The sequence below is a fragment of the Delftia acidovorans NBRC 14950 genome (assembly GCF_001598795.1).
GTDB lineage: Bacteria > Pseudomonadota > Gammaproteobacteria > Burkholderiales > Burkholderiaceae_C > Comamonas > Comamonas acidovorans.
Window position 1 is genome coordinate 228,066 of the sequence record NZ_BCZP01000001.1, and the last position, 112,865, is coordinate 340,930.

Genomic DNA, 112,865 nt, shown 5'->3' on the forward strand with positions numbered 1-112,865 from the left:
CCGCTATTTCCAGCGCTATCCGGGCGTCAAGCGCTACATGGACGAGACGGTGGAATTCGCGCGCGACCACGGCTACGTGGAAACCGTCTTCGGCCGCCGCCTGTACCTGGTGGACATCAACGGCGGCAGCGGCCCGCGCAAGAAGGCGGCCGAACGGCAGGCCATCAACGCGCCCATGCAGGGCACGGCGGCCGACCTGATCAAGAAGGCCATGGTGGCGGTGCAGGCCGAGCTCGATGCCAGGCAGTCCGAGGTCCGCGTCATCATGCAGGTGCACGACGAACTGGTGTTCGAGCTGCCCGAAGGCGAGTCGGACTGGGTGCGCACCGAGATCCCGCGCCTGATGGCCGGCGTGGCCGACCTGAAGGTGCCGCTGCTCGCCGAGGTGGGCCTGGGACCCAACTGGGACAAGGCACATTGAGCTTCACGCAGGCATCGTAGACTTGGCCGGTTCTCAACCACCACCAAGGAGAGATGCATGCGTGACGATCAGCAGCAAGACCTGAAGGCCCTGGTTCCGGGGCGCAGCAGCGAAGAGGGGCCTACGCGGCGCCTGGCATTGCAGACGGCCCTGGGCCTGGGCTATGCCGCAGCGGCCACGCCGCTCATGGCGCAGACCGCCATCTCCACGCCGGCCGACGGCCTGACGGCCGGCGAGGTGCATTTCACCGTGAACGGCTTCAAGGTGCCCGCCTACCGCGCCGCGCCCGCGGGCAAGAAGAATGTGCCCGTGGTGCTGGTGATCTCCGAGATCTTCGGCGTGCACGAATACATTGCCGACACCTGCCGCCGCCTGGCGCGTGCCGGCTACCTGGCCATTGCCCCCGATCTGTATGCGCGCCAGGGCGACCCCAAGACCTATACCGACATCGCCAAGCTCATGAGCGAGCTGGTCTCCAAGGTGCCCGACGAGCAGGTCATGGCCGACCTCGACGGCGCCGTGCAATGGGCCGGCACGCAGGGCGGCGATACGGCGCGCGTGGCCATCACGGGCTTTTGCTGGGGCGGGCGCATCACCTGGCTGTATGCGGCCCATGGCCCGGTCAAGGCCGGCGTGGCCTGGTACGGCCGGCTGGAAGGCGCCAAGACGGCGCTGCAGCCACGCCATCCGCTGGAGCTGGTCTCCAGCCTCAAGGCGCCGGTGCTGGGCCTGTATGGCGGGCAGGACACGGGCATTCCGCTGGAATCCGTGGAGCGCATGCGCGAGGCGCTCAAGCAGGGCTCGGCAGCGGCCAAGGCCTCGGAGTTCGTGATCTACCCGGAGGCGCCCCACGCCTTCCATGCCGACTACCGGCCCAGCTACCGCGAGCAGGCTGCGCGCGACGGCTGGCAAAAAATGCTGGCTTGGTTCAACAAGAACGGCGTCGCGCCCTGAGCTTTTTTGAGCAGGGGGGCTTGACAGCTTCTGTAGGCTGAAACCGAGGGCACCCGACACCGTGGCCTGCTTCCTTCATGGGATCGCAGGCCACGGCTGCGATGGGTCCTGTCTTTCTGCGAGAATTCGCGGGTTTCGCCTGCAAGGGCATACGGTTGAAGCACAAATCGCTATGACATTGGTAGCAATCATTCTGGCCACCCTGGCCGCCGGTATTGGCAGCGTCTGGGTGGCCGCGTTGTTGATGGGGCTGGGAGGCAATCGCTCGCCGGGCATGATGCCGCAGCGGCTGTTGAGCCTGGCGGCGGGCGCGCTGCTGGCCACGGCCTTCATGCACCTCTTGCCCGAAGCCTTCGAGAGCGAGGCCGGCGCGCATGACCTGTTCGTGACGCTGCTGGTGGGCCTGGTGTTCTTTTTCCTGCTGTCCAAGGCCGAGCTGTGGCACCACGGGCACGAGCACGGCGCGCCGCCTGCCCATGAGCATGATCACCACGAACATCACGATCACCAGGGCCACGCCCATGACCATTCCCATGACCACCATCATGGCCACCGCCACGGCGGCTGGGCGGTGCTGACCGGAGACAGCGTGCACTGCTTCGGCGATGGCGTGCTGATCGCCTCCGCCTTCATGGCCGACATGCGCCTGGGGCTGATCGCGGCGGTGTCGGTGCTGGCCCACGAGGTGCCGCACCACATGGGCGACATCGTGGTGCTGCGCCAGTCCAGTTCCAACCGGCGCGTGGCGCTGATCAAGGTGTCCATGGCCGGGGCCGTGACCACGCTGGGCGGCATTGGCGGCTATTTCCTGGTGGGACAGCTGCAGGAACTGCTGCCGTACTTCCTGGCCGTGGCCTCCAGCAGCTTCATCTACGTGGCGCTGGCCGACCTGATTCCCCAGCTGCAAAAGCGCCTGAGCGCCCGCGAGACCGTGGCCCAGGTGGGCTGGCTGATGCTGGGCATCGTGCTGGTCACCGTGGTCAGCCGCGCGGCGCACGCGCACTAAGGCTGATGTTGAGGGTAAGGCGCGGGTCCTAGCCTGCGCGGGCCTCCTGGGGTGCCGGCCCCAGCAGGTCGGCATAGTCCACGGCGTACTTGATGAAGGCCGCATGGCCGTCGATGCGCAGCTTGCGGCGCAGGTGCAGGCGGTGGGTTTCCACGGTACGCACCGAGGTGCCCATCAGCGCGGCGATTTCCTTGTTGGAGCGGCCCTCCGAGATCCACTGCAGCACGCTGGCCTCGCGCGGCGTGAGGGCGCGCCGGGGCCCGGACGCGCCGCCGTCTTCCTCGGCCACGGGCTGCAGGCCGGGGCTGAAATACAGGCCGCCGGCGTAGACCCGGTCTATGGCCTCGATGAGCTGCTGCGCAGGCGCGTCCTTGAGCACATAGCCGCGCGCGCCCAGCGCCACGGCGCGGCGCACGTATTCGGGGTCTTCGTGCATGGACAGCACCAGCACGCGCACCAGCGGGAACTGATCGCGGAACAGCGCGGCCAGGTCGATGCCGCTGGCGCCCGGCATGCGGATGTCGGTGACCACCAGGTCGGGCGACAGCTCGCGGGCCAGCGGCAGGGCCTGGTCCACGCTGGCGGCCTCGCCCACCACACGGATATGGTCCGTGGCCTGCAGGCGCATGGACACGCCGTCGCGCACGAGAGGGTGGTCGTCCACCAGGAGGATGCGGATCATGGGGTTCATGCAGCGGCCCGTGGGAGTTCGAATTCCGGTGAGGGAGACAGCGGCATGCCGCCATCGCGGTAGAGCACGGCGACCAGCCGGGTGCCCCGGCGCCCCGAACTGATGGACAGGTGGCCGCCCAGGCCTTCGATGCGCTCGCGCATGTTGCGCAGGCCGATGCCGCCCTGGCGGTCGCGCTGCACGCGGCGCATGTCGAAGCCCTGCCCGTCGTCGCTGACCTGCAGCACCACGCGGCGGCGCTGAAAGTGCAGGCTGACATCGATGCGCGTGGCCTGGGCATGGTTTTGCGCATTCGTCACGGCTTCCTGGGCCACGCGGAACAGGGCCGTGGCGTGGCTGGGCGGTAGAAAGCGGGTCTCGCCCCGGCAGCCGAATTGCATGCGCAGGCCGTCCTCGGCCTGCATTTGCTGGCTCATCAGCGCCAGGGCCGGGGCCAGGCCCAGGTCGTCCAGCAGGGCGGGGCGCAGGCCGTGGGAGACACGCCGTATCTCCACCAGCGCGTGATTGAGCTGCTCCAGGCCCTGGTCCACCATGCGCTGGGCCGTGGCCGGGTCCTGCGCGGCCAGCCGCCTGAGCTGGGCCTGGGCCGTCTCCAGCAGGAACTTGGAGGAGACCAGCACCTGCACCACGCCGTCATGCAGGTCGCGCGCCACGCGCGTGCGTTCCTCTTCCTGCGAATGCACCACGCGCTGGGCCAGCCGCTGCAGCTTGTTGCTGGACACGCGGTGATCGCTGAGATTGAAGACCAGCCCGGCCACGCCGATGAGCACGATGCACAGCGCCGCAATGCCGAAGATGCGCCAGCGCGTGGCCGCGATGTTGGCCTGGGCGCTTTCGTCGATCTGGCGCAGCGCCTGCTCCACATCGTCCAGGTACAGGCCCGTGCCCAGCGACCAGCCCCATTCGGGCACCGTTGCCACGTAGGCGAGCTTGGCCTCGGTACGCAGCGATGACGGTTTTTGCCACTGGTAGCGCACCAGGCCGCCGCCGCTGCGCGCGGCGTCCAGGATGATCCTGGCGGGTCCTGCGCCGCCGGGGCTGTTGGGATCGCACAGGTCCACGCCCGACAGGCCCATCTGGCGCGCATCCAGCAGCACGTTGCCGTGTTCGTCGTAGACAAAGAAGTAGCCGTCCTCGCCGAACTGCATGCGCGACAGCGTATCCAGCGCCTGGCGCCGCTGCACGGATGGCTCCTCGCCGCTGGACTTGATGCGCGTCAGCGCCGTGGTCGCCAGCTGGACGTAGTGGCGCAGCTCCGTCTCCTTGCTGTGCAGGTAGGCGGTCTCGACCAGTTCGCGTTCCTGGTGGGCCAGCTCCAGGGTCTGGTGCTGCACGGTCGCCGCGACCAGGCCCAGGGCGAGCGCGATGGCGGCAATCGACAGAAGTGCAAGTTTCAGCGGAAGTTGCATGGAAGCCTGTGTGGGGTGCACCGACGATCTTTTCCGCCCAGTGGCCGGGCCTTGTCAACAGGGCTTGCGCGCATGCCGCCAGCGCAGGGCGGCGGCCTTTGAATGGCAGGCGCTGTATTTTCCAATGGCCTGCGCGCCCCGTATATCCACACGCATTCACGCGCGCGTGAAAAGGCGTTTGAATATCCCAAGGGAAACACCATGGAAAATGGTTTTTTGGGCGCGAAAAAATATCCCATGGATACTGGAAATCCGAGATGCATTTTCTTGGTGCGTACTCCCCTTTTTGGGGTTTTGGATAATCGTTTTGCCGTATTGTGGTGCGCCGTCCCTCTGATGCCTGATGTGCTGCTTGCTGTTGAGCAGATTCCGTGCCAAACCATTGTTTTCAAAGAATGTTGAAGGGCTGCGTAGCACTGCGTGGGTCCGTGTGCGTAGTGGTGCGTAGGGGAAAATTCATTATCGAATGCCCCAGATCCCTGCCTAGAATTTCTCCGTGAAATCACGAATTCGAATCATTTTGTATCGATGATTCAGGTCACCTCTGAGGACTGGGTTAATGGTGACAAAGTGTTTCCATAACGCCAATGCAGTAATGCTTGGCACGGCAGTGGCAGCTTGTATTTTTGTTTGAGAAGGGCAATACCATGGATATTCGAACGAACCTGGGGCGCATGGCGCTGGCATGCGGGGTGGCGGTGACGGCGGCGGCGCTGGTGGGTTGCGCTGCGCCCAACAAGCGCGAGGTGCTGTCCACCACGCAGATCTACCCGGCCATCGGCCCGTACTCGCAGATGGTGGCGCATGGCAACACCATCTACTTCTCGGGCGTGCTGCCGCTGAACGCACAGGGCACGGCCATCCAGGGCGCCACCATCGAAGAGCAGACGCGTGCCGTGCTCGACCACATCGGCGCCAAGCTCAAGTCCCAGGGACTGGGCTACGAGGATGTGCTGTCCACCTCGGTCTTCATGAAGGACCTCAACGAGTTCGCCGCCATGAACAAGGTCTATGGCGAGTACTTCAAGACCGGCGCCCCCGCTCGGGCCACGGTGGAAGTGGCGCGCCTGCCGCGCGATGTGAAGATCGAAATCTCGGCCATCGTCGGCCGCCGCTGACCGCTTGCGCAACGACAGGAGGACCGCATGAACGCACGACACCCCCAGATCGCGGCCGAGCAGGCCACATCCCTGACCGCCACTGCGGCCGCCGGCGAATCCGGCTATCCCGCGCGCTGGACTTCCAAGCGCCGCGACTTCCTGCGCATGCTGGGCTACGGCACCGGCGCCGCCACGCTGGGCCCGCTGCTGGCCGCCTGCGGCAGCGGCAACGCCCAGACCTCGGCGGCCGCGCTGCGCGAGCAGCTCATGCGCGACGAGGCCTTCTGGACCGACGTGCAGAGCATGTTCATCCTCAAGCCCGAGAAGACCTACATGAACATCGGCACGGCGGGCTCCATGCCCAAGCTGGTGCTCGATGTGTTCGATACCGAAAACCGCAAGAAGGCCGCCGACTCGGGCAACGGCTACAGCAACCTGCTGGACCTGCGCAAGCAGGTGGCGCCGGGCTTTGGCGTGGATGCCGACGAACTGGCCTTCTCTGCCAACACCTCCTCGGGCATGTGCCATGCCATCCTGGGCATCGACTGGCAGCGTGGCGACGTGGTGGTCACCACCAACCACGAGCACGGAGGCGGCGACACGCCGCTGAAGATCGCGCAGGACCGCTACGGCATCGAGGTCTCGCGCATTGCGCTGCCCGTGGGCAACAACCAGACGGCGGCCACCTACGTGAACCTGTTCGACGAGCGCATCCGCGCGCTCAAGGCCCAGGGCAAGCGCGTGCGCGCCATGATGTGGTCCTCGCCCACCTACAAGACCGGCACCATGCTGCCCATTGCCGACCTGATGGGCGTGGTCAAGGCGCATGGCCTGATCAGCATCGTGGACGGCGCCCACCTGCCGGGCATGATGGCCTACAACTATGCGGAGCTGGGCATGGACTTCATGTCCGGCGCGGGCCACAAGTGGCAGTGCGGTCCGGGCTCGACGGGCATCCTCATCATCCGCAACAAGATGCGCGCCTCCAACCCGCTGCCCCTGCCCAAGTGGTACCCGGTGCACACCAGCGCCTACCCGGCGCTGGAGCGCACGACCACGGCCAAGGAGACCTACGACATCGCCGCCTCGGTCACCTCCTGCGGCAGCGTGCACACGCCCATGTTCATGGCGCTGGCCCAGGCCTGCGCGCAGTGGGACAGCATCGGCCGCAAGAAGATCGAGACCTATGACCTGACGCTGTCGTCCTACCTCAAGGAAAAGATCGTCGAGCGCTGGGGCGTGGACTCGCTGTACTCGCCCAAGGACGATCCCAAGCTGCTGTCGGCGCTGACCTGCTTCAACCCGTTCCAGAACAAGGACGACGTGATGAACGGGACCAAGTCATCGACCTTCGTGGCGCGCATGCTCAGCGACTATCCGCAGGGCTTCGTGATCCGCAACTCCAACTTCCCCGTGATCGGCGCGGCGGCAGACCACTACGGCGTGCGCGTCTCCACGCACCTGTGGCATGACGCGCGGGACGTCGATCTGCTGGTGGATGCGATGTGGGATCTGTCTAGAAAGATGGCTTGACCCCCTGAGGCGCTTACGCGCCTTCCCCCCGTTGCACGGCGCCTCTCTACCCGCTTCGCGGGGGAGGGGGACGACACCCTCGGTGCGGGGCGGCGCGGCCGGCATAGGCCCTTCCTCGGTGTCTCTGAGGTGGGCCGTGCTTGTTTAGAGGGCGCGCTTTCTGGCGCAGAGCGCTGTCCTCAGCCTTTGATCGTCAGCCGGGCTGTCCTTCGTCGCGGATGGCGGCGCGGACCTGGGGGAGCTGGCGGCGGGAGACCATGAGCAGTTCGGGGATGCCGTGCAGGCGCAGGGCCCAGCCTTCGCCTTCGGTGGGGTCGTCGTGGCGTTCCAGGGCGCGCAGGGCGCTGCGGGCCACCAGCGCGTTGCGGTGCACGCGCAGCAGGTGGTCGGCGTGGCGGGCCTCCAGGTCGGCCAGGGCGCCGTCGAGGATGTAGCTGCGGCCCACGGTGCGCACGGTCACGTACTTCTGTTCGGCCTTGAGGTAGAGCACTTCGGACAGGGGCAGGCGCACGGTGGTGCCCCGGTCCTGTATCAGCAGCACGGGGCCGCTGTCGCGCTCGGCCGTCTGGTGCACCGCCGTGCGTGCGGCCTTGGCCAGGGCCTGCTGCAGGCGCTCGCGGCGCACGGGCTTGGTCAGGTAGTCGGCGGCGTCCAGGTCGAAGGCCTCGACCGCATGGCCGGCATGGGCGGTGACGAAGACCACGGCAGGCGGCAGCGGCAGGCGGCGCAGTGCGTGCGCCAGGGCCAGGCCGTCCTGGCCCGGCATGTGGATGTCCAGCAGTGCCAGTTCCACGGCGCGCGGGCCCGGCGCCTGCAGCACGGCCATGGCCTGGCGCGCGTCTGCCGCTTCACTGACCTGGTGCGGGCCGGTGCCCGTGCAGGCTTCCACATCGGCCAGCAGGGTGCGCAGTCGCGCGCGGGCCAGGGCTTCGTCGTCAACGATCAGGATGTGCATGGTCCTTCTTCTTCGATACGGCCTTCGTGGGGTGGCTGGCAGGCGCAGCCAGCGGCAGGCTGATGCGCACCACGAAATGGCCCTTGAGCGTGCGCGCCGTGAGGTGGGCCTGCAGGTCGTGCAGCAGCGACAGCCGGGCGCGCACATTGGCCAGCGCAATGCCGTTGCCGCGCGTGCCAGCTGCGCTGGCGGAATCGATCTCGGTGGGCAGGGTGTTGGTGATGCGCACCTCCACCAGATCGCCACGGCGCTCGGTGCGCACCTGCAGCTTGCCGCCGCGTGCGCTGGGCTCCACGCCATGGCGTATGGCGTTTTCCACCAGCGGCTGCAGCAGCAGCGGCGGCAGCAGGGCGCCGTGGGCGGCAGGGTCCAGTTGCCAGCGCACCTGCAGCCGTTCGCCGAAGCGCACCTGCTCGATGGCCAGGTAGCGCTGGGCCAGCTCGATCTCCTCGGCCAGCGTGGTCGTGCTGTGCGGCTCGGCCAGTGCGTAGCGGAACAGGTCGCTGAGGTCTTCCAGCAGGGCCTCGGCCTTGGCGGGCTCGGCACGCACCAGGGCGATGGCGCTGTTGAGCGTGTTGAACAGGAAATGCGGTCGTATGCGCGACTGCAGCTCGGCCAGCCGCGCCTGCGTGTCGGCGGGGGTGTGGCCGCGTGCGCGCAGCACCAGGGCGGCCACCAGCAGGGCCGCCAGCAGTCCGCCGGACATGGCGCTGGCCAGCCAGGGAGCGCTGGTGCCGCCGGCCAGTTGCAGCATGGCGCAGGCATACAGCCCGGCCGCCATGCCCAGCAGCACGCCGGCTGCGTACTGCCCGGTGGACGGCAGGCGCTGCAGCGGATGCTTGAGCAGGCAGGCCGCCACCAGCCAGACCAGGGTGCCGGGCAGGCTGGCGCCGGTCAGCAGGGCCATGTTCTCCAGCCACTGCAGGGGCGAGTCGGCGCCGAACATCGCAGCCGTGGCCGCCACGGCCTGCACGAAGAGCACGGCGCGCAGCACCACGCCGACGTTGCAGGCGTCGAAGACCAGCGCCGCAGGCAGGGGCGGCGGGGCGGCGGAGGTGGATGGCTGGGGCGGCAAGGGGCGGGTGATGGGGTGTTGTGGCGAAAATGCGGCGGAGTTTGGCGGGCATTCGGCGGGCATTCGGCGGAAATGGGCGGAAATTGGCGCAATGGCTCCGCGCCGCATGCCCGGATTATGGTCATGCCGGGCCGGCCTGCACAGCCGCTGCCCGGCCCCTGCACGGGCGTGGCGCCGCCCAGGTCGATAGAATCTTCGCTTCCTGCCCGCGCGGGGGGCGTGCCGCCCACCGCCTGCACCGCCTAATCGAAGATCGCGTCCTCACATGTCTGCCAATCAACCAACGTCCGCCTCGCACAACCAGCTCGACACCAAGGCCCAGGCCTGGTCTGCTCTCTTCGAAGAGCCGATGAGCGATCTGGTCAAGCGCTATACCTCCAGCGTGTTCTTCGACAAGCGCCTGTGGCAGGCTGACATCACGGGCAGCCTGGCGCATGCCGAGATGCTGGCGGCCCAGGGCATCATCGCCGCCGCTGACCACGAGTCCATCCGCAAGGGCATGGCGCAGATCACGCAGGAGATCGAGTCCGGCCAGTTCGAGTGGAAGCTCGACCTGGAAGACGTGCACCTGAACATCGAGGCCCGCCTGACCCAGCTGGTCGGCGACGCCGGCAAGCGCCTGCACACGGGCCGCAGCCGCAATGACCAGGTGGCCACCGACGTGCGCCTGTGGCTGCGCGGCGAGATCGACCTGATCGAAGGCCTGCTGGGCGAACTGCAGCTGTCCCTGGTCGAAGTGGCCGAGAAGAACGTGGACGTGATCCTGCCCGGCTTCACCCACCTGCAGGTGGCCCAGCCCGTGAGCTTTGCCCACCACCTGCTGGCCTATGTGGAAATGTTCAAGCGCGACGCCGAGCGCATGCTGGACCTGCGCCGCCGCGTCAACGTGCTGCCGCTGGGCAGCGCCGCCCTGGCCGGCACCACCTACCCGCTGGACCGCGAGCGCGTGGCCCGCACCCTGGGCATGGAAGGCGTCTGCCAGAACTCGCTGGACGGCGTCAGCGACCGCGACTTTGCCATCGAATTCACCTCGGCCGCCAGCCTGTGCATGGTGCACGTGAGCCGGCTGTCCGAAGAGCTGATCATCTGGATGAGCCAGAACTTCGGCTTCATCCGCATCGCCGACCGCTTCACCACGGGCTCGTCGATCATGCCGCAGAAGAAGAACCCCGACGTGCCCGAGCTGGCACGCGGCAAGACCGGCCGCGTGGTCGGCCACCTGATGGGCCTGATCACCCTGATGAAGGGCCAGCCCCTGGCCTACAACAAGGACAACCAGGAAGACAAGGAGCCGCTGTTCGACACGGTGGACACCCTGAAGGACACGCTGCGCATCTTCGCCGAGATGATCGGCGGCCAGGCCGACCCGGCCACGGGCGGCAAGAAGGGCGGCATCACCGTCAACGCCGAAGCCATGCGCGCCGCCGCGCTCAAGGGCTACGCCACCGCCACCGACCTGGCCGACTACCTGGTCAAGAAGGGCCTGCCCTTCCGCGACGCGCACGAGACCGTGGCCCATGCCGTCAAGCTGGCCTCGCAAAAGGGCGTGGACCTGACCGAGCTGCCGCTGGCCGAACTGCAGGCCTTCAACCCCGGCATCGAGGCCGATGTCTTCGAGGCGCTCAGCCTGGAAGGCTCGCTCAATGCGCGCAACACCCTGGGCGGCACGGCGCCGGCCCAGGTGCGCAAGCAGCTGGCAGGCCACCAGGCGCGCTTGAATGCACGCCTGAACGCACGCCTGGGCTGATCCCCCCGTTCGCCGGAGCCGCGCCATGACATCCTCCCGCCGCCAACTGCTGACCGGGGCGCTGCGCGCCGCCGGCGCAGTGACTGCCGTTGCCGCCTCGTCGGCCCTGGCTCCGCTGGCCTGGGCACAGCCCGGGCAGGCCATCCGCATCCTGGTGGGCTTTCCGCCGGGCGGCGGCACGGATGCCATCGCACGCCTGCTGGCCGACCGGCTCAAGGACGTGCTGGGCACCACGGTGCTGGTGGACAACCGCCCCGGCGCGGGCGGGCAGATCGCGGCGCAGCAGCTCAAGGCGGCTGCGGCCGATGGTCACACGCTGTTCCTCACGCACGACCACACCATCTCCATCCTGCCCCAGGTGGTGAAGAAGCCGGGTTTCGACCCTGGCCATGACTTCGTTCCCGTGGCCGGCTTTGCCACCTTCGTGAACGCGCTGGCGGTCTCCGCCAACACGCCGGCGCGCAACCTTGCCGAGTATGTGGAGTGGGTGCGCCAGGGCGCAAAGCGCGGCAGCATCGGCATACCCGCGCCCGCGTCCACGCCGGAATTCCTGGTAAGGCTGCTGGGCGAGCACTACAAGCTGGACCTGGTGGCCGCGCCCTACCGGGGCAGCGCGCCCATGCTGGCCGACATGCTGGGCAACCAGATTCCGGCCGGCATCGCCTCGGTGCAGGACTTCATGGAAAACCACAAGGCCGGCAAGCTGCGCGTGATCGGCGTGCTGGGCACGCGCCGCCAGGCCACCATGCCCGAAGTGCCCACGCTGGCCGAGCAGGGCGTCAAGGGCTTCGAGGACACGCCCTACTACGGCATCTACGCGCCGCGCGGCACGCCCCAGGCCTTCATCGACCGCTTCTCTGCCGCCGTGGCCACCGTGCTCAAACAGCCCGATGTGCACGAGCAGCTCACCGCCCTGGGCCTGACCGTGGGCCACATGCCGCCCGCACAGCTGGCCGAGCGCGAGCAGGCCTATACCCAGGTCTGGAAACGCATCATCCAGACCAGCGGCTTCCAGCCGCAGTAAGCGCGCGTCCAGCGGTCCCGCATGTTCTACGCGATTCCGCTGGAGGACCGGCCCCGCTGGAGCAATCCGCCGTGGATGACGCTGCTGATCATCCTCGCGAACGTGCTGGTGTTCTTCGGGCCGCAGCGTTCCGAGGAGCGCGCCCAGCAGGCGGCGGCGCAGTTCTATGCCGCCAGCGCGCTGCCGGGCATCGAGTTGCCGCGCTTCGTGGACTGGCTGGAGCGCACGGATTCGCCGATGGCAAAGCAGGCAAAGGCGCTGCAGAAGAGGGGCCTGGTCGAGCCGCTGTTGCAGCGCATGGAGCGGGAGCCGAAATTCCTGGCGCTGCTGCGCAGCGGGCAGATCGTGCCCGAAAGCGATCCCCTGCACGAGCGTTGGCAGACCGACCGCAGCCGCTACGAGGCGTTGCAGCCGGAACCTTTCACCACGCGCTGGGCCAAAAACTATGCGCTGGACGCGCCGATGCGCCCGGTGACCTGGATCACCGCAGCGTTCCTGCATGTCGACACCAGCCACCTGGTGGGCAATATGCTGTTTCTCTTCATGTTCGGCTTCTCGGTCGAGTTGATGCTGGGGCGCGGCACCTATCTGTTGTTTTATCTGCTGGGCGCCGTGGGTGGCTCGGTGCTTTCGGGCTGGGCCTATGCAGGCACAGGCAGTTACGGCTTGGGCGCCTCGGGCGCCGTGGCCGCCCTGATGGGCATGTACGCCGTCATGTACCGGCTGCGGCGTGTCCGTTTCTTCTATCAGCTGTTTTTTTATTTCAACTACGTCACTGCGCCCGCCTTGATCCTGCTGCCAGCCTGGATCGCCAATGAAGTGCTGCAGCATTTTTTCAGTGGCCAGAGCGCTGGCTACATGGCCCATCTGGGCGGTCTGCTGACGGGCGCAGCCCTGATGGCCCTGCATCTGCGCCGCAAGCCACGGGCGGCGTTGGCGGGCCATCATTCGGCGCCGGACGATGGCTTCGACGCACATGTCGCCAACGCGCGACGCCTGGGCCAGGCGCTGGACATGGAGGGCGCCCTGCGCGCCTGGCGCGCCGCAGCCCAGCTGCGGCCTGCCGACGCCGAGGTGCTGCGCGCCTGGTTTGCCGCAGCCCGCTATGTGCCTGCCAGCGAGGACTTCCACCGTGCGGCCCGGCGCATCTTCAGGCTGCCGGCCCGTGATGCCGCCACCCTGGCCTGGCAGCACGACAGCTACCGCATCTACCTGGACCTGGCCCGCCCAGGCGCCAGGATCGCGCCCGAGGACATGGCCAGGCTGGTGCGCCGCTTCACGCGTGCCCGTGCGTTCGACGATGCCGAGAAGCTGTGCCACGCGCTGCTGCAGGCAGCACCCGGCCAGCCGGGCCTGGGCGAGACGCTGTGCCTGCTGGTCAACGGCCTGCTGCAGCAGGGGCTGGCACAGCGCGCCCGCGCCTGGCTGCCACAACTGCAGCGCTGGGCGCCCGATGAGGCCGTGACCCGGCTGTTGCTCGACGGGCAGGCCCGGTCCCAGGCCACGGCGTGATCAGTGCGGGGCCGGGCGCGGGTCCGGTCCCTGTTCCGGTTCCGGGTCACGCAGCAGCCACCGCACCTCCTGCGTGGCCTCGCTGTCGGGATGGCGCGCCTGCAGCGTGGCCAGGATGCCCTGGGCCATGTCCCGGCGCCCGAAGCCCTGCAGCATCAGGCGCGCCGCCAGTTCATAGGCATGGGGCACGGCGGCATGGCCCTTGAAGCGTTTGTCGAAGCCCGAGATCAGGGTCAGCGTCGCCTGTGCATCGCCCGCGCGCCAGGTGCTGCGCGCCAGGGCCAGTGTCTGGTCGGCATCGTCCAGCGCAAAGCTCGCTTCCTTGGCGCGGCAGGCCTGGAACACCTTGAGCGCCTCGGCGGTCTGGCCCTGGCGCAGCAGCAGGGCGATGAAGCGCCGGCCGTGGTCCAGCAGCGTGGCCGTCTTGTCCGACAGCAGCAGCAAGCGGTGGTAGCGGCGCTGGGCATGCGTGTCGTCGGGGTGGGTACGCTGGTCCTCGTAGGCCAGGCCCAGCGCGGCGGCCAAGTCGCCAGCGGCCACGTGCTCGGCCACGTCCTCGTCCAGCTGCTGGCGGGCGATCTGTTCGGGCGTGCGCGCAGGCGCCCCGTCGGGCCCGCTGTCTGCCTGGGGCACGGCGTCGATGCCCAGAGCCTCATGGTGCTGGTACATCACATAGCCCAGCAGGCTGGCCATGACCCAGCCGAAATAGATCATGGCGAAGTTGAACAGCGGCAGCAGGATCAGCCCGCTGAACAGCGGCAGCAGCAGCGACATGGCGATCTGCGCACCGCTGCTCAACAGGAACAGAAAAAAGCACAGCAGCGCATAGGGCTTGCCGATGATGCGCACCGTGTCCAGGATCAGCAGCGGATTGAGTGCGGAGAAAAAGCCCGTCGTCTGCACCAGAACGATGATGCTGGCCGGCAGCAAAAAGGACAGCAGCAGCAGGGCCAGCTGTGCCATGCCCAGACTCACCCGCGCACACCAGCCGACGATGATGCCGTGCACCACCAAAATGGCGAACAGCTTCCAGGGCAGATGGGTCCAGTCCGGGTCCAGGTGGCGAGGATAGTCCGCAGCGCGCGATATGCCCTGCGAACCCAGCGCTGCCACCTTGAAACCATAGCGGCTGGCGGCCAGCAGGATACCGATCTGCACCAGCCCGATGGCCAGGGGTGCGGGCAGGAAGAACAGCGCCTTGAACAGCAGGCTGCCCAGCGACAGCAGCAGCGCATAGCCCAGCGGCTGTGACTGGAACGGAAAGGCGAAGAACTGGTTGATCCGGTGCCAGAACGGCTGAGGCACGGCAACGTGGTTCGGCTTCATGGACGGACTCTCTCCCTGTGTTGTATCCGCGCAGTATAGGCAGCACGCTGTATGTAGTCTGACGGGGCCTGTGGTGGGAGGTGAGCCCTGTGATTGCACGGATATGACGTGTTGATGCGCCGATGTCTTACAGATGGATACACCGCAGACCCGGTTCCGGGCACCCGCAGCAGGGCCTGCAGCGGATGCGGGCCGGTATCATCCCGCGCAGTGGTTTTCAGCCGCAGCGGATGCGGCCCTGCATTCGGTGCATGCGGGCGACAGGCCTGCGCCTTGTTCCAGCCCTTGCCGCCGAGCCCTGCCTGCAGCGCAGGGTTTTTCATTTGCAGCGTGTCATGCGGACAGCTCGCATCGCAGTGCTGAAAGCCTGCTCATTCCAAGAAAACAGCGGGCCATCTGAGCCCGACAGAAGGGATTGCCATGGGGGTGCTTCGCACGAAAGCGATCAGTGGGTTGCAGGGGGCTCCGGCGCACAGCCGGCCCTGGGGCCGGTGGGGTTTGGGCCTGCTGCTGGGATCGGCGGCGCTGACGGCGCAGGCCGTGGGCGTGCGCCAGTTCAGCCCGCAGGGAGAGGTGGCCAAGGTCGAGCAGGTGGTGGTGCAGTTCGATGGCACGGCTGTGCGCTTTGGCGACCCCAAGGCGGCCGCGCCGGTCACGCTCAGCTGCAGCGATGCGGCGGCCACCCAGGGCACGGGCCGCTGGAACAGCGACCGGGAATGGGTGTTCGACTTCAAGCAGGCCCTGCCGCCCGGCGTGCGCTGCACGGCCCAGCTGGTGGCCGGCTACAAGTCGCCTGCGGGCACGGCCGTGACGGGCGCTGCCAGCTACCAGTTCCAGACCGGCGGCCCGGCCGTGCTGGACATGGCGCCCGACACCTATGAGCAGATCGACGAGGAGCAGTACTTCGCGCTGCGCCTGTCGGGCCCGGCCACCGTGCAAAGCCTGCAGCAGCACATGTGGTGCACGGCCGAAGGCGTGGGCGAGCGCATTCCCGTGCGCCTGATCGAAGGCAAGGAGCGCGACGAGCTGCTCAAGCACCGCGGCTGGGACAAGGCCGCCGCCAAGAACCCGCTGCAGTACGCCACGCTGGCCTGCAACCGCCGGCTGACGGCGGGCACGACCATGAAGCTGGTTTTTGGCGCCGGCATCGCCACGCCCAATGGCGTGGCCAGCCGCCAGGACAAGCGCTTCGAGTACCGCGTGCGCGAACCCTTCGCGGCCGAGTTCAGTTGCGAGCGCGAGAACGCCCAGGCCGCCTGCCTGCCGATCCGCCCCATGCGCCTGAACTTCAATGCCCCCGTGCCGCGCAAGCTGGCCGAGGGCATTCGCCTGAGCAGCGGCGCCTCCAAGGTGGCGCCCGTGATCGACGGCGAATACGGCGAAAAGCTCGGCGAGGATTCGCTGGTGCAGAACCTGAGCTTCCCGGCCACCATGCAGGCCCAGGCGCGCTACACGGTGGAGCTGCCTCCGCAGTTCAAGGACGCGGCAGGCCGCAGCCTGAGCAATGCCGACATGTTCCCGCTGCAGGTGGCCACGGGCGCGCTGCCGCCGCTGGCCAAGTTCGCGGCCTCGCCCTTCGGCATCGTCGAGCGCTATGCCGAAGGACCGGACGGCCCGGCCCTGCTGCCCGTGACGCTGCGCAACGTGGAGTCCGAGCTGGCCACCAAGTCCCTGGACGCCAGTCGCGTGAGCACCAAGCAGCCCGGCAGCGATGCCGAGATCATCGCCTGGATGCGCCGCGTGGCCGACTACGAGTCCTCCGACATGGACCGCAAGCGCGCCTCGCGCGACATCAAGGGCCCGCTGCCGCCCGTGATCGACAACGAAAACCGCGACTATGTGCAGACGCGCATGCTGTCGCTGCTGGCCGGCCAGGGCGACGTCAAGACGCTGGAGCTGCCCAAGCCCGTCAAGGGCGATCCGCGCCCCTTCGAGGTGGTGGGCATTCCGCTCACGCCGGGCTTTCACGTGGTCGAGATCGCCTCGCCGCTGCTGGGCCAGTCGCTGCTCGATGAGCGCTACGGTTCGGCGCGCAGCATGTATGTGCGCACCTCCGCCCTGGTGACCAACCTGTCCGTGCACTTCAAGCTCGGCCGCGAGAACGCGGCCGCCTGGGTGACCACGCTGGACAAGGGCCAGGCCGTGGCCAATGCCAAGATCCAGGTCTCCGACTGCAATGGCAAGGTGCTGACCTCGGCTACCACCGATGCCAGCGGCGTGGCCCGCCTGGAAGGCCTGTCGCCCGAGCCGCCCCAGTGCACGGGCGGTGTCGGCTACCGCTCGCCGGCCTACTTCGTCAGCGCACGCGCCCAGGGCAAGGACGGCCAGCAGGAGCTGGCCTTCACCTGGAGCGACTGGCAGCGCGGCATCGAGTCCTGGCGCTTCAACGTGCCCACCAGCCGCAGCGCCCAGCGCGACGAGGTGGCCCACACCATCTTCGACCGCACGCTGCTGCGCGCCGGCGAGACCGTGTCCATGAAGCACCTGATGCGCACCCAGACCGGCATCGGCCAGGGGCAGGGCGGCTTTGCGCTGCCCGAGCAGCGGCCCACGCAACTGGTCATCACCCATGAAGGCAGCGGCCAGCAGTACACGCAGCCGCTGCAGTGGCGTTCCACGGGCACCGGCGGCCTGAGCGCCGAAAACAGCTTCTCCGTGCCCAAGGGCGCCAAGCTCGGTTCGTATTCCGTGGAGCTGCGCGGCGATGGCAATGGCTCGCGCGGGCGCAACAACCGCTTCGGCACGGGCAGTTTCCGTGTCGAGGAATTCCGCCTGCCCGTGCTCGAAGGCCGTGTGGGGCCCGAAGGCAAGCAGGCCCTGGTCGGCGTCTCCAGCCTGCCGGTGCAGGTGCAGGTGAACTACGTCTCCGGCGGCCCGGCCGCCAACCTGCCGGTGCGGGTGTCCGCCCTGGTGCGCTCCACCTGGATGGACCGCAGCGACTGGCAGGGCTTCAGCTTCTCTGCACCGCGCAGCGCCCAGGACACGGGCCAGAGCGATGACGAGGAGGCCACGGCCTCCCAGGACAGCAAGGTGGTGGCCGACAAGCTGCCCGTGACGCTGGACCGTGAAGGACTGGGCAAGCTCAAGATCGAGAACCTGCCCAAGCTGCGCGAGCCGCGCGAGCTGCTGATCGAGGCCACCTATGCCGATCCCAACGGCGAGGTGCAGACCCTGCGCAGCACGCAGATGCTGTGGCCCGCGGCCATCGTGGCCGGCGTGCGCGCCGAAAGCTGGATCACCACGGGCCGCAAGCTGCAGTTCCAGGCGCTGGCCCTGGGCGTGGACGGCAAGCCCCAGGCCGGCGTGCCGGTCAAGGTGGAGGCCATCTCCCGCGTCACCACCAGCAGCCGCAAGCGCCTGGTGGGGGGCTTCTACAGCTACGACAACCAGACCACGCTCAAGTCCATGGGCACGGTGTGCACGGGCAACAGCGATGCCCAGGGCATGGTGCAGTGCGAAGCCCAGCTGTCGCAGCCCGGCGAGGTGGAGCTGATCGTCACCGCCTCCGACAAGGATGGCCGGCCCGCCCAGGCCGCCTCCAGCGTCTGGGTCACGCGCCAGGGCGAACTGTGGTTCGGCGGCGAGGACCATGACCGCATGGACGTGCTGCCCGAAAAGCGCAGCTACGAGCCCGGCGAGACCGCGCGCTTCCAGGTGCGCATGCCCTTCCGCTATGCGACGGCCCTGGTCGCCGTGGAGCGCGAAGGCATCGTCAGCACCCAGGTCATGCAGCTCAATGGCCAGAACCCCACCGTGGAGCTGAAGGTCCAGCCCGACTGGGGCCCCAACGTCTACGTGAGCGTGCTGGCCCTGCGCGGGCGGCTGCGCGAGGTGCCCTGGTACAGCTTCTTCACCTGGGGCTTCAAGGCGCCGCGCGAATGGTGGAACGCCTTCTGGCACGAGGGCAAGGAGTACATCGCGCCCACGGCCCTGGTCGATCTGTCCAAGCCCGCCTATCGCCTGGGCATGGCCGAGATCCGCGTGGGCACCAAGGCCCATCGCATCGACGTCAAGGTCACGGCCGACCAGGCCAGCTACCAGGTGCGCGGCACCGCCAAGGTCACCATCAGCGCCACGCTGCCCGACGGCAAGCCCGCCGCTGGTGCCGAGGTGGCGCTGGCGGTCGTGGACCAGGCCCTGCTGGAACTCATGCCCAACACCAGCTGGCAGCTGGCCGACGCCATGCTGCGCCGCCGCGAGTGGGGCGTGCAGACATCGACCGCGCAGATGGAGGTGATCGGCAGGCGCCACTACGGCCGCAAGGCCGTGGCCGCTGGCGGCGGCGGTGGCCGCAGCCAGACGCGCGAGCTGTTCGAGACGCTGCTGCTGTGGAATCCGAGCGTGGTGCTGGACGCCCAGGGCAAGGCCCAGGTCAGCGTGCCGCTCAACGACTCGCTGACTACCTTCCAGGTGGTGGCGGTGGCCGACCATGGCGTGTCGATGTTCGGCACGGGCCAGGCGCCCATCCGCACGGCCCAGGACCTGCAGATCATCAGCGGCCTGCCGCCGCTGGTGCGCGAGGAGGACCAGTTCCGTGCCATGGTCACGCTGCGCAACACCTCGGCCAAGGCCATGAAGGTGCAGGTCACGCCGCGTGCCACGCTGCTGGAGCTGGCAGCGCAGACCGTGGAGATTCCCGCGGGCGAGGCGCGCGAGGTGGCCTGGAACGTCACGGCGCCGGCCCAGCTGGGCCAGACCCGCGCCGAGGCGCTGATCTGGGAGATCGAGGCCCGCGACACCGCAGGCGGTGACAAGCCGGCCAGCGACAGGCTGAAGGTCAGCCAGCGCATCATCCCGGCCGTGCCGCTGACGGTGCAGCAGGGCACGCTGATGCAGGTCGATGGCAGCATCAACCTGCCCGTGCAGCTGCCGGCCGATGCACTGTCCGGCCGCGGCGGCCTGCGCATGTCGCTGGCGCCCAAGCTGGCCGAAGGCCTGCCCGGCGTGCGCGACTGGTGGGCGCGCTATCCCTACAGCTGCCTGGAGCAGGTCACCAGCAAGGCCGTGGGCATGAGCGACGCCACGCTGTGGCAGTCCACCATGGGCCAACTGCCCAGCTACCTGGACAGCGACGGCCTGGCCAGCTACTTCCCGCTGGCGGGCGACGGTTCGGGCCGTGCGGCCCGCGGCAGCGATACGCTGACGGCCCACCTGCTCAACCTCTCGGCCTTGGCACAGGGCGTGGACAAGCGCTTCGTGCTGCCGGCGGCCGAGCGCGAGCGCATGGAAAACGGCCTGATCGCCTTCGTCGAAGGCCGCATCCAGCGCAGCTTCTGGAGCCCGCGCAAGGATCTGGACATGCGCAAGCTGGCCGCCATCCAGGCGCTGGCGCTGACGGGCCGCGCCAATCCGCGCATGCTCGACAGCATCACCATCGCGCCCAACGACTGGCCCACGCATGCCGTCATCGACTGGGTGGCCCTGCTCAAGCACATGCGCGAGCTGCCCCAGCGCGAACAGCAGCTGGCCCAGGCCCAGCAGATCCTGCGCGCCCGCCTGAGCTACCAGGGCACGCGCGTGGCCTTCAGCAATGAGCAGGACGACCAGTGGTGGTGGCTGATGCAGGGTCCCGAGGTCAACCTGGCCCGCCTGATGCTGGTCAACATGGACGACCCGACGTGGAAGGAAGAGCTGCCGCGCCTGGCCAACGGCTTCATCTCGCGCCAGAGCAACGGCGCCTGGGGCACGACCACGGCCAACCTGTGGGGCGCGCTGGCACTGCAGCGCTTCTCGCAGCAGTTCGAGGCCACGCCCGTGACGGGCGCCACCCAGGCGGCTTTGGGCGCGTCCCAGGCCCGCGTGGAGTGGAGCCAGGTCACGCGCATGCGCGCCAGCGACACCGAGGGCGCGGCGCACCAGGCGTCCAGCTTCGGCGCGACCACGGTGGTCGGCGGCCTGCGCAACAACACCATGTTCCTGCCCTGGAGCGCGGTGGGTGATGCCCGCAAGGGCCAGCTGACGGTGACCCAGCAGGGTACCGGCAAGCCCTGGCTCACGCTGCAGTCTGTGGCGGCCGTGCAGCTCAAGGCGCCGTTCAGCGCCGGCTACACCGTCACGCGCACGGTCAAGCCCGTGGAGCAGGCCGACAAGAGCCTGCCCGCAGGCCAGTACTCGCGCGGCGACGTGCTGCGCGTGACGCTGGAGGTGCAGGCCCGCACCGACATGACCTGGGTGGCCATCACCGACCCCGTGCCCACGGGCGCCACCATCCTGGGCGGCGGTCTGGGGCGCGACTCGGAGATCGCCTCGGGTGGCGAGCGCGCAGAAGGCGCGGGCTGGCTGGCTTATGAAGAGCGCAGCTTCGAGGCCTACCGCGCCTACTACCAGTACCTGCCCAAGGGCAATACGCGCGTGGAGTACACCGTGCGGCTGAACAATGCCGGCGACTTCGCGCTGCCGCCCACGCGGGTGGAGGCGCTGTATGCGCCCGAGATGTTCGGCGAGGTTCCCAACGCCCGCATCAAGGTGAGCGACAAGCGCTGATGCAGCGTTGATGGCGCCCTGACAAGGGGGCGGTCCTGCGGCCTATGATGGCCGCGGGACCGCCCCTTTTTTTCATCACCCTCCGCTCCATGGCACAAGTCATCCTCTCTCCGGTTCCCGCAGGCAGCGCCCTGCAGGACCGCCTCAAGACCGCCTATTTCCACGACAGCTACCAGCTGCAATTGCCGGACGACGGCAGCAGCCCCATGGCGCTGTACCTGCGCTGCATGGGCCGCACGCCGGGCTGGATCGACTTTCTGATGCGCCTGCGCAACCGCGTGGTGGCGCCCTTCGGCATCAAGGATCTGGGCATGCTCAGCGGCGTCGATGCGCAGCGCCAGCCATCGAGCTACCGCGTGGGCGACCGCGCCGGCATCTTCCGTGTCCATGCCCTGAGCGAGAGCGAAGTGGTGCTGGGCGACAGCGACCGGCACCTGGACGTGCAGGTCTCCCTCATGAAGCTGCCCCGGCCCGAGGGCCTGTCGTCGGCCACCTTCACCGTTGCCATGTCCACCGTGGTCCATGTGCACAACGCGCTGGGCCGTATCTACATGCTGGGCGTGGCGCCGGCCCACCGCGTCATCGCCCCGGCCGTGGTGGCCAAGCTGGCTGGCTGACCTGGCCTGAAGGCAGCACGTCAGCAAAACGGAAGCCTTCAGGGCCTGCGTCCGACGCGCGCAGACGCGGCGAATCACGATACTTGCGGCCTTTGCCCGGCGGACATCCCCCGAGCAGGGAACGCGGCCCGCCCCACAAGGGCAGGGCCGCCACCATTGCGAATCGGTTCCCGGGCACACCATTGATCACAAGAGAGAGGGTATATGCCAGACACGACCACCGATCCCCGACCGGCGCCACCCGCGCCACCAGTGGCTGCGCCACCGGATGCGCCGCAAACGGCCACGCCATTGCCTGCCGAGCCTGCACCGCGCATCACGTTCTCCGGCCCCGTCGTCATTCCTTCCCTGCTGGTGCTGGGCCTGCTGCTGCTGTACTGCGGCCTCATGCCCGACAGCGCCGACCGGCTGTTCTCCAGCGCCCAGGACTGGGTGGTGGGGCACATGGACTGGTTCTATGCCGTCTCGGTCACGCTGTTCCTGGTCTTTCTGATCTTCGTCGCGTCCAGCCGTTTCGGTGATATCCGCCTGGGTCCCGATGATGCGGAGCCCGAGTTCAGCTTCATCTCCTGGACCGCCATGCTGTTCGCCGCCGGCATGGGCATCGGCCTGATGTACTTCGGCGTGGGCGAGCCGCTGCAGCATTTCCTCAAGCCGCCCACGGCCGTGCCTTCCACGCCGGCCGCCGCGCGCGAGGCGCTGCAGTCCACCTTCTTCCACTGGGGCTTCCATGCCTGGGCCGTCTACGGGACCATGGGCCTGGTGCTGGCCTATTTCGGCTTTCGCTACAACCTGCCGCTGACCATGCGCTCGGGCCTGTACCCGCTGCTGGGCAAGCGCATCAACGGCCCCATCGGCCACAGCGTGGATGCCTTCGCGCTGGTGGGCACCATCGCAGGTATCGCCACCACGCTGGGCTATGGCGCGCTGCAGCTGGCCGCCGGCCTGCACACCCTCACGGGATGGGACACCTCCACGGCGCTGTTCCGCATCTCGGTCATCGTCATCGTGGTCGGCCTGGCCGGGCTGTCGGCCGTCTCGGGCCTGGACAAGGGCGTGCGCCGCCTGAGCGAGTTCAACCTCGTGCTGGCCTTCATCCTGCTGGCCTTCGTCATCGTGGCCGGGCCCACGGTCTTCCTCTTCGAGGCGCTGAGCGAGAACATCGGCAACTACCTGTCTGGCCTGGTCCAGCTGTCGTTCCGCACCTTCGCCTACGAGCCGCCCAGCCAGGAAGGCTGGTTCGGCGGCTGGACCATCCTTTACTGGGCCTGGTGGATCTCCTGGTCGCCCTTCGTGGGCATGTTCATCGCACGCATCTCGCGCGGGCGCACCATTCGCCAGTTCGTGACCGGCGTGCTGCTGGTGCCCACGGCCTTCAACCTGCTGTGGATGACGGCCTTCGGCAACAGCGCCATCTGGATAGACACCCACGTGGCCATGGGCGCGTTGGGGCAGACGGCCTCGAACGTGGATGCGCTGCTGTTCCGCTTCTTCGAGTACCTGCCCTGGTTCAAGCCCGTGGCCTGGCTCACCATCGTGCTGATCGCGGTGTTCTTCGTCACCTCGGCGGACTCCGGGGCCTTCGTGGTGGACAACATCGCCTCGCGCGGCCATGCGCGTTCGCCGGTCTGGCAGCGGCTGTTCTGGGCTGCCGTGCTGGGCGTGACGGCCATGGTGCTGATGCTGGCCGGCGGCCTCAAGGCGCTGCAGGCCATGACCCTGGTGGCGGCCCTGCCGGTGGCGGTCATCATGCTGGCCCTGTGCTACGGGCTGTGGCGCGGGCTGCAGGCCGATCGCGCGCACTTCTCGCCCGACCTGGCTCCGGCCACCAGCTTCTGGAGCGGCCAGCACTGGCGCAAGCGCCTGGAGCAGATCGTGCACCAGCCCTCGCGCGCCGATGTGCGCAGGTTCCTGGCCGGCGTGGTGCTGCCCGCCATGAACGAGGTGGCCGCCGAGATGCAAAGGCGCGGCGTGCAGGCCGTGGTCACCGAGGACCTGGACGGCGAGGGCGCCGTGCGCCTGACCGTGCCCGATCCCTCGCTGCGCGACTTCGTCTACGGCGTGCGCGCCACGCGCCGCACGGTGCCTACCTTCCTGGTGAGCGAGGCGGCCAGCGAGCAGGAGCGCCGCCATGTCTATGAGCCCATCACGTTCTTCGAGGACGGTCGCCTGGGCCACGACATCCAGTACCTGCGCAGCGAGGAAGTCATCGCCGACATCCTGCGCCACTACGAGCGCTACCTGTCGCTGAGCGCCGACCAGCGCACGCATCTGCTGAATCGGGCTCCGGGCCACAGCTGAGCCGTGCTGCGCAGTGCCGCCGTCGCGGCACCCCGGGCCTTTGGGTAAACACCGGGGTGCCAGCCGGCGGCCGCCTGCGGATACTGGGCGCTGCCATGCAGCTCGAATACTCCACCCATTCGCAGGAGCCACGCCATCGTTTCGACTACTGGCACGAGGTGGTCTGCCGCCACTGCATCCCGGCCGACAGCCACCGCGCGCAGGGGGATGGTGCCGGTCCCGGCGGCTTCGGGGCCACGCTGTCCGTGCGGTCCCTGGGACTGCTGGAGATCAGTGCCATGTCGGCGCCCAGCCACCGCTGGGTGCGCAACGCAGCCCACCTGCGCCTGCATGCGCGCGACGAGCTGTGGCTGGGCTATCTGCTCCAGGGCCAGGCCGAGGTGCGCCAGGGCGGGCAAGTGGCCCGGCTGAGTGCGGGCAATCTGGTGCTTTATGACGCTGCGCAGCCTTTCGAATTCTCGGTGGCGCCCCGCGATATCCTGCTGATGCGCATTCCGCGCAGCGAATTGTTGAATCGCTTTGCCCGTGCACCCTCGCACGCGGGCCGGGCGCTGCATGGCCATGCCCCGGCCGTGGCGCCGCTGCGGGCCATGCTCGGCGAGGCCATCGCCATGCCGCCTGCGCCGCACGGTGATGCCTTGGCGCAGCGCTTCGGCATGGCGCTGCTCGACGTGCTGGCCCTGGCGCTGGAGATGCAGGAAATGGCTGTGCAGCCCCGCTCGGAACGGGACCTGCACGGCCGCATCCAGGCGTTCATCCAGGACAACCTGGGCTCGCCCGAGCTGTCGCTGCAATGGCTGGCGCAGCAGCACAACGTCTCGCCGCGTACCGTGACGCGGGCCTTTGCGCGGCGCAACCAGACGCCCATGGGCCTGGTATGGCAGCTGCGGTTGCAGGCCAGCCGCCAGGCCCTGATGCAGGGGCGCTGCTCCAGCGTGACCGAGGCGGCCTTCGCGCATGGGTTCTCCGATGCGGCGCACTTCAGCCGTGCCTTTCGCAAGGCGTTCGGCTGCACGCCCCGCAGCCTGCTGGCCGCCTGAGCAAGGTCGCTGTCCCTCACGAACAAGCGTGCGTGCCGCTGGCTCCCTAGCATGGGCCTGCCGCGCGTCCCGTGCGGCTTTTCCTGTGCAACAACGGTGGCGCCCCGGAGCCGGGCGCCGGGAGACATGCCATGAACGACAGCGAACTGCACCATCTCGAACTGCTGGAGGTGGGGCGCGAGATCCAGTCCCGCCGCATTTCCTCGGAAGAGGTGACCCGCCACATGCTGGCGCGTATCGAGGCCGTGGATGCGCGGCTGCACAGCTACGTGACGGTGATGGCGCAGCAGGCGCTGGAGGACGCCCGCCGCGCCGACGCCGAGATCGCGCAGGGCCGCCGCCGCGGTGCGCTGCACGGCGTGCCGCTGGCGCTCAAGGACCTGCTGTGGACCCGGGGCGTCCCCACCACGCATGGAATGACGCTGCACCGCGACCATCGCCCCACGGAAGATGCCACCGTGGTGCGCAGGCTGCGCGAGGCTGGCGCCGTCATCCTGGGCAAGCTGCAGCAGACCGAAGGCGCCTTCGCCGACCACCATCCCGAGATCACTGCCCCCGTCAACCCCTGGGGCGCCCAGCTGTGGCCCGGGGCCTCGTCCAGCGGCTCGGGCGTGGCCACGGCGGCGGGGCTGTGCTTCGGATCGCTGGGCACGGACACCGGGGGCTCCATCCGCTTTCCATCGGCCGCCAACGGCATCACGGGGCTCAAGCCCACCTGGGGCAGGGTGAGCCGCCACGGCGCCTTCGAACTGGCCGCGTCCCTGGACCACATAGGCCCGATGGCGCGCAGTGCCGCCGATGCCGCAGCCATGCTCGCGGCCATCGCCGGGGCGGACCCGCTGGACCCTACGGCCAGCCAGTGCAGCGTGCCCGACTATCTGGCCATGATGACGCGCGGATTCTCCGGCCTGCGCCTGGGCATGGACCGGCAATGGGCACTGGACGGCGTGGATGCCCCCTCCCGCCAGGCGGTGGAGCAGGCCCTGGCGGTGGCGCAGCGCCTGGGGGCCAGCGTGCAGGAGGTCCGCTTTCCCGATGCCACCCAGGCGGTGGAGGACTGGCCGGCGCTGTGCGCGGTGGAGACCGCCGTGGCGCACGGCGCCACTTTCCCTGCACGGCGCGAGGCCTATGGCCCCGGGCTCGCCGGGCTGATCGACCTGGGGCTGGGCCTGTCCGCTACCGACTACCAGCGGCTGCTGCTGCGCCGCGCGGACTTCACGGGCCGGGTGCGTGCACTCTTCGCGCAGGTGGACCTGCTGCTGGTCCCCGCCACGGCCTTTGCGGCCCCCACGCTGCAACGCATGGCGCATTTCGGCTCCGATGCCGAGCTGTTCTCGGGCATGCTGCGCTACACCTGCCCGTTCGACCTCACGGGCAGCCCCACGATCACGCTGCCCGGAGGACGCACTCCTGAGGGCGCGCCCGTGGCCTTCCAGTTCGTGGCCCCCGACTTCCGCGAAGACCTGCTGGTGCGCGCGGGCTGGGCGTTCCAGCAGGCCACGGACTGGCACAGACGGCACCCTGCTGCCTGAGCTGCCTGAGCTGCCTGAGCTGCGCGGGGGCGCCAGTCCGGTGGCGCGACACGGGCCTGTCACACAGCCTTCCTAGACTGGCGTGATGTCCTTGATCGAGATGGAAGGTGTCGCCAAGTCCTGGGGCGGCACCACGGCACTGCAGGCGCTGGATCTGCGCATTGAACCCGGATCCTTTTGCGTGCTGCTCGGTCCCTCGGGCTGCGGCAAGTCCACCACGCTGCGCATCATCGCGGGCCTGGAAAGCGCCACCTCGGGCCGCGTGCGCATCGACGGGCAGGACGTCACCCATCTGCCGCCCGCACGGCGCGGCATTGCCATGGTGTTCCAGAACTACGCGCTGTTCCCGCACCTGACGGTGGCGCAGAACATCGGCTTCGGCCTGTCCGTGCGCAAGGTCCCGGCGGCCGAGGCGCGCCGGCGCATCGACGAGGCCGCCGCGCTGCTGGGCCTGGACGCGCTGCTGGCGCGCCGGCCCGGGCAATTGTCGGGCGGCCAGCAGCAGCGCGTGGCCTTGGGCCGCGCCCTGGTGGCCCGCGCCCGGGTCTGTCTGATGGATGAGCCGCTGTCCAACCTCGACGCCCAGCTGCGCCAGGAAATGCGCACCGAGCTGCGCGAGCTGCAGCGGCGCCTGGGCCTGACCGTGGTCTATGTCACCCACGACCAGGCCGAGGCCATGGGCATGGCCGACCAGGTGGTGCTGCTCAGCCAGGGGCGCGTGGAGCAGTGCGCCGCGCCCCAGGAGATCTACAGCCGGCCCGCCACCACCTTTGCCGCGCGCTTCATCGGCACGCCGGCCATGAACATCGCGCGCCTCGACGGCCTGCACATCGCGGGCAGCCATGCCAGCGCCGCGCCCGCCGGCCTGCAGCAGCCGGGCCAGGCGCGCTGGCTGGGCGTCAGGCCCGAGGACATGCGCCTGTCGCTCCATGGCGATGTCGGCAGCGGCCCCGTGGTGGCTGCCGACATCGAAAGCCTCGAATACCTGGGCGCCGACCTGGTGCTGCGCTGCCGCGTGGGCAGCGAGCAACTGATGGTGCGCACCGCTGGCAGCCAGCTCGGCGGCCTGCAGCCGGGCCAGCTCGTGGGCCTGCGCTGGGCGCGCGAGGCCACGCATTTCTTTGACGAAAAGGGGCGGCGCTGCGCGGCCTGATGCCGAGGCACCGCTCCTATCTTCCTCCGCAGTTCCACCGTTTCAGCCGTTCCGGCTTTCGCACCCGAAGCACCTTCCAGGAGAGTCCGCCATGCAACGCCATGCCTTCCTCAAAACCCTCGCAGCCGCTGCCGCCGTGGCCGCCACGGGCCTGCTGAACACCGCCAGCGCGCAGACGCCGCTGGAGGTGCCGTTCTACTACCCCGTGGCCGTGGGCGGCCCTATCACCAAGGTGATCGACGGCTATGCGGCCGAGTTCAACAAGGCCCATCCGCAGTACCGGATCACGCCCGTCTATGCGGGCACCTACCAGGAAACCATCGTCAAGGCGCTGACGGCCCACAAGTCGGGCAAGCCGCCGGCCAGCTCGGTGCTGCTGTCCACCGACATGTTCACGCTGATCGACGAGGACGCCATCGCCCCCATCGACGACTTCGTGAAGACCGATGCCGACCGGGCCTGGCTCAAGGGCTTCTACCCGGCCTTCATGGCCAACAGCCAGACGGGCGGCAAGACCTGGGGCGTGCCCTTCCAGCGTTCCACCGTGGTCATGTACTACAACAAGGAAGCCTTCAAGGAAGCCGGCCTGGACCCGAACAAGGCGCCGCAGAACTGGAAGGAACTCAAGGAAGCCGCCCACAGGCTGACGAAGAAGGACGCCAGCGGCAAGGTCGTGCAGTACGGTATCCAGATCCCGTCCACGGGCTTTGCCTACTGGATGCTGCAGACGCTGACCACGCCCAATGACGTGCTGCTGGCCAACGAGGCCGGCACCCAGGTCACGCTGGACAGCCCCCGGGTCGTGGAGGCGCTGGACTTCTGGGTGGGCCTGGTCAAGGAGGGCGTGCACCCGGCCGGCGTGGTGGAGTGGGGCACGACGCCCAAGGACTTCATGGAAAAGAAGGCGGCCATCATCGTCACCACCACGGGCAACCTGACCAATATCCGAGCCAATGCCAAGTTCGACTTCGGCGTGGGCCAGATCGCAGGCAACGTGCGCAAGGGCTCGCCCACGGGCGGCGGCAATTTCTACCTGTTCAAGAAGGCGCCCCGGGAGCAGCAGGAGGCGGCCTTCCAGTTCATGAAGTGGGTCACCCAGCCCCCGCTGGCCGCGCAGTGGAGCATGGACAGCGGCTACGTTGCCGTCTCGCCCGCCGCCTATGACACGCCCGCGCTCAAGAAGTACGGCCAGGACTTCCCGCAGTCCCTGGTGGCGCGCGACCAGCTGCCGGTATCGGTGGCCGAGTTCTCCACGCATGAGAACCAGCGCGTGACCAAGGTGCTGAACGACGCCGTGCAGGCCGCCCTCAACGGCAGCAAGACCTCGGCCCAGGCCCTGCAGGATGCGCAAAAGGAAGCAGACCGCATCCTGCGCCGCTACAAGTGATGGCGCAGTGCCGCTGACCGCATGAGCTCCGCTCCCGCCTCCCTTGTCCGCGGCCGCCAGGCCGTCCATGCCTGGCTGATGCTGCTGCCGGCGCTGGTGCTGCTGGTGGCCTTCACGCACTGGCCGGCCGTGGCCACGCTGATCGACAGCCTGCATGCCACGCCGCGCGGCGGCCAGCCGGGGCCGTGGGTGGGGCTGGAGAACTACGCCGTGATGGTGGACGACCCGGTGTTCTGGCAGGCCGTGCGCAACAACCTGTGGTTTGCGGCGGCCACGATTCCGCTGTCCATGGCGCTGGCGCTGGCCATGGCGCTGTGGGTCAACGAGAGGCTGGCCGGCCGCGCCTTCGTGCGCATGGCGTATTTCACGCCCACGGTGCTGCCCATGATTGCCGTGGCCAATATCTGGCTGTTCTTCTACACGCCGCAGTACGGGCTGCTGGAGCAGCTGCGCGGCGCACTGGGCCTTCCCGCGCACAACTGGCTGGGCGATCCGTCCACGGCGCTGGCCTGCGTGACCGTGGTGGCGGTGTGGAAGGAGGCGGGCTTTTTCATGATCTTCTACCTGGCCGCGCTGCAGACCCTCAACCCCAGCCTCAAGGAGGCGGCGGCCATCGAGGGGGCCTCGCGCTGGTACTTCCTGCGCCGCGTGCAGTGGCCGCTGCTGATGCCGACCACGCTGTTCGTGCTGGTCAATGCGGTGATCAATGCCTTCCGCCTGGTGGACCACCTCTTCATCCTCACGCGCGGCGGGCCGGACAACGCCTCCACGCTGCTGCTCTATCACCTCTACGAAGTGGGCTTCAAGTTCTGGGACACGGGCTATGCGGCGGCCCTGACCGTGGTGCTGGTCGCCGTGCTGGCGGCCGTGGCGCTGCTGCAGTTCTTCGTGCTCGACAAAAAGGTGCACTACCAATGAGCGCCGCACCCATTGCCCCGCGCCATGCGCCGCCCGCGCTGTACGGCGCCACCTGGCTGGATACGCTGGCCGCCTGGCTGCTGGCCCTGCTGTGGATACTGCCGCTGGCCTATGCGTTCTGGACGGCCTTCCATCCGCCCGAATACTCGGCACGCTTCGACCTGGCCGCGCCCTGGACGCTGGAGAACTTTCGCCGTGCCTGGCAGGCCGCGCCCTTTGCGCGCTATTTCCTGAACACGGCCGTGCTGGTGGTCATGATTTTGGCGGCCCAGCTGGTGCTGGGCACGCTGGCCGCCTATGCCTTTGCGCGCTACCGCTTTCGCGGCCAGGGCCTGGCCTTTGCCCTGGTGCTGGTGCAGCTGATGATCATGCCGGACATCCTGCTGGTGGCGAACTACCAGACCCTGTCGCGCCTGGGCGCCGTCGATACGCTGCTGGGCATCGGCCTGCCGTACTTCGCATCGGCCTTTGCCATCTTTTTGCTGCGCCAGACCTTCCTGGGCATTCCCCGGGAACTGGACGAGGCCGCGCGGGTGGAGGGCGCCAGCACCCTGCAGATCCTGTGGCGCGTCTACGTGCCGCTGGCGCGGCCCGTGTACCTGGCGTTTGCGCTGGTGTCGGTGAGCTTTCACTGGAACAACTTCCTGTGGCCGCTGATCATCACCAACAGCGTGCAGGCGCGCCCGCTCACCGTGGGGCTGCAGGTGTTCTCCAGCGTGGAGTCGGGCGTGGAATGGGCCACCATCACGGCCGCCACGCTGATGAGCTCGGGCCCGCTGCTGGTGGCCTTCGTGCTGTTCCAGCGCCAGTTCGTGCAGAGCTTCATGCGTGCGGGGATCAAGTGAGGGCGGTGCTAAAGTTCCTTGTCCCAGCCTTTCACCCCGAGGTCCACCATGTCCGGTCCCGCATCCGCAGGTCTGTTCATCTACGCCAAGCAGCCTGACCGGCTGGCGCTGTTCTACATGGAGGTGCTGGCCATGCGCATGCTGCACCACACGAGCGAGCTCATGGTGCTGCAGTCGCCGGACCTGCAACTGGTGCTGCACGCCATTCCCGAGGCGATTGCGCGGCACATCACCATCACCGAGCCACCCCAGCCGCGCGAGAACGTGGCCCTCAAATTCTTTGCCACCGTGACCAGCTTCGCGGCCGTTCGTCCCCTGGTCATCGCCCATGGCGGCCAGCTGTGGGAGCAGTCCTGGCAGGGGCCGGGCTTTCGCGTCTGCAACGCCATGGACCCCGAAGGCAACCTGTTCCAGCTGCGTGAGCCGCTGCCCGCATGATGCAGATCCTCACCTGGAACACCCAATGGTGCCTGGGCCTGGACGGCCGCATGGACCCGGAGCGCATCGTGGCGCATGCGCTGTCCATGGCCGATATCGACGTGCTGTGCCTGCAGGAAATCGCCATCCACTATCCCGGCCTGCAGGGTGCGCCCGGCGACCAGGTGGCGCAGATCCGCCAGGCCCTGCCCGAAGGCTGGAAGGTCTTCTTCGGCGCCTCCGTGGACGAGTTCACGGCCGTGGGCCGGCAGCGCTTTGGCAACCTGGTGGCCACGCGCCTGCCGGTGCTGCAACTGGCCCACCACCGCCTGCCGTATCCGCACGACGGCGGCGTGCGCAGCATGCCGCGCTGCTGCACGGCGGCCACGGTGATGGATGCCGCGCTGGGCCCCGTGCGGGTGATGAGCACCCACCTCGAATATTTCTCGCGCCGCCAGCGCATGGCCCAGGCGCTGGCGCTGCGTTCCCTGCAGATCGAGGCCCTGGGCCAGGCCGAGGCGCCGCCCCAGCCCGCCAGCGACGGCTCGCCCCAGCAGACCAAGCCGCACACGCCGCATGCCGTGCTTTGCGGCGACTTCAACTTCGAGCCGCACGAGGACGAATACGCCGGCCTGTCCGCCCCCTGGGCGGCCGGCGAGCAGGGCGCCCTGAGCGCCGGCCAGTGGCACAACAGCTGGAGCGTGCTGCACCCGGACCAGCCCCAGCCGCCCACCTTCCGGTTGTTCGACCGCCAGTGGGGCCCCGAGCCCGGCGCCTGCGACTTCGCCTGGGTCAGCGACAGCCTGCGCGGCCATGTGCGTGGCTGGGCCGTGGACAGCGACACAAGGCTCTCGGACCACCAGCCCGTGCTGCTGCAGCTGGCTTGATCCAGGTCAGGGACCGTCGCCAAGCCGGCCTTGGCCTACAGACAGTGTGGCGGGCCTGCTCCAAGGTCATGGGGACTGTTTTGAAGGAGCATCCATGAGCCCCAATCCGCTGTCCACGATTCTTCACCGCACCTGGTGGGTGCTGCTGCTGCGCGGCCTGGTCGCCATCGCCTTCGGCGTACTGACCTGGGCGCAGCCGGCGGTATCGCTGGCGGCGCTGGTGCTGACCTTCGGCGCCTTCACCTTCGTCGATGGCTTGCTGGGCGTGTATTCGGCCATCCAGGGGCGCGACCAGATGCGCCATTGGTGGGTGCTGCTGCTGTGGGGCCTGGCCGGCGTGGTGGTGGGCGTGCTCACCGTGGTCGCGCCCGGCGTCACGGCGCTGGTGATGACGCTGTACATCGGCGCCTGGGCCCTGGTCACGGGCCTGCTGCAGATCGTAGCGGCCGTGCGGCTGCGCAAGGAGATCACGGGCGAGTGGCTGCTGATCCTGGGCGGCGTGCTGTCCGTGCTGTTCGGCGCCTTCGTGCTGGCCCAGCCGGGCGCGGGCATGATGGCCATGCTCTGGGTGCTGGCCACGTATGCGGTGGTCTTCGGCGTGCTCATGGTGCTGCTGTCCTTCAAGCTCAAGAAGGGCATACGCCATTCTTCCTGAGCCGCTGGTGCAAAGGCGGACAATGCCGGCTCCATGATCGAATCCCGGCGACCCTCTCCCTTCATGCGTCTTCCCCGCGCGGCCCTGGCGGCCGCGCTGCTGTTCGCGGCGGCCGGTGCCGCCCAGGCGCTGCCCAGCTTTTCCGAGGTCCGCGAAGGCCACCGCTCCTCCGAGACCGAACTGCTCTCGCGCGAGGGCGAGGTGCTGCAGCGCCAGCGCACCGACGCCAGCGTGCGCCGTGGCGACTGGGTGGCCCTGGCCGACATCTCGCCCGCGCTGCGCACGGCCCTGGTGCTCAGCGAGGACAAGCGCTTCTACGAACACAGCGGCGTGGACTGGGCGGCCGTGTCCGCCGCCGCCTGGGGCAACCTCTGGAACCAGCGCACGCGCGGCGCCAGCACCATCACCATGCAGTTGGCGGGCCTGCTGGACGGCGACTGGCGCCAGGGCCCGGGCGGGCGCAGCGTGGTGCAGAAACTGGGCCAGACCGTGTCGGCCCAGGTGCTGGACCGGCGCTGGCGCAAGGACCAGATCCTGGAGGCCTACCTGAACCTGGTGCCCTTCCGGGGCGAGATCGTGGGCATCGATGCGCTGTCGCGCACCCTGTTCGGCAAGGCCGCGCACGGGCTGGACGCGCGCGAGGCCGCCATTGCCGCCGCCCTGGTGCGCGCGCCCAACGCCTCGCCCGAGCGCGTGGGCCGGCGCGCCTGCGGCGTGCTGCAGTCGCTGGCGCCCGAGGATGCGGCGGCGCGCGACTGCACGGCCATGGAACTGCTCACCTCCAGCGTGCTGCTGCGCCGGCAATGGGCGGCCAGCGAAGGCCAGGCCCCGCATCTGGCGCGCCGCCTGCTGGCCGAGCCGCAGTCCAAAGGCCAGGCGCGCGTGCGATCCACGCTGAGCGCGCCCGTGCAGCGCTTTGCGGTGCAAAGCCTGCAGCAGCAACTGCGCGAGCTGCAGGGCCACAACGTGGAGGACGGCGCCATCGTCGTGCTGGACAACGCCACGGGCGAGGTGCTGGCCTGGGTGGGTTCGTCGGGCGAATTGAGCCAGGCGGCCGAGGTGGATGGCGTCACGGCCATGCGCCAGCCCGGCTCCACGCTCAAGCCCTTTCTCTATGCCCAGGCGATTGCCGAGCGGCGGCTGACGGCGGCCTCGCTGATCGAGGATTCATCGGCCCACATTCCCACGCAGAACGGGCTCTACATCCCGCAGAACTACGACCGGCGCTTCAAGGGCTGGGTCTCGGCCCGCACGGCGCTGGCGTCGTCGCTCAACGTGCCGGCCGTGCGCACCCTGGTCATGGTCACGCCCGATGCCTTCTTCTCGCAACTGCAGCGCCTGGGCCTGCCGCTGCGCGAAAGCGGCGGCTACCACGGCTTCAGCCTGGCGCTGGGCAGCGCCGAGGTGCCGCTGCTGCAACTGACCAATGCCTACCGCGCCCTGGCCAACGGCGGGCAACTGACGCCCTTACGCTGGGCGGCAGCCCCCGCTCCGGCTGCCGTGCCGAAGACCCAGGCCAAGGCCGGTGCCGCCGTGCAGGCCATCGACGCACGCGCGGCCTTCATCGTGGGCGACGTCCTGTCCGATCCCATGGCGCGCGCGCCCACCTTCGGCACGGACAGCGTGCTGGCCACGCGCTTTTGGTCGGCCGTCAAGACCGGCACCAGCAAGGACATGCGCGACAACTGGGCCGTGGGCTGGTCGCAGCGCTACACCGTGGGCGTGTGGGTGGGCAATGCGCGCGGCGAGGCCATGCACTCGGTCAGCGGCACCAGCGGCGCGGCACCTGTCTGGGCCGCCGTGATGGGCTTCCTGCATGCCCGCACACCCAGCCGCGCGCCCAAGGCGCCGGCGGGTGTGCTGCAACAGGCGGTGCGCTTCGGCCCCGATGCCTCGGGCCTGCCGCTGGAGAGCGCTCGCAGCGAGTGGTTCGTGGCGGGCACGCAGCAGAGCCTGTTCGCCATGGCAGGCAGCGGCCTGCCTGCCGCATCCGCATCAACACGCGGGACTTCGGCGGCCTCGCCCGTGCGCATTGCGCGCCCGGCCAACGGCACCATCCTCGCGCTGGACCCCGACATTCCGCCGGACCGCCAGCGGGTGCAGCTGTCGGCGCGCCCCGCAGGCACGGCCGCCACGCAGGAGTGGCAGGATGCCAGCCTGCGCTGGCGCATGGTCAGCGCCGCCCGGCCCGGCGTGGCCGAGCCTGCGCCCAAGGAAATTGGCCGGGGTGCTGCTGCCGCCTGGATGCCCTGGCCCGGCCGCCACCGGCTGGAACTGGTCGATGCCAAGGGGCAGGTGCTGGACAGTGTGCAGGTGGAGGTGCGCGGCGCCGGCGTGGTGGCTTCGCGCGCGGGCGGGCGCTGATCAGGCGCCGGTCGTGATCACTGCGCTGCGCGGGTGCCCGCCGCGCGGAAGCCCGCCGCAGTGAAGGCCACCAGCTCGTCGATCACATGCTCCACGGGGTCGGCGCGGTGGCCGCCGCCCAGCATGCGGCTGACTCGGCCGTTGTCGGAGCGGATGTACATCATGGCGCCGTACATGCATTCCAGGCGCCACTGGAAATCGTGCTGCGACAGCTGCGGCAGAGCCTGGCGCAGCAGGGCCGCAAAGCGTTTGGCAGCCTCGTCGTAGGCGGTAAACACCACCTCCCTGACTGCCTGGTCGGGATCGACCGAACACAGGGCCGTGACGCGGTTGAAGTCGGCCTCGCCCTCGCTGTGGGCGGCGCGCAGCGCAGGGGCGATGAAGGCCCGAAGAATGTCCTCCACGGCGGGCTGCGGCGACTGCTGCTCCAGCCTTTGCAGCAGCGCATGGCGCTGTCCGTTGACGGCCATCACGCGCTGCTCGAACAAGGCCTTGAGCAGGCCCAGCTTGTTGCGGAAGTGGTAGTGGATGGCGCCCGTGTCCACATCGGCCAGCGCCATGACGGCGCGCAGCGATGTGCCCGCGTAGCCATGCCGCGCAAACAGCTGCTCGGCGGCTTGCAGAAGGCGTTCGCGGGCCTGGGCGCGGGGTTCCTCGGCCGCGGTGTCATCGGTGCTGGACGTCATGGCTGCGGATCATAGACAGCGCCAGGCCCTTGCCGCACCAAACCATGGCATGGTAGTGACATGGATTGATTCAGTCGACTGACTGAATTAACATGCGCAGCCATCACACAACGACAAGGAGACACAGCATGACCACCCGCAAGTGGCTCGGCGCCCTGATGGCGCTGGGCTGCACCCTGGCCACCGCGCAGGAGCCGTTCCCGTCGCGGCCGCTGACCCTCATCAACCCCTGGGCGGCGGGCAGCTCCACCGATGTGATGGCGCGTACGTTGGCCGAGGAATTCCGCAAGCAGCTGGGCCAGAGCGTGGTCGTGGTCTCGCGCGACGGGGGCTCGGGCGTGATCGGCATGAATGTGCTGGCCCAGGCGCCGGCCGACGGGCTGACGCTGGCCTTCACGCCCATGACCCCCATCACCGTGCAGCCCCACTACGTCAAGGGCCTGAAGCTGGGGCCCGACAGCGTGCAGCCGCTGTGCGGCGTGACGGAGAACATCCTGGGCGTCAGCGTGCGCGCAGACAGCCCTTTCAAGACGATAGGCGAGCTGGTGGCGGCGGCGAAGAAGGGCTCGCTGAGCTACGGATCGCCGGGACCGAACTCGGCGCCCTTCCTGGCCATGGACCAGCTGGAGCGCGACCAGGGCCTCAAGCTCGTGCATGTGCCCTACAAGGGCGATGCCGGCTCGATACAGGAATTGCTGGCCGGGCGGCTGGACTTCGTCAGCAGCATCGCGGCCTCGGCTGCGCCCCAGATACGCGCGGGCAAGCTGCGCCTGCTGGCCGTGGCCTCGGAGCGCCGCCACCCGGCCTTCCCCGAGGTCCCCACCTTCAAGGAACTGGGCATGGCGGTGCAGGAGGAATCGTTTGCGGGCCTGTTCGTGCCGCGTGGCGTGCCCGAGGCGGTGCTGGGCCGGCTGGACGCCGCCTGCGCCGCCGCCGCGCGGTCCGATGCCGTCAGGCAGGTGGCCCAGCGCGGCGACCAGGTGGTCTTCCACCAGGACCGCCGCCAGTGGGACCGGCGCATCCACGACGAATTCCGCAAACAGGGCGCAGCGGCCGAACGCCATGCGCAGTGACCTCCTTTCCGCCATCTCTTCATCCATGACCGATTCCAGCCTGCCCCCCATCCGCCGCGTGATCACGGCCAACGACGCACAGGGCCGCTCCTTCATCGCCGAGGACGGCGCCTCGCCCGCCGTGCGCCTGGTCGAGGAACGCCCCGGCTATCGCATCACCAACCTGTGGCGCACCGATGCCTCACCCGCGCAGATCAATGCGCCCGACACCATTGCCATCCACCAGGGCGTGGCACCGCCGCCCTATGGCACGGTGCTGCGCATCCTGGACATTCCGCCCGAACCTGCCGATCCGCAGGAGCTGGCGCGCGCCCTGCATGCCACCTTTACACGCATGTACGGCGACGCCCACCGCAACGTGCAGCCCGGCGAGCATCCTGGCATGCACCGCACGGATACCGTGGACTACGCGCTGATGCTGGAGGGCGAGCTGGTCGCCATCCTGGACCGCCAGGAAACCGTGCTGCGCGCCGGTGACGTGCTCATACAGCGCGGCACCAACCATGCCTGGGCCAACCGCTCGGGCCGGCCTGCGCGCATTGCCTTCGTGCTGGTGGCGGGCGAGCAGGGCTCCTGACTCAGGGGGCCTGGCCTGCCCATGCCGCTGCGGCAGGGCGTGGCCGCACGAAGCGCTGCTCGATCACGGTCTCGCCCCATTGCTGGCCCGGCCATTCTTCGGCCAGGGTGAAGCCTGACGATTCGTAGAGCCGGCGTGCTGCATCCAGGCCCCGGAAGGTCCACAGCTGGGTGGCCTCGAAGGCCTGCTGGTCGCAGAACGCCAGGGCCTGCTGCAGCAGCTGGCGCCCCGTGCCGGCGCCGCGCAGGCCGTCTTCCAGGATGAACCAGCGCAGATGCGCCTGGCGGTCCTCGGGGTGCTTGCCCAGGTCCTCTCCATCGATGGCCACGGAGCCCACGATGCGGTCGCCGTCCAGCGCCGTCCACAGCTGGTTGCAGGGCTTGTCCAGCCGGCCCGCGAACTCGGCCAGGCCGCTGGCCACGCGGCTTTCGAAGAAGACGCCAAAGCCTGCGTGGCGCGCATAAAAGCGCGCATGCATGTCCACGATGCGGCCCAGGCAGCCGGGCCGGTATCCGGGCAGGACCTGTATCTGTGCGGGCACGGGCTGGGGCAGGGGCTCCTCCTGCCGGTGCGCCTGCAGCGCCCGGGCGTACAGTGCCAGCCCTTGGGCGACGGCCTGCTGCTGCGGCGCCTGCATGCGGTCCAGCGCCGCCGTCACCTGCTGGCGCCCGAAGGCCTCGATGGCGGCCAGCGTGCGCCGGCCCTTGGCGGTCAGGGCCAGCTGCTTGACGCGGCCATCCTCGCCATCGGCGGCTTCCTTCAGCTCGCCCGCCTCCACCAGCTTGCGCACCATGCGGCTGACGCTGGATTTCTCCAGCCCCAGGACCAGGGCCAGCTGCGAGGCCGCCATGCGCCCCTGTGCGCCGATCTCCAGGATGGCATGCACGGCCGAGGGCGGATAGTCGGTGGCCGCCAGCGTGGCCTGCATGAAGCCCAGCTCGCGCACCATCTGGCGCGAGGCGGCGCGGATGCCATCCACCAGGGAAAGATCGTGCTGCGGCATGGGTGCTCCTTGGGGCCGTGCAGGGTTTGAATATGGTTGCATGGTACAACCATAAATGCCGCTGCGCATCTGTTGATGCAGCGATGCGTACCCCAGGCGTAAAAAAGCCGCCCGGCGCATGCGGGCGGCTGGGGCCTGGCGCAGATGCGCAAGGCTCAATTGACCATCAGGCGGAACGGCCAGACATAGGCCTGCAGCGTCACGAAGATGCCCATCAGGCAGGCCAGGGCGACGGAGTGGAAGAACACGTAGCGCAGGATGTCGCCCTCATGGTTGAACCAGCGCGTGGCCGTGGAGGCGACGACGATGGACTGCGCATCGATCATCTTGCCCATCACGCCCCCCGAGCTGTTGGCCGCGCCCATGAGGTTGGGCGACAGGCCCAACTGCTCTGCCGCCACCTTCTGCATGCCGCCGAACAGCACGTTCGATGCTGTGTCCGAACCCGTCAGCGCCACGCCCAGCCAGCCCATCAGGGTGCCGAAGAAGGGGTAGAACACGCCCGTGTTGGCGAAGGCCAGGCCCAGCGTGGTGTCCGTGCCCGAGTAGCGCGTCAGCGTGCCCAGGGCCAGCATCAGCACGATGGTGATGAGCGAATAGCGCACCAGCCAGATGGTGCGCACGAACTGGCTGACCAGTTGCACGGGGTTGTACTTCATGACCAGGCCGCCCACGATGGCCGACAGCAGGATGCCCGTGCCCGTGGCCGACAGCAGGTTCAGCGTGTAGATGGCGCCTTCCTTGGTGGGCTGGCGCACGACGGGCGGCACCTTCTCGATCAGGTTGTGCAGGCCTTCCATGGGAAAGGCCGGGGCGAACAGGCCGTTGAGCGCGGCCTTGACCGAGGGCAGGCCCCAGATGAAGACGAAGACCGTGAGGATGGCCCAGGGCGTCCAGGCGCGGATCACGTCGGCGCGCGGGTGCTGGGTCACGGCGCGGGGTGCCTGGGCTTCGCCGCCGCTGTTCTCATGGCCCTTGAGCGAGGTCGAGCGCCAGATGGTCCTGGGCTGCCACATGCGCAGGAAGCCCACCGTGCAGACCATGGAGACAATGGCCGCGATGATGTCCACCAGCTCGGGGCCGATGAAGTTGGACACCAGGTACTGCGGAATGGCGAAGGACACGCCGGTCACCAAAATGATGGGCCAGATCTCCATCATGGCCTTGCGCCCGGCAAAGGCCCAGATCAGCCAGAACGGCACCAGCACCGAGAAGAACGGCAGCTGGCGGCCGACCATGGCGGTGACCTCCATCAGGTCGTAGCCGTGCACCTTGGCCAGCGTGATCACCGGCGTGCCCAGCGCGCCGAAGGCCACGGGCGCGGTATTGGCGATCAGCGACAGGCCCGAGGCGGCCAGCGGCGAAAAGCCCAGGCCGATGAGGATGGCCGCCGTCACGGCCACGGGCGTGCCGAAGCCGGCCGCGCCCTCGAAGAAGGCGCCGAAGGCGAAGGCGATCAGCAGCAGCTGGATGCGCCTGTCCTCGGTGATGCCGGCAATGGAGTCCTGCAGGATCTTGAAGCTGCCGTTCTTCTCGGTCAGCTGGTGCAGGAAGATGATGTTCAGGACGATCCAGCCGATGGGCAGCAGCCCCGTGAAGCCGCCGAACAGCGCCGCGCGCCCGGCCATGCCTGCCGGCATGTTGTAGACGAAGACCGCGATCACCAGCGCCGCAATCAGCCCGGCGCCGGCCGCCAGGTGGGCCTTCATGTGCAAAAAGCCCAATCCCACCAGCATGACCACGACCGGGATGGCCGCGAGCAGTGTGGACAGCCACATGTTGGAAAGAGGGTCGTAGACCTGCTGCCAAACCATAGGAGCGTCTCCTGAAGAGTTTTTAGGATGTTGTGCGGGGCGGATCGTCGCTCTCATGGCTGGTTGGCACACTAGCGTTAGCCCTCGGTTGGGCTGCGAGAGAGAAAATTTCAATCGGCGCACAAATCACTTCAAACCCGAACGGGTGACTGGAACGCGCCCTGCGCACTACCATGCTCGGCAGTCCCGCGGCATGCGGGTTCCAGAAAGCCAGAAAACGTGTCCACCGACCTTTCCAAAATCACCTGCATCGAAGACCTGCGCGTCGTGGCCCAGCGCCGCGTGCCGCGCATGTTCTATGACTACGCCGACTCGGGCTCCTACACCCAGGGCACCTACCGCGCCAACGAGGACGACTTCCAGAAGATCAAGCTGCGCCAGCGCGTGGCCGTGAACATGGAGGGGCGCAGCACGCGCACCACCATGATCGGCCAGCAGGTGGCCATGCCCGTGGCCATTGCGCCCACGGGCCTGACCGGCATGCAGCACGCCGATGGCGAGATCCTGGGCGCGCGCGCGGCCCAGGCCTTCGGCATTCCGTTCACGCTGTCCACCATGAGCATCTGCTCCATCGAGGACATTGCCGAGCACACGGCCCGCCATCCGTTCTGGTTCCAGCTCTATGTGATGCGCGACCGCCGGTTCATGGAGCGCCTGATCGAGCGTGCCCGTGCCGCCAACTGCTCGGCCCTGGTGCTGACGCTGGACCTGCAGATCCTGGGCCAGCGCCACAAGGACATCAAGAACGGCCTGTCCACGCCCCCGAAGCCCACGCTGCGCAACCTGGCCAACCTGGCAACCAAGCCGCACTGGTGCCTGGGCATGCTGGGCACGAAACGCCGCACCTTCGGCAACATCGTCGGCCATGTGGATGGCGTGGCCGACATGAGTTCGCTGTCGTCGTGGACCGCCAGCCAGTTCGACCCCAGCCTGAACTGGGGCGATGTGGAGCGCATCAAGAAGCTCTGGGGCGGCAAGCTCATCCTCAAGGGCGTCATGGACGCCGAGGACGCGCGACTGGCGGCCGACAGCGGCGCCGATGCGCTCATCGTCAGCAACCACGGCGGCCGCCAGCTCGACGGCGCACCCTCGTCCATCGAGGCGCTGCCCGGCATTGCCGAGGCGGCGGGCAAGGACATCGAGGTCTGGATGGACGGCGGCATCCGCAGCGGCCAGGACGTGCTCAAGGCGCGTGCGCTGGGCGCCCAGGGCACCATGATCGGCCGCAGCTTCCTCTACGGCCTGGGCGCCTATGGCCAGGACGGCGTGACGCGCGCACTGCAGATCATCCAGAAGGAGCTGGAGACCACGATGGCCTTCTGCGGCCATACGCAGATCGATACCGTGGACCGCAGCATCCTGCTGCCCGGAACCTATCCGGGCGCCGTGCGCTGAGTCGGCAAAAGCCGCACGAAAAAAGGACCGCCTCGGCGGTCCTTTTTTCCTTTCAGGCTGCGCCTCAGGCTTGGGCAGGTACGCGCCGGCTTTCCGGCTGCGCCGCCACCAGCCGGCCCGCCGCATGCAGCACGGCCAGGATGGACGCGGTCACGATGTTGGCATGGCGCCCCGCACCGAAGCGCGTGCCCGTCACGCCGGGCAGGGCGGCCTCGACGATGGCCAGCGCCATGGCCCCGGCGCCCTGGCCCAGGCTGCGCTCCTCGTAGTGGTCAATGCGCAGCGCCACGCCCAGGTGCTGGCCAATGGCGGCGGCCACGGCATCGATGGGGCCGCTGCCTTCGCCATACAGCTGCAGCCGAAGGCCGTCTGGCCGGACCACTTCCAGCGCAATGCCCTGGCCCTGGGCGCTGTCGAACAGGTGGTGGCTGCGGTAGTGCCAGGGAAGCTGCAGGGGTGCGAGGTAGGTCGCCTCGAACAGCTTCCACAGGTCGTCGCTGGCCAGCTCGGCCTCGCAGGCGTCCGCCTGTTTTTGAACCACGGCGCTGAACTCCACCTGCATGCGGCGCGGCATGGTCACGCCATGGTCGCGCTGCAGCAAAAAGGCAATGCCGCCCTTGCCCGACTGGCTGTTGACGCGAACGATGCTGTCGTAGGTGCGGCCCAGGTCCTGCGGGTCGATGGGCAGGTAGGGAACGCGCCAGGGCGCATCGGGCCGCTGCGCCGCAAAGCCCTTGGCGATGGCATCCTGGTGCGAGCCCGAGAACGCCGTGAACACCAGGTCGCCTACATAGGGGTGGCGCGGATGGATGGGCAGGGCCGTGCATTCCTCCGCAATGCGCGCCACGGCGGCGATGTCCGAGAAGTCCAGTCCCGGCGCGATGCCCTGCGTGTACAGGTTCAGCGCCAGCGTCACCACATCGAGGTTGCCGCTGCGCTCGCCATTGCCGAACAGGCAGCCTTCCACGCGCTGGGCGCCGGCCAGCAGCGCCTGCTCGGCGCAGGCCACGCCCGTGCCCCGGTCGTTGTGCGGGTGCACGGACAGCACGATGTGCTCGCGCCGTTCCAGGCGGCGGTGCATCCACTCGATCTGGTCGGCGAAGACATTGGCCGTGCTCACCTCCACCGTGGTCGGCAGGTTGATGATCATGGGCCGCGCGGGGCCTGCATCCCAGGTGCGGATGGCTGCGTTGCACACGGCCAGCGACACGTCGAGCTCGGCCATGCAGAAGGTCTCGGGCGAGTACTGCAGCACCCATTCGGTCTCGGGGTGGGCATCGGTCAGCTCGCGCAGCAGGGCGATGTGGTGCTCCACCATGGCGATGATCTCGGGCACCTGCATGCCGAAGACGATCTCGCGCCAGGCCGGGGCAATGGCGTTGTAGAAGTGCACGATGGCGCGCCGCGCTCCGGCCACGCTGTCCACCGTGGCGCGGATCAGGTCCTCGCGCAGCTGGGTGATGACCATGGGCGTCACGTCGCCGGGGATCAGCCCGTTGTCGATCAGGTGGCGCACGATGCCGTAGTCGGTCTGCGAGGCCGAGGGAAAGCCCACCTCGATCTCCTTGAAGCCTATGCGCACCAGTTCATGGAACAGGCGCAGCTTGCGCTCGCGGTTCATGGGCTCGAACAGGGCCTGGTTGCCATCACGCAGGTCGGTGGACAGCCACACGGGCGCCTGGCTCAGCTGGCGTGAGGGCCATTGGCGCTCGGGCAGGTCGATGGCAGGGAAGGGAAGGTATCGGGACGCGGGATTCTTCAGCATGCGGGCCTCGCAGGAAACGCTGGGGTTTGCAGCCACCGGATCGGCCGGCGGCGCCGCTCTCCTGGCTTCCCGGTGGGGGGAAGCTGCGCCAGGCCGGGATCAGGGAGAGTCGGTGCGAAATGCGGCGCCTGCGCAGGCGCCCGGACCCCGGCCATGGGCCAGGGATAGTAGGGAGGGCGAGGGCAGGCTGTGCATGGTGCGATGGCGGTGAATCACAGGGAACGGGTGCCAGTTTGCGGGCAGGGTGCTTGTCTGTCTTTATAGAATTTCTCATTTTCTATATGGATCTGGACAATATGCGCACGACCCATGCCCCGGCTTCGGCAGCCGCCGTTCCCTGCAGCCATGCCGGGCTGCCCGAGCTGCAGGCCGCCGCACCGCTGCCGGTCACGGGCGTGGCCGCCGACTATCCGGCGGGGCTGGAGGTGGAGGAACACTCCCACGAATGCTGCCAGCTGCTCTATGCCGTGCAGGGGGTGCTGGAGGTGCGCGCAGGCAGCGGGCGCTGGGTGGTGCCGCCCACGCGCGGCGTCTGGCTGCGCTCGGGCGTGCCCCACGGCCTGCGCATGCGCGGCGCGGTACAGGTGCGCAGCCTGTTCGTCGATGCGCAGGCCGCTGCAGACCTGCCGGGTACGGACTGCGTGATCGAGGTCTCTCCCCTGCTGCGCGAGCTCATCAGCGAGGTGGCGCGCTGGCCTGCATCGGCACCGCCGGGGCGGCGTGAATCCATGGTGGTCGAGCTATTGCTGCAGGAACTGCGCCAGCCGCCCGTGGTGCCGTTTCACCTGCCCTGGCCGCAGGATGCGCGCATGGCCGCTGTCTGCCATGCGCTGGCCGAAGGAGAGGGGGCGGATGGCCTTGCCGCCGCAGCCGCGACAGGCGCCGCAACTGCCATAGGCGCCGCAACTGCCACAGCCGCCGGCTGGGCCGCACGGCTGGCCATGGGCGAGAAGACCTTCCATCGCCACTTTCTGCAGGCCACGGGAATGAGTTTTGGCCGCTGGCGTCAGCGCGCACGGCTGCTGTCATCCATGCAGGCGCTGCTGGCCGGAAGGCCCATCGTGCAAGTGGCGCTGGAGGCCGGCTATGAAAGCCACAGCGCCTATTCGCTGGCCTTCAGGCGCCAGTTCGGCATGCCGCCCTCGGCCTTCGGGGCCAGGGGCGACAGGCTGTAGGGGGCCGGGCCGTGTCAGGCGGCCTTCCAGATGATGTAGTCGGCTTGGTACTGCACCACCTGCTTTTGGCCCAGCGTGGAGCTGTTGCAGGCCATGGCCGGCGCCACCCCGCCGCGCGTGGCCACGCGCTGGATATAGGTCACGCCCTGCATGGCGCCCATGCCGGTGGCAGGTTCGGCCTTGACCAGTTGCAGGGGGATGTTGCCAGCGCTGGACGGAGCCACCGCGACCTGGGTGGCCGTGACCTTGGAGCCGTCCTGGTGCGCCCAGGTGGCGGGCGGGCCGAAGTAGCGGCCGATGACGCGGCCCTGGCGGTCCGTCAAACGCGCATCGGGGCCGACAAAGGCCCACTCCTGCTCCATCGCCTGGTCCTTCTTGGCGCGGCACTCATAGGTGATCTGGCCGATGCCGACGGTTTCCATGGCGACCTTGTGGCCTGCGGGCACCTGCACGGCGGCCGGCAGGCCGGACTGGGAGTAGCTCTTGCCCATGTCCATGGAGGAGCAGGCGCCAAGCGTCAGTGCAGCCATGGTGGCCAGGCCGAGGGGGAGGATGTAGCTCATGAGGTTCTCCAGGTCGATGGGTTGAGGGGTGTCGCCTTGGACCGCTGTCCGGGGCGCGACATACGGAATACGCAGCATGGGTGAGGTTGGATTCACCTGGGTGCAAAAAAAATTTATCCGCATCCGGTTCGCAATGTGCTGCGTATTGCCCAGTGAGAGCTGGCGCAGGCCGGCAGACCGGTACCAGACCCCCTGCAGGCCACCGATATGACCCCTGCAGCCGATTGAAAGACACGACAAGCACCCCGGGCGGCCACGCAACAGTGCGGGCCACGGGGCCGCCCGCTCGCCCACAATGCGTGCATGGGCACCACACCAACCGACCAAGAGCTGATGGACCTTCTGGACCGCATCGCAGCGCAGGACGAGCCCGCGCTCCGCAGCCTGTACGAGGCCACCTCGTCCCGGCTGTACGGGCTGGCGTTGCGCATCCTGCGGCACAAGGACTGGGCCGAAGACGTGCTGCAGGACAGCTACCTGCACATCTGGCGCAGCGCCTCGGGCTACCGGGGCACGCTGAGCCCGCCGCTGGCCTGGATGGGCCTGGTGGTGCGCAGCCGGGCCCTGGACTTTCTGCGCCGGCGCCGCGCCGAACGCCTGCACCTGAACGAAGAGTTCGACGAGGCGCAACTGGCGGCCCATGGCGGCGGGAACGATGAAAGCCAGGGCCCGCTGCAACTGGCCGAGGCCAGCGAACAGGCCGTGGCGCTGTACCAGTGCCTGGAGCGGCTGGAAGGCCGCCAGCGCGAGGTGGTCAGCCTGGCCTATCTGCGCGACCTCAGCCATGGCGAGCTGGCGGGCCAGCTGCAACTGCCGCTGGGCACGGTCAAGACCTGGATACGGCGTGGCCTGGAGCAGCTGCGCCGCTGCCTGTCACGCCATGCGTGAAGCAGTTGACATGCTCTGAGCGGCCAAAGGATTTGCCATGAATATTTCCCGACACCCCGAACTGCTGGACCGGCTGGCCGCCGCTTACGCCCTGGGCACGCTGCGGGGCGCGGCACGCCGCCGCTTCGAGCAACTGGCCCGTGACCAGGCCCCGGTGCGCGCCGCCGCCCTGCTGTGGCAGGGCCGCTGGTCGGCCCTGTCCGAAATGCAGGCGCCCGTACGCCCTGACGATGCGGTCTGGGTCCGTATCGACAACCTGCTGCAGGCCGAAAAGGCCCGCGCCACCCAGGCGCACCGGCGGCGCGCCGACGATGCGCCTGGCATGGCCCGGCGCACGGAATCCGCCGTGGGCCGCGCCCTGGCCTGGTGGCGCGGCGCCGCCGTGCTGGGCGCCTGCGCCACCGTGGCGGCCGTGGCCGTGGGGCTGTGGTCGCACCAGGACCTGCGCCAAAGCGGCGAGCGCCAGCTGGCCGTGCTGAACAACCAGCTGCAGGCCACCCAGGCTGCGCTGCAGGCCGCGCCCCAGATCCAGTACGTGGCCGTGCTGGCCGACGACAAGGCCGATGCCTCCATGCTCGTGACCTTCGACCCCGGCAAGAACACCCTGGTGCTGCAGCGCGTGGGCGACTTCCATGAGGCCTCCGACAAATCACTGCAGCTGTGGGCCCTGCCGCCCCAGGGCGGCCCGCAATCGCTGGGCGTGCTGGGACGCGACAAGCTGGTCAAGCTGACCGCCGCGGCCGCCGAGGTCCAGGGCGTGCCTGCCCTGGCCATCAGCCTGGAGCCCAAGGGCGGCGTGCCCAGCCAGACCGGGCCCACGGGGCCGGTGCTGTTCAAGGGTGCGCTGATCCGGCGCGACCTGTAGCGCGCCGCGCAGGCCCGCTCGCCATTGGCGACGGCCGTGCTGCTGCACAACGCAGCCTGCTTGCTCTGGCCAGAGCAGGGCGCGCGTGCAGCGCTGGCTGGCCGGCCTCTGTTTCGCTGCCGGGCGCGGCAGCCTTCTCCAAGCGCGTGCGCCTGGTGCCCGACCGGCGGCTATGCTGGCCGGCACTCAGTCGCCCGCGCCTTGCCGGCGGTGCCTTCCCTTTTTTGCCGACATGCTTTCTTCCCTCCAAGACCTGACCTGGCTGTGGGTGCCCGTGGTGCTGTTCGCCGCAGCCGCCCAGACCGTGCGCAACACGGCCCAGCGCTCGCTGACCGCCGAGCTCGGCACCCTGCCGGCCACCCTGGTGCGCTTTCTCTACGGCCTTCCGTTTGCCGGCATCTACCTGCTGGCGCTGTACCTGGGAGGCGATGGCGCCTGGACGCTGCCCCGGTTCTCATGGGCCTACCTGGGCTGGATCGCGCTGGGGGCCTTCTTCCAGGTCGCGGCCACGGCGGCGCTGCTGCTGGCCATGAAGGAGCGCAACTTCGCCGTGGCCGTCACCCTGTCCAAGACCGAGGTGCTGCAGGTGGCCCTGTTCGCCGGCATCTTCCTGCACGAGATGCCCACGTTCGTGGCCCTGTTGGCCATGGGGCTGGCCACCTTTGGCGTGCTCATCCTGTCGCTGCCGCCGCGCGGCCAGATGCTGTCGCTGTCGGCTTGGGCCAGCCGCTCGGCACTCTACGGCCTGGCCTGCGGTGCCTGCTTTGCCATTGCCACCGTGGGTTATCGGGGCGGCGCCGTGGAACTGGCGCGCCTGGGCGAGATATCTCCCTGGCTGTCAGGCGCCTGGGGCGTGCTGATCGCCCAGCTCATGCAGACCCTGGGCCTGGGCGCCTGGATCGCGCGCACCCACGCGCAGGGCCTGCGCCCCATCTTCCGTGCCTGGCGCGTCTCGCTGCTGGCCGGCGGCATGGGCGCGGCCGCCTCGCTGGCCTGGTTCACCGCCTACGCCATGCAGGGCGCGGCACCCGTGCGCACGCTGGGCATGGTCGAGGTGGTGTTCAGCTACATCGTCTCGCGCCGCGTGCTCAGCGAAAGCCTGAGCCGCCAGGAAATGATCGGCATGGCTCTGATGGTGCTGGGACTGGTGCTGATCTGCCTGCAGGGATGAATGGTCCGGGGCCTGTGTGAACAAGCCCTGTGGGCTGTATGAATGCACAGTTGCCGCAATAATGGCGGCGTGCCTGAAACGACACCCACGACACCCACAAGCCCTGCCGATGCTGCGCCCCCGCGCCGCATCGCCCACCTGGACATGGACGCCTTCTATGCCTCGGTGGAGCTGCTGCGCTATCCGCAGCTCAAGGGGCTGCCCGTGGTCATCGGCGGCGGACGCCGCGCGCACGACGAGGCGCTGGATGCGCGCTACGCCGGGCGGCTGCACGAGATTCCGGTGGACGAGTTCTCGCGCCTCAAGGACTACGTGGGCCGGGGCGTGATCACCACGGCCACCTACCCGGCGCGCCAGTTCGGCGTGGGCTCGGCCATGGGCATGATGAAGGCCGCGCGCCTGTGCCCGCAGGCCATCCTGCTGCCCGTGGACTTTGCCGAGGTGCGGCGCTTCTCGCGCATGTTCAAGGACATCATCGTCTCCATCGCCCCGCTGATGGAGGACCGCGGCGTGGACGAGGTCTACATCGACTTCACCGATGTGCCCGGTGGCCAGCGCGAAGGCGGGCGCGTGCTGGCGCGGCTGATCCAGAAAACCATCACCGACGCCACGGGCCTGACCTGCTCCATCGGCGTGGCGCCCAACAAGCTGCTGGCCAAGATGGCCAGCGAATTCAACAAGCCCAACGGCATCTCCATCGTCCAGCCCGACGATCTGCAGGCCGTGATCTGGCCGCTGGCCTGCCGCAAGATCAACGGCATAGGCCCCAAGGCCGACGCCAAGCTGCAATCGCTGGGCATACAGACCATTGGCGAGCTGGCCACGCAAAGCCTGCCCCAGCTCGTGCAGTGGTTCGGCCGCGCCTACGGCAACTGGCTGCATGGCGTGTCCTGGGGGCGTGACGAGCGGCCCGTGGTGACGCACAGCGAGCCCGTCTCCATGAGCCGCGAAACCACCTTCGAGCGCGACCTGCACGCCGTGCGCGACCGGGCCGAACTGAGCGCCATCTTCACCGACCTGTGCGAACGCCTGGCCCAGGACCTGCAGCGCAAGGGCTACATGGGCCGCACCGTCGGCATCAAGCTGCGCTACGACGACTTCAAGACCGCCACGCGCGACCACACGCTGGAACTGCCCATGGCCGATGCCGCCACCCTGCGCCGCGCCGCAGGCCAATGCCTCAAGCGCGTGCCCCTGGCCAAGCGGCTGCGCCTGCTGGGCGTGCGCGTGGGCAACCTCGTTCGCACGGCCGACTGGAACGCCACCGCCCACGACCCGCTGGCGCGCGAGCAACTGCTCAGGGGCCCGGCCCAGCCCGCGCCGGACAGCGATCCCTTTACACCTCAACTGTTCTGAATCATCACCACAAATCTGGCGCACACGCTGTAAGACCATGCACCAGTTCCGAGCATGAGACTGCGGTTGCCGTGCTGTGAGATGATTTGGAAATGTGAATTTGTGTTTCCGTTTGATGGATTCCGGTGGCTTCAGAGCGTTTTGCCATGCCATTTCACAAGAACAAGAGACATCCCAAAGGAGTGGTACCCATGCGCGTGAATTTGCCCGTCAGCCAGCTCAACTACGACTTTCCGGGCGATGAGCTGCTGGTATCCGTCACCAACACCAAGGGCGAGATCACCCATTGCAACCCTGCCTTCGTGCGGGTCAGCGGCTATACCTACGAGGAGTTGATCGACCAGCCGCACAACCTGATCCGCCACCCGGACATGCCGGCCGCCGCCTTCAAGGACATGTGGCGCACCATCGCCCACGGCTACCCGTGGACCGCCCTGGTCAAGAACCGGCGCAAGAACGGCGACCACTACTGGGTGCGCGCCAACGTCACGCCCATCATGGAAGGCGGCCGGCCACGCGGCTACCTGTCGGTGCGAACCAAGCCCCGGCCGGACGAGATCGAGGCCGCCGAAGCCCTCTATGCCCGCATGCGCGCCGAAGCCGATGCCGGCCAGGAAACCCTGCGACTGCGCGGCGGTGAACTGCGCCGCCTGGGCCTGACAGGCCTGTGGGACCGCCGCAGCGACCTGGGCCTGACAGCCCGCATGGCGCTGATGCTGGGCGGCGTGGGCCTGGCCGCCATGCTGCCCGACCTGCTGGGCTGGCAGGGCGCCGCAGCCTGGGGCACGCGCCTGGCCGCCTTGCTGGCGGGCGGCAGCTTTGTGCTGTGGCGCTTCCAGCAGCGCTGCGTGGCGGGCCTGGAGCAGGCCAGCGGCTTTGCCGCTGACATTGCCAGCTGCCAGCTGGGCACCAACATGCAGCACGACTACAGCGGCCCCATGGGCGCCCTGATGCAGCGGCTGCAGCAAATCCAGATCAACCTGCGCGCCGTGGTCGGCGACGTGCGCACCGAAATGCGCGGCTTTGCCACCACCGCCCACGAGATCGCCCAGGGCAGCTTCGACCTCGCGCAGCGCACAGAATCCCAGGCCACCAGCCTTCAGCAGACGGCGGCCTCGATGGAAGAGATATCAGGCACCGTCGCGCAGACCGCCGACACGGCCCAGCTCATGGCCCATGAAAGCGACCAGAGCCGCCAGGTCGCGGGCAAGAGCGGCGCCGCCATCCAGGAAGTGGGCTCTGCCATGGAGCACATCCGCGGCTCCTCGCGCCGCATGGGCGAGATCATCGGCGTCATCGAAAGCATTGCCTTCCAGACCAACCTGCTGGCCCTGAATGCCGCCGTCGAAGCGGCACGCGCAGGCGAGCAGGGCCGCGGCTTTGCCGTCGTGGCGGGCGAAGTGCGCGCCCTGGCCCAGCGCAGCGCCTCCGCCGCCAAGGAAATCAGCGGCCTCATCAACCGCACCGTGGACGGCATCAACGACGGCAACGCCCGCATGGACGCCGCAGGCCGCACCATCGACGGCATGGTCGACGCCGTGGGCCGCGTCAGCGACCTGGTCCACCAGATCAGCATCGCCACGCGCGAACAATCCGTAGGCATCGCCCAGGTCAACGACGCCGTGGCCCAGCTCGACTCCGTCACCCAGCAAAACGCCGCCCTGGTCGAGCAATCGGCCGGCGCGGCAGGCTCGCTGCGTGCCAGCGCCCAATCGCTGGAGCGGTCGCTGGAGGTGTTTACGTTGCGGTGAGGGGAAGGGCCGGCCGCCTCTTTTACTGCCGCGCCGAGCGCACGTTGGCCGGCAAGGAGCCAGGATGGCTGGTGCGGAACGGGTTGATGTCCAGGCCGCCACGGCGCGTGTAGCGTGCGTAGACCGAGAGCTTGAGGGGGCGGCAGCGGGTCCAGATGTCCATGAAGATGCGTTCCACGCATTGCTCATGGAATTCGTTGTGGTTGCGGAAGCTCACCAGGTATTGCAGCAGGCCTTCCTGGTCGATCTGCGCGCCGCTGTAGCGGATCTGCACGCTGCCCCAGTCGGGCTGGCCCGTGACCAGGCAGTTGCTCTTGAGCAGGTGGCTGACCAGGGTCTCGGTGACGGGGCCTTCTTCATGGTTGGCGCGCAGCAGCTCGGGGGCGGGCTGGTATTGCGTGCACTCCACATCCAGGCGGTCCAGCAGCAGGCCGTCGAGCTCCTGCACCATTTCCTGGTCGAAGCGGTCCAGGCCGATGATCTTCACGCCGATGCTGCCCTTTTGCTCGCTGCCGCGCCACAGCGCTTCGGCCAGGTCGGTGCGCAGGCGTGCCTGGACTTCGGCCGCGTCGGTCAGGCGGGTGTTGTTGAAGCTGTTGAGGTAGAGCTTGAAGGACTTGCTTTCGATGAGATTGGGGGTCTCGCAGGGAATCGTGAAATGCACGAGCGCCACCTGCGGCTTGCCGCGCAGGTTGAGCCAGGACAGCTCGAAGGCCGTCCACAGGTCGGCGCCGAAGAAGGGCATCTGGCTGCCCTGAATGCCGATTTCTTCGCGCTTGGGCGCGCGGGGCAGGGGGAACAGCAGCGAGGGGGCGTACTGGTCGATGTAGGCAGAGCTTTTGCCCAGCTGGGATTGTTCGGGAGTGTTCATGGAAAAAGGGCCGGCGGTGCCGGCGCTGGTCAGGCCTGGACGGTCCGCGCGGAGCGCGTGGACCCAGGCTTTGAAGCTAACTGAATTTCCATGCCCGCAGGCATGGGCGGCCATATAAGGTCAATAAGGGTCGGTGCGCCCGGGTTCGCTGGCTATTCAGTGGAATTCGCGCTCGCGCAGCCATTTGGTGGCGATCCATTTTTCGCCGGCCAGCACGGGCGCGCCGCCGTGCAGGGTACGCGTGGAGGGGTCGGGGCGCCCATAGCTGAAGAAGACGGCGTTGCCCCGGCGCGGCACGACTTGCAGCGGCACTTCGGGAAAGATGGTGGCGCCGCCGCGCTCGGGCTCGTTCAGGTAGATGACCAGGGTGCCCACGCGCTGGCCGCCGCGCTTGAGGATGGTGGGCGTGCCGGGTTCGCCGGGCGCGAAGTAGTCGTGGTGGGGCTTGTATTCGGCGCCCGGGCCGTAGTGCAGCACCTGCAGGCCTTCGCCATGGTCCAGCGGCCAGCGCAACAGGCGGGCGATGCGTTCTTCCAGCTGGCTGACGATGCCGGTTTCCCCGCGCTGGAAGAACATGCCGTTGCTGGTTCGGTCGTCATTGATCTCTTCGCCGCCGCTTTGCGTGGCCACGGTGAGCGAGCGCGCCATGCACGGGCGTGCGGCAGCGATGATGGCTTCGCACTCCTCATGCGAGAGCAGGTTGCCGAAGACCACGATGCGCGGGTTGCGCATGCTGACCAGCACCTGGACCTGGCGGTCGCCGACATCGATGCTGCTGGGGTCCTGGGCAAGGTCCGGTTCGGGCAGGCTCGAGGCCGAGACGACGACGGCCGGTGGCGACACCTCGCCCTGTTCGGGCAGGTCCAGCGCCCGCCTTGCCAGTTCTTCGCTCCAGCCCACGTCGCGCATGGAGCGCAGCAGGGCCGCAGGCCCTATGCCGGATGCGCGCTGGTCGCGCACCCATTGCATGAGTTCAGGCGTGAGACCGACGGGCAGGTCCTGCGCGGTGGTCTGGGAATCTGGTGAGGATTTGAGGCTCATGGCGTGCAGTGCGGCCCTTGCCGCAGTGAATGGACTCCAAAGGCATCGAGGCCGGGGCCGGCCGGTGGGGCCGGCGAGGCTCAGTCAGCGGTCTTGCGGCGGAACACCAGGCGCGCAGGCGTCGAGGAAGCTGGCGCCAGCGCGTAGCCCTCCAGATCGAAGGCTTCGAGTTCAGCCGCGCTGCGAGCACGTCGTTGTATGGCAAATCGTGCCATCAGCCCGCGCGCACGTTTGGCATGAAAGCTGATGATCTTGTAGGCGCCGTTCTTGTAATCCTCGAATGCGCATTCCACCACCGGGGGCTTGAGGTGCTTCAAGTCTACCGATTTGAAGTATTCCTGCGAAGCCAGGTTGACGATGACGCGCTCGCCCGCCGGCTGCTTGGCCGCGCGCTGGTTCAGGTGCTCGGCAATGCGGCTGCCCCAGAACTGGTAGAGGTTGCTGCCATGCGCGGTTTCCAGCCGCGTGCCCATTTCCAGGCGGTAGGGCTGCATGCGGTCCAGCGGGCGCAGCACGCCGTACAGGCCGCTGAGGATGGCCAGGTGCTGCTGGGCCCAGTCCAGGTCCTCGGCATCCAGGCTGCGTGCCTGCAGGCCCTCGTAGACATCGCCGTTGAAGGCGAGCAGCGCCTGCCGGGCGTTGGTGGCCGTGAAGCGTGGGCTGAAGGCCTCGTAGCGCGCCACGTTGAGCGCGGCCAGCTTGTCGCTGATACCCATCAGTTCCGATAGTTGCTGGGGCGACTGGCGGCGCAGCACTTCGATCAGCTCCAGCGGCTGCTCGGAGAAGACGGGCAGCGTGTGCGGCAGTTTCGGGGGCAGTGGGGTGTCGTAGTCCAGCGATTTGGCGGGGGAGAGCAGCAACAGCATGGCGGGACGGAAGCTCCTGGAAAGAGGTGGACGGAAGGCGTGGGGAGACGTATGAGGTGAGGGCGGAGGCGGAAACAAACAGGGGCCGCGAGGGCCCCTGTGTTGTCACTGTCTGTGGTCAGACCTGGGCCGCGCCCTGTGGCTGCGGCTGCTGCTCGAACGGCAGTTGCAGCTCGCTGAGGTCCTTGCGTGTTTCCACGAGGATCAGCGGGCCGTCATCCAGAGCGATCACGGGCGGGCGCTCGCGCACGACGCGCTCGGGCTGCGGTTCGGCGGCGATGGCTGCCTGGGCTGCCGCCACCTTGTCGGCATCGGAGCCCACCCATTGCAGACCCGAAGCGGCGGCCAGCGCCTGCAGCTCGGACATGGGCAACTGGTAGGCCTGGACCTTGGGCAGGCCGCGTTCGGCGGTTGCTTCAACGGCCTTGGCTGCTGCGGGCGCGACTGCCACTGCGGCAGGAGCGGCCACGGGTGCAGGTGCTGCCACGGGTGCCACCACGGGGGCGGGTGCGACCGGCGCGGGGGTCACCGCAGCCACGGGCACGGGAGCGGCAACCTGCTGCTCGGGCACGGGGGCCGCGACGGGTTGCTGCACCGCTTGGGCTGCTGCAGCTGCTGCGGGCTGCGCAGGCACTTGCGCTTCGGCCATGGCTTCAGGAGCCTGGGCTTCGGCGGCAGGGCTGGCTGCGTTGAAGTAGCTGCGGCGGGCAGGCTGGTCCTGCTCGGGAGCGGCGGCTTCGAAGGATTGGACGGCTTCGCCCTCCGCTTCGCGCGGTGCGCGCTCTGCACGGTCACCGCGATCGCCACGCTCGCGGCGGTCACGGCCATAGCGGTCGCGCGAACGGCGCTGGCGCGGCTGCTCTTCGCCGGAGGCGGGGGCAGCGTTGTCCAGGGACGGGTCCTGTTGCTGGGCCTGGTTGTCCAGGTTCTCTTCGGTCTCGGGAGCGACTTCGAACTGGCGGGGCTGGCGCTCGCTGCGTTCGGCGCGTTCACCACGTTCACCGCGCTCGCCACGTTCGCGGCGACCTTCACCGCGCTCCTGGCGCTCGCCACGCGGGGCGCGCTCGGGACGCTGCTCGATGGTGCTGCCATCTGCAGCGACAGCGGCCACGCCGTTCACGGCTTCCAGCGGCTGGCGGTTTTCACCGTCACGGCTGCGTTCACCACGGCCACGGCGTTCGCCGCGGTCGGCGCGCTCACCGCGCTCGCCACGATCCGGGCGCTCTCCACGCTCCGGGCGTTCACCGCGTTCAGTGCGCTCACCACGCTCGGCATTGCGGCGGTTGCGATCACCGTTGCCGGCCTGGCGTTCGGCATTGGGGGCGCCAGCGCGCTCGCCATTGCGCTCCGAGCGCTCGCCACGCTCACCATTGCGTTCGTTGCGGCGGCCACGGTTGTCGTTGCGGCCATCACGGCGTGCTTCGCGAGCGGGGGCTTCGGCGGCCGGAGCGGGCGCTGCGACCGGTGCAGGTGCCGCGCTAAAGCCGAACAGGCTCTTGAGCCAGGCAAAGAAGCCTTGCTCGCGTACCACGACGGGGGCGACGGCCGGTGCGGGCGCTGCAGCGGTTGCCGCAGGCTTGGCATCGCGCTGCTGGCCGTTGGCCGGGCGGTTGCGGCTGCCTTCGGGACGGGGCTCGGCGATGGGGGCCGGCATGTCGGGCAGCACGCCCTTGATCATGGGCGTCTGCTTGTTGGTGGGCTCCTGCGAGCGGCGCGTCACCGTGGTTTCCGCGTCCAGCTCCTCGGCCAGCTTGTAGCTGGCTTCCATGCTTTCCAGACGCACGTCGTCGTGCTTGAGGCGCTCGAGCTTGTAGTGCGGCGTGTCCATGGACTTGTTGGGAACCATGATCACGTTGACGCGCTGCTTGAGTTCGATCTTGGTGATCTCGCCGCGCTTTTCGTTGAGCAGGAAGCTGGCCACTTCCACGGGCACCTGGCAGTGCACGGCGGCCGTGTTGTCCTTCATGGACTCTTCCTGGATGATGCGCAGGATCTGCAGCGCCGAGCTTTCCGTGTCACGCACGTGGCCGGAGCCACCGCAGCGCGGGCAGTTGATGTGCGCGCCTTCGGACAGGGCGGGCTTGAGGCGCTGGCGGCTCATCTCCATGAGGCCGAACTTGCTGATGGTGCCGAACTGCACGCGGGCACGGTCCTGGCGCAGCGCGTCGCGCAGGCGGTTCTCGACCTCGCGGCGGTTCTTGCTCTCCTCCATGTCGATGAAGTCGATGACGATCAGGCCGCCCAGGTCACGCAGGCGCATCTGGCGCGCGACTTCGTCGGCGGCTTCCAGGTTGGTGCGTGTGGCGGTTTCCTCGATGTCGCCGCCCTTGATGGCGCGGGCCGAGTTCACGTCGATGGAGACCAGCGCTTCGGTGTGGTCGATGACGATGGCGCCGCCCGAGGGCAGGGTCACGGTGCGCGCGTAGGCCGATTCGATCTGATGCTCGATCTGGAAGCGGCTGAACAGCGGGGCGTCGTCACGGTAGCGTTTGACGCGCGCGGCATGCTCGGGCATGACGTGCTGCATGAACTGCTGCGCCTGCTCGTAGATGTCGTCGGTGTCGATGAGGATGTCGCCGATGTCGCCATTGAAGTAGTCGCGGATGGCGCGGATCACCAGGCTCGATTCCTGGTAGATCAGGAAGGCGCCCTTGGCCGACTTGGCGGCGCCATCGATGGCGTTCCACAGCTTGAGCAGGTAGTTCAGGTCCCACTGCAGCTCGGGCGCAGTGCGGCCGATGCCGGCGGTGCGCGCAATGATGGACATGCCCTTGGGGTACTCAAGCTGGTCCATCGCCTCCTTGAGTTCGGCACGGTCCTCGCCCTCGATGCGGCGCGAGACGCCACCGCCGCGGGGGTTGTTGGGCATCAGCACCACGTAGCGGCCAGCCAGCGAGATGAAGGTGGTCAGGGCCGCGCCCTTGTTGCCGCGCTCTTCCTTCTCGACCTGGACGATCAGTTCCTGGCCTTCGCGGATGACTTCGTTGATGCGGGCCTGGCTGGGGGAGACGCCTTCGGCGAAATACTGCTTGGAGATTTCCTTGAAGGGCAGGAAGCCGTGGCGGTCCTCGCCGTAATCGACGAAGCAGGCCTCGAGGCTGGGCTCCACGCGCGTGACCACAGCCTTGTAGATGTTGCCCTTGCGCTGCTCGCGCCCTTCGATTTCGATTTCGTAGTCGAGCAGCTTCTGGCCATCGACGATGGCAAGGCGACGTTCTTCCGACTGCGTGGCGTTGATGAGCATCCGTTTCATGATGCGTTTCCTTTATTCGTTTTCTCTGGGGCGCGCCGGAGTGCAGCCTCTGCTGCCAGACCGTCACGCCTTTGACTTGTAATCAAAGACAGGCTCGCGAGGGAGCCGAGATGCCGGACTGACGCGTCGAAACGAAAGGAATCGCCGGATGCCTTGATGCTTGAGACCTGGCTCAAGTCAGCAATGGGGGCAAGGGCAGGGGGACGAGAGCGATGAGAGAGGCACGCCGTCCAGCTTCAAGCGAAGCTGCTGCACGTGCGGGGCAGGCGGGAGGCTTGGGGGCGGCAATGATCCTGGGCGCAGGCGTTTTCCTGCTCCACAGCGTGACCATCCATGCCCAAAAGATCCACATGCTCGCTTTTGATCCGCTGGCAGCGGTGGACGCCGGGTCCGACCCCTTCTGCCAGCTTGAGATTCCGTATCAGTGTTTCAATTCGTCAGCCACAACCGATGCAACGACGAACTTCGCAGGCCATCTTTTCCTGCTGTTTCGCGTGCATGACACCGGATGGCATCGACCTGCCTGTGCGGGGAAATGGTTGTTTGGACTAAACTCCATGAGAATCAACCACTTATAAATAGTTCGGCACAGGTGAAACACATTATAGAGGGCAAACCGGCAGACGACCGTTCCCTGAACGCAGCCACTGCCGCAGTGCGGCTGATCGAAGTCGATGACGATTCGGCCGGGCAGCGGTTGGACAACTTTCTCATACGCCATCTCAAGGGCGTTCCCAAGACCCATGTCTATCGCATCATCCGCAGTGGAGAAGTGCGCATCAACAAAGGGCGCGTCAGTGCGGAAACCCGCGTTTCGACCGGTGATATCGTCCGCATACCGCCCGTGCGCATTTCAGAAAAAGTCGCCGAAAAGGCCGAGCGGCCAGCGCCAGCCAGGGATTTCCCCAGTCTGCTGGAAGACGAGCACCTGATCGCCATCGACAAGCCCGCCGGTGTGGCTGTGCATGGCGGCTCGGGTGTGAGTTTTGGTGTCATCGAGCAACTGCGCCAGGCGCGGCCGCAAAGCCGCTTTCTGGAGCTGGTGCATCGGCTCGACCGCGAGACATCCGGCATCTTGCTGGTGGCCAAGAAGCGCTCGGCGCTGACGCATCTGCAGGACCAGTTCCGCGAGCGCGAAACCGGCAAGACCTACCTGGCCCTGGTCCAGGGCACCTGGCCGGCCAACCACAAGGTGATTGATCTGCCGCTGCACAAATACCTGCAGGCCGACGGCGAACGCCGCGTGCGGGTGACCACGGCCGATGATCCTGACGGCATGCGTTCCGTCACGCTGGTGCGCGTTCGCAGCACGCTGGCGCCTCAGCCCCTGCTGGGACTGCCGGCCATGAGCCTGCTGGAGGTGACCATCAAGACCGGGCGCACGCACCAGATCCGCGTGCACCTGTCCAGCCAGGGGCACCCGATTGCGGGCGATGACAAATATGGCGACTTCGACCTGAACCGACGCCTGCAGAAGCAGGGGCTCAAACGCATGTTCCTGCACGCATGGCGGCTACAGTTCACCCACCCGGCCAGTGGCGAGCGGGTGGAGCTGCGCGCCGAGCTTCCCGAAGAACTGGCCCGTTTCGCCGGCTGACGCTGGCTCTGACTCCTTGTAGATATGACAAATCCTGGTTCTTCCGAGATGCACCGTGCGCGCCGCTTCGATCTCATTGCCTTCGACTGGGATGGGACGCTGTCGGATTCCACCGCGGTGATCGTCAAGTGCATTCAGGCGGCCGTGGCCGATGTGGGGGGCACGCCTCCCAGCGATGAGGCGGCGTCCTATGTGATCGGCATGGCGCTGATGCCCGCATTGGCGCGTGCAGCTCCCGATGTGCCGCCCGAAAAATACCCCGAGCTGGGCAACCGCTATCGCCACCATTTCATCAAGCACCAGGACGACATCAGCCTGTTCGCCGGCGTGCTGCCCATGCTGGCGGCGCTGCGCGAGCGAGGGCACCTGCTGGCCGTGGCCACGGGCAAGAGCCGCCGTGGTCTGAACGATGCGCTGCAGGACCCGCAGCTGCGCGGCATGTTCGACAGCTCGCGCACGGCGGACGAGACCGCCGGCAAGCCGAATCCGCTGATGCTGCAGGAGCTGATGGCCGAATTTGGTGCGGACCCTTCGCGGGTGCTGATGATCGGCGACACCACGCACGACCTGGAACTGGCCCGCAATGCAGGCTGTGCCAGCGTGGGCGTGGGCTATGGCGCGCATCCCACCGACGGCTTTGGCGTGCTGAAGCCGTTGCATGTGGCGCAGAGTGTTGCGGATTTGCATCAGTGGCTGTTGGCCCATGGCTGAGTCGTCATGCCCGCGTCAGCGCGTTGATTCATGCTCGTGAGGTGTGCCGTTGACCGTTGAACGCATCGTTCTGTGCGCCAGCGATGCCCTGCAGGAAGGGGCGAATGCCGTGCCTTTCGACGTGGTCTACGCGGGTCATGCCTGCCGCGCATTCGCCATCCGCTTCGAGGGACAGGTGCATGCCTATCTGAATCGCTGCACCCATGTGGCCATGGAGATGGACTACCAGCCGGACCGCTTTTTCGATGACACCGGACGCTGGCTGCTGTGCGCCACCCATGGAGCGGCCTACGCGCCCGACAGCGGCGCCTGCGCTGGCGGGCCCTGCCGTGGCGGCCTTGTGAAAATCTCCCTGAGCGAAAGCGCGGGGGTGGTGCACTGGCATACTGCCGATAACCTGAAACCCGTCGAGTTCTGACATGACTTCCCCCATACCTCCGGAAAATCCTGGCTCCGCATCGCACCCATCCCCGGGTGCGGACCTGTGGGCCCGGGCCACGCCCGCCACGGCGGCTGCCGATGCGCGCACGGCGGCATCAAGCGGCTGGGAGCGGGAGGTGCTGGAAAAGCTGGTCTTCGCCACCATCAACGAGCAGCGTGCCTCGCGCCGCTGGCGCCTGTTTGGCCGCCTGCTGTGGACGGCGCTCATCCTCGTGGTGCTGTGGGTGCTGTTTGCCAAGGACACGGCGACCACGACCAGTTCCTCCCCGCACACGGCCGTGGTCGAGGTCAAGGGCGAGATCGCCGCAGGTGCCGACGCCAGTGCGGAATTCGTGGTGGCCGCCATGCGCAGTGCGTTCGAGGATTCGGGCTCGCGCGCCGTGGTGCTGCTGATCAACTCGCCGGGCGGCAGCCCTGTGCAGGCCGGCATCATCAATGACGAAATCGTGCGGCTCAAGGGCAAGTACGACAAGCCCCTGTATGCCGTGGTGGAAGAAACCTGCGCTTCGGCCGCCTACTACATTGCCGCCGCCGCCGATGAGATCTTTGTGGACAAGGCCAGCATCGTGGGCAGCATCGGCGTGCTCATGGATGGCTTTGGCTTCACCGGCGCCATGGAAAAGCTCGGCGTGGAACGCCGTCTGCTGACGGCTGGCGAGAACAAGGGTTTCCTGGACCCGTTCAGCCCCATGTCCGAAGGGCAGCGCGAACATGCCCACAAGATGCTGGGCCAGATCCACTCGCAGTTCATCAACGTGGTCAAGGCTGGCCGTGGTGATCGCCTGCATGAGACGCCCGAGACGTTCAGCGGCCTGTTCTGGACCGGCCAGCAGGCGGTGGAGATGGGCCTGGCCGACAAGCTGGGCAGTCTTGACTATGTGGCCCGTGAAGTGGTCAAGGCGGAAGAGGTGGTGGATTACACGCGCCGCGACAACGTGGCCGAGCGCCTGGCCAAGCGTTTCGGCGCGGCCTTTGGAGGCGGTGCGGTGCAGGCACTGCGTTCCAGCCTCCCGGCTCTGCGCTGATTCTTGCGGGATTTCCCGCTCGGTCTGCCAAGACGAAAAAGCCCGCCTTCTTGTCGAAGGCGGGCTTTTTCGCTGGTGGGCGGCTTCAGCGGCCGATGGAGAACACCACCGGCGTGCGGTTGTCCGGCGCTTCCTTGTGCTGGCGCCATTCGCGTACCAGTCGGCTTTCGATGCGGACGCTCTCCAGTGTCAGGCCGCAGGCCAACGCCAAACGGGTATGGGGTTGCAGCGTCTGCAGCAGGGCTTGCCAAAGCGCGGCGTTGCGGTAGGGCGTCTCGATGAACTGCTGGGTCTGGCCTTGGCGCAATGCCAGGGCTTCAAGCTCCTTGATGCGCTGTACCCGTCCGCCGGCATCCTGGGGCAGGTAGCCCACAAAGGCATAGTTCTGTCCGTTGAGCCCGCTGGCGGCCAGCGCCAGCAGCAGCGATACGGGTCCGATCAGCGGCACGACACGTATGCCCAAATCGTGCGCGGCGCGCACGATGGAGCTGCCGGGGTCGGCCACGGCGGGCATTCCGGCCTCGCTGACCAGTCCCATGTCGTGTCCGGCCAGCAAGGGGGCGAGCAGTGGCTTGGCGTCAAAGACGGCGGCACCCTTGTCGCCATGGTCCCCCTTCTTGTGGGCCTCGCGCGGCAGCTCGGTGATCTGCTGGGTCTGCAAGGGCTGGGCCAGTGCATGCAGCGCGTCGATGCGCTTGAGATAGGCGCGTGTGCTCTTGGCGTTTTCGCAGATCCAGTGGGTCAGCCGCGCAGCGGTGCGCAGTGTCCCATCGGGCAGGACCTGCGTCAGCGGCGTTTGCTCATCGCAGCCGAAGTCCAGCGGCGCGGGCACCAGGTAAAGCGTTCCTGTCAGGGGCTTGGTGATGGCATCACTCATGGCAGCACGGCTCCTGCGGCGCGCAGCAACTGGCATGTGCGGATCAGCGGAAGGCCGATCAGTGCCGTGGGGTCGTCGCTGACGATGGCGTCGAGCAGGGCAATGCCCAGGCCCTCGCTCTTGGCGCTGCCTGCGCAGTCATAAGGCTGCTCGGCGCGCAGGTAGCGCTCGATTTCCGCATCGTTGAGATCGCGAAAGCGCACCTGAACCGTCACCACGTCGGTCTCGGAAAAGCCGGTTTCCTGGCAGACCACGCTCACGGCAGTGTGGAAATTCATCTGGTGCCCGCTCATCTGGCGCAACTGTTCGGTGGCGCGTTCATGGTTGCCGGGCTTGGACAGCGACAGGCCATCGAGCTCGGGCACCTGGTCGGAGCCGATGACAACGGCGCCGGGGTGCAGCGCAGCCACGGCCTGTGCCTTGGCCAGGGCCAGGCGCAGGGAAAGGGCGTGCGGTGTCTCTCCGGCCAGAGGTGTTTCATCGACTTCCGGGGAGACGGTCTGGAATGGCAGCCGCAGCCGCTCCAGGAGTTCGCGGCGGTAGCGTGAGGTGGAGCCAAGGATCAGGGGACGCGCCAGGCCGGGAGCCTGGGCTAAGGCGGGGTGGGGAGCTTGCATGCCCGGATTCTCTTACACTGCCCGCATGAGCAAGGAATTTTCTGCGGCCCGCCTCGATGTTCGCGCTTTCGCGCAATCGCAGGGCCATCTTCAGGACCAGACAACACTGTCAGTCTTCCCTCGTCTGGCCCAGGATGCGCAGCCGGATGCCGGTGACACGCACGGCCAGGTGCACTGGCAGGCGGACGGCGAGCTGGTCGAGCAGACCGGCGGCCCCGGTCAGGTGTGGCTGCATCTGCAGGCCGATGCCGTCGTGCCCATGGTGTGCCAGCGCTGCCTGGCCCTGGCGCCCATCACCCTGCAGGTTGATCGGTCTTTTCGCTTTGTTGCGGATGAAGCCACAGCCGAGTCCGAGGACGATGAAAGCGATGAGGACCTGCTGGTGCTCAGCCGCGAGTTCAATCTGCTCGAACTCATAGAGGACGAGTTGCTCATGGAGCTGCCCGTGGTGCCGCGTCACGATGTCTGCCCCGAGTCTGTGAGCTTGCAGTCCAGCGACGCGGACTTCGAGCAGGCCATCGAGGACAAGCCCAATCCGTTCGCCGTCCTTCGCGGCCTGGATGTGGGCAAATCCGCAGACTGATCGAGATGCCCGGAAAAAAGGTCGAGGCCGGGAAAAGCGATTGCGCTATAATCAAGGGCTTCGCGCGAAACCCCCTCGTGTCTTTAATGGGCTGATCGCGTTTTTTACCAACCCTTTTCAGATACACAGGAGCCATCATGGCTGTTCAGCAGAACAAGAAGTCCCCCTCCAAGCGCGGTATGCACCGTTCGCACAATGCACTGAATGTGCCTGGCATCGCCGTGGAACCCACCACGGGTGAAACCCACCTGCGTCACCACATCAGCCCCAACGGCGTGTACCGCGGCCGTCAAGTGCTGAAGAACAAGTCCGAAGCCTGACCTTCGACCGTTCCCGCAGAGCCCGCGGCTACAGTTTTCGTAGCGCGGGCTTTTGTTTTTTCTGATGGCCGTTCCTATCTTTCCAGGCCTTGCAACAGGCTTGCCAGTCGCTCATGATCACTTTGGCCGTTGACTGCATGGGGGGTGATCACGGCCCCCGCGTCACGCTCGCGGCGTGCCGCCAGTTCCTCGATTCCCATTCCGACGCCCGGCTGCTGTTGGTTGGCCAGCCCGATGCGCTGGCTGGCTTTGCGCATGAGCGCGCCAGCGTGGTGCCGGCCTCGGAAGTCGTTGGCATGGATGACCCGATCGAGGTGGCGCTGCGCAGGAAGAAGGATTCCTCGATGCGCGTCGCCATCCAGCAGGTCAAGGATGGCCAGGCTGCTGCTGCCGTGTCTGCTGGAAATACAGGTGCGCTGATGGCCATCTCGCGCTACCTGCTCAAGACGCTGGATGGCATCGATCGCCCCGCCATCGCTCCCCAGTTGCCCAATGCCAAGGGTGGTGCCACCACGGTGCTGGACCTGGGTGCCAACGTGGACTGCTCGGCAGAGCATCTGCTGCAGTTCGCCGTCATGGGCTCGGCCCTGGTGTCTGCGCTGAACAACGAAGAGGCGCCTTCCGTGGGCCTGCTCAATATCGGCGAAGAGCAGATCAAGGGCAGCGAAGTCATCAAGCGTGCGGGCGAACTGTTGCGTGCGGCCGGCAAGGCCGGTCACCTGAACTTCTACGGAAACGTCGAAGGCAACGATATCTTCAAGGGCACGACCCAGGTCGTGGTCTGCGACGGCTTTGTGGGCAACGTGGCCCTCAAGTCTTCCGAGGGGGTGGCGTCCATGATCTCCAATGCCCTCAAGCAGGAGTTCAAGCGCAACATCTTCACCAAAATGGCTGCAATCGTTGCCTATCCGGTGCTAACTGCGCTGATGAATCGCGTGGACCATCGGCGTCACAACGGTGCGGCGCTGCTGGGCCTTCGTGGGCTGGTGTTCAAAAGCCATGGGTCAGCCGATGCCTTGGCTTTCGAGCACGCGCTGAACCGCGCGTATGATGCGGCCCGCAACAACCTGCTCGACCGTGTCCGTACCCGCATCTCCGCAGCCCTGCCTCTTTTGCTGGCTGCGCAGTCGGAATCAGGACCGTCGGCGCCCTAATACAGATGAGACGCTACGCACGCATCACCGGCACGGGCAGCTACCTGCCACCCCGCCGACTCACCAATCACGATCTGGCAGCCGAACTGGCCCAGCGTGGCATCGAGACCTCGGACGAGTGGATCGTCGAGCGCACCGGCATCCATGCCCGTCACTTTGCCGCGCCCGACGTGGCCAGCAGCGATCTGGCCCTGGAGGCGTCGAAGAAGGCGCTGGAGGCCGCTGGCTGCCAGCCACAGGACATCGACCTGATCATCGTCGCCACCTCGACGCCCGACATGGTCTTCCCGTCCACTGCCTGCATCCTGCAGAACAAGCTTGGCGCCAATGGCTGCGCGGCCTTTGACGTGCAGGCTGTGTGCAGCGGCTTTGTCTACGCTCTCACGGTGGCCGATGCCATGATCCAGTCCGGCGCCGCAAGCCGCGCGCTGGTGGTGGGTTCCGAAGTCTTCAGCCGCATCCTTGATTTCAACGACCGCACGACCTGCGTGCTGTTCGGCGACGGCGCCGGCGCGGTGGTGCTGGAGGCGTCCGATCAGCCTGGGATCCTGGCGTCCGACCTGCATGCCGATGGCAAGCATGTCGGCATCCTCTGCGTGCCGGGCAATGTGTCCGGTGGCCAGGTGCTCGGCGATCCGCTGCTGAAGATGGATGGACAGGCCGTGTTCAAGCTGGCGGTCGGCGTCCTGGAAAAGGCCGCCCGCGCTACGCTGGACAAGGCCGGGCTCACCGATGCCGACATCGACTGGCTGATTCCTCACCAGGCCAACATCCGCATCATGCAAAGCACGGCGCGCAAGCTCAAGCTGTCCATGGACAAGGTGGTGGTGACCGTGGACCAGCATGGCAATACCTCGGCCGCCTCGATCCCGCTGGCGCTGGACCACGGCGTGCGCAATGGCCAGGTCAAGCCTGGGCAGACCGTGCTGCTGGAGGGCGTGGGCGGTGGCTTCACCTGGGGTGCGGTGCTTCTCAAGATGTGATGCGGGATGCCTGCCTGTCGGCAGGCTCCCATGGCGCGGCTTTTATTTTTGAAAATATGAAGAAGTTTGCATTCGTCTTTCCCGGCCAGGGTTCGCAATCGGTTGGCATGCTCGACGGATGGGGTGACCATCCTGTCGTGGCGCAGACGCTGGCCGAAGCGTCCGAGGCGCTGGGTGAAAACATCGGCCAGCTGATCCAGCAAGGACCGAAGGAAGCCCTGGCGCTCACCACCAACACCCAGCCCGTGATGCTGGTGGCCGGTGTGGCCGCCTGGCGCGTGTGGCAGGCCGAAGGCGGCGCGCTGCCCGATGCCGTGGCAGGCCATTCGCTGGGCGAGTATTCCGCCCTGGTCGCTTCGGGCGTGCTGACGCTGGCCCAGGCTGCCCCGCTGGTGCGGCTGCGTGCTGCAGCCATGCAGGAGGCCGTGCCCGTGGGCACGGGCGCAATGGCGGCCATCCTGGGCCTGGACGCCGACAAGGTGCGCGCAGGCTGCGCCGAGGTCACGGCTGCCCTGGGTGGCGCTGAAGTCGTCGAAGCCGTCAATTTCAACGATCCTTCGCAGACCGTGATCGCCGGCAGCAAGGCTGCTGTCGAAAAGGCCTGCGAAGCCCTCAAGGCCGCAGGCGCCAAGCGCGCCCTGCCGTTGCCCGTGTCTGCGCCGTTCCATTCCAGCCTGATGAAGCCCGCGGCCGAAAAGCTCAAGGCGGCGCTGGCTGCCACGGCGCTGGCTGCGCCGCAGATTCCCGTGCTCAACAACATCGACGTGGCGGTCGAGCAAGACGCCGACGCCATCCGCGATGCGCTGTATCGCCAGGCCTTTGGCCCGGTGCGCTGGGTGGAATGCGTTCAGGCCATGAAGGCGCGCGGCATCGTGCATCTCGTCGAGTGCGGTCCCGGCAAGGTGCTCATGGGCCTGACCAAGCGGATTGACGCGGACCTGACGGCCGCTGCCCTCTATGATCCGGCCACGCTGGCCGACGTGAAAGAATCCCTCGCATGACTGACAACCAGAACAAGCCCCAGGTTGCCCTGGTGACGGGTGCCTCGCGTGGCATTGGTGCTGCCATTGCCCAGGAGCTGGCGGCGCGCGGCTACCGCGTGATCGGCACGGCCACCACCGACGGTGGCGCGGAAAAGATCGGCCAGGCCCTGTCGGCCCATGAGGGCTGCCGCGGCGTGAACCTCAATGTCACGGATGGGGCGGCCGTCGATGCCTTGATCGACAGCATTGTCAAGAATGACGGCGGCCTGCATGTGCTGGTCAACAACGCCGGCATCACACGCGACACCCTGGCCATGCGCATGAAGGACGACGACTGGGATGCGGTGATCGACACCAATCTCAAGGCGGTTTTCCGAGTCAGCCGTACGGCCATTCGGCCCATGATGAAGCAGCGTTTTGGCCGCATCATCAACATCACCAGCGTCGTTGGCGCCTCCGGCAACCCCGGTCAGGCCAACTATGCAGCCGCCAAGGCCGGCGTTGCCGGCATGACGCGTGCGCTGGCCCGTGAACTGGGCAGCCGCGGCATCACGGTCAACTGCGTGGCGCCTGGTTTCATTGCCACCGACATGACGGCGGAGCTGCCCGAAGAGCAGAAGAACGCCCTCAAATCGCAGATCGCCATGGGCGATCTGGGCCAGCCCAGCGACATCGCCCATGCCGTGGCCTACCTCGCATCTGCGGGTGCGGGATACGTCACCGGCCAGGAATTGCACGTCAACGGCGGCATGTACATGTAAGTGCTGCGGCGGCTTCGGGTAGACCCCTGCCAGAAGCCGGCGTTGCTTGCAACAGAAGAGGCCGTTTCCTCGCGACGGCCGGCTGAAGAGGGCCTGAGGCCCGAAGCAGCTAGAATCGCGGGTTCATTCACAACCCCCAGAGGGAAACCATGAGCGATATCGAAGCACGTGTCAAAAAAATCATTGCCGAACAACTCGGCGTTGAAGAGTCTCAAGTCACCAACGAAAAGGCCTTCGTGGCTGATCTGGGTGCTGACTCCCTGGACACGGTGGAGCTGGTGATGGCCCTGGAAGATGAATTCGGCATCGAGATCCCCGACGAAGACGCGGAAAAGATCACGACGGTGCAAAACGCCATCGACTACGCCAACACCCACCAGAAGGCCTGATAGGGCCCTGACCCGAGCGATCAGCAGAAGGTTTTACGCATGAGCCGTCGTCGCGTTGTCGTGACCGGCCTGGGTTGCATCTCCCCCGTGGGTAACACGGTGGGCGACGCCTGGGCCAATCTTTTGGCCGGCCAGTCCGGCATTGACCTCATCACCAAGTTCGATGCCTCGAACTTTGCCTGCAAGATTGCGGGTGAGGTCAAGGGATTCGATGTGGAGTCGTACATGAGCGCCAAGGATGCGCGCTCCATGGACACCTTCATCCATTACGGCATCGCTGCTGCGGCGCAAGCCGTGCAGGACTCAGGTCTGCCCACGGGCGAGGCCTTGTCGGATGATCTGGCCACGCGCATCGGCTGTGTGATCGGTTCGGGCATCGGCGGCTTGCCGCTGATCGAGAACACCCACGCGGAACTGGCTGCGCGCGGACCGCGCCGCATCACGCCGTTCTTCGTGCCTGCCTCCATCATCAACATGGTGGCTGGCCATGTGTCCATGCGCTTCGGCTTCAAGGGGCCGAATCTTGCCGTGGTGACTGCCTGCACGACCGGGCTGCACTGCATAGGCGAGGCGGGACGCATGATCGAATACGGCGATGCCGATGTGGTGGTGGCTGGTGGCACGGAAGCCACGGTCTCCCCCCTGGGCGTCGGCGGCTTTGCCGCCATGCGCGCCCTGTCCACGCGCAATGATGATCCCAAGGCCGCTTCGCGCCCCTGGGACAAGGACCGCGACGGCTTCGTGCTGGGCGAAGGCGCGGGCGTGCTGGTGCTGGAAGAGTACGAGCATGCCAAGGCCCGCGGTGCCAAGATCTACGCCGAACTGTGTGGCTACGGCATGAGTGCCGACGCCGGCCACATGACGGCACCCAACATGGACGGCCCGCGCCGCGCCATGCTGGCAGCTTTGCGAAATGCCGGCATCAATGCCGACCAGATCGACTATCTGAACGCGCACGGCACTTCCACGCCGCTGGGCGACCTCAACGAGACCAACGCCATCAAGGCGGCTCTGGGCGATCACGCCAAGAAAATCGTTGTCAGTTCGACCAAGTCCATGACAGGTCACCTGCTGGGCGGTGCTGGTGGCATCGAGAGCGTCTTCACCGTGCTGGCACTGCACGAGCAAAAGATTCCTCCGACCATCAACCTGGACAACCAGGACCCGGAGTGCGATCTCGACTACTGCGCCAATACGGCACGGGACGCGACGATCGAGGTGGCGGTGAAGAACAACTTCGGCTTCGGAGGCACCAACGGAACGCTGGTGTTCAAGCGGATCTGAGGCCTGCGCAACGCACATGAAAAGCCCGCCCCGTAAGGGAGCGGGCTTTTTTATTTCGCGCATGTGCCAGGTGAAAGCAGGATAAATGTCGGTCATGCTGCGGTTTTGCGACACTGCAGGCATGCCGTCTCGCCATGCGCCGCCCGCAGTTCGCCATCCGCTGAAGCCCTCGCGCACCGTGGCAGCATGTCTTTGTGCGCTTTGGCTGCTGGCCGCCATGCTTTTACTGGCATGGGCCTTGAATCTCCAGGCAGGGTGGTGGCCTGCAGCCGTGGCCGTTGCGGTTTGCCTGGTTGCTGCTGCAGGCATGTGGCATGGATGGCACAGCCTGGGTAAAGGTTTCATCGCCTGGGATGGCGTGCAGTGGTCGATCGGCGAGGCGGGCCCAGGCCAGGCTGCACAGCCGGTGCTGCTGCAGGTGCGAGCCGATGGTGGATCGTGGTTGTGGATGCAGGTCCGTCCCCTGGTTTCCATGGTGCCTGCAGGGCCCTTGCGTTGGCGCAGCTCCCGCTGGCTGCTCCTGTTGTGCAGGCAGAGTCCGGAAACCTGGGGTGATTTGCGGCGTGCTGTATATTCCCCGGCCAGACCTACAGAACGGGCGCAATGACTGCGCCAGGGCCGCCGCGGCCCGTCTTCACCGATTTCATGACGCCTCCCGAATTCCCGCCTTCTTCTGCCGATAGCGACCTGGCTCTGGTCGAGCGCACCAACGCAGGAGACATGCGGGCCTTCGAGCTACTGGTCATCAAGTACCAGCGCCGCATCGAGCGCCTCATCGGCCGCATGGTGCGCGATGTGGACCTGGTGCCGGACATTGCGCAGGAAACCTTCATTCGCGCCTATCGGGCCCTGCACCAGTTTAGGGGTGATGCCCAGTTCTATACCTGGCTGTACCGCATTGCCGTGAATACTGCCAAGAAGGCGCTGCTGGACATGAAGCGCTCGCCGCTGATCACCGAAAGCGCGTTACACAACGGGGATGACGATGATGAAACTTCCCGGGTCAGCCAGGAACTAATCACCGAAGAAACGCCCGAAACGATCCTGGCAGCCCAGGAAATTGCCCAGGCAGTCAACGCCGCCATGGAGGCTTTGCCCGAGGATCTCCGACAGGCTGTCACGTTGCGGGAAATCGAAGGCCTGAGCTACGAGGAAATCTCGAACGCCATGGGTTGCCCCATCGGCACCGTGCGCTCACGGATTTTTCGCGCACGGGAAGCGATTTCAGCCAGGGTCAAGCCTTTGCTGGAGCGCCAGTCGGGCAAGCGTTGGTAGGCGTGACGGGGTTGTGGCCGCCGGGTGGTGCATTTTTTGGGTACAGGGTCTCAAAGCAGACAAGCAGGTGATTGATCATGAATGACGATCTGACGAAGCGCGAACAATTGTCGGCATTGGCTGATGGTGAACTCTCTGCCGCAGAGTTGCAGGCCGTGCTGGCCTATGCGGAAAGCGATGCAGGCCAGCAGGAGTGGCGCATGTACCACCTCGTGGGCGATGTGCTGCGTTCCCCGGAATTGGCGCATCACAGCCGGCACGATGTGCTCTCCGGAATCCGCGCCCAACTGGCCAACGAGCCTCGCCGTCCGCTGGTTTCCGTGGCCACTGAAGAGCTGGCGCAAATTGCGCATCCGGCGCAGGACCGGGCTGTGATCAATGGAGCGCCGCTGCGCGATGCGGCCAATGCCTCGGTATTTCGCTGGAAGATGGCGGCGGGCTTTGCCTCCGTGGCGGCCGTGGCTGCCATTGGCTGGAGCGTGATGCTGGGCGCGCCTGCGGGTCCCGGCGCGGCGCCGGGCCGGGCCCTGGCGGCTCTTGAGACGGGTGCTCCGTCGGCGCCGGTTGCGGTGGCTGGCAATGCCCAGGACTTCCCGCTTGGCGATACGGCCCAGTCTTCCTCGGTCGTGGCGGTGGCCGGACCCTACGGGCAGAGCGTGATGCTGCGTGATCCGCGCCTGGATGCGCTGCTGGCCTCCCATCCGCAATACAGCGGGCCGGCCACGTTGCAGATGCCTGCCAGCTTCTTGCGCAACGCCAACTTCGCCTCGGCACCGCGCGCCAACCAGCGCTGAATCTCACAGGAGAGCATTGCTCTTCTGCTTTCTTTTGCACCCGCGTCCAGCCTTTCGGCATTGAAATGGACGCGGGTGCGGTCATTTGTGCTCCATGCACGGCGGCCCGCGCCCCATGCATGCTGCCGATTCGGGAACTAACCGCGTCTTTCAGGCTTCTGAGCCATCGTCTGGCCGATGCTCGCCAGGACTGCGCCAGAATGTGACGTTCGTCCGAAAGCAAGTCGGCTGCCATGTGTCCGAACAAACCGCCTGGGCGCGATGGCGTCGGGGCAACGTAATGATTGAGATGGAAAGGATGACCATGACCACTGTTCGATGGAAGACGCTGCAGTCCTGCACACTGGCCGGCGTTCTTGCGCTGGCTGCAGGCAGCGCAGGAATGCTGATGCCGGTGAGTGCCGCCCATGCGCAAAGTGGCGCCGTGGTGCGGGGGCTGCCGGATTTCACCGATCTGGTCGAGCAGGTCGGCCCGTCCGTGGTCAACATCCGCACGTTGGAGAAGGTGTCGGCCAACTCTGCCGAGGCGCTGGGCATGGATGAGGACATGCTCGAATTCTTCCGCCGCTTCGGCCTGCCCGTGCCCAATGTGCCGCGCCAGCGCCCACAGCCGCGTTCGCAGCCTGACGAGGAGCAGCCGCGCGGAGTGGGTTCCGGCTTCATCCTGACGGCCGATGGCTTTGTGATGACCAATGCCCACGTGGTCGAAGGCGCTGACGAAGTCATCGTCACGCTGACCGACAAGCGCGAGTTCAAGGCCAAGATCGTGGGCAGCGACAAGCGCACCGACGTGGCCGTGGTCAAGATCGACGCCACAGGGCTGCCGGCCGTGAAGATCGGCGATGTGAACCGCCTCAAGGTCGGCGAGTGGGTGATGGCCATCGGCTCGCCCTTCGGCCTCGACAACTCCGTCACGGCGGGCATTGTCAGTGCCAAGCAGCGCGATACGGGCGACTATCTGCCGTTCATCCAGACCGATGTGGCCATCAACCCCGGCAACTCCGGCGGTCCGTTGCTGAATATGCGCGGCGAAGTCGTGGGCATCAACAGCCAGATCTATTCGCGCTCCGGCGGCTTCATGGGTATCAGCTTCGCGATTCCGATCGATGAGGCCGTGCGTGTCAGCGACCAGTTGCGCGCCACCGGCAAGGTCACGCGAGGCCGCATTGGCGTGCAGATCGGTCCGGTCACCAAGGACATTGCCGAATCCATTGGCCTGGGCAAGGCGCAGGGAGCACTGGTTTCGGCCGTCGAGCCGGATTCGCCCGCTGCCAAGGCGGGCGTCGAGGCCGGTGACGTGATCATCAAGTTCGACGGCAAGGCCATCGACAAGGTGGCCGACCTGCCGCGCCTGGTGGGCAATACCAAGCCCGGCACACGCAGCACCATCACCGTCTTCCGTCGCGGCGCAGCCAAGGATCTGACCATGGTGATCGCCGAGGTCGAGCCCGACGGCGCGGCTCCGCAGGCCAAGGCCACCGGCAAGGGCAGCACCCTGGTTTCCCAGCCGCTGGGCCTGACGCTGGCCGAGCTCACGGATGCCCAGAAGAAGGAGCTGGGCATCAAGGGCGGCGTGCGCGTGACGGCGGCCGTCGAGGCTGCGGCACGTGCGGGCCTGCGCGAAGGCGACGTGATCCTGCAACTGGCCAATGTCGAGATCACGGGGCTCAAGAGCTTCGAGGCCACGCTGGCCAAGGTGGACAAGAGCAAGCCCGTGAACCTGCTGGTGCGCCGTGGGGAATGGGCACAGTACGTGCTGATCCGTCCGACTCGCTGAGGCCGCAGGGGAGGGCGGTTTTTCGGGTCCTGGGGAATACCCTCGGAATCCTGACCCGGAGCCGCCCATGCCCCTTGGGGCATTGGGTAAAATGCCCCACCAAAGCGTGACGGCTCAAGGCGTCAGAAACCTGTTTTCAAAGGGGATTGTTGCGGTGCAAAAGCACCGCACTATCCGGTGATCGACGGGCGAGAAATGGCTCGGCGGTTCTGTTGATAAACTGTTGATAAATAATTGTGACAGATCAAGCCCGGACCTTTGCAGGCCTTGTCAGGGCTTGGTTTTCAGCCCGTTTTGCCTACAATAAAGTCCCAACTATCGCAGTTGCCAGAGATTGTTGGTTCGGGGCGCGTCGTTCATGGACGCGCCCTTTTTTCTTGCGCGCCGGCCCTGTCGTTTTCCACTTTCACTAGCAGTCCTTCCCGTTGATGAACCACATCAGAAATTTTTCCATCATTGCGCACATCGACCATGGCAAGTCGACGCTGGCTGACCGCCTCATCCAGCGTTGCGGAGGCTTGGCTGACCGTGACATGGAAGCCCAGGTGCTGGACTCGATGGATATCGAGAAAGAGCGCGGCATCACCATCAAGGCGCAGACCGCAGCCCTGCAGTACAAGGCCAAGGATGGCCAGGTCTACAACCTCAACCTCATCGACACACCCGGCCACGTTGACTTCTCGTATGAAGTCTCGCGTTCGCTGTCCGCCTGCGAGGGAGCGCTGCTGGTGGTGGACGCCTCGCAGGGCGTCGAGGCGCAGACCGTGGCCAACTGCTACACCGCGCTGGAACTCGGCGTGGAAGTGACGGCTGTTCTCAACAAGATGGATCTGCCCCAGGCCGATCCCGAAAATGCCAGGGCCGAGATCGAGGATGTCATCGGCATCGATGCCAGCGACGCCATTCCCTGCTCGGCCAAGACCGGCATGGGCATCGATGAGATCCTGGAGGCCGTGGTCGCCAAGGTGCCGCCGCCAAAGGGCGATCCCAATGGCCAGCTGCGCGCCATGATCATCGACAGCTGGTTCGACACCTATGTCGGCGTCGTGATGCTGGTGCGCGTGGTCGATGGTGAACTCAAGCGTGGCGAGCGCTTCAAGATGATGGCCTCGGGCGCTGCCTATGAAGCCAACAACCTGGGCGTGTTCACCCCGGCCGACGTGCCGCGCGACGCGCTGCGCGCCGGCGAGGTGGGCTACATCATTGCCGGCATCAAGGAGCTCAAGGCAGCCAAGGTGGGCGATACCATCACGCTGGAAAAGAAGCTTCCCAACAATCTGGGTCCTGCCACCGAGGCCCTGCCCGGCTTCAAGGAAATCAAGCCCCAGGTGTTCGCCGGCCTGTATCCCACCGAAGCCAGCGAGTACGACCAGCTGCGCGATGCGCTGGAGAAGCTGCAGCTCAACGATTCGTCCCTGCAGTTCGAGCCTGAAGTCTCGCAGGCGCTGGGCTTCGGCTTTCGCTGCGGCTTCCTGGGCCTGCTGCACATGGAAATCGTGCAGGAGCGCCTGGAGCGCGAATTCGACCAGGACCTGATCACCACCGCGCCCAGCGTGGTCTACGAAGTGGTCAAGGGCGATGGCGAGGTCATCCAGGTCGAGAACCCGTCCAAGATGCCCGATGCCGGCCGTATCGAGGAGGTGCGCGAGCCCATCGTCACCGTCCACCTGTACATGCCCCAGGACTATGTGGGCCCGGTGATGACGCTGGCCAACCAGAAGCGCGGCGTGCAGATCAACATGCAGTACCACGGCCGCCAGGTGATGCTCACCTATGAGATGCCGCTGGGCGAGATCGTGCTGGACTTCTTCGACAAGCTCAAGTCGGTCTCGCGCGGCTACGCCTCCATGGACTATGAGTTCAAGGAGTACCGCGCCTCCGACGTGGTGAAGGTGGACATCCTGCTCAACGGCGAGAAGGTCGATGCGCTGTCCATCATCGTGCACCGCTCCCAGGCCACGTACCGCGGCCGGGCCGTGGTGGCCAAGATGCGCGAGATCATCAGCCGCCAGATGTTCGATGTGGCCATCCAGGCCGCCATCGGCGCCAACATCATTGCGCGGGAAACCGTCAAGGCCATGCGCAAGAACGTGCTGGCCAAGTGCTACGGCGGCGACATCACCCGCAAGCGCAAGCTGCTGGAAAAGCAAAAGGCCGGCAAGAAGCGCATGAAGCAGATCGGATCGGTGGAAGTGCCCCAGGAGGCCTTCCTGGCCATCCTGCAAGTGGAGGATTGATGCAAGCCATGCAATGGATTACGGCCGTCGTACTCGCGGCCTTCGTGGGCTATATCGGCGCCTGGTACACAGGCTTCATCGAGGGCAACTTCGCGCTGCTGCTGTTCCTGGCCACCGTGGTCACGGGCCTGTACTGGGTGGCCGAGCGGCTGTACTTCCTGCCGCGCCGCCGCCGCGCTGCCGTGGCCATCGAGGAGGCTGCCGTGGCACGCCGCGCAGAACTCGACCGCATGGGCATCGCCAAGACCGACATCGAGGTGTCGGAAGAGGCCAAGGGCCGCATCCTCATGCAGCCCTGGTGGCTGGACTGGACGGCAGGCCTGTTCCCGGTGATCGCGATCGTCTTCGTGCTGCGCTCGTTCCTGTTCGAGCCGTTCAAGATCCCGTCTGGCTCCATGATCCCCACGCTGCTCGTGGGCGACCTGATCCTGGTGAACAAGTTCACCTATGGCGTGCGCCTGCCGGTGATCAATACCAAGATCACGCAGGGAACGCCGCTGCAGCGTGGCGATGTGGTGGTGTTCCGCTACCCGCCCCAGCCCAGCCTGGACTACATCAAGCGGGTGGTGGGCCTGCCGGGCGACGAGATCGCCTACCTGAACAAGCGGCTGACGATCAATGGCAAGGAAGTCCCGGTCAATGCACTGCCCGACTTCTTCGACAAGGATGCGATGCGCTACTTCAAGCAGTACGAGGAGTCGCTGGGCGACAAGCCACACCGCATGATCGTGAACCAGGACGTGCCCGCCTTCATCCAGGGCGCCAGCGGCTTCGAGTTCCGCGAGAACTGCCGCTACAGCGTCGAAGGCATCACTTGCAAGGTGCCGGAAGGCCAGTACTTCATGATGGGCGACAACCGCGACAACTCGCTGGATTCCCGCTACTGGGGCTTTGTGCCCGACAAGAACATCGTGGGCCGGGCTTTCTTTGTCTGGATGAACTTCGGGGATTTCAAGCGCATCGGCAGCTTCCATTGATCACATCACATGCATGCCTGAGGACCGCAGTGGCCCGGGCATGCGCGAGGGATTCACATCGGAGGAGGAAAAAGCATGTTGACATCGAACAACCGGCGTTCGCGCCAGCGCGGCCTGTCCTTTCTGGGACTGGTGTTTGTGATTGCCCTGGGCGTGGGCGTGGTGGCCGTGGGCGCACAATCCGTGCCTGTCTTCCTGGAGTACCAGGCCATCGTCAAGGCCGCCAACAAGGCGGCCCGCGAGGGCAATTCCGTGGCCGAGGTGAAAGCCAGCTTCGAGCGTTCCGCCGCCATCGATGACTTCACGTCCGTCAAGGGTGGCGATCTCGAAGTGACCAAGATCAATGACCGTGTGGTGGTGGGGTTTGAGTATTCGCGCGAGATCCATCTCGTGGGCCCCGCGTACCTGACTTACCGTTTTAAGAAGCAGACCCAATAGGTGCCTCCCTTACTGAATGCGCTGCAGCTGAGGCTGCAGCATCAATTTGCCGAGCCTGCATTGCTGCAGCGTGCCGTCACGCACCGCAGCTTCTCGGCAGACAACAACGAGCGCCTGGAATTCCTCGGTGACTCGGTGCTGAACCTTGCCATTTCCAGCCTGCTCTACCAGCGGCTCAGCTCCATGCCCGAGGGCGATCTGTCCCGCGTGCGCGCCAACCTGGTCAAGGAAGGCACGCTGCACCAGATCGCGCTGAGGCTGCAGTTGCCCGATTTGCTGCGCCTGGGCGAGGGTGAATCCAAGTCGGGCGGCAAGCAACGCCCCTCCATCCTGGCCGATGCGGTCGAGGCCCTGATCGGCGCGGTCTATCTGGATGCCGGCTACGCGGCGGGCGAGAAGGTGGTACACCATCTTTTCGAGGGCGTGGACATCAACCCCCACATGCGCGCAGCCGAAAAGGATGCGAAGACGGCCCTGCAGGAATGGCTGCAGGGACGGCGCATGAAGCTGCCGCAGTACGAGGTGGTCGCCACCACGGGAGCCGCCCACCGCCAGACCTTTGAAGTGGCCTGCGCGATTGCCGAGCTGCAATTGCAGGCCCGGGGAACGGGTGCCTCGCGCAGAGCCGCAGAGCAGACGGCTGCCACAGCCATGCTGGAACTATTGAAAGCAAGACACGCATGAACCAAGACAAACCTCCGGCGCCGGCACAGACCGCCGCCGAACTCGATGCCCTGCTGGCCGCGGCCAAGCCCGGCGCCGGCGCAGCACGCACGGCATCCGCCCCTGATGAAGCCCAGGCGCCCGAGGTGCCGACAGGCCCGCAGCGCTGCGGCCTGATCGCCATCGTCGGCAAGCCCAATGTGGGCAAGTCCACGCTGATGAATGCGCTGGTGGGCCAGAAGATCAGCATCACCTCGCGCAAGGCGCAGACCACGCGCCACCGCATCACGGGCATTCGCTCGCGTGCCGCGACGCAGTTCATCTTCGTCGATACACCGGGTTTCCAGACCAAGCACAGCACGGCGCTGAACAAGTCGCTCAACAAGACCGTCATGGGCGCCATCGGCGACGTGGACCTGATCCTGTTCGTCGTGGAAGCCGGCCAGTTCACGCTGGCCGATGCCAAGGTGCTGTCGCTGTTCAAGCCCGGCATTCCCACGCTGCTGATCGCCAACAAGCTCGATACCGTGGGCCGCCGTGCCGAGATCGCCCCCTGGCTCAAGAGCATGCAGGAGCGCCATCCGTTTGCCGAGTTCGTGCCCATGTCGGCCAAGAGCAAGGGCGACATCGAGCGCCTGTTCGGCATCTGCGAGAAGTACCTGCCCGAGCAGGACTGGATGTATGCGCCCGACGAGCTGACCGACCGCAGCGAGAAGTTCCTCGCCTCGGAAACCGTGCGCGAGAAGCTGTTCCGCTTCACGGGCGACGAGCTGCCCTACACCTCCACGGTAGTCATCGACAAGTTCGAGGAAGAGGCCAGCAAGCAGCACAAGCGCTTCATCCGCGTGGCGGCGACCATCGTGGTCGAGCGCGACGGACACAAGGCCATGATCATCGGAGAGAAGGGCGAGCGCCTCAAGCGCATCAGCACCGAGGCCCGCCAGGAGCTGGAAAAGCTCATGGATGCCAAGGTCTTCCTCGAAGTCTGGGTCAAGGTGCGCTCGGGTTGGGCCGACGACGAGGCCCGCGTGCGCTCCTTCGGCTACGAGTGAGAAACCTCCCCGCAAGGCCCTCTGTCCATGGCTAGCGCCAAGCGTGTCTCGGATGAGCCGGCCTATGTGCTGCACAGCTATGACTGGAGCGAGTCCAGCCTGATCCTCGAGGTCTTCACGCGGCACCGGGGCCGCGTGGCGCTGGCGGCCAAGGGCGTCAAGCGCCCGACCTCGAACTTTCGCCCCGTGCTGCTGCCGCTGCAGCCGCTGAGCCTGAGCTACAGCCTGGGCGGCGAGGGCAATGCCGAGATCCACACCCTCAAGGGTGCCGAGTGGGTGGGCGGGCATGTGATGCCCCAGGGCGACGCCCTGATGTCGGGCCTGTACCTCAACGAGCTGCTGATGCGCCTGCTGGCGCGAGACGATCCCTATGCGGCGCTGTTCGACATCTATGCCGGCGTGGTGCGCGTGCTGGCGGGCCAGCATGGCGATGCCATCGAGCCCGTGCTGCGCACCTTCGAGCTGCTGCTGCTGCGCGAACTGGGTCATCTGCCCGCCTTGAATGAGGAAAGCGCCACGCTGGCGCCGCTGGCCGAAGGCCGCCGCTATGCGCTGGTGGCCGAAGGCGGCCTGCGCCCGGCGCTGCAGGGCGAGCGCGCCGTGCTGGGCGCTGCGCAATGGCAGGCCATTGAAAGCGCGCTGCAGGCCCGGCAGGCCTTCAATGCCACGCTGCATGTGGTGGCCCAACCCGAGCAGGCGCTGGCCCTCAAGCCCCAACTGAGGGCCCTGCTGCAATACCATTGCGGCAGTCCCATGCTGCGCACCCGCCAGCTGATGATGGATCTGCAATCGCTATGAATCTTTCCCACGCTTCGCAGCGCACGGCGCTGTCGGTCAATGTCAACAAGGTTGCGCTGCTGCGCAACACGCGCCACCTGGGCATCCCCAGCGTGACGCGCGCCGCGCGCATCTGCCTGGAGGCCGGTGCCCAGGGCATCACCATCCATCCGCGTCCCGACCAGCGCCATATCCGCAGCGAGGATGTCTATGAACTGCAGGCGCTGATGAAACAGTGGCCGCAGGCGGAGTTCAACATCGAGGGCAACCCGACGCAGAACCTCATGGACTTCATCCGCGACACGCGCCCGCACCAAGCCACCTTCGTGCCCGACAGCGAGGACCAGTTCACCAGCGACCATGGCTGGAACTTCCCGCAGGACGCCGAGCGCCTGAAGCCGCTGATTGCCGAATGCCGCCAACTCGGCGTGCGCGTCAGCCTGTTCATGGACCCCGTGCCCGCCCAGATGGCCGCTGCGCGCGCCGTGGGCGCCGACCGGGTCGAGCTGTATACCGAACCCTACGCAGCTGCCTGGGGCACGGCAGACCAGGAAGCGCAACTGCAGGCCTATGCGGCGGCGGCCCAGGCGGCTTTGGATGCCGGGCTGGGCATCAATGCCGGCCATGACCTCAGCCGTGACAACCTGGCCGCCTTCGTGGCGCGCGTGCCGGGCCTGCTCGAAGTCTCCATCGGCCATGCGCTGATCGCCGACGCGCTGGAGCTGGGCTACGCCGAAACCGTGCGCGCCTACCAGCAGTGCATAGACCAGGGCATGGCGGCGCGCGCCTGAAGCTTTCGCGGAGCGAATCCATGATCTACGGCATCGGTACCGACATCTGCGACGTGCGCCGCATCCGCGCCAGCCTGGAGCGCCATGGCGACCGTTTCGCCGAGAAGGTGCTGGCCGAGGGCGAGCTGGCCACCTGGCGTGCCCGCCGCGCGCGCTGGCCTGAGCGCGGCATCCGCTTCGTGGCCACGCGCTTTTCCGCCAAGGAGGCCTTTTCCAAGGCCATAGGCATGGGCATGGTCATGCCCATGACCTGGCGCAGCTGCGAGGTCATCAAACTGCCCAGTGGCCAGCCTGCGATCGTGCTGCACGGCGCGCTCAAGGAATGGTTCGAGGCGCGCAACCTGCAGGTGCACCTGTCCGTGACCGACGAGAGCGACTACGCGGCCAGCTTCTGCGTGGTCGAGCGCCGCGCCTGATACCCGGCCAGCGTGACGCTGGCTTTTTTGACTCCACAGGATTCATAGGAACTCCCGGCATGACCGAGCACGCACCCCTCATCATCGACATCGCCGGCAAGGCACTCACCGATGTGGACCGCCAGCGCCTGGCGCATCCGCTGGTCGGCGGCATCATCCTCTTTGCCCGCAACTGGGAAAGCCGCGATCAGCTGGTGCAGCTGTGCGCCGATATCAAGGCGGTCAAGCCCGATTTGCTGATCTGCGTGGACCATGAGGGCGGGCGCGTGCAGCGTTTTCGCGCTGACGGCTTCACGCACCTGCCGCCCATGCGCGCTTTCGGCCAGATGTGGATGGACGACGGCAAGGGCAGCAAGCACCGTGAAGGCAGCGGCGCCCTGGCTGCCATGAACGCCGCCACGGCGGCCGGCTATGTGCTGGGCACCGAGCTGCGTGCCTGCGGCGTGGATTTCAGCTTCACCCCGGTGCTGGACCTTGACTACGGTGCCAGCAGCGTCATCGGCGACCGCAGCTTCCACCGCGACCCGCGCGTGGTGGCCGCGCTGGCTCGCAGCCTCATGCACGGCCTGCTGCAGGCCGGCATGGGCAACTGCGGCAAGCACTTTCCCGGCCACGGCTTCGTCAAGGCCGATTCTCATGTGGACATTCCGGTCGATGGCCGCAGCCTCACCGCCATCCTGGGCGAGGACGCCGCGCCCTATCCCTGGTTGTCCAGCGTGCTCACGGCCGTGATGCCGGCCCATGTGATCTACCCCAAGGTCGACAAGCGCCCGGCCGGTTTTTCTGCCAAGTGGCTCAAGGACATCCTGCGCAGCCGCCTGCGCTACGACGGCGCCATTTTCAGCGACGACCTGAGCATGGAGGGCGCGCGCCGCATCGACGGCCAGCTCATCGGCTATACCGACGCGGCCCTGGCCGCGCTGGAGGCGGGCTGCGACATGGTGCTGCTGTGCAACCAGAGCCTGGGCCTGGGCGAGCATGTGGACGAGCTGCTGGCCGGCATGGAGGCCGCGCAGCGCAGCGGCCGCTGGCAGCCCGATGCCGACAGCGAATCGCGCCGCGTGGCCCTGCTGCCGGAGACCGTGCCCCAGCCCTGGGACGATCTCATGCGCCAGCCTGCCTATCTGCAGGCGCTGGACCTGCTGCCTTGATGGATTGAAGGACGCCGCCGCTGGCCGCTCCGAGGGCCAAGGCGGGCTTTGCAAAGGCATGAGCGTGTCGTAAAGGGCGCGTCGGCCGGTGTTTCACAGGAGAGTTTTCCCATGCGCGTTGGCGTGCTGACCGGAGGTGGCGACTGCCCCGGCCTGAATGCGGTGATCCGTGCGGTCACCAAGTCCCTGATCAACCACGGCCAGTGCGAGGTGCTGGGCATTGCCGACGGCTTCGAGGGTCTGATGCTCGACCCGCCCGGCGTCAAGCCGCTGGGCTGGGACGAGGTCTCGGGCATCCTGCATGTGGGCGGCACTATCCTGGGCACCAGCAACAGCGCCAACCCCCTGCGCGATGCGGCCACGCTGGAGCATGTGGGCCGCAATGTCCGGGCGCTGGGCCTGGACGTGGTGGTGGCCATCGGCGGCGACGGCACCATGAGTCTGGCGCATGGCCTGGCCAAACAGGTGGGACTGACCTGCGTGGGTGTGCCCAAGACCATAGACAACGACATTGCCAATTGCGAGCGCAGCTTTGGCTTCGACACCGCCGTGGCCACGGCCACCGAGGCGCTGCGCCGCATCGAGAGCACGGCCAACAGCCACCACCGCGTGATGATCGTCGAGACCATGGGGCGCCATGCCGGATGGCTGGCGCTGGAGGCCGGCATTGCCGGTGCGGCCGACGTCATCCTGCTGCCCGAGATCGATTACGACCTGCAGGCCATCGTCGATTTCTGCCGGGGCCGCGAGCGGCGCCAGCGCTACACCATCATCTGCATCGGCGAGGGCGCCAAGGAAAGCGGCGCCAGCCTCACGGTGCGCGAGCGCATCGAGCAAAGCCCCGACCCGGTCCGCCTGGGCGGCGTCGGCCATGTGCTGCGTGAGCGCCTGCAGCCCCACCTCAGGAGCGAGGTGCGCACCACGGTCCTCGGCCATGTACAGCGCGGCGGCGACCCCACGCCCTTTGACCGCGTGCTGGCCACGCAGTACGGCCACCATGCGGCGCAACTGGTGCTGTCGGGGCGCTTCGGCCGCATGGTCACGCTGCAGGGTGGCGAGATCGGCAGCGTGGAAATCTCCCGCGTGGCCAACACCCAGCGCACCGTGCCCCTGGACCACGGCCTGCTCACCATGGCGCGCGACATAGGCATTTGCCTGGGCGAGCCAGGCAAGCAGGATGTGCGGCCGGCCGCAGCCGGCAGCCACTGAGCCCGCCATGCGGCAACAGGGACATCTCACCGGCTGGAAGGACGAGCAGGGCTTCGGCTTCATCGAACCCGATGCAGGCGGCGCGCAGGTCTTTGTCCATATCAAGTCCTTCACCGATCGCCGCCGCAGGCCCGAGGGCGGAGAGCGCGTCAGCTACGTGCCCAGCCGCAACGCCCAGGGAAAATGGCGCGCGCAGGATGTGGCCTTCATTGACGAACCAAGGACCGGCCGCCCGCAGCCTGCGCGGCGAAGCCGTGCCGGCATGCCTTCGCGGCCTCAGTCACCTGTGCGAGGCCCGGTGGCGGTAGGCCTGGCCGCTGCCTTCTTCTGCGTGCTGCTGGCTGTTGCCTGGAGCGGCCGCATGCCCTGGACACTGGTCGGCCTGTATGCGGCGGCAAGCTTTGTGACCTTCATGGTCTATGGATTCGACAAGTCCGCCGCCAGGCACGACCGCTGGCGCACCAGCGAAAGCCGTCTGCACCTGCTGGCACTGCTGTGCGGCTGGCCTGGCGCGCTGCTCGCGCAGGGGCTGCTGCGGCACAAGTCCAGCAAGGCCTCGTTCCAGTTGGTGTTCTGGATCACCGTGGTGCTCAACTGCGGCCTGCTGGCATGGCTGCTGTCATCGGCAGGTGCGCCGCTGCGGGCGCTGGCGCCCGGCATCTTCTGAAAATTGAAGGAACTGGCGATGACCCATGCTGGACCACGGGCCCAAATGCCCTCCGCAAACGATGCATCGCTGCAGACTTGGCAGGCGTCTTGGGATAGCGCCTGGTCCGCACTGGGTGCCAGCATGCCGCAGCCTGTGCTGGCCGAGCTGCTGCAAAGCTACAGCGAGCCTCAGCGCCACTACCACACGCTGCAGCATCTGGGCGAGGCCATGGGCCTGCTGCAACCGGCGCTGGGCCTGGCCGAGCACCCCGGCGAGGTGGCACTGGCGCTGTGGTTCCATGACGCTGTCTACCAAACGCAAGCCAAGGACAACGAGGCGCGCAGCGCCGACTGGGCCGCCGCCGTGCTGCGCGGGCAGGGTCTGCCTGCCGATGTGGCCGGGCGCGTGCACGGCCTGATCATGGCGACCTGCCACGCTGCACAGCCGTCCGGAATCGACGCCCAACTGCTGGTGGATGCCGACCTGGGCATTCTCGCGGCCGACCCTCTGCGGTTTGCCGAGTACGAGGTACAGGTGCGGGCCGAGTACGAATGGGTGCCCTTGCCGCTGTACCGCGCCAAGCGCCGCGAGGTGCTGCTGGGCTTCATGCAGCGCGAGGCCATCTACTGCACCGACTGGTTCCGGCAACGGCTGGAGGCGCGGGCGCGGCGCAACCTCGCGCAGGCGCTGGGTTTGTAGGCGGCGCCTGCGTCAGCGTCCTATGATCGGGGGCTGCTGCGGGCCGTGCAGGCCTGCCTCCCTCTCTTTCTTATCTTGCCCAGGCTCCGCCTGGCTCACCGGACGCGCAGATGACCACCCTTGGAACCCCTTACTCCCCCCATGCCACCAAAGTCATGCTGCTGGGCAGCGGCGAACTCGGCAAGGAAGTGCTGATCGCGCTGCAGCGCCTGGGCGTGGAAACCATTGCCGTGGACCGCTACGAGAACGCGCCCGGCCAGCAGGTGGCCCACCACGCGCGCACCATCACCATGAGCGATCCGGCCCAGCTCAAGGCCTTGATCGAGGCCGAGAAGCCCGACCTGGTCGTGCCCGAGATCGAGGCCATTGCCACGCCGATGTTGGAAGAGCTGGAAGCAGCCGGCGTGGTCACTGTGATCCCCACGGCCCGCGCCGCGCGCCTGACCATGGACCGCGAAGGCATTCGCCGCCTGGCCGCCGAGACGCTGGGCCTGGCCACCAGCCCTTATCGCTTCTGTGATTCGCAGCAGGAGCTGCAGGCCGCCATCGACGGCACGGATGGCCAGCCCGCCATCGGCTTCCCTTGCGTGGTCAAGCCCGTGATGAGCAGCTCGGGCAAGGGCCAGAGCAAGCTGGACGGCCCGGACGACGTGGCCAAGGCCTGGGACTACGCCATGGCCGGCGGCCGCGTGAGCCATGGCCGTGTGATCGTCGAAGGCTTCATCGACTTCGACTACGAAATCACCCAGCTCACGGTGCGCGCCAAGGGCGCAGACGGCCAGGTGCAGACGCATTTCTGCGATCCTATCGGCCACATCCAGCAGTCCGGTGACTATGTGGAAAGCTGGCAGCCCCATCCCATGCACCCGGCGGCGCTGCAGAAGTCGCGCGACATCGCCAAGGCGGTGACCGATGATCTGGGCGGCCTGGGCCTGTTTGGCGTGGAGCTGTTCGTCAAGGGCGAGCAGGTCTGGTTCAGCGAAGTCTCGCCGCGCCCGCACGACACGGGGCTGGTCACGCTGGCCACGCAGTGGCAAAGCGAGTTCGAGCTGCATGCGCGCGCCATTCTGGGCCTGCCCGTGGATGCCTCGCTGCGCAACCCCGGAGCCAGCGCCGTGATCTATGGCGGGCAGGATGCCGAAGGCCTGGTGTTCGACGGCGTGGACGAGGCCCTGGCCGTGCCGGGCACGGACCTGCGCCTGTTCGGCAAGCCAGAGAGCTTCGTCAAGCGCCGCATGGGCGTGGCCCTGGCGCGCGCCCAGGACGTGGAGCAGGCGCGAACCAACGCCAAGCTGGCCGCCAGCAAGGTCCGGCCGCGCAAGCCCTGAGGCGCGCTGCTCAATGGCGAAGCCGCCGTCCCTTTGCCGGGCGGCGGCTTTTTTCATGCGGTGCCGGCCTTAGTTGGTCGTGTGCATGGGAGGCTGCGAGGGCTGGGCATCATGCGGCGTGGTCAGCCGGATGGCGCGCTCCTCCTCGCCATGGGTGGCATGCTCGCCATCCGCGCCCAGGCCCCCCTTCCAGCGCCGGACCACGCGCTGGAAGATCAGCGAGTTGGGGATCTGCAGCAGATTGGGTGAGCCATCGGGCGCATGGGCGTCCTGCAAGGTGGTGTAGAGCATGTTGATGTCGATCACGCGGCCCTTGGCGCCGGGCTTTTCAGCCGTGTCCAGCACCTCGATGTAGTCACCCAGGCGAAAGGGCCCGACGATGACGATGAGCAGGGCGCAGAACAGGTTGGACAGTACGCTCCAGGCCGCGAAGAAGGCCACGGCGCCCACGGTGGCAAAGCCGGTGAAGGCCGTCCACAGCACGGTGGCCGAGACGCCCAGGCGCTCCAGTACCAGCGGCACGGTGGCGGCGATGAGAATCCAGCGGAACACGCCGCGCAGCGGCACCAGCAGCTCCGGCGGCAGGCCGTAGTGCCGGCCTGCGCGTGCGATCAGCCGGCGAACCAGGCGATTGAGCAGCCAGGCCGCACCGATGATCAGCAGGATCTGGGCACCGGGGATGATGAACTCCAGCCAATCCTGCATCCAGGCGGGCAGGTGCGCTTGAAAACGACGCATAACTTCAAACATTCAGGAAACAGCAATCCGCATTCAGGACCCGGATGCGCGGCTTGCGCGCGCCCGGCATTGAGCTGCGATCGTAAGCGCAGGCGCAAGGCCCGGCAGTCAGGTGCGGCGCTGCTCCACCGTGTCCATCTGCATCTCGAAGCTGAAGAAGCGGTCGCGTCCCTGCGCCTTGGCCGCGTACAGTGCCTGGTCGGCGCGCATGAGCATGGCTTCGGCGCTGGTGTATTCGTCGGGAATGCAGGTGGTGATGCCGCCCGACAGCGTGAGGCCCGATTCATGGGGCGAATCGGGGTGGCGTATGCGCAGCACGCGCAGCATCTGGCCCACGGCGCGCGCAAACGTCATGGCGCCCGAGCGCGGCGTGCGCGGCAGGATGAGCGCGAATTCCTCGCCGCCATAGCGCGCCGCCACATCGCGCGGGCGTACGCAGACCTCGCGCAGCAGGCGGCCGATCTGTTTCAGGCATTCATCGCCATGCACGTGGCCATAGGTGTCGTTGTAGCGCTTGAAATGGTCCAGGTCGCAGAGCATCAGCGTCAGCGGCTGGCCTTCGCGCCGGGCCGAGGCGATCTCGGCATGCAGAATGCGGTCGAAGCCTCGGCGGTTGACCAGGCCCGTGAGCTGGTCGAGCTCGACCATTTCATTGAGCTTCTGGTTGGCCTCGTGCAGCTCGGCCGACAGCGATACCAGGCGCCGGCGCATGTCCAGCAGGCGGCGCATGGCGCGCAGCTTGGCCACGAGCACGATGGGCTTGACGGGCTTGACCAGGTAGTCGTCGCCTCCAGCCTCGATGCCGCGCCACACATCCAGGTCATTGTCCAGGCCGGACAGGAAGATGACGGGCGTCCACTCGCCGGGCTCCGCCTCGCGCAGCTGGCGGGCCACCCAGTAGCCATCCTCGCCGGGCAGGCGGATGTCCAGCAGCACCAGGTCGGGGCGCTGCTCGCGGAACAGCACCAGGGCGCTGGGGCCATCGGCGGCCTCCAGCACGCGGGTCACGCCCGCGTGCAGCAGTTCGCTGACCAGGCTGGTGCGCACCGAGGCCTGGTCTTCCACAACCAGCACGCAAAAGGGCGCGGACTCGTCCGTTGGCTTGGCGAAGCGTGCTCCGCTGGGCTCGATGGCGGGGGAGTCGGCGCTGTCGGTGGGCAGGGGAGGTGGAACGGGGGGCATGGCCTTCATGGTTGCGAAACCAGGAATGGATCAAGGGGCCGCGCAGTGCGCGGCGTGGGGATGGCGCCAGTGTAAGTCGGGTGTCGCGTCCGTGTGCGATTGTGTGCACGGGGCTTTTGCTAGGCCAGCGGCAGATCCGTGCGGGCGCGGCTGGCCTCGTCATGCCACTGCACAAAGGCGTCGGCAGCCGGGCAGATGCGCGGGTTGCCCAGTTGCTGCAGCAGCCTGCAGGCCGCAAAGCCCTGGGCTTTGCTGTCATAGGCAAGTGCCCACTGGCGGCGCTCCTCCTGCCGGTCTTCGGGAACGGGCCAGCTGCGCAGCGAGGTGGATAGGCCGGTCAGGCCCATGCGCCAGGGCTTGCCGGAGACACGTGCGCGAAAGCATTGCTGGCGCTCGCACAGCAGGGCATAGAGCGGGTCCACCTGCAGGGCGTCGAACAGCCGCCCGACGGCCGGATCGTCCGATGCGAAATCGGCATGCGTGACGATGACGCGCAGGCCCTTGGGTGTTTCGTAGACGCGCAGGCCCCAGTCGGGGTGGCTTTGTTGGAAGGTCTGCACGCGCTCCATGGCGCGCGTGGCCGGCGAGTCCGTGGCCGCACGCTGGCGCGCCTGGCGTGCTTCCCACCAGCGCTGCACGCGCCGCATGGCCAGGAACAGCAGCAGCACGACCAGTGCCGTGGCCACCATCCGCGAATTGTTCTTGTGCGGTGCCAGCCGGGCCAGCCAGATGGCGACCGAAGCCAACAACAGCAGGGTCACGACGGGAAAGCGCACGGCGCTCGGCGGCTCGGGCAGGTCGATATCGGCGATGGCCACGCGCTCGGTGTTCAGACAGTGGGCGCCGTAGCTGTTGCGCGTCATCACCGTGCCGTCGCGGCGCTGCAGGACTTCTTCGCGGATGGGGGTGGTGAAGCCGTCGAGCGCGTACTCGTTCTTCCATTCCATGCGGGGCTCGCCCTTTGGAAGCGCCGCATTGCGGGCGGCTTCCAGGGCCTTGGCGGCACGCTCCTGGGCGTGGGCCTGGGCGGCTTCCTGGCTGGTGTCGGACCATCCCCAGCGCTGGACGGTGATGCCGTGGGTGGGGCGGCTTTCATGCCGCAGGCGCGCCTGCGCCCAGTAGGTGGGGATGTGCATGGCGAGCCAGTATAGGGAAAAGCCGCCTGGCTCCCAAGGGAACGCAGGCGGCTTCAGTTGGCAACGCGCGCAGGCGCTGGATGCCGTGGTTTTTACTGTTCGCGGCGCAGGGCGGGGAACAGGATCACGTCGCGGATGCTGGCGCTGTCGGTCAGCAGCATCATCAGGCGGTCGATGCCGATGCCGCAGCCGCCTGTGGGGGGCATGCCGTACTCGAGGGCACGCACGAAGTCGTGGTCGAAGTACATGGCTTCGTCGTCGCCACCGTCCTTGGCCTGGACCTGGGCATTGAAGCGCGCGGCCTGGTCCTCGGCGTCGTTGAGCTCGGAGAAACCGTTGCCGAATTCGCGGCCGGTGATGTACAGCTCGAAGCGCTCGGTGACCTCGGGGCGCTCGTCATTGGCGCGCGCCAGCGGCGAGATCTCGGTGGGGTGCTCCATGATGAAGGTGGGCTGCCAGAGCTTTTCTTCCACCACTTCCTCGAAGTACAGCACCTGCAGGCTGGCCAGGGTACGGGCGGACAGGCGGTCCTTTTCTTCCGTCATTCCCAGCTTGCGCAGCGCATTGGTCAGCCATTCGCGGTCGGCCACCTTGTCGCCCGCCTCGGTGAACTTGACGATGGCCTCGGGAATGGTCAGGCGCTGGAAGGGCTGGGACAGGTCCACGGGCTTGCCGCCGTAGGTCAGCTGCAGCGTACCCACTGCCTTTTGCGCGGCGTCGCGCACCAGCGCCTCGGTGTAGTCCATCAGGTCGCGGTAGTTCCAGTAGGCCGCGTAGAACTCCATCATGGTGAACTCGGGGTTGTGGCGAACCGAGATGCCTTCGTTGCGGAAGTTGCGGTTGATCTCGAACACGCGCTCGAAGCCGCCGACCACCAGGCGCTTGAGGTACAGCTCGGGCGCGATGCGCAGGTACATCTCCTGGTCCAGCGCGTTGTGGTGGGTGACGAAGGGCTTGGCGTTGGCGCCGCCGGGAATGGGGTGCAGCATGGGCGTTTCCACTTCCAGGAAGCCGTGCTCCACCATGAATTCGCGGATGCCCGAGACGGCCTTGCTGCGTGCGATGAAGCGGCGGCGGGCCTGCTCGTCCATCATCAGATCCACATAGCGCTGGCGCACCTTCTGCTCCAGGTCGGCCATGCCGTGGAACTTGTCGGGCATGGGGCGCAGGCTCTTGGTGAGCAGGCGCAGCGTCTGCACCTTGACCGACAGCTCGCCCGTCTTGGTCTTCATCAGCGTGCCCTCTGCGCCCAGGATGTCGCCCAGGTCCCAGCGCTTGAAGGCCGCATAGACCTCCTCGCCCACGGTGTCGCGCGTGATGTACAGCTGGATGCGGCCGTGCGTGGGGCCCAGCGATCCGTCCTGGATGGTGGCAAAGCTGGCCTTGCCCATGACGCGCTTGAGCATCATGCGGCCGCCCAGGCTGACCTGCACGGCTTCGGCGTCCAACTGCTCGGCGCTCTTGTCGGCATGGGCCTGCTGCAGCGCCTCGGCGCGGTCGGCGGGCTTGAAGTCGTTGGGAAAGGCCACGCCGCCCTGTTCACGGACCTGTTCGCGCAGGGCCTTGAGTTTTTCGCGGCGCTCGGCGATGAGTTGGTTTTCGTCCTGGGGAGCGGTCTGGTCCGCTGCGGATGGGGTGTTGTGTTCGGTCATGACAATGAGCGCCAGCGCAAAACGCCGAGGGGCCGGAAAAAAGCCGGGGGAAAAAAGCGGGAAAAGCCGAAAAAAGCCAGGCGCAAAGGGCTGGAGGGTGCAGAGGCGGCAGCAAATGCCACCGGCAAGCCCCGCAGCTGGCGGGCTGAATCCGCGATTTTAAGTTTTTTGGCGCGCTTTCGGTGCGCGGTGCTGCCAATGTGCCGGACGCCGCTGCGGTATGACGCCGCTGTCCCGCCAATTCGTCAGTGCCCGGCGGAAGGGGAGCCGGGTGCGGGGCCCTGGGCATGGCCTATGCCGCTGCGCTCCAGCACATCGGCCACGAGCTCCAGCCGCACCAGCGGGCTGTCCAGCGCCATCAGTTGCTGTTTGATGGAGACCGGCATGGGCAGCAGCTCGGTCCAGCGGTTGGCCACCCAGCCGCAGTCGCCCATCTGTTCGGCGCTGGGCAGTCGGGCATGGTCGGCGTCTGTGGAGCGCGCGTGCAGCTGCATCAGCACCTGGGCCAGGGCCTGGGCGGTGGCGAGCAGGTGGCTGGGGATGGGTACGGCGGCATCGGCAGGCAGCATCTGCACATCGGCCACCCACAGGCCGTGGGGCAGCTGGCGATGCTCCTGCATGCGAAAGCGCTGCGTGCCTTCGCACTGCAGGTGCAGCAGGCCGGGCTGGGGCTGCTGCAACTGGACGATGCGGGCCAGCGTGCCCACGGCGTGCAATTGCTCGGCGGCCGCGCCGGCCTTGCGCACTTCGCTGCCGGCCTGCAGCGCCACCACGCCGAAGGGAGCGCCCGTGCGCTCGCACTTGCGGATCATGTCCAGGTAGCGGACTTCAAAGACGCGAAGGCTCAGCAGGCCTTGGGGAAAGAGGACGCTGCCCAGGGGGAACAGCGGCAGGGAGTGCAGTGCGGTAGGGGCGGTCATGTGATGGGCGGGATGCGGCAGCTATCATCCCATGCTGTGCCAAGGCCGGATGGCCATGGTCCGATCTTCCTCCCGCAGTCCTACAACGCCATGCTTTTTCAGATCGTTTCCTTTTTGCTCGACGTGGTCGTTGGCCTGTTGACCGGCGTCTGCCTGTTGCGCATGTACATGCAGGCCCAGCGCGTGCCCTTCGGCAACCCCGTGGGGCAGCTGGTGTTTGCGCTGTCCGACTGGATCGTGATGCCGCTGCGCCGCATCATCAAGCCGGCCGGGCGCTGGGATATGTCCAGCCTGATCGCCGCCTTCCTGCTGCAGATGCTGCAGTTCGTGCTGCTGTGGCTGTTGATGGGTGGGCAGTCCACCGTGGTTGCCCTGCCCTGGCTGGCGCTGTGCGGCCTGGCGCGCGTGGCGCTGTCGGGCATGGTGGGCGTGCTGCTGATCTATGCCATCTTGTCGTGGGTGCAGCCGCAGTCGCCGATGTATGGCGTGCTGCAGCGCCTGTCCGAGCCCATGCTGCGGCCCATCCGCCGTGTTGTTCCGCTGATCGGCGGTATCGATCTGTCGGCACTGGTGGCTCTGGTGCTGCTGCAGATCGCGCTGATGGTGCTGGGGTATATCCAGGGGTCGGGCCTGATGCTGCTGGCCTGATTTCCCTGGTTTCGTGGACGTGAAAAAGCCGCCGCAGGCATCAACCTGCGGCGGCTTTTTTTGTGTCTGCGCGAGGCTTTACTGGACCGCGTCGGCCGGCAGGCGCTGCAGCATGGCAAGCGATGCGGCGATGCGGTCGCGCAGCTCGCGGCGGTCCACGATCATGTCCACGGCGCCCTTGTCCTGTAGGAACTCGGCGCGCTGGAAGCCTTCGGGCAGCTTCACGCGCACGGTGGTTTCGATCACGCGCGGGCCGGCGAAGCCGACCAGGGTCTTGGGCTCGGCAATGACGATATCGCCGACGAAGGCGAAGCTGGCGGAGACGCCACCGAAGGTGGGATCGGTCAGCACCGAGACGTAGGGCAGGCCCTTCTTGGCCAGGCGCGTGAGCGCTGCATTGGCCTTGGCCATCTGCATCAGGCTCAACAGGCCTTCCTGCATGCGCGCACCGCCCGTGGCGGTGAAGCAGATGAAGGGGACCTTCTGCTCGATGGCGGTCTCGACACCGCGCACGAAGCGCTCGCCGACCACGGAGCCCATGGAGCCGCCCATGAACTCGAACTCGAAGCAGGCTGCGACCACGTTGACGCTCTTGATGGCGCCGCCCATGACGACCAGAGCATCGGTCTCGCCGGTGTTCTCCAGCGCTTCCTTGAGGCGCTCGGGGTACTTGCGGCTGTCCTTGAACTTCAGGGCGTCGACGGGGATGACTTCCTGGCCGATTTCATAGCGGCCCTCGGCATCCAGGAAATGGTTCAGGCGGGCGCGCGCGCCGATGCGGTGATGGTGGCTGCAGCTGGGGCAGACGTTCTGGTTTTTCTCCAGATCGGCCTTGTAGAGCACGGTCTCGCAGCTCGGGCACTTGATCCACAGACCCTCGGGGATCTGCTGGTGGCGATCCGTGGGGTTGGTTTGCTGGATTTTGGCAGGCAGGAGTTTTTCAAGCCAGGACATGGTGTTTCCTTTTCAGGCGCAGGGCATGCGGCACCGGGCCGCATGCAAGGGCTGCATTATGCGACCTACGCGTCGAGTGCCTTGCGCACGCCGCGCAGGAAGTCGATGGTCAGGGGGACGATCTTTTCGTGGGGCTGGCCGTCCAGCATCTCGGTGATGCGGCTGCCGATGACCACGGCGTCAGCCACGCGGGATATGGCCTGGGCCGTGGCCGCGTCGCGGATGCCGAAGCCCACGCCCACGGGAATGCTCACATGCTCGCGGATGCGCGGCAGCATGGCTTCCACGGCCGCCGTGTCGAGCGTGCCTGCTCCGGTCACGCCCTTGAGCGAGACGTAGTAGACATAGCCGCTGGCCACGCGCGCCACCTGCTGCATGCGCTCGGTGGTGGAGGTGGGCGCCAGCAGGAAGATGAGGTCCATGTCGCGCGCACGCAGTTGCGCGGCGAATGCCTCGCACTCCTCGGGTGGGTAGTCCACGATGAGCAGGCCATCGACGCCGGCCTCGGCCGCATCGTCCACGAAGCGGTCATTGCCGTGGATCTGGTCGTAGCGCTCCACCGGGTTGGCGTAGCCCATCAGCACCACGGGCGTGGTCTGGTTCTTCTGGCGGAACTCGCGCACATAGGCCAGCACCTGCACCAGGCCCACGCCATTGGCGATGGCGCGGTCGCCTGCCTTCTGGATGGTGGGGCCGTCGGCCATGGGGTCCGAGAAGGGCACGCCCAGCTCGATCACGTCGGCGCCGGCCTCCACCATGCCGTGCATCAGCGACGGCGTGATGGCCGCGAACGGGAAGCCTGCGGTGATGTACGGGATCAGGGCCTTGCGGCCTTCTTCCTGGAGTTTGGCGAAAGTCGTGGTGATGCGGCTCATTGAGCTGCTCCTCCCTTGACCGTGAGCCCGCGCATGGAGGGACGGTCGTAGTAATCGGCGCCCGAGAGGTCGGCCACGGTGCCGATGTCCTTGTCACCGCGACCGGACAGGTTCACGAGGATGGACTGGTCGGCGCGCATGGTCTTGGCCAGTTGCATGGCATAGGCCACGGCATGGCTGGACTCCAGGGCGGGAATGATGCCTTCGGTGCGGCACAGGTAGTGGAAGGCGTCCAGCGCCTCCTGGTCGGTGATGCCCACGTACTGGGCCCGGCCCAGTTCCTGCAGCCAGGCGTGCTCGGGGCCGACGCCGGGATAGTCGAGGCCGGCGCTGATGCTGTGGGTCTCGGTGATCTGGCCGTTCTCGTTCTGCAGGATGAAGGTGCGGTTGCCGTGCAGCACGCCGCTGCTGCCGCGCTGCAGCGAGGCCGAGTGCTTGCCGCTGTCCAGGCCTTCGCCGGCCGCCTCCACGCCGATCAGGCGCGTGTTCTCGAACGGAATGTAGGGGTGGAAGATGCCCATGGCATTGCTGCCGCCGCCCACGCAGGCGACCACGGCATCAGGCTGGCGGTCGGCGCCCAGGAATTCGGGCATCTGCGTCAGGCACTCCTCGCCGATGACCTTCTGGAAGTCGCGCACCATCGCCGGGTAGGGATGGGGGCCGGCCACGGTGCCGATGATGTAGAAGGTGTTGTCCACGTTGGCCACCCAGTCGCGCATGGCCTCGTTGAGCGCGTCCTTGAGCGTGCGGCTGCCCGACTCCACTGGCACCACCGTGGCGCCCAGCAGGCGCATGCGGTAGACGTTGGGGCTTTGGCGTTTCACGTCCTCGGCACCCATGTAGACGATGCATTCGAGGCCGTAGCGCGCGCAGATGGTGGCCGTGGCCACGCCGTGCTGGCCCGCGCCGGTCTCGGCAATGATGCGGGGCTTGCCCATGCGCCGGGCAAGCATGGCCTGGCCGATCACGTTGTTGATCTTGTGCGCGCCCGTGTGGTTGAGGTCTTCGCGCTTGAGGTAGATCTGCGCGCCGCCCATCTCGCGCGACATGCGTGCCGCGTGGTAGACGGGCGAGGGACGGCCGACGAAGTGGGCCAGCTCGGACTGGAATTCGGCAACGAATTCCGGGTCGTTCTGGTACTTGGCGTAGGCGTCGCGCAGCTCGGTCAGAGCGTGTGTCAGGGTTTCGCTGGCAAAGCTGCCGCCGAAGCGGCCGAAGTGGCCGGATGCGTCAGGGTACTGGTATTCGAACATGGCTTGTCTGCAAAAGTTGGTCATCGGCCGCGCGCACGGCGGCGATGAATCGGTGTATCTTGCCGGCGTCCTTGATGCCCCTGAGGGGCTTGCCGTCGGGACCATCGGCCTCGACGCCGGAACTGACATCAACGGCCAGCGAGAGTCCTCGCGGGCGCACTTGCAAGATGCCATCGGTCACGTTTGCAGGCGTGAGTCCACCAGACAAAACGAGGTGAGAGGCGACGTTTGGTGGAAGGAGTGACCAATTGAATGCTTTTCCGCCACCACCATAGCCGTCGACATGGGCGTCGAGCAGTATGGCCTGGGCTTTCGAGTAACGCTGTGCATATTCTACGAGGTCGAAGCGCGCGGCGTCGGGACCAAGGGGAATGCGTGCGGCGCGCAGGAAGGCGCGGGTGCCGCCCGATGTGGCGGCAAGGCAGTCCTCGGGGGACTCGTCGCCGTGGAACTGCACGCAGGCGCCCGGGATGGCGGCGCAGGCAGCCATTACGTTGGCGGCGCTTTCATTGACGAACAGCAGCACCGGGGTCACGAAGGGCGGCAGGCGCCGCGCCAGTTCTGCAGCGCGCTGCACCGTCACGGCGCGCGGACTGGGGGCGTAGAGCACAAAACCCACCGCATCGGTACCCGCAGCCACGGCGGCGTCCACGTCCTGTTCGCGGGTGAGTCCGCAGATCTTGATTCGAGTGCGCTGCATGGGGGCTGAAGAATGGGGGAGGGCTTGTCCGTTCACGGGAGCCAATCATAGGCCGGGCTGCGCGAAGGAAGGCCCCATGAAGGATCGTATACGGGGCCCAGAAAGTACAGGCCGTCGGGCGAGAAGGTGGGCGCGGCGGCATCGCGGGAGCGGGCGTCCAGTACCTGCTGCATCCACTGCGGCGCATACGCGCCCTGGCCGATGGCGATCAGGCAGCCCATGATGTTGCGCACCATGTGGTGGAGGAAGGCGCTGCCTTCGAACTCGAAGCGCCAGTAGCAGCATTCCATGGCCGCATCGCCGGGCCGCATGGAGCTGGCTGCGGCCATCTGGGCGCCATCGCCTGCCATGCGGCGGGTGATGGACAGACGGTGCAGCGTCTTGACGGGAGACTTGGCCTGGCAGCCCGATGCGCGGAACGAGCTGAAGTCGTGCTCGCCCAGCAGGTGCCGGGCGGCGGCCTGCATGGCATCACCATCGAGCGCATGGAACACCCAGCCCACGCGCCCGGCCTCCACGCTGGGGCGCACGGGCGATTGCAGCAGCACATAGGCATAGCGCCTTGCCGTGGCACAGGCGCGCGAATGGAAGGCATCGGGCACGGGCTGGGCCCATTGCACGGCAATGTCCGGCGGCAGGAAGGTGTTGGTGCCACGGACCCAGGAGAACGGGGCCCTGTCCAGCGGCGTGTCGAAGTGGACGACCTGCATGAGGCCGTGCACGCCGGCATCGGTGCGGCCCGCGCAGAGGGTGTGCACCTCCTGAGCGGCAAAGCGGCCCAGGGCCGCTTCGAGATGGTCTTGAATGGTGTTGCCAGACAGCTGGCTTTGCCAGCCGCTGTAGCGCTGGCCGTTGTAGGCGACGCCGAGGGCTACGCGCATTGCGAGGCCTCCGGCATGGGTTGGGTGTGCATCAAGTTGTCAGTTTTCCATGGCGGCTTGCACCACCCTGTCACGCGAAACCGGTGCGGCGCCTGGGCAGGCGCCGCCGGGCTTCAATCTATCTCGGCCAGCAGGCGCTGGGCCTTGGCCTTGAGATCGCCGTGGGCCTCGGCGATCACTTCCTCGATCAGTGTACGGGCTCCGTCACTGTCGCCGATGGCGTTGAATTCCTGGGCCAGTGCCAGCTTGGTGGCCAGCGGGTCTTCAGGGGCCGAGGGCGGGGTTGCCACGGCAGGGGCGTCGTTGCCCAGGTCCAGGGACAGGCTGCCCAGGTCGAATTCCAGCGACTCGGCCGGTTCGGGCTTGGCCTTGGCCGCCGTCTCCAGCACGCCGCCTGCCTGGGGCGTTGCCGGCGTTGGGGCAGGTGCCTCCGTGCTCAGGCCTTCCAGGTTGAACTCCATGGCGTCCAGCGACAGCAGCTCGGTCTTGGCATGGCTGTCGTCCGTAGTGGAGCTGGTCAGGGGCGAGGGCTCGGTGGCCGGGAAGCTGTCGGCCACCTGCGTGCCGGGCATGTCCAGCGACAGCATCTCGGTCGGCTGCATGCCGTCCATGGCGTTGCTATGGTTAAGGGCGTCCCTCAGCGAGGCGTGGGCCGTGGGCTGGAAGCCGGGCATGTCCAGCGATGCAACGGGTGGCTCGACGTGGGGCTCGATGCGAGGTGTGTCGTCCTTTGCGGAGGGCGTGGCTTCCAGCGGCGCGCGCAGCGTGGGCTCCAGCGCTGCGAAGTCCTGTTCGCTGGGCATGGGGGCCGGTGCGGGCAGGGGGCTGGCGTGCTGCGCGGGCAGGCTGGCATCGGCCAGGCCGCCGGGCAGGTCCATGTTGAGGTCCATGTCCAGGTCCATAGGCAGGGTGGCAGGGCCTTCGCGGTGCGCATCCATGTCCAGGGGGCGGCTGGCCAGCGAGGCGGCAGCCAGTCCGGCAGCAGCCACTGCGGCGCCACCGGCAACGGCGGCACCAGACAGGGGCGCGGCGCCTGCAGGCTGGTAGAGGGCGTTTTCCGGGTCCAGGATGCGGCCCTGGTCGGCCAGGCGCTGCCAGTCCACGCCCTTGCCCTGGGTCAGGCCATGCAGGGTCTGCGCGACGGCCTCGAAGGCCTTGCGGTCATGGCGCTTGGCGTAGATGTCGGCCAGCTTCTGGTGCAGTGCGGTGCGGTTGGGGTCGGTGCGCAGCGCTTCCTTGAGGATTTCCTCTGCCTGCAGGTCGCGGCCATAGGCCAGGTAGACGTCGGCCTCCGCCACGGGGTCCACATCGCCCGCATCAAGCTGGCTGGGCGAGTAATGCATGGAGGTGCCGGACAGCTGGCTCGAAGTGCCGGTGTCCACGCGTTGGCCGCCGCTGGCGCCAAAGAAGGAGTCGGCTGCCAGCTGGCTGTCGCCAAAGGCGCTTTCGCTGGAGGCGGCAGCGGCGCGGCGGCGCTGCATGACGCGGTAGCCGCCATAGCCCAGCAGCAGGGCCAGCAGGGCAGCACCGGCCAGCGGGATGGTTGGGTCTTCCAGCAGCGTATCGATGAAGCTGGGCTCGGCGATCGGCGCGACGGGGGCGGGTGCCGGCTTGGGCTTCGGCGGCTCGGCCGAAGCGGGCGTGGCGGGCACAGCTTCTGCTGCGGGCGCTGCCGAGCCGGCTGCATTGGCTGCGGCGTCTGGAGCAGCGGTGGGCGCAGCGGCCGCAGCAGCTGCATCGGCAGGCGCTGCCGGGGCCGCGGGAGTTGTCTGGGGTGCTGCAGCTTCAGGCGCTGCAGGCACGGTCGGCGCGCCCGGCACAGCGACGCCGTTTGCCGTGCCGCTGGCTGCCGAGGCAGGTGCTGCAGCAGCACCTTCGGCGGGCTTGGTGGCGGCGGCGATCTGGCTCAGCTCGGACATGTTGCGCTGCAACTCGGCCGTGCGCGATGCCTGGTCGTCCGACTGCTTTTGCTTGGCCAGGCGCTCGTCGGCCTCCACGCCCTTGACGGCGCCCTTGGACAGGGTGAGCTTGTCGGGTGCTGCGGTGGACGGCTTGCGGTCTTCGACCTGGGCCTGGACGCTGCCCGATGCTTCGCGGTTGGCCGATGCCACGGGCGCGGCCGGCGCGGCGCTGGCCAGCTGGCGGCGGAACTGGTTGAAATCGCGGGACTGGGCGGCAACGATCTGGCGCGCTTCGCGCGGCGAGGTGGCCTGGGCCGTGGCTTCGTCCGGCACGGTGAGCACGGCGCCGGAGCGCATGCGGTTCACATTGCCGTTGATGAAAACCTTGGGATTGGTGCGCAGCATGGCCACCAGCATCTGGTCCAGCGAAACGCCGGCTGGCAGGTGGGTGGCGGCGATGCGGCCTGCCGTGTCCCCGGCCTTGATGCGGACTTCGGAGGCCTCGGACGGCGCGGGAGCCGCTGCGGCGCGCTCGCGGGCTGCCGGGGCGGCACGGCGCGCTGCTGCTGGCGCGGGGCGGCTTTCCTCGGTGTTGCCTGCAGCGGCTTGCGATGCAGCTTGCGAGGGGGCGGGGGCTGCGCGGCGCGGCGCTGCGGCGGGCTCGGGTGCCGAGGCCTGGGCTGCAGCCGTCACGGCAGGCGGGAGCTTTTGCAGGGTGGGCGGGTCCAGCAGCAGGGTGTAGTTGCGCTGCAGGTTGCCCGAGGCCCAGCTGGCGTCGATCACCAGATCGACAAAGGGTTCGTTGACGGGCTGTGTGCTTGTGAGGCGCAGCACGGCCGAGCCATCCGCGCGGCGCTGCACGCTGACGCGCACCTGGCTGGCGGTGGCGTTGTACTCCATGCCCTGGGTGCGGAAGACGCCGGGAGAGGCCACGCCCACGCGCAGGCCTTCGGCTTCAGCGGCGGTGATCTGGGGGATTTCGACTTCGGCACGCAGGGGCTCGCCCAGGGCCGATTGCACGTTCACCCGGCCCAGAGCCAGTGCCCAGGCCTCGGAGGCGGGCAGTGCGACCGAGACGACGGCCGCAGTGGCCAGCACAGAGAGTTTCCAACGATGCATAAAGCGTCAAACCTGTGTGGATGCAATTGGGCAGGCACTATTGTTATTGTGGGAATGCCCGCGCTTGCACATGTAATTGAAATTTACCCGGGGATAGATGGCACGCCATCTACCAAGGTGCTTGGGTCGCATTGTCGGCCACGCTATAGGATCACAAGCGTCTGGTTGCCGGCGAACGCCAATAGTTGTTGTCGAACGGCAACGAGAAGAAACACAATGTATCTTTGGTGATTGTAGGCAACCACCTACAGCCAATGGACAAGAGACCTGGGCATTGTGCCCAATTGCCCAGGGCTTAAAGCCGAAAAAAGCGCCATGTCCCGGGCCGGGACATGGCGCTTTTTGTGTTGGCTCAAGCCGGCGATGCTCAGGCGGCGAGCAGGATGCGCAGCATGCGGCGCAGCGGCTCGGCGGCGCCCCACAGCAGCTGGTCACCGATCACGAAGGCCGACAGATACTCGGGGCCCATGTTCAGCTTGCGCACGCGGCCCACGCCGACTTCCAGGCCGCCGGTGATGGCGGCAGGGGTCAGTTCCTTGACGGTGATGGCGCGGTCGTTGGGAACCCACTTCACCCAGGGGTTGCCGGACTTGATGATGGCTTCCAGCTCTTCCAGGGGCAGGTCCTTCTTGAGCTTGAGGGTCAGCGCCAGGCTGTGGCAGCGCATGGCGCCGATGCGCACGCACAGGCCATCGACAGGGATGGTCTGCTCGGTGCCCAGGATCTTGTTGACCTCGGCCTGGCCCTTCCACTCTTCCTTGGACTGGCCGTTGTCCAGCTGCGCATCGATCCAGGGGATCAGTCCACCGGCCAGCGGTGCGCCGAAGAATTCGGTGGGCACGTCGGTGCGGATGGTCTGGGCCACCTTGCGGTCGATGTCCAGGATGGCGGATGCGGGCGTGGCCAGTTCGTCGGCCACGGCAGCGTGCACCACGCCCATGCCCTTGAGCAGTTCGCGCATGTGGTTGGCGCCGCCACCGGAGGCTGCCTGGTAGGTCATGGAGCTGACCCATTCCACGAGACCGGCCTTGAACAGGCCGCCCAGGCCCATCAGCAAGATGGAGTTGGTGCAGTTGCCGCCAATCCAGTTCTTGCCGCCCGCGGCGAGCTTGGACTGGATCAGGCCTTCATTGACGGGGTCGAGCACGATGACGGCATCGCCTTCCATGCGCAGCGACGACGCGGCATCGATCCAGTGGCCGTTCCAGCCCGAGGCGCGCAGCTGGGGGAAGACTTCCTTGGTGTAGTCGCCGCCCTGGCAGGTAATGATGATGTCGCACTTGGACAGCTCGGCAATGTCGTTGGCATTGCGCAGCTCGGTGTGGGTCTTCGCCATGGCCGGGGCCTTGCCGCCAGCGTTGGAGGTGGAGAAGAACACGGGCTCGATCAGGTCGAAGTCGCCCTCTGCCTGCATGCGGTCCATCAGCACGGAGCCGACCATGCCGCGCCAGCCGACGAGGCCTACCAATTGCTTGCTCATTTTTGAAACGCCCTTTCAGTGTGAAAACAGTGCTTGATCAAGACTGTTGTCGCCCGGCTCGTCTAGGCCAGGTGAGGGCGCACGACGAACCGGGCTGGGTCAGCCTTTGATTGTCGTAATGGTTGTGGAGGTGATTGCGCGCGCAGCCACACCAGCCAGGGCGGCGGGTGCAATGTTCAGCAGGAGGAACGGGCGGGCGGCAAACATAAGAGACGTCATTCTATCGAATACGCCAGGAAAGAGAATGTCTGTTTTGATGAATATCTTCGTCGAATCGGCGAAAACCGGACGTCTATTTTGACGTTTTGCCATGTTGTGGCGGAGCAGGGCAGTGCCCGCCCGCCACAGGGACAGCCGCAAGCCTGGAGGCTGGCGGCCGTCATGGACTTCAGGCCAGTGCGGCCACCACGGCATCGCCCATCTCGCGGGTGGAGACCTTGGTCGTGCCTTCGCTATAGATGTCGGCCGTGCGCAGGCCCTGGGCCAGCACCTTTTGCACGGCGGCTTCGATGCGCTGGGCGGCAGCTTCCTGGTTCAGCGAGAAGCGCAGCATCATCGCGGCCGACAGGATGGTGGCCAGCGGATTGGCAATGCCCTTGCCGGCGATGTCGGGGGCCGAGCCGTGACTGGGCTCGTACAGGCCCTGGCCCCTGGAGTTGAGCGATGCCGAGGGCAGCATGCCGATGGAGCCGGTCAGCATGGAGGCTTCGTCGGACAGGATGTCGCCGAACATGTTGCCCGTGACCACCACGTCAAAGCGCTTGGGTTCCTTGACCAGCTGCATGGCGGCGTTGTCCACGTACATGTGGTCCAGTTGCACATCGGGGTACTGCTGGCCCACTTCGGTGACCACGTCCTTCCAGAACTGGAAGGTTTCCAGCACGTTGGCCTTGTCCACGCTGGTCACGCGCTTGCTGCGCTTTTGCGCGGCCTGGAAGGCGACATGGGCGATGCGCTCGATCTCGGGCTTGGAGTAGCGCATGGTGTCGAAGGCTTCCTCGGCACCGGGGAAGTGGCCGTCGGTGGCCACGCGGCGGCCGCGCGGCTGGCCGAAGTAGATGTCGCCGGTCAGCTCGCGGATGATGAGGATGTCCAGGCCCGCGACCAGCTCGGGCTTGAGGCTGGAGGCGTGGGTCAGTTCCGCATAGCAGATGGCCGGGCGGAAGTTGGCGAACAGGCCCATGTGCTTGCGCAGGCCCAGGATGGCCTGCTCGGGGCGCAGCGGGCGGTCCAGCGTGTCGTACTTCCAGTCGCCCACGGCGCCGAACAGCACGGCGTCGGCCTCCATGGCCAGCTTCAGCGTGGATTCGGGCAACGGGTGGCCGGCAGCTTCGTAGGCAGCGCCGCCCACGGGGGCCGTCTGCATGTCGAAGTCCAGGCCCAGGGCGCCCAGCACCTTCACGGCTTCCGCAACGATTTCGGGGCCGATGCCATCACCGGGCAAGACTGCGATTTTCATGGTGTTCCTTTTGAGAGACTGTTCGGATGGTGGAAGGCCGCCGGCGGCTGGTTCAGCAACGCCTGCGGCCCATTGATGCGCGCAAGTGGAGATCGATCAGCGCTGCACCAGCGTGTGTGCCAGCCAGGGCTTGGTGGCCAGGCGCTCGGCCTCGTAGGCGCGGATCTTGTCGGCGTGGCGCAGCGTCAGGCCGATATCGTCAAAGCCGTTGAGCAGGCAGAACTTGCGAAAGGCGATGACATCGAAAGGGATCTCCTCGCCCTGCGGGCGCACGATCACCTGGCGATCCAGATCAATGGTCAGCTCGTAGCCGGGGAAGGCCGCGATCTCGTTGAACAGCATGTCGATCGTGGCCTCGGGCAGCACGATGGGCAGCAGGCCGTTCTTGAAGCAGTTGTTGAAAAAGATGTCGGCAAAGCTGGGCGCCAGGATGGCGCGAAAGCCGTACTGGTCCAGGGCCCAGGGCGCGTGCTCGCGGCTAGAGCCGCAGCCGAAGTTCTTGCGTGCGACCAGGATGGAGGCGCCCGCATAGCGCGGCTGATTGAGCACGAAGTCGGGGTTGGGCTTGCGCGAGGCCGGGTCCTGGCCGGGCTCGCCATGGTCCAGGTAGCGCCATTCGTCGAACAGGTTCACGCCGAAGCCGGTCTTCTTGATCGACTTGAGGAACTGCTTGGGAATGATGGCGTCGGTATCGACGTTTTCGCGGTCCATGGGGGCGACAAGGCCCTTGTGCACGGTGAATTGTTGCATGGCTGTATCGGATTCAGGGTTCAGCGGGCGGCGCGTTCGATGGCGCTGCCCGCGCTTTGCACGTCCTGGCCAATGCCCTTGACGGTATTGCAGGCGGCCAGGGTGAAGGCCAGGCCGATCAGGAGGATCGAGAAGGAGGGCTTCATGGTGTGCAGGCGGGGCAGTTGCGGGATCGGATCAGGAGAACCTGCGGATGTCCACGAAGTGGCCGTGGATGGCGGCGGCTGCAGCCATGGCCGGGCTCACCAGGTGGGTGCGTCCGCCCGCGCCCTGGCGGCCTTCGAAGTTGCGGTTGCTGGTGGAGGCGCAGCGCTCGCCGGGCTCCAGGCGGTCGGCATTCATGGCCAGGCACATGGAGCAGCCGGGCTCGCGCCATTCAAAGCCTGCCGCCTTGAAGATCTGGTCCAGGCCTTCGCGCTCGGCCTGTTCCTTGACCAGTCCGGAGCCGGGCACGACCATGGCCAGCTTGATGTTGCGCGCCACCTTCTGGCCCAGCTTCTTGACCACGGCGGCGGCCTCGCGCATGTCTTCGATGCGGCTGTTGGTGCACGAGCCGATGAAGACCTTGTCCACGAAGATGTCGTCGATCGCCTTGCCGGGCTCCAGCGCCATGTAGGTCAGCGCGCGTTCGATGGCGCCGCGCTTGCTGGCATCCTTTTCCTTGTCGGGGTCCGGCACGCGGGCATCCACGCCCAGCACCATCTCGGGCGAGGTGCCCCAGGTGACCTGCGGCACGATCTCGCTGGCCTGCAGTTCGACCACGCGGTCGAACTTCGCATCGGCATCGGAGTGCAGCGTCTTCCAGTAGGAGACGGCGGCATCCCATTCGGCGCCAGTGGGGGCCAGCGGGCGGCCCTTGACGTACTGGATGGTCTTGTCGTCCACGGCCACCAGGCCGGCGCGCGCGCCGCCTTCGATGGCCATGTTGCAGACCGTCATGCGGCCTTCCATGCTCAGGTCACGGATGGCTTCGCCGGCGAACTCGATGGTGTAGCCCGTGCCGCCGGCCGTGCCGATCTTGCCGATGATGGCCAGCACGATGTCCTTGGCCGTGATGCCGGGGGCCGCCTTGCCGCTGACGTTGATCAGCATGTTCTTGGCCTTCTTGGCCAGCAGGGTCTGGGTAGCCATCACGTGCTCGACCTCGGACGTGCCGATGCCGTGGGCCAGTGCGCCGAAGGCGCCGTGCGTGGACGTGTGGCTGTCGCCGCAGACCACGGTCATGCCGGGCAGGGTGGCGCCCTGCTCGGGGCCCATGACGTGGACGATGCCTTGACCCTTGTCCATGAAGGGGAAGAAGGCCGCAGAGCCGAACTCGCCGATGTTGGTGTTCAGCGTGGTGATCTGTTCCTTGCTGATGGGGTCGGCAATGCCGTCATAGCCGCGCTCCCAGCCGTCGGTGGGGGTGTTGTGGTCGGCCGTGGCGACCACGGAGCTGATGCGCCACAGCTTGCGGCCGGCCATGCGCAGGCCTTCGAAGGCCTGGGGGCTGGTGACTTCGTGCACCAGGTGGCGGTCGATGTAGAGGACGGCGGTGCCGTCATCCTCGGTGTGGATGACGTGCTCGTCGAAGATCTTGTCGTAGAGGGTGCGTCCCATGGCGTTCTCGAATGGTTGGTGTCGTGGGGAAATTTTTGGGGGCATCCAGCGGCCAAGTGGCCTTCAGGATGCGCTGGCCGGCGGGCTCAGGTGCTCGACCAGCAGGCGGGCCGTGACGGGTAGCGCGTCGAAGTCACGCGCCACGATGCTCAGCTCGCGCCGAGCCCAGTCGTCGCTGAGCTCCAGTGCGCGCAGATGGCCCACGCCGTGCATGAGCTCGAAGGCGCGGTCGGGAATCAGTCCCACGCCCAGGCCGTTGTCGATCATGCGGCACATGGCATCCAGGCTGGTGACCTGGATGCGCTGGTGCAGCGCATGCCCCGCCTGTGCGGCGGCCGCACGCATGGCCAGGCTGATGGAGGAGCCGGCCTGCAGGCTGACGATGTCCCATTCGAGCACATCGGCAAAGGCCACGCTGTCGCTGTGCGCCAGCGCGTGCTGCTCGGGCACCACGACGACCAGGCGATCCTCGCGGTAGGGGCGGTGCTGCAGTACGGGTGTGGCCTGGCCATTGCCCAGCGGCATGTACGCCATGGAGCAGATGCCGATGTCGGCCGTGCCTTCCTGTACGGCAGCCAGTACGGCGGGGCTGAGCTGCTCCTGCAGGTCGATCTTGACCTGGCCGTGCTTGCGCGCAAACACGCCCAGGTCTTCCGGCAGGAACTGCACGATGGCAGACATGTTGGCGTGGATGCGCACATGGCCGCGCACGCCATCGGCGTACTCGGACAGCTCGCCCTGCATGCGCTCCAGGCCGTACAGCACGTTGCGCGCGTGGTGCAGCAGGCTTTCGCCGGCAGGTGTGAGTGTCACGCCACGGCTGTGGCGATACAGCAGGGCCGTGTCCACGGTGGCCTCGAGGTCGGACAGGCGCTTGCTCACCGCCGAAGCGGCGATGAACTCGCGCTCTGCCGCTCGTCCGATGCTGCCAAGTTCGCAGACAGCCACGAACAGCTGCAGGGAGGTAAGGTCTATGCGCCGTGCAAAACTGCGCTCTGAATTCTTCATGTGGTGGGGTTCAGGCTTCTCATTAGGAGAAGTTGAATGGATTTTCTCGCACAAGTCATCGATCTGTCATCTTCAAACGCGATGTCTTTGGTGATGTCGTGCGATTTCATGGAGATGGGGGTCATGCCTCGTGGCGATGGCTGCGGGCAGCCATGCCCGCCGGAACGCCGGTTGCATACTGAAAGAATTTGTCAATCTTTGCGCCAGTCGCCTGCATGGATTGCTGCAAAAATAAGAGCATATGAACGATCGATACCCGACGGGCCTGCGAGCCCTGCCTGCAGGCCTGTCATTGCTGCTGGTCGCAGCCCTGTCCTGCATGGCCGTCCCGGCGTCTGCCAAGCCGCAGCCACCAGCGAAGAACACGGCCAAGAGCGGCGCAAAGGCCCCCGCCAAGCCTGCGGCCAAGGCGGCTGCGAGGCCGACAGGCAAGACCGCCGTCAAATCCAAGGGCAAGCCGGCACCTGTTACCACCCGCAGCGCACCTGCCAAGGCGGCCGCCGCTGCAGGCGTGGTGGGCGGCGCTGCCGCAGCGGGGGCTGCTGCTGCTGCAACTGCAGCCGCAGGTGGCGGCGCGTCCAAGGGCGAGCCCGGCCTGAGCGCGGCCGAGGTTGCAGCGCTGCACCAGCATGCCGAGCAGGGCGAGGCCAGCGCCCAGTACGCGCTGGGCTCGCTGTACAAGCGCGGCCAGGGCGTTGCCCTGAGTGCCGAGACGGCGGCCCAGTGGTATGAGAAGTCTGCGCAGCAGGGCTATGCGCCAGCCCAGTCCGACCTGGGGTTGATGTATGCGAATGGCCGTGGCGTGGCGCGTGACGATGCCCAGGCCGTGCAGTGGTATCGCAAGGCTGCCGAGCAGGGCGATGCCGTTGCCCAGAACAACCTGGGCCTGATGCTGGCCGAGGGGCGCGGAGCCGCCAAGGACCCCGCGCAGGCCGTGCAGTGGTTCCAGCGCTCGGCCGAGCAAGGTGAAGCGGCCGGTCAGTACAGCCTGGGCGTGATGTATGCCACGGGCCGGGGCGTGGCCGAGGACGTGGCGCAGGCGCTGCGCTGGTTTGTGGCGGCGGCAGGCCAGGGCCATGTCGATGCGCAATTCAATGCCGGCATGCTCTATGCCGAGGGTGGCGTGGTCGATCGCGACATGGCGCAGGCCGCCCACTGGCTGGAGAAGGCGGCCGAGCAGGGCAATGCCGCAGCCCAGTCCAACCTGGGCGTGCTGTATGCCAATGGCCAGGGCGTGCCCGCCAGCGACGAGAAGGCCGCGCGCTGGCTGGAGCGTGCCGCCCAGCAGGGCGATGCGCTGGCGCAGTCCAATCTCGCCAGTCTTTATGCGTCGGGCAAGGGCGTGGAGCGCAGCCCGTCCCAGGCCTATTTCTGGATGCTGCTGGCGGCGGGCAGGGACACCTCGCTGGCCGCCAAGCGTGACAGCATGGCCCAGCCGCTGAGCGCGGCCGAGCGTGCACGCACCGAGCGCCAGGCGGCGGCCTGGAAGGCCAAACCCGCTCCCTGAGTCCTGTTGAGCAGGCACCAATGAAAAACGCCTCGGAAGAGGCGTTTTTGTTGGAGGCTCAGTGCTGCATCAGCTGAAGAAGCTCTTGAGCCTGTCGGTCCAGCTCTCGCCGCTGGGCGAATGCTTGGCGCCGCCCTTCTTGAGCGATTCCTCCAGCTCGCGCAGCAGCTTGCGCTGGTACTCGGTCAGCTTGACGGGCGTCTCGACCACGATGTGGCAGTACAGGTCGCCGGGATAGCTGGAGCGCACGCCCTTGATGCCCTTGCCGCGCAGGCGGAACTGCTTGCCGGCCTGGGTGCCTTCGGGGATGTCGATGGCCGCCTTGCCCGACAGGGTGGGCACCTCGATCTCGCCGCCGAGCGCCGCCGTGATGAAGCTCACGGGCACGTTGCAGTGCAGGTCGTCGCCGTCGCGCTCGAAGATGTCGTGGTCCTTGATGCGGATCTCGATGTAGAGATCGCCCGCAGGCCCGCCATTCGTGCCGGGTTCGCCATTGCCGGAGGAGCGGATGCGCATGCCGTCGTCGATGCCGGCTGGAATCTTCACTTCCAGTGTCTTCTGGCGCTTGACCTTGCCCTGGCCGCCGCAGCTGGTGCAGGGCTCGGGAATGATCTTGCCCGTGCCCCGGCAGTGCGGGCAGGTCTGCTGCACGCTGAAAAAGCCCTGGCGCATCTGCACGCTGCCCATGCCGTTGCAGGTGGTGCAGGTCTTGGCGCTGGTGCCGGGCTTGGCGCCGCTGCCGTGGCAGGTGTCGCAGCCATCCCAGCTGGGGATGCGGATCTGCGCATCCTTGCCGTGGGCGGCTTCCTCCAGCGTGATCTCCATGGCGTAGCTGAGATCGTTGCCGCGGTAGACCTGGCGGCCGCCACCGGCGCCCCCGCGTCTGCCGCCACCCTGGTTGAACATGTCGCCAAAGATGTCGCCAAAGGCTTCGGCAAAGCCACCAAAGCCTTCGGCGCCGCCGCCCATGCCGCGGTTGGGGTCCACGCCCGCATGGCCGTACTGGTCGTAGGCCGCGCGCTTGTTGCTGTCGGAGAGCATCTCGTAGGCCTCCTTGGCCTCCTTGAATTTCTCTTCCGCCCCGCTTGCGGCATCCCCCTGGTTGCGGTCAGGGTGGTACTTCATCGCCAGCTTGCGATAAGCCTTCTTGATGTCGTCGTCCGAGGCGTTCTTGGCAACGCCGAGGACCTCGTAAAAATCGCGTTTGGACATGGTGTTTGCTAGCCAGTCAGTGAGAACAGGAACGCCGCGTCAGCCCCTTGGCAGGGCCGAGCGCGGCGGCAAGCGGTCGTCAAGGGACCACGCGCTGGGTTCAGTCCTTCTTGACTTCCTTGACTTCGGCGTCAACGACGTTGTCGTCAGCGGCTGCTGCACCGGCCGAGGCGCCTGCTGCACCTGCCGCTGCGGCGGCTGCTGCTGCCTCGGGGCCGCCGGCTGCCTGCGCATCGGCGTACATCTTCTCGCCGAGCTTCTGGCTCGCCGTCATCAGCGCCGTGGTCTTGGCGTCGATGGCGTCCTTGTCCTCGCCCTTCAGGGCCTCTTCCAGGTCCTTGACGGCGCTCTCGATGGCGGTCTTCTCGCCAGCGTCGAGCTTGTCGCCATGCTCGCCCAGGCTCTTCTTGACGCTGTGCACGGCAGCTTCGCCCTGGTTGCGGGCCTGGACCAGTTCCAGCTTCTTCTTGTCGTCGGCTGCGTTCAGCTCGGCGTCCTTCACCATCTTCTGGATCTCGTCCTCGGACAGGCCCGAGTTCGCCTTGATGGTGATCTTGTTTTCCTTGCCCGATGCCTTGTCCTTGGCGGACACGTTCAGGATGCCGTTGGCGTCGATGTCAAAGGCCACTTCGATCTGGGGCACGCCACGCGCTGCGGGCGGAATGCCTTCGAGGTTGAACTCGCCCAGCATCTTGTTGCCCGAAGCCATTTCGCGCTCGCCCTGGAACACCTTGATCGTCACGGCAGGCTGGTTGTCGTCGGCCGTCGAGAAGGTCTGTGCGAACTTCGTCGGGATGGTGGTGTTCTTCGTGATCATCTTGGTCATCACGCCACCCAGCGTCTCGATGCCCAGCGACAGCGGCGTCACGTCCAGCAGCAGCACGTCCTTGCGGTCGCCCGACAGAACCTGGCCCTGCACGGCGGCGCCCACGGCCACGGCTTCGTCGGGGTTCACGTCCTTGCGGGGTTCCTTGCCGAAGAATTCCTTGACCTTCTCCTGCACCTTGGGCATGCGGGACATGCCGCCGACCAGGATCACGTCATCGATGTCGGACACGGAAACGCCTGCGTCCTTGATGGCCGTGCGGCAGGGCGCAATGGTGCGCTCGATCAGGTCTTCGACCAGGCTTTCCAGCTTGGAGCGGGTCAGCTTGATGTTCAGGTGCTTGGGACCCGAGGCATCGGCCGTGATGTAGGGCAGGTTGATGTCGGTCTGGGCCGAGTTCGACAGCTCGATCTTGGCCTTCTCGGCAGCTTCCTTCAGGCGCTGCAGGGCCAGCACGTCCTTGGCCAGATCAACGCCCTGGTCCTTCTTGAACTCGGTGATGATGTAGTCGATGATGCGCTGGTCGAAGTCTTCGCCGCCCAGGAACGTGTCGCCGTTGGTGGACAGCACTTCGAACTGCTTTTCGCCGTCCACATCGGCGATTTCGATGATGGACACGTCAAACGTGCCGCCGCCCAGGTCATACACCGCGATCTTGCGGTCCCCCTTGTCGATCTTGTCCAGGCCGAAGGCCAGGGCCGCCGCCGTGGGCTCGTTGATGATGCGCTTGACTTCCAGGCCGGCGATGCGGCCTGCATCCTTGGTGGCCTGGCGCTGGGCGTCGTTGAAGTACGCGGGCACGGTGATCACGGCCTCGGTCACGGGCTCGCCCAGGTAGTCCTCGGCGGTCTTCTTCATCTTGCGCAGCACTTCGGCGGAAATCTGCGGCGGGGCCAGCTTCTGGCCGCGCACTTCCACCCAGGCGTCGCCGTTGTCGGCACGCGAGATGGTGTAGGGCATCAGGTCGATGTCCTTTTGCACTTCCTTCTCGTCGAACTTGCGGCCGATCAGGCGCTTGGCGGCGTAGATGGTGTTGCGGGGGTTGGTGACGGCCTGGCGCTTGGCCGAGGCGCCGACGAGGATCTCGCCGTCTTCCTGGTAGGCAATGATCGAAGGCGTGGTGCGTGCACCTTCGCTGTTCTCGATCACGCGCGTGGTGTTGCCGTCCATGATGGCCACGCAGCTGTTGGTGGTGCCCAGGTCAATACCGATGATTTTTCCCATTTTGAGTTCTCTCCGCGTTCTGTGAAATGTTTGAATGACTGCTAACTTGTGGCCGGCAGGCGCTGCTTCAAGGGGCTTTGCCTCTTTTTTGTCAACGCTGCCGTGAGCGCACGCTTACTGGGGCTGGGCCACGGTCACGAGGGCCGGGCGCAGGATACGGTCGGCAATCAGGTAGCCCTTTTGCAGCACCGACACCACGGTGTTGGCTTCCTGCTGGGCAGGCACCATGCTGATGGCCTGGTGCAGGTTGGGGTCGAATTTCTCGCCGGCTGCCGGGTTGATGGTCACGACCTTGTTGCGCTCCAGGGCAGAGGTCAGCTGGCGCAGCGTGGCGTCGGCGCCTTCGCGCAGCTGCTCTGGCGTGGCCTGCTGGATGGCCAGTGCGGCATCCAGGCTGTCGCAGACGGGCAGCAGGCTTTCGGCAAAGCTCTCGATGCTGAACTTGCGGGCCTTGGAGACTTCGTCTTCCGCGCGGCGGCGCACATTCTCTGCCTCGGCCTTGGCGCGCAGGAACTGGTCGGCCAGCTCGGCGCTCTTGGCCTTGAGTTCGGCCAGCTCGGCCTGCAGGCGCTGCAGCTCGTCTGCGGCGTTGGCCGCCATGGCGGCTTCGATTTCTTCCGGGGCTGCGTCTTGAAAGGGGTTGGAGTTTTGTTCGGACATGGATGGAGACTTCAGCTACAAAACAAAAAGATCGCCGCGCTGGAGGCCAGGCTTGGCGATTGCACGATCTTGAATCGAGATGCGAGCGGATCGGTGTATTTTCAAGGGCTTTGTGCCTGTGCCTGCGCACTGCAGGTGCACACGGTGGGGGCAAAAGCCGGGCGAAGGGGTAAAAGCCCCACACGAATCCGGGGTCTCGGGCAGTGCGGAGTGTACAGATGGAAGAGGGCTGCGCTAGAATCCAATGCTTTGCCTTGCCGCACCGCTACAAGACGCAGTGGGCGGCGTTTTCCCAAAAGGAGTCGATATGCGTCATTACGAAATCGTTTTGTTGATCCACCCGGATCAGAGCGAGCAGGTTCCCGCCATGCTGGAACGCTACAAGGGCATGATCACCGCTGGCGGTGGCAAGGTCCATCGCGAAGAAGACTGGGGCCGTCGCCAACTGGCTTACATGATCAACAAGCTCGCCAAGGCCCACTACCTGTGCCTGAACATCGAAGCCGACCAGGCTGTGATGGCTGAGCTGGAGCATGCCTTCAAGTTCAACGATGCCGTGCTGCGTCACCTGACGGTTCAGAAGAAGAAGGCCGACACTGCGCCTTCCTCGATGATGAAGACCGTCGAGCGTGAAGAAGCCCGCAAGGCCAGCCAGACCGAACAGGCCTGAGCCCAGCCCTTTCAGAACCTGAAGGAGTGGAGAACCACGTTGCACTGACGGCAGCCATCGCAGAGCTTCAAGCACTGCGGTACACGCCGGCAGGGCTGCCCGCCCTTGAACTGCGACTCGAACACGCGTCGCGGCAAAAGGAAGCAGGAAGCGAACGCAGCGTGACGGCATCTGTCAAGGCGGTGGCCTTTGGCGCGCTGGCTGAAAAGCTGGCCCGCCAGGCGCTCGGCAGCCAGTGGAAGTTCCAAGGCTTCCTGGCAACGCCCCGCAACGGCAAATTGCTGGTTTTACACATCCAGGACATTCAACAAAACTAATTTTCAAGAGGTCCAGAAATGGCCACGTTCAAGAAATTCAACAAGGACAAGCGCCCCAAGCGCAACACGCAGTCGCTGCTGTTCAAGCGCAAGCGCTTCTGCCGCTTCACCGTCGCCGGCGTCGAAGAAATCGACTACAAGGATGTGGACACCCTGCGTGACTTCATCGGTGAAAACGGCAAGATCGTGCCCGCTCGCCTGACCGGCACGCGCGCCATCTACCAGCGTCAGCTGAACACGGCCATCAAGCGCGCCCGCTTCCTGGCTCTGGTTCCTTACTCTGACCAGCACAAGATCTAAGGAATACAACCATGCAAGTCATTCTGCTCGACAAGGTTGTGAACCTCGGTGGCCTCGGCGACATCGTCAAGGTCAAAGACGGCTACGCCCGCAACTTCCTGATCCCCACGGGCGCTGCCCGTCGTGCCACGGCTTCCGCCAAGGCCGAGTTCGAAGCCAAGCGCGTCGAACTGGAAAAGCAAGCGGCTGAAAAGCTGGCTGCTGCTCAGCAACTGGGCGAAAAGCTCAACGGCGCAAACGTCAAGCTGACCCAGAAGGCTGGCGTTGACGGCCGCCTGTTCGGCTCGGTGACCAACGCCGACATCGCCGAAGAACTGACCAAGGCCGGCTTTGCCGTCGCCAAGTCGCAAGTTCGCCTGGTCAACGGTCCCATCAAGACCGTGGGCGACGCCACCGTGGTCGTGGCACTGCACACCGACGTCAGCGTCGAAGTGACGGTGTCGGTCTACGGCGACCACTCCTGATCCGGGG

Annotated in this window: 102 protein-coding genes (1 of these 102 only partly in view); 65 read left to right on the forward strand and 37 right to left on the reverse strand. The window is 67.0% G+C overall.

Annotated elements, in window-relative coordinates; translation table 11 throughout:
- The 3 genes from polA to DA1_RS01000 form a co-directional block, all read left to right on the forward strand.
- On the forward strand, positions 1 to 421 hold the final stretch of the coding sequence (gene polA / locus DA1_RS00990; RefSeq protein WP_034396737.1) for a DNA polymerase I. Its footprint begins 2,423 nt before the window's first position; the window shows 421 of its 2,844 coding nt (coding positions 2,424–2,844); the start codon falls outside the window, past its left edge; the stop codon is at positions 419 to 421.
- Between the two features lie 57 nt (positions 422 to 478).
- The gene (locus tag DA1_RS00995) at positions 479 to 1,375 is read left to right on the forward strand and encodes a dienelactone hydrolase family protein (RefSeq protein ID WP_012207122.1); all 897 of its coding nucleotides are present in this window, start codon (positions 479 to 481) and stop codon (positions 1,373 to 1,375) included.
- Positions 1,376 to 1,547: 172 nt separating this feature from the next.
- A complete protein-coding gene (locus DA1_RS01000) occupies positions 1,548 to 2,381 on the forward strand; it encodes a ZIP family metal transporter (RefSeq protein ID WP_034396735.1) in 834 nt (277 codons plus the stop codon).
- A 28-nt stretch (positions 2,382 to 2,409) separates the two neighbouring features.
- Here the strand turns inward: DA1_RS01000 and DA1_RS01005 are convergent, their stop codons facing one another.
- A complete protein-coding gene (locus DA1_RS01005) occupies positions 2,410 to 3,072 on the reverse strand; it encodes a response regulator (RefSeq protein WP_034396733.1) in 663 nt (220 codons plus the stop codon).
- A complete protein-coding gene (locus tag DA1_RS01010; RefSeq protein ID WP_034396731.1) occupies positions 3,069 to 4,481 on the reverse strand; it encodes a cache domain-containing protein in 1,413 nt (470 codons plus the stop codon). Before DA1_RS01010 ends, DA1_RS01005 begins: the two co-directional genes overlap by 4 nt.
- Positions 4,482 to 4,583: 102 nt before the next feature.
- Here DA1_RS01010 and DA1_RS30190 point away from each other — a divergent pair, with 102 nt between their 5' ends.
- From DA1_RS30190 to DA1_RS01020, 3 genes are all read left to right on the forward strand, one after another.
- Positions 4,584 to 4,883: a hypothetical protein gene (locus tag DA1_RS30190; protein ID WP_155294315.1), complete on the forward strand. Its 300-nt coding sequence runs from the start codon at positions 4,584 to 4,586 to the stop codon at positions 4,881 to 4,883.
- Between the two features lie 245 nt (positions 4,884 to 5,128).
- Positions 5,129 to 5,599 carry a Rid family detoxifying hydrolase gene (locus DA1_RS01015; RefSeq protein WP_012207118.1) on the forward strand — a complete coding sequence of 157 codons (471 nt, stop codon included), beginning with the start codon at positions 5,129 to 5,131 and terminating at the stop codon, positions 5,597 to 5,599.
- 27 nt (positions 5,600 to 5,626) lie between these two features.
- A complete protein-coding gene (locus DA1_RS01020; RefSeq protein WP_012207117.1) occupies positions 5,627 to 7,114 on the forward strand; it encodes an aminotransferase class V-fold PLP-dependent enzyme in 1,488 nt (495 codons plus the stop codon).
- Between the two features lie 193 nt (positions 7,115 to 7,307).
- On the opposite strand, the gene DA1_RS01025 is transcribed toward DA1_RS01020, so the two are convergent.
- On the reverse strand, positions 7,308 to 8,069 hold the full coding sequence (locus DA1_RS01025) for a LytR/AlgR family response regulator transcription factor (RefSeq protein ID WP_034398907.1): 762 nt from the start codon (positions 8,067 to 8,069) through the stop codon (positions 7,308 to 7,310).
- Positions 8,050 to 9,144, reverse strand: a complete 1,095-nt coding sequence (locus DA1_RS01030; RefSeq protein WP_174549347.1) for a sensor histidine kinase — start codon at positions 9,142 to 9,144, stop codon at positions 8,050 to 8,052. The genes DA1_RS01025 and DA1_RS01030 overlap by 20 nt, the downstream gene beginning before the upstream one ends.
- 265 nt (positions 9,145 to 9,409) lie before the next feature.
- Between DA1_RS01030 and argH the strand changes: the two genes are divergently transcribed.
- From argH to DA1_RS01045, 3 genes are read left to right on the forward strand one after another with little or no spacing between them, the layout of a single operon-like run.
- Positions 9,410 to 10,891 (forward strand): argininosuccinate lyase, encoded by a 1,482-nt coding sequence (argH, locus tag DA1_RS01035; protein ID WP_012207114.1) that lies wholly within the window; start codon positions 9,410 to 9,412, stop codon positions 10,889 to 10,891.
- A gap of 25 nt (positions 10,892 to 10,916) precedes the next feature.
- Complete coding sequence (locus DA1_RS01040; RefSeq protein WP_013800951.1) at positions 10,917 to 11,915, forward strand: Bug family tripartite tricarboxylate transporter substrate binding protein; 999 nt, start codon at positions 10,917 to 10,919, stop codon at positions 11,913 to 11,915.
- 21 nt (positions 11,916 to 11,936) lie between these two features.
- Positions 11,937 to 13,427, forward strand: coding sequence for a rhomboid family intramembrane serine protease (locus tag DA1_RS01045; RefSeq protein ID WP_034396730.1), 1,491 nt, complete (start codon positions 11,937 to 11,939; stop codon positions 13,425 to 13,427).
- On the opposite strand, the gene DA1_RS01050 is transcribed toward DA1_RS01045, so the two are convergent.
- Complete coding sequence (locus tag DA1_RS01050) at positions 13,428 to 14,753, reverse strand: tetratricopeptide repeat protein (RefSeq protein ID WP_013800953.1); 1,326 nt, start codon at positions 14,751 to 14,753, stop codon at positions 13,428 to 13,430.
- Positions 14,754 to 15,173: 420 nt separating this feature from the next.
- Between DA1_RS01050 and DA1_RS01055 the strand changes: the two genes are divergently transcribed.
- The 13 genes from DA1_RS01055 (at position 15,174) to pbpC (ending at position 35,352) form a co-directional block, all read left to right on the forward strand.
- Complete coding sequence (locus tag DA1_RS01055; protein WP_034396729.1) at positions 15,174 to 21,236, forward strand: alpha-2-macroglobulin family protein; 6,063 nt, start codon at positions 15,174 to 15,176, stop codon at positions 21,234 to 21,236.
- A gap of 89 nt (positions 21,237 to 21,325) precedes the next feature.
- Positions 21,326 to 21,853: a DUF2867 domain-containing protein gene (locus tag DA1_RS01060; protein WP_034398903.1), complete on the forward strand. Its 528-nt coding sequence runs from the start codon at positions 21,326 to 21,328 to the stop codon at positions 21,851 to 21,853.
- A 204-nt stretch (positions 21,854 to 22,057) separates the two neighbouring features.
- Entirely contained in the window at positions 22,058 to 24,154 is a 2,097-nt protein-coding gene (locus tag DA1_RS01065) for a BCCT family transporter (RefSeq protein WP_034396727.1), read from the forward strand.
- Between the two features lie 95 nt (positions 24,155 to 24,249).
- Positions 24,250 to 25,194, forward strand: coding sequence for a helix-turn-helix domain-containing protein (locus tag DA1_RS01070; protein ID WP_034398901.1), 945 nt, complete (start codon positions 24,250 to 24,252; stop codon positions 25,192 to 25,194).
- Between the two features lie 131 nt (positions 25,195 to 25,325).
- Positions 25,326 to 26,726, forward strand: coding sequence for an amidase (locus tag DA1_RS01075; RefSeq protein ID WP_034396725.1), 1,401 nt, complete (start codon positions 25,326 to 25,328; stop codon positions 26,724 to 26,726).
- Positions 26,727 to 26,811: 85 nt separating this feature from the next.
- Entirely contained in the window at positions 26,812 to 27,879 is a 1,068-nt protein-coding gene (locus DA1_RS01080) for an ABC transporter ATP-binding protein (RefSeq protein WP_034396723.1), read from the forward strand.
- Between the two features lie 91 nt (positions 27,880 to 27,970).
- A complete protein-coding gene (locus tag DA1_RS01085) occupies positions 27,971 to 29,266 on the forward strand; it encodes an ABC transporter substrate-binding protein (RefSeq protein ID WP_034396721.1) in 1,296 nt (431 codons plus the stop codon).
- Positions 29,267 to 29,287: 21 nt separating this feature from the next.
- Positions 29,288 to 30,184: a carbohydrate ABC transporter permease gene (locus tag DA1_RS01090; protein ID WP_034396720.1), complete on the forward strand. Its 897-nt coding sequence runs from the start codon at positions 29,288 to 29,290 to the stop codon at positions 30,182 to 30,184.
- Entirely contained in the window at positions 30,181 to 31,029 is an 849-nt protein-coding gene (locus DA1_RS01095) for a carbohydrate ABC transporter permease (protein ID WP_012207102.1), read from the forward strand. Before DA1_RS01090 ends, DA1_RS01095 begins: the two co-directional genes overlap by 4 nt.
- 48 nt (positions 31,030 to 31,077) lie before the next feature.
- Positions 31,078 to 31,467 (forward strand): VOC family protein, encoded by a 390-nt coding sequence (locus DA1_RS01100; RefSeq protein WP_012207101.1) that lies wholly within the window; start codon positions 31,078 to 31,080, stop codon positions 31,465 to 31,467.
- Positions 31,464 to 32,333, forward strand: a complete 870-nt coding sequence (locus DA1_RS01105; RefSeq protein WP_034396719.1) for an endonuclease/exonuclease/phosphatase family protein — start codon at positions 31,464 to 31,466, stop codon at positions 32,331 to 32,333. The genes DA1_RS01100 and DA1_RS01105 overlap by 4 nt, the downstream gene beginning before the upstream one ends.
- A gap of 94 nt (positions 32,334 to 32,427) precedes the next feature.
- Positions 32,428 to 32,988 (forward strand): HdeD family acid-resistance protein, encoded by a 561-nt coding sequence (locus DA1_RS01110; RefSeq protein WP_012207099.1) that lies wholly within the window; start codon positions 32,428 to 32,430, stop codon positions 32,986 to 32,988.
- Between the two features lie 33 nt (positions 32,989 to 33,021).
- Positions 33,022 to 35,352: a penicillin-binding protein 1C gene (pbpC, locus tag DA1_RS01115; RefSeq protein ID WP_034396717.1), complete on the forward strand. Its 2,331-nt coding sequence runs from the start codon at positions 33,022 to 33,024 to the stop codon at positions 35,350 to 35,352.
- Positions 35,353 to 35,369: 17 nt separating this feature from the next.
- On the opposite strand, the gene DA1_RS01120 is transcribed toward pbpC, so the two are convergent.
- Positions 35,370 to 36,038, reverse strand: a complete 669-nt coding sequence (locus tag DA1_RS01120; RefSeq protein ID WP_034396715.1) for a TetR/AcrR family transcriptional regulator — start codon at positions 36,036 to 36,038, stop codon at positions 35,370 to 35,372.
- 128 nt (positions 36,039 to 36,166) lie between these two features.
- Here DA1_RS01120 and DA1_RS01125 point away from each other — a divergent pair, with 128 nt between their 5' ends.
- Both DA1_RS01125 and DA1_RS01130 read left to right on the forward strand, forming a co-directional pair.
- Positions 36,167 to 37,111 carry a tripartite tricarboxylate transporter substrate binding protein gene (locus DA1_RS01125; protein ID WP_012207096.1) on the forward strand — a complete coding sequence of 315 codons (945 nt, stop codon included), beginning with the start codon at positions 36,167 to 36,169 and terminating at the stop codon, positions 37,109 to 37,111.
- Between the two features lie 25 nt (positions 37,112 to 37,136).
- On the forward strand, positions 37,137 to 37,688 hold the full coding sequence (locus tag DA1_RS01130) for a cupin domain-containing protein (protein WP_012207095.1): 552 nt from the start codon (positions 37,137 to 37,139) through the stop codon (positions 37,686 to 37,688).
- A 1-nt stretch (position 37,689) separates the two neighbouring features.
- Here the strand turns inward: DA1_RS01130 and DA1_RS01135 are convergent, their stop codons facing one another.
- The gene (locus DA1_RS01135) at positions 37,690 to 38,691 is read right to left on the reverse strand and encodes a bifunctional helix-turn-helix transcriptional regulator/GNAT family N-acetyltransferase (protein ID WP_034396713.1); all 1,002 of its coding nucleotides are present in this window, start codon (positions 38,689 to 38,691) and stop codon (positions 37,690 to 37,692) included.
- 155 nt (positions 38,692 to 38,846) lie between these two features.
- Positions 38,847 to 40,505 carry an L-lactate permease gene (locus tag DA1_RS01140; RefSeq protein WP_013800968.1) on the reverse strand — a complete coding sequence of 553 codons (1,659 nt, stop codon included), beginning with the start codon at positions 40,503 to 40,505 and terminating at the stop codon, positions 38,847 to 38,849.
- A 219-nt stretch (positions 40,506 to 40,724) separates the two neighbouring features.
- On the opposite strand from DA1_RS01140, the gene DA1_RS01145 reads away from it, so the two are divergent.
- The gene (locus DA1_RS01145; RefSeq protein ID WP_034396710.1) at positions 40,725 to 41,900 is read left to right on the forward strand and encodes an alpha-hydroxy acid oxidase; all 1,176 of its coding nucleotides are present in this window, start codon (positions 40,725 to 40,727) and stop codon (positions 41,898 to 41,900) included.
- 64 nt (positions 41,901 to 41,964) lie between these two features.
- On the opposite strand, the gene DA1_RS01150 is transcribed toward DA1_RS01145, so the two are convergent.
- Entirely contained in the window at positions 41,965 to 43,665 is a 1,701-nt protein-coding gene (locus tag DA1_RS01150; protein WP_034396708.1) for a 2-isopropylmalate synthase, read from the reverse strand.
- Between the two features lie 296 nt (positions 43,666 to 43,961).
- Between DA1_RS01150 and DA1_RS01155 the strand changes: the two genes are divergently transcribed.
- Complete coding sequence (locus DA1_RS01155; RefSeq protein WP_034398899.1) at positions 43,962 to 44,840, forward strand: AraC family transcriptional regulator; 879 nt, start codon at positions 43,962 to 43,964, stop codon at positions 44,838 to 44,840.
- Between the two features lie 14 nt (positions 44,841 to 44,854).
- On the opposite strand, the gene DA1_RS01160 is transcribed toward DA1_RS01155, so the two are convergent.
- Positions 44,855 to 45,403 carry a DUF3455 domain-containing protein gene (locus DA1_RS01160; protein WP_034396706.1) on the reverse strand — a complete coding sequence of 183 codons (549 nt, stop codon included), beginning with the start codon at positions 45,401 to 45,403 and terminating at the stop codon, positions 44,855 to 44,857.
- 303 nt (positions 45,404 to 45,706) lie between these two features.
- On the opposite strand from DA1_RS01160, the gene DA1_RS01165 reads away from it, so the two are divergent.
- The 5 genes from DA1_RS01165 to DA1_RS01185 all read left to right on the forward strand — a co-directional run bounded on the left by DA1_RS01165 (position 45,707) and on the right by DA1_RS01185 (position 51,434).
- Complete coding sequence (locus DA1_RS01165; RefSeq protein WP_013800973.1) at positions 45,707 to 46,291, forward strand: RNA polymerase sigma factor; 585 nt, start codon at positions 45,707 to 45,709, stop codon at positions 46,289 to 46,291.
- Positions 46,292 to 46,328: 37 nt separating this feature from the next.
- Positions 46,329 to 47,156, forward strand: coding sequence for an anti-sigma factor (locus DA1_RS01170; protein ID WP_034396705.1), 828 nt, complete (start codon positions 46,329 to 46,331; stop codon positions 47,154 to 47,156).
- 232 nt (positions 47,157 to 47,388) lie between these two features.
- Positions 47,389 to 48,327 (forward strand): EamA family transporter, encoded by a 939-nt coding sequence (locus DA1_RS01175; protein WP_034396703.1) that lies wholly within the window; start codon positions 47,389 to 47,391, stop codon positions 48,325 to 48,327.
- Positions 48,328 to 48,369: 42 nt separating this feature from the next.
- Complete coding sequence (gene dinB / locus DA1_RS01180) at positions 48,370 to 49,683, forward strand: DNA polymerase IV (RefSeq protein WP_034396701.1); 1,314 nt, start codon at positions 48,370 to 48,372, stop codon at positions 49,681 to 49,683.
- 191 nt (positions 49,684 to 49,874) lie between these two features.
- The gene (locus DA1_RS01185; protein WP_034396699.1) at positions 49,875 to 51,434 is read left to right on the forward strand and encodes a methyl-accepting chemotaxis protein; all 1,560 of its coding nucleotides are present in this window, start codon (positions 49,875 to 49,877) and stop codon (positions 51,432 to 51,434) included.
- Between the two features lie 22 nt (positions 51,435 to 51,456).
- On the opposite strand, the gene queF is transcribed toward DA1_RS01185, so the two are convergent.
- From queF to DA1_RS01205, 4 genes are all read right to left on the reverse strand, one after another.
- Complete coding sequence (queF, locus tag DA1_RS01190; protein ID WP_034396697.1) at positions 51,457 to 52,305, reverse strand: NADPH-dependent 7-cyano-7-deazaguanine reductase QueF; 849 nt, start codon at positions 52,303 to 52,305, stop codon at positions 51,457 to 51,459.
- A gap of 156 nt (positions 52,306 to 52,461) precedes the next feature.
- A complete protein-coding gene (locus DA1_RS01195; RefSeq protein ID WP_034396695.1) occupies positions 52,462 to 53,346 on the reverse strand; it encodes a 2OG-Fe(II) oxygenase in 885 nt (294 codons plus the stop codon).
- 80 nt (positions 53,347 to 53,426) lie between these two features.
- Positions 53,427 to 54,212: a peroxide stress protein YaaA gene (yaaA, locus tag DA1_RS01200; protein ID WP_013800980.1), complete on the reverse strand. Its 786-nt coding sequence runs from the start codon at positions 54,210 to 54,212 to the stop codon at positions 53,427 to 53,429.
- Between the two features lie 118 nt (positions 54,213 to 54,330).
- Complete coding sequence (locus tag DA1_RS01205; protein WP_034396694.1) at positions 54,331 to 57,465, reverse strand: Rne/Rng family ribonuclease; 3,135 nt, start codon at positions 57,463 to 57,465, stop codon at positions 54,331 to 54,333.
- Between the two features lie 535 nt (positions 57,466 to 58,000).
- Between DA1_RS01205 and DA1_RS01215 the strand changes: the two genes are divergently transcribed.
- The 4 genes from DA1_RS01215 to DA1_RS01230 are packed head-to-tail and all read left to right on the forward strand — an operon-like array spanning position 58,001 to position 61,239.
- Positions 58,001 to 59,062: an RluA family pseudouridine synthase gene (locus tag DA1_RS01215; RefSeq protein WP_034396692.1), complete on the forward strand. Its 1,062-nt coding sequence runs from the start codon at positions 58,001 to 58,003 to the stop codon at positions 59,060 to 59,062.
- Positions 59,063 to 59,086: 24 nt separating this feature from the next.
- Complete coding sequence (locus DA1_RS01220; RefSeq protein ID WP_012207078.1) at positions 59,087 to 59,773, forward strand: HAD family hydrolase; 687 nt, start codon at positions 59,087 to 59,089, stop codon at positions 59,771 to 59,773.
- Between the two features lie 49 nt (positions 59,774 to 59,822).
- Positions 59,823 to 60,191, forward strand: a complete 369-nt coding sequence (locus DA1_RS01225) for a Rieske (2Fe-2S) protein (RefSeq protein WP_013800985.1) — start codon at positions 59,823 to 59,825, stop codon at positions 60,189 to 60,191.
- Position 60,192: 1 nt separating this feature from the next.
- On the forward strand, positions 60,193 to 61,239 hold the full coding sequence (locus tag DA1_RS01230) for a S49 family peptidase (protein WP_012207076.1): 1,047 nt from the start codon (positions 60,193 to 60,195) through the stop codon (positions 61,237 to 61,239).
- A gap of 85 nt (positions 61,240 to 61,324) precedes the next feature.
- Here the strand turns inward: DA1_RS01230 and DA1_RS01235 are convergent, their stop codons facing one another.
- Entirely contained in the window at positions 61,325 to 62,116 is a 792-nt protein-coding gene (locus DA1_RS01235) for an SAM-dependent methyltransferase (RefSeq protein WP_034396690.1), read from the reverse strand.
- Positions 62,113 to 62,733: a Maf family nucleotide pyrophosphatase gene (locus DA1_RS01240; protein WP_034396688.1), complete on the reverse strand. Its 621-nt coding sequence runs from the start codon at positions 62,731 to 62,733 to the stop codon at positions 62,113 to 62,115. The genes DA1_RS01235 and DA1_RS01240 overlap by 4 nt, the downstream gene beginning before the upstream one ends.
- A gap of 25 nt (positions 62,734 to 62,758) precedes the next feature.
- Between DA1_RS01240 and DA1_RS01245 the strand changes: the two genes are divergently transcribed.
- The 24 genes from DA1_RS01245 (at position 62,759) to purT (ending at position 85,423) form a co-directional block, all read left to right on the forward strand.
- Positions 62,759 to 63,316, forward strand: a complete 558-nt coding sequence (locus tag DA1_RS01245) for a YceD family protein (RefSeq protein ID WP_034396686.1) — start codon at positions 62,759 to 62,761, stop codon at positions 63,314 to 63,316.
- A 137-nt stretch (positions 63,317 to 63,453) separates the two neighbouring features.
- Positions 63,454 to 63,636 (forward strand): 50S ribosomal protein L32, encoded by a 183-nt coding sequence (gene rpmF, locus DA1_RS01250; protein WP_012207072.1) that lies wholly within the window; start codon positions 63,454 to 63,456, stop codon positions 63,634 to 63,636.
- A 113-nt stretch (positions 63,637 to 63,749) separates the two neighbouring features.
- Positions 63,750 to 64,790, forward strand: a complete 1,041-nt coding sequence (gene plsX, locus DA1_RS01255) for a phosphate acyltransferase PlsX (protein ID WP_013800990.1) — start codon at positions 63,750 to 63,752, stop codon at positions 64,788 to 64,790.
- A gap of 5 nt (positions 64,791 to 64,795) precedes the next feature.
- Positions 64,796 to 65,773: a beta-ketoacyl-ACP synthase III gene (locus DA1_RS01260; RefSeq protein ID WP_034396684.1), complete on the forward strand. Its 978-nt coding sequence runs from the start codon at positions 64,796 to 64,798 to the stop codon at positions 65,771 to 65,773.
- 56 nt (positions 65,774 to 65,829) lie between these two features.
- Positions 65,830 to 66,774, forward strand: a complete 945-nt coding sequence (gene fabD / locus DA1_RS01265) for an ACP S-malonyltransferase (RefSeq protein ID WP_034398898.1) — start codon at positions 65,830 to 65,832, stop codon at positions 66,772 to 66,774.
- Positions 66,771 to 67,517, forward strand: coding sequence for a 3-oxoacyl-ACP reductase FabG (fabG, locus tag DA1_RS01270; RefSeq protein WP_013800993.1), 747 nt, complete (start codon positions 66,771 to 66,773; stop codon positions 67,515 to 67,517). The genes fabD and fabG overlap by 4 nt, the downstream gene beginning before the upstream one ends.
- Positions 67,518 to 67,666: 149 nt before the next feature.
- Entirely contained in the window at positions 67,667 to 67,906 is a 240-nt protein-coding gene (acpP, locus tag DA1_RS01275) for an acyl carrier protein (RefSeq protein WP_003058049.1), read from the forward strand.
- 39 nt (positions 67,907 to 67,945) lie between these two features.
- On the forward strand, positions 67,946 to 69,190 hold the full coding sequence (fabF, locus tag DA1_RS01280) for a beta-ketoacyl-ACP synthase II (RefSeq protein WP_013800994.1): 1,245 nt from the start codon (positions 67,946 to 67,948) through the stop codon (positions 69,188 to 69,190).
- 645 nt (positions 69,191 to 69,835) lie between these two features.
- Positions 69,836 to 70,465: an RNA polymerase sigma factor RpoE gene (gene rpoE / locus DA1_RS01285; protein WP_034398896.1), complete on the forward strand. Its 630-nt coding sequence runs from the start codon at positions 69,836 to 69,838 to the stop codon at positions 70,463 to 70,465.
- Positions 70,466 to 70,542: 77 nt separating this feature from the next.
- The gene (locus DA1_RS01290; protein WP_013800997.1) at positions 70,543 to 71,259 is read left to right on the forward strand and encodes a sigma-E factor negative regulatory protein; all 717 of its coding nucleotides are present in this window, start codon (positions 70,543 to 70,545) and stop codon (positions 71,257 to 71,259) included.
- 304 nt (positions 71,260 to 71,563) lie between these two features.
- Positions 71,564 to 73,036, forward strand: coding sequence for a DegQ family serine endoprotease (locus DA1_RS01295; protein WP_034398894.1), 1,473 nt, complete (start codon positions 71,564 to 71,566; stop codon positions 73,034 to 73,036).
- A 428-nt stretch (positions 73,037 to 73,464) separates the two neighbouring features.
- The gene (gene lepA / locus DA1_RS01300; protein WP_034396681.1) at positions 73,465 to 75,273 is read left to right on the forward strand and encodes a translation elongation factor 4; all 1,809 of its coding nucleotides are present in this window, start codon (positions 73,465 to 73,467) and stop codon (positions 75,271 to 75,273) included.
- Positions 75,273 to 76,250 (forward strand): signal peptidase I, encoded by a 978-nt coding sequence (lepB, locus tag DA1_RS01305; RefSeq protein ID WP_012207062.1) that lies wholly within the window; start codon positions 75,273 to 75,275, stop codon positions 76,248 to 76,250. The genes lepA and lepB overlap by 1 nt, the downstream gene beginning before the upstream one ends.
- 75 nt (positions 76,251 to 76,325) lie before the next feature.
- Positions 76,326 to 76,688, forward strand: coding sequence for a DUF4845 domain-containing protein (locus DA1_RS01310; protein WP_012207061.1), 363 nt, complete (start codon positions 76,326 to 76,328; stop codon positions 76,686 to 76,688).
- Entirely contained in the window at positions 76,689 to 77,372 is a 684-nt protein-coding gene (gene rnc / locus DA1_RS01315) for a ribonuclease III (protein ID WP_012207060.1), read from the forward strand.
- Positions 77,369 to 78,403, forward strand: a complete 1,035-nt coding sequence (era, locus tag DA1_RS01320; protein WP_012207059.1) for a GTPase Era — start codon at positions 77,369 to 77,371, stop codon at positions 78,401 to 78,403. The genes rnc and era overlap by 4 nt, the downstream gene beginning before the upstream one ends.
- 27 nt (positions 78,404 to 78,430) lie before the next feature.
- A complete protein-coding gene (gene recO, locus DA1_RS01325) occupies positions 78,431 to 79,201 on the forward strand; it encodes a DNA repair protein RecO (RefSeq protein WP_012207058.1) in 771 nt (256 codons plus the stop codon).
- Complete coding sequence (locus DA1_RS01330; protein WP_012207057.1) at positions 79,198 to 79,971, forward strand: pyridoxine 5'-phosphate synthase; 774 nt, start codon at positions 79,198 to 79,200, stop codon at positions 79,969 to 79,971. Before recO ends, DA1_RS01330 begins: the two co-directional genes overlap by 4 nt.
- 20 nt (positions 79,972 to 79,991) lie before the next feature.
- Positions 79,992 to 80,387, forward strand: a complete 396-nt coding sequence (acpS, locus tag DA1_RS01335; protein ID WP_012207056.1) for a holo-ACP synthase — start codon at positions 79,992 to 79,994, stop codon at positions 80,385 to 80,387.
- Between the two features lie 59 nt (positions 80,388 to 80,446).
- The gene (nagZ, locus tag DA1_RS01340) at positions 80,447 to 81,538 is read left to right on the forward strand and encodes a beta-N-acetylhexosaminidase (RefSeq protein ID WP_034396680.1); all 1,092 of its coding nucleotides are present in this window, start codon (positions 80,447 to 80,449) and stop codon (positions 81,536 to 81,538) included.
- A 111-nt stretch (positions 81,539 to 81,649) separates the two neighbouring features.
- Positions 81,650 to 82,747, forward strand: a complete 1,098-nt coding sequence (locus DA1_RS01345) for a 6-phosphofructokinase (protein ID WP_034396679.1) — start codon at positions 81,650 to 81,652, stop codon at positions 82,745 to 82,747.
- 7 nt (positions 82,748 to 82,754) lie between these two features.
- Positions 82,755 to 83,414 carry a DUF1294 domain-containing protein gene (locus tag DA1_RS01350; protein WP_034398892.1) on the forward strand — a complete coding sequence of 220 codons (660 nt, stop codon included), beginning with the start codon at positions 82,755 to 82,757 and terminating at the stop codon, positions 83,412 to 83,414.
- A gap of 18 nt (positions 83,415 to 83,432) precedes the next feature.
- Positions 83,433 to 84,095 carry an HD domain-containing protein gene (locus tag DA1_RS01355; protein ID WP_034396678.1) on the forward strand — a complete coding sequence of 221 codons (663 nt, stop codon included), beginning with the start codon at positions 83,433 to 83,435 and terminating at the stop codon, positions 84,093 to 84,095.
- Positions 84,096 to 84,205: 110 nt separating this feature from the next.
- Positions 84,206 to 85,423, forward strand: a complete 1,218-nt coding sequence (purT, locus tag DA1_RS01360) for a formate-dependent phosphoribosylglycinamide formyltransferase (protein WP_016451185.1) — start codon at positions 84,206 to 84,208, stop codon at positions 85,421 to 85,423.
- 69 nt (positions 85,424 to 85,492) lie between these two features.
- Here the strand turns inward: purT and DA1_RS01365 are convergent, their stop codons facing one another.
- From DA1_RS01365 to DA1_RS01385, 5 genes are all read right to left on the reverse strand, one after another.
- Positions 85,493 to 86,161: a mechanosensitive ion channel family protein gene (locus DA1_RS01365; RefSeq protein WP_174549348.1), complete on the reverse strand. Its 669-nt coding sequence runs from the start codon at positions 86,159 to 86,161 to the stop codon at positions 85,493 to 85,495.
- Between the two features lie 108 nt (positions 86,162 to 86,269).
- Positions 86,270 to 87,352, reverse strand: coding sequence for a GGDEF domain-containing response regulator (locus tag DA1_RS01370; protein WP_174549349.1), 1,083 nt, complete (start codon positions 87,350 to 87,352; stop codon positions 86,270 to 86,272).
- A gap of 110 nt (positions 87,353 to 87,462) precedes the next feature.
- Entirely contained in the window at positions 87,463 to 88,479 is a 1,017-nt protein-coding gene (locus DA1_RS01375; RefSeq protein WP_034396676.1) for a hypothetical protein, read from the reverse strand.
- Positions 88,480 to 88,571: 92 nt separating this feature from the next.
- Positions 88,572 to 90,131, reverse strand: a complete 1,560-nt coding sequence (lysS, locus tag DA1_RS01380) for a lysine--tRNA ligase (protein WP_013801009.1) — start codon at positions 90,129 to 90,131, stop codon at positions 88,572 to 88,574.
- A gap of 245 nt (positions 90,132 to 90,376) precedes the next feature.
- The gene (locus tag DA1_RS01385; protein WP_034396674.1) at positions 90,377 to 91,051 is read right to left on the reverse strand and encodes an LON peptidase substrate-binding domain-containing protein; all 675 of its coding nucleotides are present in this window, start codon (positions 91,049 to 91,051) and stop codon (positions 90,377 to 90,379) included.
- Positions 91,052 to 91,141: 90 nt separating this feature from the next.
- On the opposite strand from DA1_RS01385, the gene DA1_RS01390 reads away from it, so the two are divergent.
- Positions 91,142 to 91,699: a YggT family protein gene (locus DA1_RS01390; RefSeq protein WP_013801011.1), complete on the forward strand. Its 558-nt coding sequence runs from the start codon at positions 91,142 to 91,144 to the stop codon at positions 91,697 to 91,699.
- Between the two features lie 78 nt (positions 91,700 to 91,777).
- On the opposite strand, the gene accD is transcribed toward DA1_RS01390, so the two are convergent.
- From accD to DA1_RS01455, 13 genes are all read right to left on the reverse strand, one after another.
- Positions 91,778 to 92,653 carry an acetyl-CoA carboxylase, carboxyltransferase subunit beta gene (gene accD, locus DA1_RS01395; protein WP_012207044.1) on the reverse strand — a complete coding sequence of 292 codons (876 nt, stop codon included), beginning with the start codon at positions 92,651 to 92,653 and terminating at the stop codon, positions 91,778 to 91,780.
- 65 nt (positions 92,654 to 92,718) lie between these two features.
- Positions 92,719 to 93,528, reverse strand: coding sequence for a tryptophan synthase subunit alpha (trpA, locus tag DA1_RS01400; protein WP_034396671.1), 810 nt, complete (start codon positions 93,526 to 93,528; stop codon positions 92,719 to 92,721).
- The gene (gene trpB / locus DA1_RS01405) at positions 93,525 to 94,781 is read right to left on the reverse strand and encodes a tryptophan synthase subunit beta (RefSeq protein WP_034396669.1); all 1,257 of its coding nucleotides are present in this window, start codon (positions 94,779 to 94,781) and stop codon (positions 93,525 to 93,527) included. Before trpB ends, trpA begins: the two co-directional genes overlap by 4 nt.
- Positions 94,759 to 95,481, reverse strand: a complete 723-nt coding sequence (locus DA1_RS29420; RefSeq protein WP_013801014.1) for a phosphoribosylanthranilate isomerase — start codon at positions 95,479 to 95,481, stop codon at positions 94,759 to 94,761. Before DA1_RS29420 ends, trpB begins: the two co-directional genes overlap by 23 nt.
- Positions 95,482 to 95,513: 32 nt before the next feature.
- Complete coding sequence (gene truA / locus DA1_RS01420; RefSeq protein ID WP_034396664.1) at positions 95,514 to 96,362, reverse strand: tRNA pseudouridine(38-40) synthase TruA; 849 nt, start codon at positions 96,360 to 96,362, stop codon at positions 95,514 to 95,516.
- A gap of 113 nt (positions 96,363 to 96,475) precedes the next feature.
- On the reverse strand, positions 96,476 to 99,382 hold the full coding sequence (locus DA1_RS01425; RefSeq protein ID WP_174549350.1) for a motility hub landmark protein FimV: 2,907 nt from the start codon (positions 99,380 to 99,382) through the stop codon (positions 96,476 to 96,478).
- 367 nt (positions 99,383 to 99,749) lie between these two features.
- A complete protein-coding gene (gene asd, locus DA1_RS01430) occupies positions 99,750 to 100,862 on the reverse strand; it encodes an aspartate-semialdehyde dehydrogenase (RefSeq protein ID WP_013801017.1) in 1,113 nt (370 codons plus the stop codon).
- A gap of 99 nt (positions 100,863 to 100,961) precedes the next feature.
- On the reverse strand, positions 100,962 to 101,174 hold the full coding sequence (locus DA1_RS30195; protein WP_141441563.1) for a hypothetical protein: 213 nt from the start codon (positions 101,172 to 101,174) through the stop codon (positions 100,962 to 100,964).
- A 76-nt stretch (positions 101,175 to 101,250) separates the two neighbouring features.
- Complete coding sequence (gene leuB / locus DA1_RS01435; protein ID WP_034396659.1) at positions 101,251 to 102,321, reverse strand: 3-isopropylmalate dehydrogenase; 1,071 nt, start codon at positions 102,319 to 102,321, stop codon at positions 101,251 to 101,253.
- A 96-nt stretch (positions 102,322 to 102,417) separates the two neighbouring features.
- Positions 102,418 to 103,071 (reverse strand): 3-isopropylmalate dehydratase small subunit, encoded by a 654-nt coding sequence (leuD, locus tag DA1_RS01440; protein ID WP_012207036.1) that lies wholly within the window; start codon positions 103,069 to 103,071, stop codon positions 102,418 to 102,420.
- A gap of 20 nt (positions 103,072 to 103,091) precedes the next feature.
- Complete coding sequence (locus DA1_RS01445) at positions 103,092 to 103,217, reverse strand: entericidin A/B family lipoprotein (protein WP_012207035.1); 126 nt, start codon at positions 103,215 to 103,217, stop codon at positions 103,092 to 103,094.
- A gap of 31 nt (positions 103,218 to 103,248) precedes the next feature.
- The gene (leuC, locus tag DA1_RS01450) at positions 103,249 to 104,670 is read right to left on the reverse strand and encodes a 3-isopropylmalate dehydratase large subunit (RefSeq protein ID WP_034396655.1); all 1,422 of its coding nucleotides are present in this window, start codon (positions 104,668 to 104,670) and stop codon (positions 103,249 to 103,251) included.
- 63 nt (positions 104,671 to 104,733) lie between these two features.
- Positions 104,734 to 105,678 carry a LysR family transcriptional regulator gene (locus DA1_RS01455; RefSeq protein ID WP_012207033.1) on the reverse strand — a complete coding sequence of 315 codons (945 nt, stop codon included), beginning with the start codon at positions 105,676 to 105,678 and terminating at the stop codon, positions 104,734 to 104,736.
- Positions 105,679 to 105,919: 241 nt separating this feature from the next.
- Here DA1_RS01455 and DA1_RS01460 point away from each other — a divergent pair, with 241 nt between their 5' ends.
- Positions 105,920 to 107,185, forward strand: coding sequence for an SEL1-like repeat protein (locus tag DA1_RS01460; RefSeq protein ID WP_230590930.1), 1,266 nt, complete (start codon positions 105,920 to 105,922; stop codon positions 107,183 to 107,185).
- Positions 107,186 to 107,254: 69 nt separating this feature from the next.
- Here DA1_RS01460 and dnaJ read toward each other — a convergent pair whose 3' ends face one another.
- From dnaJ to grpE, 3 genes are all read right to left on the reverse strand, one after another.
- On the reverse strand, positions 107,255 to 108,397 hold the full coding sequence (gene dnaJ / locus DA1_RS01465; RefSeq protein WP_013801020.1) for a molecular chaperone DnaJ: 1,143 nt from the start codon (positions 108,395 to 108,397) through the stop codon (positions 107,255 to 107,257).
- 100 nt (positions 108,398 to 108,497) lie between these two features.
- Complete coding sequence (gene dnaK / locus DA1_RS01470) at positions 108,498 to 110,447, reverse strand: molecular chaperone DnaK (RefSeq protein ID WP_034396649.1); 1,950 nt, start codon at positions 110,445 to 110,447, stop codon at positions 108,498 to 108,500.
- 114 nt (positions 110,448 to 110,561) lie between these two features.
- Positions 110,562 to 111,107: a nucleotide exchange factor GrpE gene (gene grpE, locus DA1_RS01475; protein ID WP_013801022.1), complete on the reverse strand. Its 546-nt coding sequence runs from the start codon at positions 111,105 to 111,107 to the stop codon at positions 110,562 to 110,564.
- A gap of 307 nt (positions 111,108 to 111,414) precedes the next feature.
- Between grpE and rpsF the strand changes: the two genes are divergently transcribed.
- From rpsF to rplI, 4 genes are read left to right on the forward strand one after another with little or no spacing between them, the layout of a single operon-like run.
- Positions 111,415 to 111,777, forward strand: a complete 363-nt coding sequence (rpsF, locus tag DA1_RS01480; RefSeq protein ID WP_012207028.1) for a 30S ribosomal protein S6 — start codon at positions 111,415 to 111,417, stop codon at positions 111,775 to 111,777.
- A gap of 26 nt (positions 111,778 to 111,803) precedes the next feature.
- Positions 111,804 to 112,094 carry a primosomal replication protein N gene (priB, locus tag DA1_RS01485; protein ID WP_034396646.1) on the forward strand — a complete coding sequence of 97 codons (291 nt, stop codon included), beginning with the start codon at positions 111,804 to 111,806 and terminating at the stop codon, positions 112,092 to 112,094.
- A gap of 18 nt (positions 112,095 to 112,112) precedes the next feature.
- Positions 112,113 to 112,394 carry a 30S ribosomal protein S18 gene (gene rpsR, locus DA1_RS01490; protein WP_012207026.1) on the forward strand — a complete coding sequence of 94 codons (282 nt, stop codon included), beginning with the start codon at positions 112,113 to 112,115 and terminating at the stop codon, positions 112,392 to 112,394.
- Between the two features lie 11 nt (positions 112,395 to 112,405).
- A complete protein-coding gene (gene rplI / locus DA1_RS01495; protein WP_013801023.1) occupies positions 112,406 to 112,858 on the forward strand; it encodes a 50S ribosomal protein L9 in 453 nt (150 codons plus the stop codon).
- Positions 112,859 to 112,865 lie beyond the last annotated feature (7 nt).

Excerpts from the sequence above, each read along its gene's own strand:
- DA1_RS01290 (WP_013800997.1), top strand. The coding sequence starts at position 70,543 with ATGAATGACGATCTGACGAAGCGCGAACAATTGTCGGCATTGGCTGAT.
- leuC (WP_034396655.1), bottom strand. The coding sequence starts at position 104,670 with ATGGGACGCACCCTCTACGACAAGATCTTCGACGAGCACGTCATCCAC.
- DA1_RS01080 (WP_034396723.1), top strand. The coding sequence starts at position 26,812 with ATGTCCTTGATCGAGATGGAAGGTGTCGCCAAGTCCTGGGGCGGCACC.
- DA1_RS01375 (WP_034396676.1), bottom strand. The coding sequence starts at position 88,479 with ATGCACATCCCCACCTACTGGGCGCAGGCGCGCCTGCGGCATGAAAGC.
- lepB (WP_012207062.1), top strand. The coding sequence starts at position 75,273 with ATGCAAGCCATGCAATGGATTACGGCCGTCGTACTCGCGGCCTTCGTG.
- DA1_RS01160 (WP_034396706.1), bottom strand. The coding sequence starts at position 45,403 with ATGAGCTACATCCTCCCCCTCGGCCTGGCCACCATGGCTGCACTGACG.
- DA1_RS01330 (WP_012207057.1), top strand. The coding sequence starts at position 79,198 with ATGAATCTTTCCCACGCTTCGCAGCGCACGGCGCTGTCGGTCAATGTC.
- dinB (WP_034396701.1), top strand. The coding sequence starts at position 48,370 with ATGCACAGTTGCCGCAATAATGGCGGCGTGCCTGAAACGACACCCACG.
- pbpC (WP_034396717.1), top strand. The coding sequence starts at position 33,022 with ATGATCGAATCCCGGCGACCCTCTCCCTTCATGCGTCTTCCCCGCGCG.
- DA1_RS01370 (WP_174549349.1), bottom strand. The coding sequence starts at position 87,352 with ATGAAGGCCATGCCCCCCGTTCCACCTCCCCTGCCCACCGACAGCGCC.
- DA1_RS01060 (WP_034398903.1), top strand. The coding sequence starts at position 21,326 with ATGGCACAAGTCATCCTCTCTCCGGTTCCCGCAGGCAGCGCCCTGCAG.
- DA1_RS01185 (WP_034396699.1), top strand. The coding sequence starts at position 49,875 with ATGCGCGTGAATTTGCCCGTCAGCCAGCTCAACTACGACTTTCCGGGC.
- DA1_RS01345 (WP_034396679.1), top strand. The coding sequence starts at position 81,650 with ATGCGCGTTGGCGTGCTGACCGGAGGTGGCGACTGCCCCGGCCTGAAT.
- leuD (WP_012207036.1), bottom strand. The coding sequence starts at position 103,071 with ATGCAACAATTCACCGTGCACAAGGGCCTTGTCGCCCCCATGGACCGC.
- truA (WP_034396664.1), bottom strand. The coding sequence starts at position 96,362 with ATGCGCGTAGCCCTCGGCGTCGCCTACAACGGCCAGCGCTACAGCGGC.
- leuB (WP_034396659.1), bottom strand. The coding sequence starts at position 102,321 with ATGAAAATCGCAGTCTTGCCCGGTGATGGCATCGGCCCCGAAATCGTT.
- nagZ (WP_034396680.1), top strand. The coding sequence starts at position 80,447 with ATGACCGAGCACGCACCCCTCATCATCGACATCGCCGGCAAGGCACTC.
- DA1_RS01120 (WP_034396715.1), bottom strand. The coding sequence starts at position 36,038 with ATGACGTCCAGCACCGATGACACCGCGGCCGAGGAACCCCGCGCCCAG.
- DA1_RS01170 (WP_034396705.1), top strand. The coding sequence starts at position 46,329 with ATGAATATTTCCCGACACCCCGAACTGCTGGACCGGCTGGCCGCCGCT.
- argH (WP_012207114.1), top strand. The coding sequence starts at position 9,410 with ATGTCTGCCAATCAACCAACGTCCGCCTCGCACAACCAGCTCGACACC.
- DA1_RS01220 (WP_012207078.1), top strand. The coding sequence starts at position 59,087 with ATGACAAATCCTGGTTCTTCCGAGATGCACCGTGCGCGCCGCTTCGAT.
- DA1_RS01355 (WP_034396678.1), top strand. The coding sequence starts at position 83,433 with ATGACCCATGCTGGACCACGGGCCCAAATGCCCTCCGCAAACGATGCA.
- DA1_RS01365 (WP_174549348.1), bottom strand. The coding sequence starts at position 86,161 with ATGCGTCGTTTTCAAGCGCACCTGCCCGCCTGGATGCAGGATTGGCTG.
- DA1_RS01025 (WP_034398907.1), bottom strand. The coding sequence starts at position 8,069 with ATGCACATCCTGATCGTTGACGACGAAGCCCTGGCCCGCGCGCGACTG.
- era (WP_012207059.1), top strand. The coding sequence starts at position 77,369 with ATGAACCAAGACAAACCTCCGGCGCCGGCACAGACCGCCGCCGAACTC.
- DA1_RS01020 (WP_012207117.1), top strand. The coding sequence starts at position 5,627 with ATGAACGCACGACACCCCCAGATCGCGGCCGAGCAGGCCACATCCCTG.
- DA1_RS01205 (WP_034396694.1), bottom strand. The coding sequence starts at position 57,465 with ATGAAACGGATGCTCATCAACGCCACGCAGTCGGAAGAACGTCGCCTT.
- DA1_RS01075 (WP_034396725.1), top strand. The coding sequence starts at position 25,326 with ATGAACGACAGCGAACTGCACCATCTCGAACTGCTGGAGGTGGGGCGC.
- DA1_RS01085 (WP_034396721.1), top strand. The coding sequence starts at position 27,971 with ATGCAACGCCATGCCTTCCTCAAAACCCTCGCAGCCGCTGCCGCCGTG.
- rpmF (WP_012207072.1), top strand. The coding sequence starts at position 63,454 with ATGGCTGTTCAGCAGAACAAGAAGTCCCCCTCCAAGCGCGGTATGCAC.
- purT (WP_016451185.1), top strand. The coding sequence starts at position 84,206 with ATGACCACCCTTGGAACCCCTTACTCCCCCCATGCCACCAAAGTCATG.
- fabG (WP_013800993.1), top strand. The coding sequence starts at position 66,771 with ATGACTGACAACCAGAACAAGCCCCAGGTTGCCCTGGTGACGGGTGCC.
- DA1_RS01445 (WP_012207035.1), bottom strand. The coding sequence starts at position 103,217 with ATGAAGCCCTCCTTCTCGATCCTCCTGATCGGCCTGGCCTTCACCCTG.
- acpP (WP_003058049.1), top strand. The coding sequence starts at position 67,667 with ATGAGCGATATCGAAGCACGTGTCAAAAAAATCATTGCCGAACAACTC.
- DA1_RS01055 (WP_034396729.1), top strand. The coding sequence starts at position 15,174 with ATGGGGGTGCTTCGCACGAAAGCGATCAGTGGGTTGCAGGGGGCTCCG.
- DA1_RS01350 (WP_034398892.1), top strand. The coding sequence starts at position 82,755 with ATGCGGCAACAGGGACATCTCACCGGCTGGAAGGACGAGCAGGGCTTC.
- fabD (WP_034398898.1), top strand. The coding sequence starts at position 65,830 with ATGAAGAAGTTTGCATTCGTCTTTCCCGGCCAGGGTTCGCAATCGGTT.
- DA1_RS01130 (WP_012207095.1), top strand. The coding sequence starts at position 37,137 with ATGACCGATTCCAGCCTGCCCCCCATCCGCCGCGTGATCACGGCCAAC.
- DA1_RS00995 (WP_012207122.1), top strand. The coding sequence starts at position 479 with ATGCGTGACGATCAGCAGCAAGACCTGAAGGCCCTGGTTCCGGGGCGC.
- DA1_RS01245 (WP_034396686.1), top strand. The coding sequence starts at position 62,759 with ATGAGCAAGGAATTTTCTGCGGCCCGCCTCGATGTTCGCGCTTTCGCG.
- rplI (WP_013801023.1), top strand. The coding sequence starts at position 112,406 with ATGCAAGTCATTCTGCTCGACAAGGTTGTGAACCTCGGTGGCCTCGGC.
- DA1_RS30195 (WP_141441563.1), bottom strand. The coding sequence starts at position 101,174 with ATGGCAAAACGTCAAAATAGACGTCCGGTTTTCGCCGATTCGACGAAG.
- DA1_RS01090 (WP_034396720.1), top strand. The coding sequence starts at position 29,288 with ATGAGCTCCGCTCCCGCCTCCCTTGTCCGCGGCCGCCAGGCCGTCCAT.
- DA1_RS01215 (WP_034396692.1), top strand. The coding sequence starts at position 58,001 with ATGGTTGTTTGGACTAAACTCCATGAGAATCAACCACTTATAAATAGT.
- DA1_RS01390 (WP_013801011.1), top strand. The coding sequence starts at position 91,142 with ATGCTTTTTCAGATCGTTTCCTTTTTGCTCGACGTGGTCGTTGGCCTG.
- DA1_RS01010 (WP_034396731.1), bottom strand. The coding sequence starts at position 4,481 with ATGCAACTTCCGCTGAAACTTGCACTTCTGTCGATTGCCGCCATCGCG.
- DA1_RS01000 (WP_034396735.1), top strand. The coding sequence starts at position 1,548 with ATGACATTGGTAGCAATCATTCTGGCCACCCTGGCCGCCGGTATTGGC.
- grpE (WP_013801022.1), bottom strand. The coding sequence starts at position 111,107 with ATGTCCGAACAAAACTCCAACCCCTTTCAAGACGCAGCCCCGGAAGAA.
- DA1_RS30190 (WP_155294315.1), top strand. The coding sequence starts at position 4,584 with ATGGCAGGCGCTGTATTTTCCAATGGCCTGCGCGCCCCGTATATCCAC.
- DA1_RS01195 (WP_034396695.1), bottom strand. The coding sequence starts at position 53,346 with ATGAGCCTCAAATCCTCACCAGATTCCCAGACCACCGCGCAGGACCTG.
- DA1_RS01240 (WP_034396688.1), bottom strand. The coding sequence starts at position 62,733 with ATGCAAGCTCCCCACCCCGCCTTAGCCCAGGCTCCCGGCCTGGCGCGT.
- DA1_RS01095 (WP_012207102.1), top strand. The coding sequence starts at position 30,181 with ATGAGCGCCGCACCCATTGCCCCGCGCCATGCGCCGCCCGCGCTGTAC.
- yaaA (WP_013800980.1), bottom strand. The coding sequence starts at position 54,212 with ATGCTGTTGCTGCTCTCCCCCGCCAAATCGCTGGACTACGACACCCCA.
- DA1_RS01045 (WP_034396730.1), top strand. The coding sequence starts at position 11,937 with ATGTTCTACGCGATTCCGCTGGAGGACCGGCCCCGCTGGAGCAATCCG.
- DA1_RS01135 (WP_034396713.1), bottom strand. The coding sequence starts at position 38,691 with ATGCCGCAGCACGATCTTTCCCTGGTGGATGGCATCCGCGCCGCCTCG.
- dnaJ (WP_013801020.1), bottom strand. The coding sequence starts at position 108,397 with ATGTCCAAACGCGATTTTTACGAGGTCCTCGGCGTTGCCAAGAACGCC.
- lysS (WP_013801009.1), bottom strand. The coding sequence starts at position 90,131 with ATGACCGAACACAACACCCCATCCGCAGCGGACCAGACCGCTCCCCAG.
- recO (WP_012207058.1), top strand. The coding sequence starts at position 78,431 with ATGGCTAGCGCCAAGCGTGTCTCGGATGAGCCGGCCTATGTGCTGCAC.
- asd (WP_013801017.1), bottom strand. The coding sequence starts at position 100,862 with ATGAGCAAGCAATTGGTAGGCCTCGTCGGCTGGCGCGGCATGGTCGGC.
- accD (WP_012207044.1), bottom strand. The coding sequence starts at position 92,653 with ATGTCCTGGCTTGAAAAACTCCTGCCTGCCAAAATCCAGCAAACCAAC.
- DA1_RS01040 (WP_013800951.1), top strand. The coding sequence starts at position 10,917 with ATGACATCCTCCCGCCGCCAACTGCTGACCGGGGCGCTGCGCGCCGCC.
- DA1_RS01165 (WP_013800973.1), top strand. The coding sequence starts at position 45,707 with ATGGGCACCACACCAACCGACCAAGAGCTGATGGACCTTCTGGACCGC.
- DA1_RS01235 (WP_034396690.1), bottom strand. The coding sequence starts at position 62,116 with ATGAGTGATGCCATCACCAAGCCCCTGACAGGAACGCTTTACCTGGTG.
- DA1_RS01260 (WP_034396684.1), top strand. The coding sequence starts at position 64,796 with ATGAGACGCTACGCACGCATCACCGGCACGGGCAGCTACCTGCCACCC.
- DA1_RS01105 (WP_034396719.1), top strand. The coding sequence starts at position 31,464 with ATGATGCAGATCCTCACCTGGAACACCCAATGGTGCCTGGGCCTGGAC.
- acpS (WP_012207056.1), top strand. The coding sequence starts at position 79,992 with ATGATCTACGGCATCGGTACCGACATCTGCGACGTGCGCCGCATCCGC.
- DA1_RS01175 (WP_034396703.1), top strand. The coding sequence starts at position 47,389 with ATGCTTTCTTCCCTCCAAGACCTGACCTGGCTGTGGGTGCCCGTGGTG.
- DA1_RS01065 (WP_034396727.1), top strand. The coding sequence starts at position 22,058 with ATGCCAGACACGACCACCGATCCCCGACCGGCGCCACCCGCGCCACCA.
- plsX (WP_013800990.1), top strand. The coding sequence starts at position 63,750 with ATGATCACTTTGGCCGTTGACTGCATGGGGGGTGATCACGGCCCCCGC.
- DA1_RS01230 (WP_012207076.1), top strand. The coding sequence starts at position 60,193 with ATGACTTCCCCCATACCTCCGGAAAATCCTGGCTCCGCATCGCACCCA.
- DA1_RS29420 (WP_013801014.1), bottom strand. The coding sequence starts at position 95,481 with ATGCAGCGCACTCGAATCAAGATCTGCGGACTCACCCGCGAACAGGAC.
- trpA (WP_034396671.1), bottom strand. The coding sequence starts at position 93,528 with ATGAGCCGCATCACCACGACTTTCGCCAAACTCCAGGAAGAAGGCCGC.
- DA1_RS01070 (WP_034398901.1), top strand. The coding sequence starts at position 24,250 with ATGCAGCTCGAATACTCCACCCATTCGCAGGAGCCACGCCATCGTTTC.
- DA1_RS01015 (WP_012207118.1), top strand. The coding sequence starts at position 5,129 with ATGGATATTCGAACGAACCTGGGGCGCATGGCGCTGGCATGCGGGGTG.
- rpsR (WP_012207026.1), top strand. The coding sequence starts at position 112,113 with ATGGCCACGTTCAAGAAATTCAACAAGGACAAGCGCCCCAAGCGCAAC.
- DA1_RS01425 (WP_174549350.1), bottom strand. The coding sequence starts at position 99,382 with ATGCATCGTTGGAAACTCTCTGTGCTGGCCACTGCGGCCGTCGTCTCG.
- DA1_RS01110 (WP_012207099.1), top strand. The coding sequence starts at position 32,428 with ATGAGCCCCAATCCGCTGTCCACGATTCTTCACCGCACCTGGTGGGTG.
- rpsF (WP_012207028.1), top strand. The coding sequence starts at position 111,415 with ATGCGTCATTACGAAATCGTTTTGTTGATCCACCCGGATCAGAGCGAG.
- DA1_RS01295 (WP_034398894.1), top strand. The coding sequence starts at position 71,564 with ATGACCACTGTTCGATGGAAGACGCTGCAGTCCTGCACACTGGCCGGC.
- DA1_RS01310 (WP_012207061.1), top strand. The coding sequence starts at position 76,326 with ATGTTGACATCGAACAACCGGCGTTCGCGCCAGCGCGGCCTGTCCTTT.
- DA1_RS01150 (WP_034396708.1), bottom strand. The coding sequence starts at position 43,665 with ATGCTGAAGAATCCCGCGTCCCGATACCTTCCCTTCCCTGCCATCGAC.
- DA1_RS01385 (WP_034396674.1), bottom strand. The coding sequence starts at position 91,051 with ATGACCGCCCCTACCGCACTGCACTCCCTGCCGCTGTTCCCCCTGGGC.
- dnaK (WP_034396649.1), bottom strand. The coding sequence starts at position 110,447 with ATGGGAAAAATCATCGGTATTGACCTGGGCACCACCAACAGCTGCGTG.
- DA1_RS01155 (WP_034398899.1), top strand. The coding sequence starts at position 43,962 with ATGCGCACGACCCATGCCCCGGCTTCGGCAGCCGCCGTTCCCTGCAGC.
- DA1_RS01100 (WP_012207101.1), top strand. The coding sequence starts at position 31,078 with ATGTCCGGTCCCGCATCCGCAGGTCTGTTCATCTACGCCAAGCAGCCT.
- DA1_RS01460 (WP_230590930.1), top strand. The coding sequence starts at position 105,920 with ATGAACGATCGATACCCGACGGGCCTGCGAGCCCTGCCTGCAGGCCTG.
- queF (WP_034396697.1), bottom strand. The coding sequence starts at position 52,305 with ATGAACACTCCCGAACAATCCCAGCTGGGCAAAAGCTCTGCCTACATC.
- DA1_RS01455 (WP_012207033.1), bottom strand. The coding sequence starts at position 105,678 with ATGAAGAATTCAGAGCGCAGTTTTGCACGGCGCATAGACCTTACCTCC.
- DA1_RS01005 (WP_034396733.1), bottom strand. The coding sequence starts at position 3,072 with ATGAACCCCATGATCCGCATCCTCCTGGTGGACGACCACCCTCTCGTG.
- fabF (WP_013800994.1), top strand. The coding sequence starts at position 67,946 with ATGAGCCGTCGTCGCGTTGTCGTGACCGGCCTGGGTTGCATCTCCCCC.
- trpB (WP_034396669.1), bottom strand. The coding sequence starts at position 94,781 with ATGTTCGAATACCAGTACCCTGACGCATCCGGCCACTTCGGCCGCTTC.
- DA1_RS01050 (WP_013800953.1), bottom strand. The coding sequence starts at position 14,753 with ATGAAGCCGAACCACGTTGCCGTGCCTCAGCCGTTCTGGCACCGGATC.
- rpoE (WP_034398896.1), top strand. The coding sequence starts at position 69,836 with ATGACGCCTCCCGAATTCCCGCCTTCTTCTGCCGATAGCGACCTGGCT.
- DA1_RS01125 (WP_012207096.1), top strand. The coding sequence starts at position 36,167 with ATGACCACCCGCAAGTGGCTCGGCGCCCTGATGGCGCTGGGCTGCACC.
- lepA (WP_034396681.1), top strand. The coding sequence starts at position 73,465 with ATGAACCACATCAGAAATTTTTCCATCATTGCGCACATCGACCATGGC.
- DA1_RS01140 (WP_013800968.1), bottom strand. The coding sequence starts at position 40,505 with ATGGTTTGGCAGCAGGTCTACGACCCTCTTTCCAACATGTGGCTGTCC.